The 114,256-nt window shown below is 59.6% G+C and carries 102 protein-coding genes, 7 tRNA genes and 1 rRNA gene (1 of these 110 cut by a window edge); 59 read left to right on the forward strand and 51 right to left on the reverse strand.

Going from position 1 to position 114,256, the window contains the following annotated elements:
- Nucleotides 1–5 precede the first annotated feature (5 nt).
- Both rrf and NH395_RS03435 read left to right on the forward strand, forming a co-directional pair.
- Nucleotides 6–121, forward strand: a 5S ribosomal RNA gene (gene rrf / locus NH395_RS03430).
- 251 nt (nt 122–372) lie between these two features.
- Nucleotides 373–561, forward strand: coding sequence for a hypothetical protein (locus NH395_RS03435; RefSeq protein WP_066318197.1), 189 nt, complete (start codon nt 373–375; stop codon nt 559–561).
- Between the two features lie 72 nt (nt 562–633).
- Here the strand turns inward: NH395_RS03435 and NH395_RS03440 are convergent, their stop codons facing one another.
- The gene (locus NH395_RS03440) at nt 634–1,659 is read right to left on the reverse strand and encodes a Fe(3+) ABC transporter substrate-binding protein (RefSeq protein WP_253022454.1); all 1,026 of its coding nucleotides are present in this window, start codon (nt 1,657–1,659) and stop codon (nt 634–636) included.
- A gap of 197 nt (nt 1,660–1,856) precedes the next feature.
- Between NH395_RS03440 and NH395_RS03445 the strand changes: the two genes are divergently transcribed.
- Nucleotides 1,857–2,969 carry an ABC transporter ATP-binding protein gene (locus NH395_RS03445; protein WP_253022456.1) on the forward strand — a complete coding sequence of 371 codons (1,113 nt, stop codon included), beginning with the start codon at nt 1,857–1,859 and terminating at the stop codon, nt 2,967–2,969.
- A 21-nt stretch (nt 2,970–2,990) separates the two neighbouring features.
- Here NH395_RS03445 and NH395_RS03450 read toward each other — a convergent pair whose 3' ends face one another.
- The 4 genes from NH395_RS03450 to dctP form a co-directional block, all read right to left on the reverse strand.
- Nucleotides 2,991–4,613, reverse strand: a complete 1,623-nt coding sequence (locus NH395_RS03450) for an iron ABC transporter permease (protein WP_253023059.1) — start codon at nt 4,611–4,613, stop codon at nt 2,991–2,993.
- A 229-nt stretch (nt 4,614–4,842) separates the two neighbouring features.
- Nucleotides 4,843–6,168 carry a TRAP transporter large permease subunit gene (locus tag NH395_RS03455; protein WP_253022458.1) on the reverse strand — a complete coding sequence of 442 codons (1,326 nt, stop codon included), beginning with the start codon at nt 6,166–6,168 and terminating at the stop codon, nt 4,843–4,845.
- Nucleotides 6,165–6,668 carry a TRAP transporter small permease subunit gene (locus tag NH395_RS03460; protein ID WP_253022460.1) on the reverse strand — a complete coding sequence of 168 codons (504 nt, stop codon included), beginning with the start codon at nt 6,666–6,668 and terminating at the stop codon, nt 6,165–6,167. Before NH395_RS03460 ends, NH395_RS03455 begins: the two co-directional genes overlap by 4 nt.
- An 82-nt stretch (nt 6,669–6,750) precedes the next feature.
- Nucleotides 6,751–7,854, reverse strand: coding sequence for a TRAP transporter substrate-binding protein DctP (gene dctP / locus NH395_RS03465; protein WP_253022461.1), 1,104 nt, complete (start codon nt 7,852–7,854; stop codon nt 6,751–6,753).
- A gap of 321 nt (nt 7,855–8,175) precedes the next feature.
- Between dctP and NH395_RS03470 the strand changes: the two genes are divergently transcribed.
- Both NH395_RS03470 and NH395_RS03475 read left to right on the forward strand, forming a co-directional pair.
- Nucleotides 8,176–10,356, forward strand: a complete 2,181-nt coding sequence (locus NH395_RS03470) for a GNAT family N-acetyltransferase (RefSeq protein WP_253022463.1) — start codon at nt 8,176–8,178, stop codon at nt 10,354–10,356.
- A 32-nt stretch (nt 10,357–10,388) separates the two neighbouring features.
- Nucleotides 10,389–11,855, forward strand: a complete 1,467-nt coding sequence (locus NH395_RS03475) for an aminoacyl-histidine dipeptidase (protein WP_253022465.1) — start codon at nt 10,389–10,391, stop codon at nt 11,853–11,855.
- 57 nt (nt 11,856–11,912) lie between these two features.
- Here NH395_RS03475 and NH395_RS03480 read toward each other — a convergent pair whose 3' ends face one another.
- Nucleotides 11,913–12,389: a Dps family protein gene (locus tag NH395_RS03480; RefSeq protein ID WP_066318217.1), complete on the reverse strand. Its 477-nt coding sequence runs from the start codon at nt 12,387–12,389 to the stop codon at nt 11,913–11,915.
- Between the two features lie 177 nt (nt 12,390–12,566).
- Nucleotides 12,567–13,703 carry a glycerate kinase gene (locus tag NH395_RS03485; RefSeq protein WP_253022467.1) on the reverse strand — a complete coding sequence of 379 codons (1,137 nt, stop codon included), beginning with the start codon at nt 13,701–13,703 and terminating at the stop codon, nt 12,567–12,569.
- 92 nt (nt 13,704–13,795) lie between these two features.
- On the opposite strand from NH395_RS03485, the gene NH395_RS03490 reads away from it, so the two are divergent.
- The 4 genes from NH395_RS03490 to NH395_RS03505 are packed head-to-tail and all read left to right on the forward strand — an operon-like array spanning nt 13,796 to nt 16,369.
- Complete coding sequence (locus tag NH395_RS03490) at nt 13,796–14,341, forward strand: hypothetical protein (RefSeq protein WP_253022469.1); 546 nt, start codon at nt 13,796–13,798, stop codon at nt 14,339–14,341.
- Nucleotides 14,338–14,700 carry a hypothetical protein gene (locus NH395_RS03495; RefSeq protein ID WP_253022471.1) on the forward strand — a complete coding sequence of 121 codons (363 nt, stop codon included), beginning with the start codon at nt 14,338–14,340 and terminating at the stop codon, nt 14,698–14,700. The genes NH395_RS03490 and NH395_RS03495 overlap by 4 nt, the downstream gene beginning before the upstream one ends.
- Nucleotides 14,701–14,732: 32 nt before the next feature.
- A complete protein-coding gene (locus tag NH395_RS03500; protein WP_253023061.1) occupies nt 14,733–15,368 on the forward strand; it encodes a DUF1007 family protein in 636 nt (211 codons plus the stop codon).
- Entirely contained in the window at nt 15,365–16,369 is a 1,005-nt protein-coding gene (locus tag NH395_RS03505) for a nickel/cobalt transporter (RefSeq protein ID WP_253022473.1), read from the forward strand. The genes NH395_RS03500 and NH395_RS03505 overlap by 4 nt, the downstream gene beginning before the upstream one ends.
- Here the strand turns inward: NH395_RS03505 and NH395_RS03510 are convergent.
- Nucleotides 16,366–16,791 carry an HIT domain-containing protein gene (locus NH395_RS03510; RefSeq protein WP_253022475.1) on the reverse strand — a complete coding sequence of 142 codons (426 nt, stop codon included), beginning with the start codon at nt 16,789–16,791 and terminating at the stop codon, nt 16,366–16,368. The genes NH395_RS03505 and NH395_RS03510 overlap by 4 nt on opposite strands.
- Before the next feature lie 146 nt (nt 16,792–16,937).
- Between NH395_RS03510 and NH395_RS03515 the strand changes: the two genes are divergently transcribed.
- Nucleotides 16,938–17,069, forward strand: coding sequence for an entericidin A/B family lipoprotein (locus NH395_RS03515; RefSeq protein WP_085917033.1), 132 nt, complete (start codon nt 16,938–16,940; stop codon nt 17,067–17,069).
- Between the two features lie 82 nt (nt 17,070–17,151).
- The gene (locus NH395_RS03520; RefSeq protein ID WP_253022476.1) at nt 17,152–17,505 is read left to right on the forward strand and encodes an I78 family peptidase inhibitor; all 354 of its coding nucleotides are present in this window, start codon (nt 17,152–17,154) and stop codon (nt 17,503–17,505) included.
- Here NH395_RS03520 and NH395_RS03525 read toward each other — a convergent pair.
- From NH395_RS03525 to NH395_RS03555, 7 genes are all read right to left on the reverse strand, one after another.
- On the reverse strand, nt 17,502–18,506 hold the full coding sequence (locus tag NH395_RS03525) for an ion transporter (protein WP_253022477.1): 1,005 nt from the start codon (nt 18,504–18,506) through the stop codon (nt 17,502–17,504). The genes NH395_RS03520 and NH395_RS03525 overlap by 4 nt on opposite strands.
- Before the next feature lie 44 nt (nt 18,507–18,550).
- Complete coding sequence (locus NH395_RS03530) at nt 18,551–19,072, reverse strand: acyl-CoA thioesterase (RefSeq protein WP_253023063.1); 522 nt, start codon at nt 19,070–19,072, stop codon at nt 18,551–18,553.
- A 72-nt stretch (nt 19,073–19,144) separates the two neighbouring features.
- Complete coding sequence (locus NH395_RS03535; protein WP_066318231.1) at nt 19,145–20,455, reverse strand: short-chain fatty acid transporter; 1,311 nt, start codon at nt 20,453–20,455, stop codon at nt 19,145–19,147.
- A 96-nt stretch (nt 20,456–20,551) separates the two neighbouring features.
- Nucleotides 20,552–21,841 (reverse strand): MATE family efflux transporter, encoded by a 1,290-nt coding sequence (locus NH395_RS03540; protein WP_253022478.1) that lies wholly within the window; start codon nt 21,839–21,841, stop codon nt 20,552–20,554.
- A gap of 9 nt (nt 21,842–21,850) precedes the next feature.
- The gene (locus NH395_RS03545) at nt 21,851–22,099 is read right to left on the reverse strand and encodes a YfhL family 4Fe-4S dicluster ferredoxin (RefSeq protein WP_066318235.1); all 249 of its coding nucleotides are present in this window, start codon (nt 22,097–22,099) and stop codon (nt 21,851–21,853) included.
- A gap of 73 nt (nt 22,100–22,172) precedes the next feature.
- Nucleotides 22,173–22,667: a pantetheine-phosphate adenylyltransferase gene (gene coaD / locus NH395_RS03550; protein ID WP_092826474.1), complete on the reverse strand. Its 495-nt coding sequence runs from the start codon at nt 22,665–22,667 to the stop codon at nt 22,173–22,175.
- Complete coding sequence (locus tag NH395_RS03555; protein ID WP_253023065.1) at nt 22,664–24,550, reverse strand: beta-ketoacyl synthase; 1,887 nt, start codon at nt 24,548–24,550, stop codon at nt 22,664–22,666. Before NH395_RS03555 ends, coaD begins: the two co-directional genes overlap by 4 nt.
- Nucleotides 24,551–24,864: 314 nt before the next feature.
- Between NH395_RS03555 and NH395_RS03560 the strand changes: the two genes are divergently transcribed.
- The 6 genes from NH395_RS03560 to NH395_RS03585 are packed head-to-tail and all read left to right on the forward strand — an operon-like array spanning nt 24,865 to nt 31,666.
- Nucleotides 24,865–25,530, forward strand: coding sequence for a methyltransferase domain-containing protein (locus NH395_RS03560; RefSeq protein WP_253022479.1), 666 nt, complete (start codon nt 24,865–24,867; stop codon nt 25,528–25,530).
- Complete coding sequence (locus tag NH395_RS03565) at nt 25,527–25,856, forward strand: multidrug efflux SMR transporter (RefSeq protein ID WP_066318242.1); 330 nt, start codon at nt 25,527–25,529, stop codon at nt 25,854–25,856. Before NH395_RS03560 ends, NH395_RS03565 begins: the two co-directional genes overlap by 4 nt.
- A gap of 10 nt (nt 25,857–25,866) precedes the next feature.
- On the forward strand, nt 25,867–27,336 hold the full coding sequence (gene dacB / locus NH395_RS03570) for a D-alanyl-D-alanine carboxypeptidase/D-alanyl-D-alanine-endopeptidase (RefSeq protein ID WP_253022480.1): 1,470 nt from the start codon (nt 25,867–25,869) through the stop codon (nt 27,334–27,336).
- 25 nt (nt 27,337–27,361) lie between these two features.
- A complete protein-coding gene (locus NH395_RS03575; RefSeq protein ID WP_066318244.1) occupies nt 27,362–27,733 on the forward strand; it encodes a diacylglycerol kinase in 372 nt (123 codons plus the stop codon).
- 31 nt (nt 27,734–27,764) lie between these two features.
- A complete protein-coding gene (gene glnE, locus NH395_RS03580) occupies nt 27,765–30,719 on the forward strand; it encodes a bifunctional [glutamate--ammonia ligase]-adenylyl-L-tyrosine phosphorylase/[glutamate--ammonia-ligase] adenylyltransferase (protein WP_253022482.1) in 2,955 nt (984 codons plus the stop codon).
- 53 nt (nt 30,720–30,772) lie between these two features.
- Entirely contained in the window at nt 30,773–31,666 is an 894-nt protein-coding gene (locus NH395_RS03585) for an AEC family transporter (protein WP_253022484.1), read from the forward strand.
- Between the two features lie 44 nt (nt 31,667–31,710).
- Here NH395_RS03585 and NH395_RS03590 read toward each other — a convergent pair whose 3' ends face one another.
- From NH395_RS03590 to NH395_RS03605, 4 genes are all read right to left on the reverse strand, one after another.
- Nucleotides 31,711–32,070, reverse strand: a complete 360-nt coding sequence (locus NH395_RS03590) for a hypothetical protein (RefSeq protein WP_253022486.1) — start codon at nt 32,068–32,070, stop codon at nt 31,711–31,713.
- A gap of 419 nt (nt 32,071–32,489) precedes the next feature.
- Complete coding sequence (locus tag NH395_RS03595; protein ID WP_253022488.1) at nt 32,490–33,755, reverse strand: diguanylate cyclase; 1,266 nt, start codon at nt 33,753–33,755, stop codon at nt 32,490–32,492.
- Nucleotides 33,748–34,416, reverse strand: coding sequence for a transporter substrate-binding domain-containing protein (locus NH395_RS03600; protein ID WP_253022490.1), 669 nt, complete (start codon nt 34,414–34,416; stop codon nt 33,748–33,750). Before NH395_RS03600 ends, NH395_RS03595 begins: the two co-directional genes overlap by 8 nt.
- 52 nt (nt 34,417–34,468) lie before the next feature.
- The gene (locus tag NH395_RS03605; protein WP_253022492.1) at nt 34,469–35,266 is read right to left on the reverse strand and encodes a transporter substrate-binding domain-containing protein; all 798 of its coding nucleotides are present in this window, start codon (nt 35,264–35,266) and stop codon (nt 34,469–34,471) included.
- Nucleotides 35,267–35,408: 142 nt separating this feature from the next.
- Between NH395_RS03605 and NH395_RS03610 the strand changes: the two genes are divergently transcribed.
- Together NH395_RS03610 and NH395_RS03615 are read left to right on the forward strand one after the other, a co-directional pair.
- The gene (locus NH395_RS03610; protein ID WP_253022493.1) at nt 35,409–36,761 is read left to right on the forward strand and encodes an MFS transporter; all 1,353 of its coding nucleotides are present in this window, start codon (nt 35,409–35,411) and stop codon (nt 36,759–36,761) included.
- Nucleotides 36,762–36,824: 63 nt separating this feature from the next.
- On the forward strand, nt 36,825–37,004 hold the full coding sequence (locus NH395_RS03615) for a PLDc N-terminal domain-containing protein (RefSeq protein WP_066318266.1): 180 nt from the start codon (nt 36,825–36,827) through the stop codon (nt 37,002–37,004).
- A gap of 83 nt (nt 37,005–37,087) precedes the next feature.
- Here NH395_RS03615 and NH395_RS18355 read toward each other — a convergent pair whose 3' ends face one another.
- Nucleotides 37,088–37,219, reverse strand: a complete 132-nt coding sequence (locus tag NH395_RS18355) for a hypothetical protein (protein WP_267886945.1) — start codon at nt 37,217–37,219, stop codon at nt 37,088–37,090.
- Between the two features lie 232 nt (nt 37,220–37,451).
- Here NH395_RS18355 and NH395_RS03620 point away from each other — a divergent pair, with 232 nt between their 5' ends.
- Both NH395_RS03620 and NH395_RS03625 read left to right on the forward strand, forming a co-directional pair.
- Nucleotides 37,452–38,210 (forward strand): winged helix-turn-helix domain-containing protein, encoded by a 759-nt coding sequence (locus tag NH395_RS03620; protein WP_253022495.1) that lies wholly within the window; start codon nt 37,452–37,454, stop codon nt 38,208–38,210.
- 13 nt (nt 38,211–38,223) lie between these two features.
- The gene (locus NH395_RS03625; RefSeq protein ID WP_253022497.1) at nt 38,224–39,819 is read left to right on the forward strand and encodes an ATP-binding protein; all 1,596 of its coding nucleotides are present in this window, start codon (nt 38,224–38,226) and stop codon (nt 39,817–39,819) included.
- On the opposite strand, the gene NH395_RS03630 is transcribed toward NH395_RS03625, so the two are convergent.
- A complete protein-coding gene (locus NH395_RS03630) occupies nt 39,782–40,720 on the reverse strand; it encodes a LysR family transcriptional regulator (RefSeq protein WP_253022499.1) in 939 nt (312 codons plus the stop codon). The two genes, NH395_RS03625 and NH395_RS03630, sit on opposite strands and share 38 nt — an antisense overlap.
- Nucleotides 40,721–40,819: 99 nt before the next feature.
- On the opposite strand from NH395_RS03630, the gene metE reads away from it, so the two are divergent.
- Nucleotides 40,820–43,117: a 5-methyltetrahydropteroyltriglutamate--homocysteine S-methyltransferase gene (metE, locus tag NH395_RS03635; protein WP_253022501.1), complete on the forward strand. Its 2,298-nt coding sequence runs from the start codon at nt 40,820–40,822 to the stop codon at nt 43,115–43,117.
- 44 nt (nt 43,118–43,161) lie between these two features.
- Here the strand turns inward: metE and ppk1 are convergent, their stop codons facing one another.
- A complete protein-coding gene (gene ppk1, locus NH395_RS03640) occupies nt 43,162–45,354 on the reverse strand; it encodes a polyphosphate kinase 1 (RefSeq protein WP_253022503.1) in 2,193 nt (730 codons plus the stop codon).
- Nucleotides 45,355–45,493: 139 nt separating this feature from the next.
- Complete coding sequence (gene hemB, locus NH395_RS03645; protein WP_253022505.1) at nt 45,494–46,507, reverse strand: porphobilinogen synthase; 1,014 nt, start codon at nt 46,505–46,507, stop codon at nt 45,494–45,496.
- Nucleotides 46,508–46,667: 160 nt separating this feature from the next.
- Here hemB and elbB point away from each other — a divergent pair, with 160 nt between their 5' ends.
- Entirely contained in the window at nt 46,668–47,327 is a 660-nt protein-coding gene (gene elbB, locus NH395_RS03650; protein WP_092826539.1) for an isoprenoid biosynthesis glyoxalase ElbB, read from the forward strand.
- Between the two features lie 74 nt (nt 47,328–47,401).
- On the opposite strand, the gene tatC is transcribed toward elbB, so the two are convergent.
- The 13 genes from tatC to NH395_RS03715 form a co-directional block, all read right to left on the reverse strand.
- The gene (gene tatC, locus NH395_RS03655; RefSeq protein WP_253022507.1) at nt 47,402–48,187 is read right to left on the reverse strand and encodes a twin-arginine translocase subunit TatC; all 786 of its coding nucleotides are present in this window, start codon (nt 48,185–48,187) and stop codon (nt 47,402–47,404) included.
- The gene (tatB, locus tag NH395_RS03660; RefSeq protein ID WP_253022509.1) at nt 48,184–48,606 is read right to left on the reverse strand and encodes a Sec-independent protein translocase protein TatB; all 423 of its coding nucleotides are present in this window, start codon (nt 48,604–48,606) and stop codon (nt 48,184–48,186) included. The genes tatC and tatB overlap by 4 nt, the downstream gene beginning before the upstream one ends.
- Nucleotides 48,607–48,609: 3 nt before the next feature.
- Nucleotides 48,610–48,885, reverse strand: a complete 276-nt coding sequence (tatA, locus tag NH395_RS03665) for a Sec-independent protein translocase subunit TatA (protein WP_253022511.1) — start codon at nt 48,883–48,885, stop codon at nt 48,610–48,612.
- 42 nt (nt 48,886–48,927) lie between these two features.
- Nucleotides 48,928–49,290 carry a phosphoribosyl-ATP diphosphatase gene (locus NH395_RS03670; protein ID WP_253022513.1) on the reverse strand — a complete coding sequence of 121 codons (363 nt, stop codon included), beginning with the start codon at nt 49,288–49,290 and terminating at the stop codon, nt 48,928–48,930.
- 21 nt (nt 49,291–49,311) lie between these two features.
- Nucleotides 49,312–50,934 (reverse strand): ubiquinone biosynthesis regulatory protein kinase UbiB, encoded by a 1,623-nt coding sequence (ubiB, locus tag NH395_RS03675; RefSeq protein WP_253022515.1) that lies wholly within the window; start codon nt 50,932–50,934, stop codon nt 49,312–49,314.
- Nucleotides 50,931–51,569 (reverse strand): SCP2 sterol-binding domain-containing protein, encoded by a 639-nt coding sequence (locus tag NH395_RS03680; RefSeq protein ID WP_253022517.1) that lies wholly within the window; start codon nt 51,567–51,569, stop codon nt 50,931–50,933. The genes ubiB and NH395_RS03680 overlap by 4 nt, the downstream gene beginning before the upstream one ends.
- Nucleotides 51,570–51,591: 22 nt before the next feature.
- The gene (gene ubiE / locus NH395_RS03685) at nt 51,592–52,347 is read right to left on the reverse strand and encodes a bifunctional demethylmenaquinone methyltransferase/2-methoxy-6-polyprenyl-1,4-benzoquinol methylase UbiE (protein WP_066318301.1); all 756 of its coding nucleotides are present in this window, start codon (nt 52,345–52,347) and stop codon (nt 51,592–51,594) included.
- Nucleotides 52,348–52,469: 122 nt separating this feature from the next.
- Nucleotides 52,470–52,853, reverse strand: coding sequence for a DUF971 domain-containing protein (locus NH395_RS03690; RefSeq protein WP_253022519.1), 384 nt, complete (start codon nt 52,851–52,853; stop codon nt 52,470–52,472).
- 78 nt (nt 52,854–52,931) lie between these two features.
- Nucleotides 52,932–54,254 carry an ATP-dependent protease ATPase subunit HslU gene (gene hslU / locus NH395_RS03695; RefSeq protein ID WP_092826424.1) on the reverse strand — a complete coding sequence of 441 codons (1,323 nt, stop codon included), beginning with the start codon at nt 54,252–54,254 and terminating at the stop codon, nt 52,932–52,934.
- Between the two features lie 10 nt (nt 54,255–54,264).
- Entirely contained in the window at nt 54,265–54,798 is a 534-nt protein-coding gene (gene hslV / locus NH395_RS03700; protein WP_066318308.1) for an ATP-dependent protease subunit HslV, read from the reverse strand.
- A 136-nt stretch (nt 54,799–54,934) separates the two neighbouring features.
- Nucleotides 54,935–55,657, reverse strand: coding sequence for an SPOR domain-containing protein (locus tag NH395_RS03705; protein WP_253022521.1), 723 nt, complete (start codon nt 55,655–55,657; stop codon nt 54,935–54,937).
- 3 nt (nt 55,658–55,660) lie between these two features.
- Nucleotides 55,661–57,346 carry an arginine--tRNA ligase gene (gene argS / locus NH395_RS03710; RefSeq protein WP_253022522.1) on the reverse strand — a complete coding sequence of 562 codons (1,686 nt, stop codon included), beginning with the start codon at nt 57,344–57,346 and terminating at the stop codon, nt 55,661–55,663.
- Between the two features lie 118 nt (nt 57,347–57,464).
- The gene (locus NH395_RS03715; protein ID WP_253022524.1) at nt 57,465–59,687 is read right to left on the reverse strand and encodes a primosomal protein N'; all 2,223 of its coding nucleotides are present in this window, start codon (nt 59,685–59,687) and stop codon (nt 57,465–57,467) included.
- A gap of 144 nt (nt 59,688–59,831) precedes the next feature.
- Here NH395_RS03715 and rpmE point away from each other — a divergent pair, with 144 nt between their 5' ends.
- Both rpmE and NH395_RS03725 read left to right on the forward strand, forming a co-directional pair.
- Nucleotides 59,832–60,047, forward strand: coding sequence for a 50S ribosomal protein L31 (gene rpmE / locus NH395_RS03720; protein WP_044630499.1), 216 nt, complete (start codon nt 59,832–59,834; stop codon nt 60,045–60,047).
- 344 nt (nt 60,048–60,391) lie between these two features.
- Nucleotides 60,392–61,663, forward strand: coding sequence for a malic enzyme-like NAD(P)-binding protein (locus tag NH395_RS03725; protein ID WP_253022525.1), 1,272 nt, complete (start codon nt 60,392–60,394; stop codon nt 61,661–61,663).
- Nucleotides 61,664–61,734: 71 nt separating this feature from the next.
- Here NH395_RS03725 and NH395_RS03730 read toward each other — a convergent pair whose 3' ends face one another.
- Nucleotides 61,735–62,556, reverse strand: a complete 822-nt coding sequence (locus NH395_RS03730) for an acyl-CoA thioesterase II (RefSeq protein ID WP_253022526.1) — start codon at nt 62,554–62,556, stop codon at nt 61,735–61,737.
- Between the two features lie 86 nt (nt 62,557–62,642).
- Here NH395_RS03730 and tadA point away from each other — a divergent pair, with 86 nt between their 5' ends.
- On the forward strand, nt 62,643–63,110 hold the full coding sequence (gene tadA, locus NH395_RS03735; protein ID WP_253023067.1) for a tRNA adenosine(34) deaminase TadA: 468 nt from the start codon (nt 62,643–62,645) through the stop codon (nt 63,108–63,110).
- 1 nt (nt 63,111) lies between these two features.
- On the opposite strand, the gene NH395_RS03740 is transcribed toward tadA, so the two are convergent.
- Together NH395_RS03740 and mltF are read right to left on the reverse strand one after the other, a co-directional pair.
- A complete protein-coding gene (locus tag NH395_RS03740) occupies nt 63,112–65,070 on the reverse strand; it encodes a diguanylate cyclase (protein WP_253022527.1) in 1,959 nt (652 codons plus the stop codon).
- Nucleotides 65,071–65,082: 12 nt separating this feature from the next.
- Nucleotides 65,083–66,546, reverse strand: a complete 1,464-nt coding sequence (mltF, locus tag NH395_RS03745; protein WP_253022528.1) for a membrane-bound lytic murein transglycosylase MltF — start codon at nt 66,544–66,546, stop codon at nt 65,083–65,085.
- A gap of 184 nt (nt 66,547–66,730) precedes the next feature.
- On the opposite strand from mltF, the gene purL reads away from it, so the two are divergent.
- The 8 genes from purL to nadA all read left to right on the forward strand — a co-directional run bounded on the left by purL (nt 66,731) and on the right by nadA (nt 76,805).
- Nucleotides 66,731–70,666 (forward strand): phosphoribosylformylglycinamidine synthase, encoded by a 3,936-nt coding sequence (gene purL / locus NH395_RS03750; protein ID WP_253022529.1) that lies wholly within the window; start codon nt 66,731–66,733, stop codon nt 70,664–70,666.
- 79 nt (nt 70,667–70,745) lie between these two features.
- Nucleotides 70,746–72,503 (forward strand): DEAD/DEAH box helicase, encoded by a 1,758-nt coding sequence (locus NH395_RS03755; protein ID WP_253023069.1) that lies wholly within the window; start codon nt 70,746–70,748, stop codon nt 72,501–72,503.
- Nucleotides 72,504–72,608: 105 nt separating this feature from the next.
- A complete protein-coding gene (locus tag NH395_RS03760; RefSeq protein ID WP_253022530.1) occupies nt 72,609–73,571 on the forward strand; it encodes a ScpA family protein in 963 nt (320 codons plus the stop codon).
- The gene (gene scpB, locus NH395_RS03765; protein WP_253022531.1) at nt 73,568–74,395 is read left to right on the forward strand and encodes an SMC-Scp complex subunit ScpB; all 828 of its coding nucleotides are present in this window, start codon (nt 73,568–73,570) and stop codon (nt 74,393–74,395) included. Before NH395_RS03760 ends, scpB begins: the two co-directional genes overlap by 4 nt.
- Nucleotides 74,382–75,245, forward strand: a complete 864-nt coding sequence (gene rluB / locus NH395_RS03770) for a 23S rRNA pseudouridine(2605) synthase RluB (RefSeq protein ID WP_085917077.1) — start codon at nt 74,382–74,384, stop codon at nt 75,243–75,245. Before scpB ends, rluB begins: the two co-directional genes overlap by 14 nt.
- A 93-nt stretch (nt 75,246–75,338) precedes the next feature.
- A tRNA-Lys gene (locus NH395_RS03775) sits at nt 75,339–75,414 on the forward strand.
- Between the two features lie 40 nt (nt 75,415–75,454).
- Nucleotides 75,455–75,530: transfer RNA gene (locus tag NH395_RS03780), tRNA-Lys, on the forward strand.
- Nucleotides 75,531–75,776: 246 nt separating this feature from the next.
- Nucleotides 75,777–76,805, forward strand: a complete 1,029-nt coding sequence (gene nadA, locus NH395_RS03785) for a quinolinate synthase NadA (protein ID WP_253022532.1) — start codon at nt 75,777–75,779, stop codon at nt 76,803–76,805.
- Nucleotides 76,806–76,896: 91 nt separating this feature from the next.
- Here nadA and NH395_RS03790 read toward each other — a convergent pair whose 3' ends face one another.
- A complete protein-coding gene (locus NH395_RS03790) occupies nt 76,897–78,357 on the reverse strand; it encodes a M48 family metalloprotease (RefSeq protein WP_253022533.1) in 1,461 nt (486 codons plus the stop codon).
- 149 nt (nt 78,358–78,506) lie between these two features.
- On the opposite strand from NH395_RS03790, the gene NH395_RS03795 reads away from it, so the two are divergent.
- Together NH395_RS03795 and NH395_RS03800 are read left to right on the forward strand one after the other, a co-directional pair.
- On the forward strand, nt 78,507–78,770 hold the full coding sequence (locus NH395_RS03795; RefSeq protein ID WP_253022534.1) for a sulfurtransferase TusA family protein: 264 nt from the start codon (nt 78,507–78,509) through the stop codon (nt 78,768–78,770).
- Nucleotides 78,767–79,870, forward strand: coding sequence for an AI-2E family transporter (locus NH395_RS03800; RefSeq protein ID WP_253022536.1), 1,104 nt, complete (start codon nt 78,767–78,769; stop codon nt 79,868–79,870). The genes NH395_RS03795 and NH395_RS03800 overlap by 4 nt, the downstream gene beginning before the upstream one ends.
- A gap of 63 nt (nt 79,871–79,933) precedes the next feature.
- Here NH395_RS03800 and NH395_RS03805 read toward each other — a convergent pair whose 3' ends face one another.
- A complete protein-coding gene (locus NH395_RS03805; RefSeq protein ID WP_253022538.1) occupies nt 79,934–80,407 on the reverse strand; it encodes a peroxiredoxin in 474 nt (157 codons plus the stop codon).
- 251 nt (nt 80,408–80,658) lie between these two features.
- On the opposite strand from NH395_RS03805, the gene dapA reads away from it, so the two are divergent.
- The 3 genes from dapA to purC all read left to right on the forward strand — a co-directional run bounded on the left by dapA (nt 80,659) and on the right by purC (nt 83,369).
- Nucleotides 80,659–81,543, forward strand: coding sequence for a 4-hydroxy-tetrahydrodipicolinate synthase (gene dapA, locus NH395_RS03810; protein WP_253022540.1), 885 nt, complete (start codon nt 80,659–80,661; stop codon nt 81,541–81,543).
- Between the two features lie 81 nt (nt 81,544–81,624).
- Nucleotides 81,625–82,620, forward strand: a complete 996-nt coding sequence (locus NH395_RS03815; protein ID WP_253022542.1) for an outer membrane protein assembly factor BamC — start codon at nt 81,625–81,627, stop codon at nt 82,618–82,620.
- A 32-nt stretch (nt 82,621–82,652) separates the two neighbouring features.
- Nucleotides 82,653–83,369, forward strand: a complete 717-nt coding sequence (gene purC / locus NH395_RS03820) for a phosphoribosylaminoimidazolesuccinocarboxamide synthase (RefSeq protein WP_066318360.1) — start codon at nt 82,653–82,655, stop codon at nt 83,367–83,369.
- 3 nt (nt 83,370–83,372) lie between these two features.
- Here purC and tsaA read toward each other — a convergent pair whose 3' ends face one another.
- Nucleotides 83,373–84,101, reverse strand: coding sequence for a tRNA (N6-threonylcarbamoyladenosine(37)-N6)-methyltransferase TrmO (gene tsaA / locus NH395_RS03825; protein ID WP_253022544.1), 729 nt, complete (start codon nt 84,099–84,101; stop codon nt 83,373–83,375).
- Nucleotides 84,102–84,216: 115 nt separating this feature from the next.
- Between tsaA and NH395_RS03830 the strand changes: the two genes are divergently transcribed.
- Nucleotides 84,217–84,738 carry a GNAT family N-acetyltransferase gene (locus NH395_RS03830; RefSeq protein ID WP_253022546.1) on the forward strand — a complete coding sequence of 174 codons (522 nt, stop codon included), beginning with the start codon at nt 84,217–84,219 and terminating at the stop codon, nt 84,736–84,738.
- A 17-nt stretch (nt 84,739–84,755) separates the two neighbouring features.
- Here the strand turns inward: NH395_RS03830 and nadC are convergent, their stop codons facing one another.
- A complete protein-coding gene (gene nadC / locus NH395_RS03835) occupies nt 84,756–85,610 on the reverse strand; it encodes a carboxylating nicotinate-nucleotide diphosphorylase (protein WP_066318452.1) in 855 nt (284 codons plus the stop codon).
- A gap of 81 nt (nt 85,611–85,691) precedes the next feature.
- Here nadC and ampD point away from each other — a divergent pair, with 81 nt between their 5' ends.
- The 7 genes from ampD (at nt 85,692) to NH395_RS03870 (ending at nt 94,956) form a co-directional block, all read left to right on the forward strand.
- Nucleotides 85,692–86,294, forward strand: a complete 603-nt coding sequence (ampD, locus tag NH395_RS03840) for a 1,6-anhydro-N-acetylmuramyl-L-alanine amidase AmpD (RefSeq protein WP_253023071.1) — start codon at nt 85,692–85,694, stop codon at nt 86,292–86,294.
- Between the two features lie 349 nt (nt 86,295–86,643).
- The gene (aceE, locus tag NH395_RS03845; protein WP_092826374.1) at nt 86,644–89,316 is read left to right on the forward strand and encodes a pyruvate dehydrogenase (acetyl-transferring), homodimeric type; all 2,673 of its coding nucleotides are present in this window, start codon (nt 86,644–86,646) and stop codon (nt 89,314–89,316) included.
- 58 nt (nt 89,317–89,374) lie between these two features.
- The gene (gene aceF / locus NH395_RS03850; protein WP_253022548.1) at nt 89,375–91,408 is read left to right on the forward strand and encodes a dihydrolipoyllysine-residue acetyltransferase; all 2,034 of its coding nucleotides are present in this window, start codon (nt 89,375–89,377) and stop codon (nt 91,406–91,408) included.
- Between the two features lie 236 nt (nt 91,409–91,644).
- Complete coding sequence (gene adk / locus NH395_RS03855) at nt 91,645–92,298, forward strand: adenylate kinase (protein ID WP_253022550.1); 654 nt, start codon at nt 91,645–91,647, stop codon at nt 92,296–92,298.
- A gap of 114 nt (nt 92,299–92,412) precedes the next feature.
- Nucleotides 92,413–93,111: a tRNA (adenosine(37)-N6)-threonylcarbamoyltransferase complex dimerization subunit type 1 TsaB gene (gene tsaB / locus NH395_RS03860; RefSeq protein ID WP_253022552.1), complete on the forward strand. Its 699-nt coding sequence runs from the start codon at nt 92,413–92,415 to the stop codon at nt 93,109–93,111.
- A complete protein-coding gene (locus NH395_RS03865) occupies nt 93,108–93,815 on the forward strand; it encodes a class I SAM-dependent methyltransferase (protein WP_253022554.1) in 708 nt (235 codons plus the stop codon). Before tsaB ends, NH395_RS03865 begins: the two co-directional genes overlap by 4 nt.
- 19 nt (nt 93,816–93,834) lie before the next feature.
- Nucleotides 93,835–94,956, forward strand: coding sequence for a phospholipase D-like domain-containing protein (locus tag NH395_RS03870; RefSeq protein WP_253022556.1), 1,122 nt, complete (start codon nt 93,835–93,837; stop codon nt 94,954–94,956).
- Nucleotide 94,957: 1 nt separating this feature from the next.
- On the opposite strand, the gene NH395_RS03875 is transcribed toward NH395_RS03870, so the two are convergent.
- Nucleotides 94,958–95,620 (reverse strand): YecA family protein, encoded by a 663-nt coding sequence (locus tag NH395_RS03875; protein WP_253022558.1) that lies wholly within the window; start codon nt 95,618–95,620, stop codon nt 94,958–94,960.
- A 69-nt stretch (nt 95,621–95,689) separates the two neighbouring features.
- Between NH395_RS03875 and NH395_RS03880 the strand changes: the two genes are divergently transcribed.
- The 3 genes from NH395_RS03880 (at nt 95,690) to NH395_RS03890 (ending at nt 99,286) form a co-directional block, all read left to right on the forward strand.
- On the forward strand, nt 95,690–96,229 hold the full coding sequence (locus tag NH395_RS03880; RefSeq protein ID WP_253022560.1) for a SprT-like domain-containing protein: 540 nt from the start codon (nt 95,690–95,692) through the stop codon (nt 96,227–96,229).
- A 182-nt stretch (nt 96,230–96,411) separates the two neighbouring features.
- A complete protein-coding gene (gene acs, locus NH395_RS03885) occupies nt 96,412–98,361 on the forward strand; it encodes an acetate--CoA ligase (protein ID WP_253022562.1) in 1,950 nt (649 codons plus the stop codon).
- 262 nt (nt 98,362–98,623) lie between these two features.
- Nucleotides 98,624–99,286 carry a response regulator transcription factor gene (locus NH395_RS03890; RefSeq protein WP_066318388.1) on the forward strand — a complete coding sequence of 221 codons (663 nt, stop codon included), beginning with the start codon at nt 98,624–98,626 and terminating at the stop codon, nt 99,284–99,286.
- Nucleotides 99,287–99,399: 113 nt separating this feature from the next.
- Here the strand turns inward: NH395_RS03890 and NH395_RS03895 are convergent, their stop codons facing one another.
- From NH395_RS03895 to NH395_RS03910, 4 genes are all read right to left on the reverse strand, one after another.
- Entirely contained in the window at nt 99,400–103,344 is a 3,945-nt protein-coding gene (locus tag NH395_RS03895) for a NahK/ErcS family hybrid sensor histidine kinase/response regulator (protein ID WP_066318389.1), read from the reverse strand.
- A 106-nt stretch (nt 103,345–103,450) separates the two neighbouring features.
- Entirely contained in the window at nt 103,451–103,966 is a 516-nt protein-coding gene (locus NH395_RS03900) for a hypothetical protein (RefSeq protein ID WP_253022564.1), read from the reverse strand.
- A 105-nt stretch (nt 103,967–104,071) separates the two neighbouring features.
- On the reverse strand, nt 104,072–105,868 hold the full coding sequence (locus tag NH395_RS03905) for a sodium:solute symporter family protein (RefSeq protein ID WP_253022566.1): 1,797 nt from the start codon (nt 105,866–105,868) through the stop codon (nt 104,072–104,074).
- Nucleotides 105,869–105,874: 6 nt separating this feature from the next.
- Complete coding sequence (locus tag NH395_RS03910) at nt 105,875–106,135, reverse strand: DUF4212 domain-containing protein (protein WP_066318397.1); 261 nt, start codon at nt 106,133–106,135, stop codon at nt 105,875–105,877.
- Nucleotides 106,136–106,754: 619 nt separating this feature from the next.
- On the opposite strand from NH395_RS03910, the gene NH395_RS03915 reads away from it, so the two are divergent.
- From NH395_RS03915 to ttcA, 3 genes are all read left to right on the forward strand, one after another.
- Nucleotides 106,755–108,584: a putative nucleotidyltransferase substrate binding domain-containing protein gene (locus NH395_RS03915; protein WP_253022568.1), complete on the forward strand. Its 1,830-nt coding sequence runs from the start codon at nt 106,755–106,757 to the stop codon at nt 108,582–108,584.
- Complete coding sequence (locus NH395_RS03920; protein ID WP_234346784.1) at nt 108,581–109,225, forward strand: DNA polymerase III subunit epsilon; 645 nt, start codon at nt 108,581–108,583, stop codon at nt 109,223–109,225. Before NH395_RS03915 ends, NH395_RS03920 begins: the two co-directional genes overlap by 4 nt.
- A gap of 77 nt (nt 109,226–109,302) precedes the next feature.
- A complete protein-coding gene (gene ttcA / locus NH395_RS03925) occupies nt 109,303–110,226 on the forward strand; it encodes a tRNA 2-thiocytidine(32) synthetase TtcA (RefSeq protein WP_253022570.1) in 924 nt (307 codons plus the stop codon).
- Here ttcA and fnr read toward each other — a convergent pair.
- Together fnr and hemN are read right to left on the reverse strand one after the other, a co-directional pair.
- Complete coding sequence (fnr, locus tag NH395_RS03930; RefSeq protein ID WP_253022572.1) at nt 110,223–110,960, reverse strand: fumarate/nitrate reduction transcriptional regulator Fnr; 738 nt, start codon at nt 110,958–110,960, stop codon at nt 110,223–110,225. The genes ttcA and fnr overlap by 4 nt on opposite strands.
- Nucleotides 110,961–111,023: 63 nt before the next feature.
- Nucleotides 111,024–112,445: an oxygen-independent coproporphyrinogen III oxidase gene (hemN, locus tag NH395_RS03935; RefSeq protein WP_253022573.1), complete on the reverse strand. Its 1,422-nt coding sequence runs from the start codon at nt 112,443–112,445 to the stop codon at nt 111,024–111,026.
- A gap of 113 nt (nt 112,446–112,558) precedes the next feature.
- Here hemN and NH395_RS03940 point away from each other — a divergent pair, with 113 nt between their 5' ends.
- The 6 genes from NH395_RS03940 (at nt 112,559) to NH395_RS03965 (ending at nt 114,018) form a co-directional block, all read left to right on the forward strand.
- Nucleotides 112,559–113,290: an alpha/beta fold hydrolase gene (locus NH395_RS03940; RefSeq protein ID WP_253022575.1), complete on the forward strand. Its 732-nt coding sequence runs from the start codon at nt 112,559–112,561 to the stop codon at nt 113,288–113,290.
- A gap of 130 nt (nt 113,291–113,420) precedes the next feature.
- Nucleotides 113,421–113,496, forward strand: a tRNA-Val gene (locus NH395_RS03945).
- 63 nt (nt 113,497–113,559) lie between these two features.
- Nucleotides 113,560–113,636, forward strand: a tRNA-Asp gene (locus tag NH395_RS03950).
- A 41-nt stretch (nt 113,637–113,677) separates the two neighbouring features.
- A tRNA-Asp gene (locus NH395_RS03955) sits at nt 113,678–113,754 on the forward strand.
- 44 nt (nt 113,755–113,798) lie between these two features.
- A tRNA-Val gene (locus NH395_RS03960) sits at nt 113,799–113,874 on the forward strand.
- A 67-nt stretch (nt 113,875–113,941) separates the two neighbouring features.
- Nucleotides 113,942–114,018, forward strand: a tRNA-Asp gene (locus NH395_RS03965).
- A gap of 128 nt (nt 114,019–114,146) precedes the next feature.
- Here the strand turns inward: NH395_RS03965 and NH395_RS03970 are convergent.
- Nucleotides 114,147–114,256, reverse strand: the 3' portion of a protein-coding gene (locus NH395_RS03970; protein WP_092826340.1) for a heme-binding protein. Its footprint extends 292 nt past the window's final position; 110 of the gene's 402 nt are visible here — the last part of the coding sequence; its start codon lies beyond the right edge, outside the window; the stop codon is at nt 114,147–114,149.

Below are 114,256 nucleotides of genomic sequence, written 5' to 3' on the forward strand. Positions count from 1 at the left end.
TTACGCCTGACGACCATAGCAAGCGTGAACCACCTGATCCCTTGCCGAACTCAGCAGTGAAACCGCTTCGCGCCGATGGTAGTGTGGGGTCTCCCCATGCGAGAGTAGGTCATCGTCAGGCACCTATACCGCAGAAAACCCAGCCAACCGGCTGGGTTTTTTGTTTTAGGGGTCTCCCCATGGAGAGTAGCGGAGAGCCGCCCTCCGGAGCGTCGGCCGGGACATCGTCAGGCACCTATTAAGAAAAACCCCAGTTCCAAAAGGAGCTGGGGTTTTTCGCTTTTAAATACCATTTATTGGCATCATTTATGTATGGCATCTAATATGTAACGGCACTTGACTGTTTACTACCGTGATAGAAGGAGCATGGTGATGTATAAAGGATTCAAAACGATTGGTGTGGCACTTTTACTCGCATTTCTCGCCGTTGGTTTGACCGCCTGTGGCGATGATCAGGGCCCGGCAGAAGAAGCGGGTGAAAATATTGATGAAACCATGGAAGAAGCTGGCGATGAAATGGAAGAGGCCGGTGACGAAATGGAAGAAGCTGCTGAAGAGTAAGCGGCTGTAATGCAGTGACAAAAAAAGCCCCACGGTCGACCGTGGGGCTTTTTGCATGGTTAACGCTGGGTATTAACGCCATTCGACCCGGTCAAAGATACGAATCGCTTCGGGATTGTTTTCTCCCAGGATGCTGATATTGACGTCATCCTTTTTGAAGTTGCCCCATGATTCGAGGACAGGGTCACGCTTGACGTTATTCACGACGGGGAATTCATTGTTACCCGAAGCGAAGATTTCCTGAGCCGTATCGGATGCCAGGAACTCAAGGAATTCCACGGCGTTTTCGCGGTTGGGAGCGCCTTCGACGACACCGGCACCGCCAACATTGACGTGAGCGCCTCGGTCATCCTGATTGGGGAAAATGATGCCTACTTTGCGTGCAGCCTCGCGATCTGCTTCATCGTCCGACTTCAGCAGGCGCACGTAGTAATAGTGGTTGGCGACGGCGAGGTCGCATGCGCCGCTGGCGACACCAAGGATCTGGTCGGTATCACCGCCTTCTGGGTCACGTGCCATGTTATCGACAACGCCCTGAGCCCATTCTTCAGCGCCTTCCTCTCCGTGATGCTCGATCATTGAAGCGAGGAGGGACTGGTTGTAGATGTTATTGGACGAACGAATGCAGATGCTATACCCAAGGTCGTCGCTGGCAAGGTCTTCATAACGCGTGATGTCGCTGGGATCCACGTTCTCACGGTTGTAGTAGATCGCCCGTGCGCGCTGGCTAAACCCGAACCACATGCCTTCAGGGTGACGCATGGATTCGGGGAGACGTTCAGCGAGCACGTCGGACTCGATTCCCTGGAAAATACCCTCCTGTTCAGCGCGCCATAGTCTGCCAGCATCAACCGTCATCATGATATCGGCAGGGCTGGCGACGCCCTCGCGCTGGATGCGTTCGATCAGTTGATCGGAATCACCTTCCAGAATATTGACTTCAATACCGGTCTCTTCGGTAAATGCATCGTAAAGCCGCTCGTCAGAATCGTAATGACGAGCAGAGTAGACATTAAGCTCATCCGCCAGGGCGTGGCTTGCGAAGGCGGAGCTGGCAAGAGCAACCGCGATAGGGGCGGCGAAACGTGCAGTTTTCATTGGCGATAATCCTTACGTTGCTAATGATAATAAGTTGTATTATTAACTAGATTATTAGAGCTTTTTGCACCGTTAACGTCAAGGCGACTTACCGTTGAAGCGTGCATATAGAGTAAATAGAAAATAGAATGTTAATTACTTTCAAACGTATTGTAGGGTTGTCTGTTGCAGGCAATCGTGAATAGAGCGGTGGGGCAATGACAGCAACCATAAAGGCGGCGCAAAAAGCGCTTAATGAGACGGCGCTAACGATGCATCAGGTGCAGCACGCTTTTGGCCAGCATACCGTTGTAAAGGGTGTAGACCTAACCGTGGCACCGGGAGAAGTGGTGTGCCTGCTTGGTCCTTCCGGCTGTGGCAAGACCACCTTGCTGCGTATTGCAGCGGGTTTGGAAACGCTGCAAGAAGGCAGTGTCAGCTTGCAAGATGAACACATTGCCGCGCCAGGACTACGTCACGTGCCGCCAGAAAAGCGTAACGTGGGGCTGGCGTTTCAAGACTCGGCGCTATTCCCTCATCTGTCCGTGCTGGAAAACGTCACCTTTGGCCTGAAGCATTTGTCGGCAAGTGCCAGGCGTGAGCGTGCCGAGGAGTTGTTATCTCAGTTGGGGATGGCCAACTATGCGTCGACCTATCCCCATATGCTGTCAGGCGGGCAGCAGCAGCGTGTGGCCCTTGCCCGGGCGTTGGCGCCCGAGCCGAGGTTGATGCTATTGGATGAACCCTTTTCAAGCCTGGATGCGCGGCTGAGGGATCGGATACGCGACGATACACTGCACGTTTTAAAAAAGGTCGGGGCTGCGACCTTGCTGGTGACCCATGATCCGGAAGAAGCCATGTTCATGGCGGATCGTATTGCGCTGATGCGCGAGGGGCACATTGTGCAAACAGGCACGCCAAGAGAGCTCTACTGTTCACCCAAAGACCCGTTCGTGGTGACGTTTTTTGGTGAGGTCAATGAGATCGAGGGCGTGGTTGAAGAGGGGCATGTTACAACGCCTGTGGGGTGGGTGCCGGCTGAGGGCATCGCTGATGGGACGGCCGTACAAGTGATGATTCGCCCGGAAGCGTTGCGGATCATCGAGCGGGACCTGCCTGTCAATTCCCATGCACATAGCCATATCGTGATGGCCAAGTTACTCGGTCGTAGTAGCCTGCTGCACCTTTGTGCCCATGCAGACGACGGTCAGGAAGCCCACTTGCATGCCAGGGTGCCTGGGGTTTTTCTGCCCGCTGAAGGGCAACCGATTGATATTCACCTGGATTTGTCGCAGGTGTTCGTGTTTCCCCGCGCCGCTGAGGACCATTAACGCCATTCTGGACAGTTACGGCTATGTTCCAGGGCGTGAGCGACGCATGGCCATACTCAGCAGTATCACTGGCAGAATGCCGACCACAACGATCGCCAGTGATGAAGTAGAGGCTTCAGCCAGGCGTTCATCAGACGCCAGGTTGTGCGCTCTGACGGCAAGCGTATCGAAGTTGAACGGCCGCAGTATGACGGTTGCGGGAAGTTCTTTCATGACATCGACAAATACCAGAATGCCCGCCGCAAGCAAGCTGCTGCGCATCAATGGCGTGTGCACGTAGCGCAATGTACCGCCCGCCGTTTGGCCAAGGGTGCGAGAGGCAGCGTCCATGCTGGGGGTGACCTTGCCGAGACTGGCTTCTACGGCATTGAAGGAAACGGCTAAAAAGCGCACGACGTAGGCGTAGAGCAGGATGAAAGCCGAGCCGCTGAAGACCAGGCCAATGATCTGGCCGTTGTACGCCTGCAAGCCCGTATTGATCATGTTATCCAGCCAGGCGAAGGGAATTAGAATGCCCACGGCCACCACCGAACCAGGAATGGCATAGCCCATCGCCGAAATACGTGTCGTAAAGCGCGCAAGCGCTGTGTCATGCACCCGAACGCCATAGCTGAGCAGTACCGCCGTGCCGACAGCGATGATCGCCGCAAGCGCCGCCAGGCTTAGACTGTTCCAGGCAAAGCCGATAAAGCGTTCCCCCCACAGTGAATCTCCTTCCGTCAACGCCAAATCGAGAAGAATGCCGCTGGGCAGCAGAAAACCGACGATGATCGGAATGGCGCATGCCGCTGTGGCGGCCGCTGCCCGCCATCCGTGAAGCGCATATTCGGGCAATTGCTGATAACGGTTGGTGGTATGGAAGTAGCGTCGCTTGCCGCGAGACCAGCGCTCCAGTAATACCAGAACAACGACGAAGCTGAGCAGGCAGGCAGCTAGCTGAGCCGCCGCCACGGGCTCACCCATGCCGAACCAGGTGCGATAGATACCGGTGGTGAAGGTGTCGACACCAAAGAACTGCACTGCCCCAAACTCATTGAGGGTTTCCATCAGCACCAGCGATACGCCGCCCACCAGCGCCGGACGTGCCAACGGAACCGCAACGCTGAAAAAAAGACGCCAGGGGCCGCGACCCAGCGTACGGCCTACGTCGAGAACGCATACCGACTGTTCAAGAAAGGAGGCACGGGCTAGCAGGTAAACATAGGGGTAAAGCACCATGGTGATAAGGGTGGCGGCACCGCCTAGCGAGCGGACGTTAGGAAAAAAATAATCGCCGTGTTCCCAGCCGAAGATGTCACGCAGGGTGCTTTGCAATGGGCCAGCAAATTGTAAGAAGTCGGTATAGGCGTAGGCGATCACATAGGTGGGCACCGCCAGGGGCAGAAGTAATGCCCACTCGAATAATCGCTTGCCCGGAAAGCGGCACATGACGACCAGCCAGGCGCTTCCTGTGCCGATGATCAGGGCGCCAAGCCCCACCCAGACGACAAGCCAAAAAGTATTGTTCAGGTAGCGCGGCAGCACCGTGCTGGCAAGGTGCTGCCATACGCCATCGGTCGGCAGCGCAATATGCGCAAATACCACGATGACAGGCAGTGCCACTACCAATGCGACGCCGATGAGTGCTGCCGACCAGAGAGTCAGTTTTCGCTGAGGACTGGGCCGCTGTGCGGCTAACTCACCAGAAGTGGAGCGGGACACGTGAAGACTCCTAGCAAAAGCAAACGGGTATCGCAGCGACGACTCAAGGCGCACGCGGCGAGGAATAGTACCATCGGCCGCCGATGGCTGCAGCCACTTGGCGTTTGGTCAGGCGTTATCCAAAAAAAGCCCGGCTTCATGCCGGGCTGAATGACTTGAAGAATGATGAAGATCAGCCGACCAACACGCTGGGTAGACCGGTGATCAGAACGGGGAAGAATGCCATCAGTGCGCACGCGAACAGAATGAGCGCCACAAACGGAATAACCGCTTTGTAGAGGTCAACGATCTCAACGCCAGGCGGTGCCACCCCCTTCAGGTAAAACAAGGCATAGCCGAATGGGGGGGTAAGGAAGGATGTCTGGAGCACAACGGCGACCATCACCACGAACCACAGCACATCGATGCCCATCGTCTCGACAATCGGCAGCATAATGGGGAAGCTGAGCAGCACGATTCCCGTCCAGTCCAGGAACATCCCCAGGATGAATACCAGAAAGAGCATCAGCAGCAGAGCGCCGAACGTACCGCCTGGCATGGAGAGGACGACCTCGCTGATGACCTCCATACCGCCACCAATCGAAAATACCCCGGTAAACGCCGTGGCGCCGACCAGTACCAGCATTACCATGGTGGTGGTTTTGCCCGCTTCGATCATGGTGCTGTAGCAGGTGGAGAGCTTACGGTCGCCGAAAATCATGAACAGGATAAAGGCGATGAAAACCCCGATAGCGGACGCTTCGGTGGCCGTTGCAATACCGGTAAACAGTGCCCCCAATACGCCCAGAATCAATGACATCGGCGGCACCACGTACTTTGCCAGCATGACCAGGAGCTGCTGGGTGCTGACTTCGGCACGCTCCGCCGCGGGCACCTTCGGGCCGTAGGAGGGTTTCACATAGCAAATGATCAGCACGTAAAGCGCATACATGACGCCAAGTAACAAGCCGGGTACCAGCGCCCCGGCAAATAGCGCACCCACCGAGACGGGGGAGTAGCTCGCCATCAGGATCAACATGATGCTGGGCGGAATCAAGATCCCCAGGCAGCCGCTGGCCATGATGACACCTGCGCTCAGCTCTTTGTTATAGCCGTACTTGAGCATCGGTACCAGGGCAATCATGCCCATCACCGCAATGGACGCACCGACAATCCCTGTTGTGGCAGCGAGCAACACCGAGACCACGACCACCGTCAGCGCTAGCCCGCCGCGCAGGTTGGCGAGCAACAATCGCATGACATCGAACATTTTCTCGGTCACGCCCGAGTCGTTCAAAAACCGCGCCATCAGGATAAACAGGGGAATGGCCACGAGCACGTAGTTATCCATGGCGTTGCCATAGACGTTGTTGATAATAATGCCAAGGGTGTTGGCGCCAGGACCCAGAAAAGCACCAATAACGGCCACGCCCCCCAGCACAAACGCTAGTGGATGACCCATGAACAGGCCGACTAGCAGGCCGCCAAACATCACCAGAGTCAATAATTCTGCACTCATGCGTGGTTCTCCTCACGCAGTTGAATAATAGCGCGCAGCACGATGGCAATGGCCTGCAGCAAAATCAAAACGGCTGCCAGGACAATCACCCCTTTAACGGGATACACCGGAATGGAAACCATACCGTAGGTGGTCTCGCCGCGGCTGATGGAGCGTTCGAAAAAAAGCCAGCCGTAGGTCAGCATCAGCCAGATAAACGGGATGAAAAATACCGCATAGCCGACGATTTCCAGGGCCGCCTGTTTCCTGCGGGCTAGCAGACGCTTCAACACGTCGACTTCCACATGCGCGTGATGACGAAGTCCATAGGCGGCCATCAGCATAAAGTGAGCGCCGAAGAGCATTTTGGTCACGTCGAAGGCCCAATCGCTGGGGCGCCCAAGGAAAAAACGCATCGCGATGTCATACAACACAATCAGTGTGATAACCGCGATAAGGGGTGCAACAATTCGCCCAAAGAGCTCATTGAACCTGTCAATGGCTGTTGCGATCGCATGCATGAGTTATCTCCCGATTCCGGATTTTGGCACTAGACGTAAAAACCGCCCCGACGCTGACATCGGGGCGGTTATCGACGGTTAATTACATGCAGGCTTCGATTTCTTCGAGCGATGGCAGGTTGTCGATGGAACGGCTCATGTTGAATGGCACGGTGATGTCACGCCAGTTCGCGTAGTGCTCCATATAGCTGATCATGGAGTGGTAAACTTTTGCGTGCATCGGGTCTTCACATGCGCCGCGCAGAATCACTTCGTTGGTCGCGTCCTGGATGGTGGCAAGGTCTTCAGACGAGAGCGTGCTGATTTCGACGCCATCTTCCTGGAATTTCACGGTGGCCTCGGTGGACTGACGCTCTGACCATGCCAGCGACCAAGCCATCGTCGCGTCGGCAGCGATTTTCAGGGTTTCCTGGGTTTCCTCGGAAAGCTCATCCCAGGCATCCTTGTTGATCATTACGCCGAAGACACTCGCCGATTGGTGCCAGCCAGGGGTTGACCAGTAATCTGCCACTTCGGAGAAGCCAGCGTTATAGTCGACGCCCGGTGTAGAGAACTCACCCGCATCGATCACGCCGCGCTCGATCGCCTGGTAAACTTCACCACCGGCCAGCGTGACCTGTGAGCCACCCAGTTCTTCAAGGACACGGCCCTGATCGCGGCCTGACAGGCGCAGGCGCTTGCCTTCAAGATCGGCAATGCTTTCGATGGGCGTGTTGCCCATGAAACCGGATTCGTTATTGGTGATCCCGTAGGGCAGGTACACCATGTTGTAGTTGCCATATACTTCTTGATAGAGGTCCCAGCCACCCCACTGCTGAATCCAGTTGAGGTAATCAACGCCGTTGAACAGGCTGGTGGTCGTGGCGAGGGGCGAAAATGCCGGGCTACGGCCTGCCCAGTAGCCGGGCCAGTCGCCCGATGCCTGGATCGCGCCGGTTTCGGTGGCGTCAAATACCTCGGTGCCGGGCATCAGCGTGCCGCCAGCGCGGAAGTTGATCTGCAGCTCGTCGCCTGCCAACTGGTTGACCAACTCGACCCAATGCTGGTCAATTTTAATGAGGTCCAGGTTGTCTGGCCATGTCGTGGTCATGGTCCACTCTTGCTGGGCATGAGCGGTCGAGGAGATGGCTGCCAATGCAACACCGGCAGCGAGACTTGTAATGGCAAACTTGGCAGTTTTTTTCATGTTGGATCCTGTTGGTCGCCGTTAGATTTATTAGGAGATTTGGATGCAGTTCGTGCAGTTGGCATGCATTACGTTTACGTAAAGGAATGAATTACCCTGCATGCTTAAATTAGCACATTCAGGCCGTTGCAATGCAACATCCGTGCTGTGCCAAGTCGGGGGCTGACAAGCAGGGTGAAGATGTTTCTTATTTATATATAAATCATGTGGTTAGTTGGTTGCTGGGGCGTTCGGGCGACAACACCTAAGTGTGAAAAACGTTGAAAGGGTCTCGGTGATGCAACCAAAGTTGTAAGCTGCCTATCCCGTCGAGGAGATGTTATGTCGTCGTTATCAACCGGCGAAGCGGTAGTGTCACGGTCGATCACGCTACTGGTTCAACGGGCAAGACAGCTGGAGAGGCGGCGTTGGCGTCAGCTCGTCTGGCTGCAAGGCGGTGCCAGGCAATGTGAAGTGCTGGCGGTTGCGCTATGGCAAGCCCAGGCTTGGCATTCTCCACTATGGATAGGCAAGGGTGCCCCCGTTCAGCCCGCACTGAAAGCCAATCAGGCCACTCACCGGCTCGGTACCGAGCATCAACTGGTGGTGGTCAATGCCCATGACCACGCCGGTGGCTTCAATCCTGATGCGTTAGGTGCCATTGGCGGGACCCTGACAGCGGGGGGGCTATTGGTGTTGATCACGCCCGACGACTGGGGGCGGGAGCCCGACCCGGACTACGCGCGCATTGCCGACGCCCCCTGGCAGTGGAGCGACCTGACAGCGCGCTACCTGGCACGTCTGGCCGCTCAGTTGAAAGCGTCAGAGCGGATCATCTGCTGGGTACCCGGAGCGCTGCCTCGACTGGGGCGCCTCGTGGCAACGCCGCCGATAATGCAAAAGCCCGAGGATACCGATTGCGTTACCCTGGATCAGGCGGCTGCCGTCAGGGCCCTGGTCGGTCTCAAACGACGGCGACCGCTGGTCATCACCGCCGACCGAGGCCGGGGTAAAAGCGCCGCGCTGGGCATTGCCTGTGTTCGATTGCTACAGCAGCAGAGAACCTCGCGGGTGATTGTCACCGCGACACGCCTGGCCGCCGTGGAGGCTGTGTTTGAGCGTGTAGTGGCGCTATGTCCTGATGGCAACCGAGTCACCCCTGAGCGATTTACCTTCACCAACGGCGCTGAGCTTTTATTCGTTACGCCCGATGCGCTTGGCGAACACCTGGCATCAGGAACGCTGGGCGGCGACGGCAGCTACCTGATGGTCGATGAAGCCGCAGCGCTACCCCCGGCGCTGTTAGCGCAATGGCTGGCCGCCTTTCCAAGGCTTGCGTTTGCCACCACCGTGCATGGTTACGAGGGGTCCGGGCGCGGGTTTGCACTGCGTTTTCGTCACGTACTGGATGTGCAGACACCGGACTGGAAGGCGCTCACGCTCAATACGCCGGTTCGCTGGCAGGCGGCGGATCCGCTTGAGACAGCGCTCAATCAGCTACTGCTATTGAACGCGCCGTTGCCTACCGCTAAGGAAGCATTATCGCGACCCTCGGCTTCGTACGCAGTCCCCCGAGATGAACTGGCCCAGGACGAGGCGGCGCTGGCCCCATTATTTGGTCTGCTGGTGCAGTCTCACTATCGCACGACCCCCAGCGACTTGCGCCAGTTGTTGGATGGCCCCGGTATGCAACTGCGCGTTATCGGCCAGCAGCAACGGCCACAGGCAGTGCTGGTCACCCGTGAAGAAGGCGGCTTTGCAACGGACCTTGCTGATCAGGTGGCGCGCGGAGAACGCCGCCCCCAGGGGCATTTAATGGCTCAGTCACTGGCGGCGCATGCAGGCTGCCGGGATGCGCTGACAGCGCGTTGGCGGCGGGTGGTTCGTATTGCCTGCCACCCTGGCTGGCGTCGTCAGGGGTTGGGGGGCAGGCTGTTGGGTGACGATCGGCAACAAGCCGCCGATCAGGGCGTCATGCTGTATGGCGCGACCTTTGGCGCGGATGCGGGGCTGCTGCGTTTCTGGCGTGCCGAAGGGTTTAGAGCGGTGCGCCTGGGCGTTACCCGGGAACCTTCAAGCGGTGAGTTTGCCATCATGGTGGCCAGCGCCTTGAACCCGGCAGGTGAAAAAGTGCTGGATGCCCTTTCCGAACGATTTATCGCCCTGCTGCCCAACTTGTTGGCATTTGAACTGGCGCGTTTGCCTGCCGAGGTGGTGAGCCTGGTGATCAGCGAACTGCCCGAGCAGCCGTTGACCGCGGTTGAATGGCAGGACATCGACGATGTGGCGACAGCGCATCGGGCCCCTTCCCTTGCCCGGTCGTCCTTGCAGGCACTGGCCCGCGAAGCGAGTCGCTGGCCGCTGTCGGCCACGGGTCAATCAGCGCACCAGCAACTGGCTGCCTGGGCGTTCCAGAATCAGCCGCTTGCCGATGCGCCGAGCGTGTCTGTGCGAGCGCTACGCGAGGCGGTGCGAACCCTTTGGGCTCAGCAACCGCTTCCCCCCGCTGCCCGGGACCGTTAAAGTAAGCCGGTTATCCATGATAAAGAGTTTCCATGAACGAACATCTTGATGCGCTGACCCCCACACTCGTGTGGCAGCATTTTCGTACGCTGTGTAATACGCCTCGCCCATCCGGCCATGAGGCCCAGCTTGTTGAGTTGCTGGAAGCCTGGGCAGAGACACAAGGCATGACCCACGACCGTGATGCCTTTGGCAATTTGCGTCTGTGCAAGTCGGCTGCTCCGGGGTATGAACACGTTCCTGGGCTTATTCTGCAGGGCCATCTGGATATGGTGGCTCAAGCCAATGCCGGTCATGCGCATGACTTCCAGCGTGACCCGATCGCGACCTATGTCGCTGACGGCTGGCTGCATGCCGAAGGCACGACCCTGGGGGCTGATAATGGCCTGGGCGTGGCCGCGATTCTGGCGCTGCTTGAGGACCCAGAGCTAACCCATGGCCCTCTGGAGGCCTTGTTTACCCTTGAGGAAGAAACGTCAATGGGTGGTGCCCTGCATCTGGCCGAAAACTGGCTGGAAGGAGAGCGCCTGCTGAACCTCGACAGCGAGGATCACGGCGAGGTGTTTATTGGCTGTGCGGGCGGGGCTGATGTGGTCGTGAATGCCCAGCTGCCCAGCGCCGCACTCAGGGACGACGAGTGCCTGCTCAGGCTGTCGCTGACGGGATTGAAGGGGGGGCATTCGGGGTTGGATATCCATCAGCCGCTGGGTAACGCCAACCGCCTGTTGGTGCGCGTACTGCGCTCACTCGAGGATGTCGATGCCCGATTGCTGAGCTATCAGGGTGGCACATTGCGCAATGCGATCCCTCGCGAAGCCTTCGCCGATATCGCCCTGCCCGTTGATGAGCAGCAAGAGGCGCTGGCAATTGTCAAGGAGCTGACGCAGACGCTGCAGCGTGAGCTGGGTAGCGGCGATGAGGGTATGCGGCTGGTTGCCGAGCCCATCAGCCCAAGCGGAGATGTTGAGCCGCTGACACTGGATGCCAGCACCATGCTGGTGGCCGCGTTGCATGCCGCCCCCTGTGGCGTCGAACGGATGAGTGCCGATGTGCCCGGCGTGGTTGAAACGTCCAACAACCTGGGGGTGGTAAGCCTGGATAAAGGGCGTTTTCACCTTTGTGCACTGGTGCGCTCGCTGCACGACAGCGCCGTCGTGGCCATGGCGGACCGTTTTAAAGCGCTGTTTGGACTGATCGGGGCAAGGGTCAATGTCGAGCACGGCTACCCGGGCTGGGTGCCCAATCCCGACGGTGACCTGCTCAAGCGCTTTAACGCCTGCCACCAGTCGCTGTTAGGCAAACAGCCAGCGGTCAAGGTGATTCATGCGGGGCTCGAGTGCGGCATTCTGGGCAGTAAATATCCACACCTCGATATGTTGTCATTTGGCCCGACGATTCGCGGCGCGCACTCGCCGGATGAGCGCGTTGAACTGGCAACGGTGGACGAGTTCTGGGGCTTGTTGAGGGCGTTGGTGGAAGACCTGGCGCACAACCCCTGAACCCAAAACGGCACCTGATGGGTGCCGTTTTGATTCGGTGACTGGCTTCTTGAGCGCTTATTTACTGAGGTAGGCGTTCAGCATCCAGACGGTTTTTTCCTGCTCGCGGATGTAATCGCTTGCCTGCGAAGCGGTGCCTTCATCGTCGGCGTCTGACGCGATGGACAGCAGCTCACGCTGCAGTTCGATCAGCGCTTGATAGCCGCGCAGTACACCATTGACGCAGGCGGTGCCATCGTGGACGTCTTTGTCTTCCTCGATCCGCGAGAGCTTGATGTAGTCGCTATAGGCGTGGACCGGTTTGTGGCCCAATGTGAGGATGCGCTCGGCAACTTCATCCACTTTCGTCAGCAGGTCGGTGTAAAATTCTTCGAACTTTGCGTGCAGCTCAAAAAAATCGTTGCCCCTGACGTTCCAGTGATAGCCACGAACGTTCATGTAAAAAATCTGGTAGTTGGCGAGCAGGTGATTGAGCTTCTCTGCCAGTTGGGTGGCGCTGCCTTCGTGAAGACCGATGCTGTTGGTATCGGACATATCTTGGCTCCTTGGTGAGCGCCGCTGTGCGGCGACTGACGTTGATGATCAGGTTAATTGGGCGAGCGTGCGTTGCAAAGCAGGTTTTTTGCATTGCCGCCATAGCGCTAGCCCATTACCTATCAATGTGTAGCCATTAAGTCTGTAGGTATTAAGTGCTGACGAGGCCGTCGCTTTTCAAGGGCGGGCCGCGCGCCAGAGCCGAATCAGGTTTTCGCAGCGGGCTTCAAGCAGCTCAGCCGTGCGCGGTAATGCGTCGCTTAACGACATGGGGCCATCGGCAAGCGCAAAGGCGGCGGTCACGCCCTCCTGGAAACAGGCCTGCCAGCCATCGCCCAGACTGCCCGCTAATACAACCACCGGTACCTGTTGCCCCGCAGCTGCCCGCGCAACGCCGATGGGTGTCTTGCCGGAAAGGCTCTGGCCGTCCAGGCGCCCTTCACCGGTAATCACCAAGTCGGCCTGGGCGAGCAGGGTGTCAAACCCGGCCTGCTGCATGAGCATATCGATGCCGGGTTTCAGCGTGGCGCCCAGGAAGGCGTGCGCCGCAAAGCCCATGCCGCCCGCTGCCCCCGCGCCGGGCAGGTCGCGGTCATCCCGGCCCAGAACATTGGCCGCGATGTCGGCAAAGTGGCCAAGCGCCTGGTCAAGTTGCTGAACCTGAGCGGGGGTCGCCCCTTTTTGTGGTCCGAAAACGGCGCTGGCGCCGTGCTCGCCCAGCAGGGGGTTATCGACATCCACGGCGGCGTCAATGTCAAGTTTGCCAAGCCGAGGGTCCAACTCCTCTAATGACAGCGTCGCCAGGTCGGCAAGCGCTGCCCCGCCCGGAGGCAGCGCCTGCCCCTGGCTATCGAGCAAGCGGGCCCCCAGCGCCTGGAGCATGCCAGCACCGCCATCGTTGGTGGCGCTACCGCCCAATAAAAGCAGCGCTTTCTCTGCGCCGTGATCCAGGGCTGCGAGAAACAGTTGGCCTACGCCATAGGTAGACGTATAACGCGCATCGCGCTCCTGCTCGGTAAGGGGTTGCAGCCCACTGGCTTCTGCCAGTTCAATAAACGCGGTACGCTGCTCGGCAAGCCAGCCCCAATGGGCCTGGCGCGGGCGACCCAGGGCATCCAACACCGTTTTTTGGCGACGCTCGGCCCCGGTTGCCGCGATCAGGGCGTCGAGGCTGCCTTCACCGCCGTCAGCCAATGGGCAGATCAGCGGATGAAGGTCAGGGGCTGCCCGTGCGGCGCCCCGGGCCATGGCATGTGCCGCTTCTTCGGCGCTCAGTGCGTCTTTAAAACTATCTGGGCAAAACAGGATATGCATGGGCACCCTTTTCAATGATCATGGTCAGTAGAGTGAGCTTAGCGCGCCGTGTCGGTGCAAACCAGCGCCACCCGTCAACCCAGGGAGTGGTTATGAAGTGGATGCCTTTCAGTTTCATATGCCTGCTTGCCCTTGGGGGCTGCCAGGCGGTACCGTCATCGCTGCCCGACGCGGACCCTCCGCCTTCCCAGGCGTGCTACTTCCCAAGCACTGCATCTTCAACCTTGACCGACAGTGTCGATGTGCTGACTGAATGGGGGTTCAGCCTGGACGCAAGCGATACCCGGCTAGGCCTGTTAAGCGCCAGTCGAGAGCGTGAGCTACATGGCGCGTCGGACCTTTACGCCTCGCCGCATTTCAGCTCTCGAACGTCGCTGAGCGTGTTCGGTGGAATGGGTATTGGCGGCCGGTCGCACTTGGGGGTCGGCTTGGGCGGTGGGTTTGGTCAGTTGCCCATTGAAGTGGAGCGTGTATCGCTGTTGTGGGATAACCATCACGTGCGGGTGTCACGCGATATCCGCCGGTTTGACCAGTATGGTAGCTTGCGCACGGGGCGTAGCGCCAATACCGACGATTTTTGCGCGCGATTCCAGCGTGCCCTGGACGCGTATACGGCCACAGGAGACAGCCCGTCATGAGAGTGATTCACTGGGCCGCGGCTGGCTTGCTGCTGCTAATGCTCAGCGGCTGCGCGACGACACCGCCACCAGAGCCCCGCGAACTGGTCTATCCGGTACCGGCTGAAGACACCTTTCGTGCGGCAGTTAGCCTGATGATCGAGCAAGGTTATGTCGTGCGCCATGCCGATTTATCGCTTGGGCGTGCCGAAGGCGTGTTGGCACGTTGGCCTGGTTACCGGCTAGTGCTCGAGGTGAATGAGGTAGGCAGGGAAAGCCATGTGCGCATTTCGGCGTGGCGTGGCGGGCAGCCGTTACCGCCGAACCGTCTGGATCCATGGTTGGTGGCGCTCCAGAGCCGCCTGGAGGTGGCACCATGAGGTTTGTAACCCGTTGGCTGACGCCTGGATGGATGGGCTTTATGGGGGCGTTGAGCCTGTTGGTCAGTGCGAGCGCCATGGCGCATCCCCACGGATGGATCGATATCAGCGTCCGTGTGCTTATCGATGACCAGGGGCGGGTAACGGGGCTGCACCAAACCTGGCAAATGGATCCGTTCTATAGCTTGGTGGTGTTCGACGAACTGCAACGAGTTGATGGGGCGACGCTCGACGAAGGGCTGGATCAGTTGGGGGGCGAAATACGCAACAATCTCTCAAGCCAAGGCTACTTCACCGAAGTGCGGGTAGATGGTGAGCGTCTGCCGCTGAAGGAGGTGAGCGAATACACCGCCATGCGACGCGATAACCGACTGACGTTTATTTTTATCCTGCCGTTCGCATCCACGCCAGCATTAAGCGGCAGCAAGCTCACGTATCAGGTGTATGACCCGACGTATTACCTCGAGGTGGTGCATGAAGCAGAAGGTGACCAGCCAAGCGACAATGCCCTTGTGCTGCGTGACATGCCCCAATGCGAACTCACCATCTTGCCCGCGGATCCGGATCCCGAGAAGGTCATGGCGGCGTCGCTTCTGGATGCCGATGAAAGCGGCGAACCCGGGTTAGGGCGTTATTTCGCCGAAACGGGCCAGGTGGTGTGCCCATGATGTCTCGGCGTTTCTCCTGGGGGCTGCTATGCCTGTTGGCCTTGGGGGTGGGCGTCGTCGGCCTTGTCGTGTGGCAGGGCGGGTTAGCGTCAATGAGTTACACCCTGCTCGGCTGGCAGCGTGATCTTCACCGGGAACTTACCCTTGCGCTGACGGCGCTTTCAGAGCAGTCAGCGGCGGCCACCTGGGCAGCACTGCTGGGCGTAAGCTTCGGCTATGGCGTGTTTCATGCCGCCGGGCCAGGGCATGGGAAGGCGGTTCTGGCAACATTTTTGATGTCCCACGGCGGTGCCGTAGGGCGTGCCCTGGGGCTTTCGTTTGCCGCGGCGCTGCTTCAGGGACTAACGGCCGTCGGGTTGGTGGCCATCCTGGTCTACGGCCTCGGCTGGGTAACACGCCAGGCGATGGGCAGCGTTGCATGGGTGGAATACGCCAGTTTCCTTCTGGTGGCGGCGCTGGGCGTATGGCTTTGCTGGCGGGCTGTCGGCCAACTGCGCCGGGCTTATGCTGTGAGCGACCACGACCACGACCACGACCACGACCACGACCACGACCACGACCACGACCATGCATGCTGCGGGGGGCACGCTATTAGCCCTCAGCAGTCGCTGGATTGGCGCACCGCGCTATTGACCGTCGGTGCGATTGGCATGCGCCCGTGCAGCGGGGCGGTGCTGATGCTGGGCGCTGCAGGCCTGCTGGGCCAGTTTGCAGTGGGGGTGGCCGCTGTTGCCGCCATGTCGCTGGGTACGGGGCTGACAGTGTCGGTGCTTGCGTTGGCCAGTGTGGTGGCGCGGGGCTGGGCACAGCGGCGCCTGGTGCGTCAGGGGGCGACTCATCGACGTGCCCAGCGCGCAGCTGGCTGGGTCGCGCTCGCGGGCGGCATCGTGATCGTGACGCTGGGCGTTTCCCTCTGGGCGGCGGGCATCGCCCAGCCTGTGGGTGACCCGGTGTTGGGCGAGCCGCCGTCTCGGTCAGGCAATCCGCTCACCGGCGGTTAGCCCCCTAAGTCCAGCGTTTCAATCAGCGCCGTGAGGCGGGCCTGAATTGCCTGCTGCTCGCCGGGTGAATACGGCTCGGCACTACCGTGGCCCCAAACGGGCGCAGGCCAGGCGTCGTCGTCATGATGGCGAATCACCACATGCACATGCAGCTGGCTGACCACGTTACCCAGCGTAGCGATATTGAGTTTGTCGCCGTTAAAGGCAGCCTTCATTGCCTGGCCCAGCTGGCCGGCCTCCCGCCAGAGTTGTTGCTGATCGTCGGGCGTCAGTTCAAACACCTCGCTCAGCGCAGCATGCCTGGGCACCAGGACCACCCAGGTATAGCGCGCGTCGAGCATCAACAGGGCGCGGCAGAGCGGCAAGTCTGCCAGTGGCTGCGTATCGTTAGCCAGGCGTTCATCGAGTACAAAGGGCGTCATTACTTGGTTCCTTAATGGGGAGTGCATCCTGTGCGCGGCAAAGTAGGCGTAATCCTGAAAAGGCTGTTACCCTGAAAGTGCTTTTGGCTCATACGAATTGAGTTGAAGTATCCCGATAGTGAATGAATTTGTTAAGGAGAACACTCATGAAAAAACTACTGGCAATGAGCTTTATTCTTTTAATGTCGGCAGGCGTACTGGCGGGCTGCAATACTCTCAGTGGCGCAGGCCAGGATATAGAAGAGGGCGGTGAAGCCGTTCAGGACGCTGCAAGCTAAGCAAAGTGGTACCTGGCGGGCCGACGTTTAGCGTCGGCCCGCTGCGTTATAAACGCATTTTTATGTGACAGGAGTTTCAAGGATGACATGTCAACGTGGTTGGCAGCTTGTTGTTTTGATGTTTTTACCCCTATTCTTGGCAGCCTGTGCCCAGACGCCAGGCAAAGGAGACGATGTTCCGAGTGCGCCACCGCCCCCGAAGGTGGATAACGCTCAGTCTCCCGGTGATGAAGCAGCCTGCCGTCTGGATGACATTGAGTACGCCGTGGGAACGCCGCTTGGCGACACGTCAGGCGACGCGTTGGCGCGTCAAAGCGGTGCCGAACAAGTCCGCGTGTTGCGGCCAGGGGAGGTGGCCACTATGGAGCATCGCCCCGGGCGGCTGAATATCCACCTCGATGATAATGACGTCATCGAAGAGCTTAGGTGCGGTTAGTCGTAGCGGTCCTTCCAGCGCTGGCGGTTGACCTGTTCTTTGAGTAATTCCAGGACGTCGAACACCACCTGCTCGGTGACCCGGTCACTGCCTTCGTCCGGTGTCAGCCAGCTGTCAAAGCCGTTTTCCGCCGCGCCTTCAACGAGCCGTTGGAACTCGGGGGAGTGAATCGACAGGGCGACTTCATCCACCAGCCGTTGGGCAACGCCACTCAACGACGCTTCCATGGCGCTGGCTGCAGGCTCACCCATGGGCAGGCGTCGCAGCCGCTGGAGTTCGGGACTTTCACGCAGCGTACGGCTGACCAGGTCGCTGATTGCCGCCATGATGGCCTGTCGGTTGTGCTGGTAGGCGGTGCCCACCGACGTCTCGAGCCGCTGGGCAATTTCCTGGATGAGTTGCTGTTTGCGAGGCATGACGACTCGGTCTATGACCTGTTCGGTCAATGAGTCGCTTGAGCGTATCTGCTGCTGAACATTCCCCAGCAACCGCAGGGCGATACGGTCGGAGAGCTCTTCCAGCAAGATATCGTAATACTTGGCGAAGAACTGATAGATCCACCAACCCTTGACGTTGATCAGACGCAGACGGTGCAGCCGGTACAGCAGCGAGATAACCCGCAGAATGCGCAGCCAGCGCAACCCGCTCAGGGGGATGCAGCCCAGGACGTCGTACCAATGTACAAAGGGGTAAAAGAACCAGCGATGGTAGCGACGCTCGGCAATCGCCACGGCCCAGCCCAGCAGCACGTCGGCGATAAAAATGCCGACAAAGAACAGGTCGATGGTAATAAAACGGCTGTGAATGGTTGTCGCGTAGGCGCTGTGAAAACTCGGCGATACCGCCTCTATCGTCTGGTTGATCGGGGGGAGTAAAAATAGCGAATCGAACAACAGCAAACCGAGGTTGATGACCACGGCCGCCAGAATGAAAAAGTCCCAGCCGATATGCGCGTACTCAACGCCCTTTGGCAGGTGGGGGTAGCGCTCCCTGGCAGGCATGGTGAACTCCTTGGACTTAGTGGCGAGTACCGCGCAAGACAGGATCAGGTCGGCGTTTGTGATTGATGCTGCTGCTGGGCCAGCTGTTCCTGATCCTCGGCTTGTTTGCGCATTTTCTTGCGCAGGGCGGCTTTCTCAAAGCGTAGCTGCTGCAATGGCGTTTCCAAGGCAAGTGGCGGAACGCGAGCGGGTTTTCCGTTGGCGTCCACCGCCACCATGCTGAGATAGCAGCTATTGGTATGGCGAATCAGTTTTTTGCGGATATCTTCAGCCACCACCTTGATGCCAATTTCCATCGATGAGCGCCCTACGTGATTGACGCTGGCCAAAAAGGTCACCAGCTCGCCAACGTGAATGGGCTGCTTGAAAAGCACCTGGTCCACCGACAGGGTGACCACGTAATGGCCTGAGTAGCGACTGGCGCAGGCGTAGGCCACCTCGTCGAGCTTTTTGAGAATCGCACCGCCGTGAACTTTGCCGCTGAAATTCGCCATGTCAGGCGTCATCAAGACGGTCATGGACAATTCGTGCTGACCGGGCAGGGCGGTCATTGGGGTTTCCGACATCGGCTCTACTCGTCTCTTGATATCCATGTAAAGCGCCTGCCGATATGGCAGGCGCTGGGGCATTACCTGAGCTTAAAACCACACCAGGCCAACCGAGATGATGGCGCCGGTGATAAACAGCTGAACCAGGCAAAAGCCCATAATATCCTTGGCTTTCAAGCCTGCAATGGCCAGGACGGGCAAGGCCCAGAACGGCTGCAGCAGGTTGGTCCAGGCATCACCCCAGGCAACGGCCATGGCAATGCGTGAAATATCCGCCCCCAGTGCTTCCGCTGCGGGCAGCATGACCGGTGCCTGAACAGCCCACTGGCCACCGCCCGAAGGCACAAAGAGGTTGACGACCCCGGCGCTGATGAACGACCAGAATGGCAGCGACGTTTCCGTGGCAAACGAGATCAGCCACTCGGACATGCTCTGTGCCAGGCCTGACTCCACCATGATGGCCATAATGCCGGCATAGAAGGGGAACTGAATGACAATGCCAGCGCCACCTTTAATGGCTTCGTGCAGGCTGTTGAGCAGGTTGCGCGGTGTGCGGTGAAGGACAATCGCCAGAAACAGGAACAGGAAGTTCACCACGTTGAGGTTCAGACCGCCCCCACGCAGCAGGAAATGATCCGCCAGGAAAAGCAGGCCGGGAATACCGACCAGCCAGGCCAGGGACGTGCTGTTTTCCAGCTTTTCAGCCGGGCGGGTAATGCGGCCTTTGGCTTCGGGCTCATCGTCTAGCAGCTTGGTATCCACATAGACGCTGTCTTTTTCGTCCGGCAGCATCAGCCGGTTGACCAGCGGAATGGAGACGAACAGGCACGCCACAATGGCCAGGTTGAAGAACGCAAACACCGTTGAACCGGTGCCGATAACGCCGATATCATCCGCGGCGAAGTGGCCCTCGGTGGCAATGGTAAGCGGAATTGACCCCGCCAGGCCCCCGTGCCAGACCACAAAGCCGGAGTAGGCGCTGGCGACCAGCAGGCGGTAATCGACGCGCACCAGGCGCGCCAGTTCCTTGGCAAACAGCGCACCAACCACCAAGCCGAAGCCCCAGTTAATCCAGCTTGCCGTCAGCGACACCAGGGTGACCAGAATAATCGCGCCGCCGGGGCTTTTTGCCGTACTGGCGAGGCGTTGCAGCAGCCGTTTGACCGGTGGCGAACTGGCCAGCATGAAGCCGGTGACCAGTACCAGCAACATCTGCATGGAGAAGGTCAATAACCCCCAGAAGCCATCGCCCCAGAAACGCAGGACAGCCAGTGGCGTCTGGCGCTCGATAGCGATCGCCGCGACAGCAGCAATCAGGGTCAGTAGCAGTACAAAGATATACGGGTCGGGAAGATAGCGATCGACCATCTTCACCGCCGGTTTGGATATCATTTTCAACATGGCAGGCTCACTTTTTCATTATTAGGAAGTGCACCGCTAATATACGGGGCAACGACAGTTTTTTCATCCCAAAAGGCAGGTTTGACAACTGCTTGATCAACGCCAGCGCGTAAGGCGGTAGTGGCGGTAATAGCCTATCAGGACAGCCGAGCGTACGCAGGTAAATGCCATGAAGGCGAGCCACAGGCCATGGTTGCCAAGCCCCTGGGTCAACCACCAGGTAGGCAAATATGCCGCCAGGCCGATAAAGATGCTGTTGCGCATGGCCGCGATGGAGGTGGTGCCGATAAACACGCCGTCCAGCAGGTAACTCCACACGGCGATCAGCGGCATCACGACCATCCAGGGCAAGTAAGCAGCGGCGGTGGCACGCACCTCTTCAAGACCGGTGAGCAGGGCAATCAATCCATTGCCGCCGAGGGCAAACACGAGCGCGGCACCGGCGGCGGTCCACCAGGAAAAGCGCGCCGCCGCCCGGACCGTATCGGCAAACGCTGACCAGTCGCCACGGCCAACAGCACGCCCTACCAGCGATTCCGCTGCATGGGCAAAGCCGTCAAGGGCATAGCTGGTGAGCATGATGAATTGCAGCAGTACGGCATTGGCGGCGAGGATGGTATCGCCCTGGCGCGCCCCCTGGGCAGTGAAAAACGCCATGGCAAACAGTAGCCCGAGCGTACGTATGAAAAGATTGCCGTTGACGTTAAACAACGCCGCATAGGCAGAAAGCACGCCCAGGCGGCTGCGTAGAAAAGTCCCTTCGAGCTTGCCTAGCTGTCGCAGGACAAGAAAGCCGCCAAACGCCAGGGCGGAATAGTCGGCGATCACGCTGGCCCACGCCACGCCGTCGCTGGTGAGGCCCAGGCCCATCACGAACCACACATCAAGCACGATATTCACGCTGTTGGTCAGCACCAGGATCATCAGCGTGACGCGGGCGTTCTGCTGGCCGAGAAACCAGCCCAGAATGGTGTAATTGGCCAACACCGCCGGGGCCGACCAGAGGCGTATTTCAGCGTAGCTTCTGGCAAGCGCAGTGGCGGCCTCGCTGCCATCGAGCAGCCACAGTCCGAAGGAGACAATCGGCGATGCAAAGACAATCAGCAGGCTGCCGATCACGATTGCCATGATCAGCGACTGACCGAGCAGGTTGCGCACGTCGCTGTCGCTTTCGCGGCCGACGGCCTGGGCCACCAGGCCGGTGGTGCCCATGCGCAGAAAGCCAAACCCCCAATACAAGAAGCTGAACAGAGTAGCGCCCAGGGTGACGGCAGCCAGGTAGCGGGAGTCAGGCAGGTGGCCGACCACGGCGGTATCCACCAGCCCGAGCAGCGGAACCGTGATGTTGGAGATGATGATGGGCCAGGCTAGCTGCCATATACGCACCTGATTCGCCTAGGCAGCCGTGATCAGCCGGTACTTGTGCATCAGCTGGTCGTGCGTTTCGGGGCGTTCCGGGTCAAGGGGGATGCAATCGACCGGGCAGACCTGCTGGCACTGGGGCTCATCGTAGTGGCCGACGCATTCGGTGCACAGGTTGGGATCGATCACATAGATTTCTTCGCCCGGCGAGATGGCGTCGTTGGGGCATTCGGGTTCACAGACGTCGCAGTTAATGCATTCGTCGGTAATCATCAGGGCCATGGGTATACCTCACGGATGGCGTTAACATCCAGGTAATGTTATTACCTGAGTGTTTTACTCAACAATAGCGTCGTCAGCTAGTGTAGTGCTTACGCAACGTCTCTGCGACCTTGGGATGGACCAGCGGTGAAACATCGCCGCCAAGCTTGGCTATTTCCCGCACCATCGTGGAGGAAATGTAGGAGTTTTCCACCGCCGGGGTGAGGAAGACACTCTCAAGTTCCGGGTTCTGGGCGCGGTTCATGTTGGCAAGTTGCAGCTCGTACTCAAAGTCGGAGACGGCACGCAGCCCGCGCAGGATAATCGTTGCCCCCTGTTCGTGCATCATGGAGGTGAGCAGATTGGAAAAACCGATCACCTCCACGTTGGGTAAGCCCGCACAGACCTCCTGCGCCAGCTCGATACGGGTGGCTAAATCCAGGTGGGGGTGTTTGCCGGGGCTGGCGGCGATCGCAATCACCACCTTGTCGAACATGCGGGCACCACGCTCGATCAAGTCGTAATGACCGTGAGTGATGGGGTCGAAGGTGCCCGGGTAGACGGCGATATTGACGCGCTGGTACGTCATGACGCTGGCTCCTCATCGTCCAGGCGGCCGAAAGGGTTATCGCTTTCCAGCGATACCGCCTGATCATAACCGGGAATATGGATGCGATCCGCCCGAATATCCAGCTCGGGACCCTCAAGTACCGCTTCGCCAAACTGATAGCGGGGCGCGTAATGACCTCGGTCGGCATGCTCCAGATACGCGGCGGCATTCTCGCGAACGCTTTCGCGGCGCGTTTTCCAGGCCTGGATGGCAGCGGCGCCGTGGCGCTGCGTTAACAGGCGTTCGGTCACAGCGGGTGACAGCACAACGCCGGTCGCGTTGTTACCGCCGAACCCCTTGGCGTTGATGAGGGCGGCATCGGCGTTAAACGACTGGGCAACTGACGAAAAGCGCAGGCGGTCGGCGTAGACGTCGTCGGCCACGGCGTCCAGGGTGGGGATGCCGGGCAGTAATTGGTGGGCAAAGCTGCCCAGCGCGCTGACTAGCTGGTCACCCGCGGCGCTGCCTTGAGAGTGACCGATAAAGGCTTTGACGGCCACTACCGGCCAGGCGTCGATGCCGTTGGCGCGGGCGATCTCATCGAAGACATGGGATTCGGTGATGCGGTTTTTAGGCGTGCTGGTGCCATGAGCGTGCAGGAAGCTGCGCGACTTCAAGGCGTTATCGCCCAGCATGTTACGGATCAACGACGCTGACTTGCCCAGCGTAATATAGTTGCCGATACCGGGCGCCGAAATGGACCGCTTGTAGCCGTCGGCGTTGACGAACACCTCCGGCACGGCACCCAGAATATCGGCACCCACTTCAAGGGCCAGGGCGTCGTCCATCAACAGCACAAACTGGCTGGCCTCGGCCATGGTAAAACCACAGTTGCGTGCAAAGGGGCGACAGGCACGTTGGTAATCTGCGTCGGTCAGCAACTCCAGCGCGTCGAGCGCCTTGAGGCTGGCATCATCGGCCAGTGCGCCCATGGCCCTGAAGCCTTCGATAATCTCTGGGGTAATCGGCGCATCGGCGGTGCCGACCATCACGACTCGGCGTCGCCCGGCGCGAATATCATCGATACCCAATCGCAGATTATAGAGAAAGCTCGCGCAGGCGCCCAGCGCGGCGCCGGTGCCGCCAACGCTGCCCAGCACGTAGGCGTTCAGGAAGTCGGCGGGCATCTGGCCATAGCCTAACGGCATCTGTTTGGAGGTGGCGCGCTGCCCGCTGACCAGGCTCTTGAGCAATCCTCCCCAGCCCTGTTCGTCTAGCTGGCCGATCGAGTTGCCCGCATAGACGGCAATATGGTCCGGATTCAACTGCTGGCGAAGGTGTTCCCAGGAAAGGCCGCTGGCGCCCAGGCAGTCGCTGGCGCCAAACACTGACATCGCCAGACCGCGAGGGTGATGTACGCTGCGGTAAAGGCTTGCGGGATCGAAGCCGGTCGGCAGTTGAGCGGCCGCGCGTACCTTGGGGGGCTGCGCATCGGGCAGCAGGGCGTTCATTTCGCCCGCAGGCACGCAGACGTCAACCGTGCGCAGATCGATATCCTGGATCTGCCAGCTGCTGGGTAGCTGCTCAGGCAACTGCCGACGGCGCAGCCGAAAGCGCAACGGCTCGGCGAGTTGCATGCTGACGTGGCGATTGGCGGGCAGCCCGGGCTCACTAAACCGCGGGTCTTCGTTGCGGCGAATTAGCGTGTGGTTGAGAACGTATTCGCGTAACGTATCCGCGGGCGCTTTGACGGACTGCCCTGTGTTGTCGTGCCACCCCTGGGGAGACGGCGAAGCCAAGCGCATCAATGCCGCCAGCCCCTCTATTGTCTGGCGTTGCTGGTCGGCAGGGAGCGCATCAAGCACGGTCCGGCGGAAGGCCTGATGGCCCGAGGTTCTGCCAGCGGGATTGATGCCGCCCATGCCGACAATCACCGGTAAGTGTGACAAGCCGGGTTCCTCGTGGTGCGGTGGTTTAAATAACAGTTATCGGCAATGCGTCACTGACAGTAAAACCTGTTGCTTATAAGCAAAGAGTCTTACCCGCCGCTTTGCACTTAATAAATATGACAAAATGCGTGTTACTGCCAATGATCATATCACCGTGCGAGCAGCGGCGTCATGCCGCAACCATGTCGGGCTGGTAGAATCGCCTTATTTACGCGATTTATTGCGCGCTGGCCCCCGGGGGGGGCATGACGCGATGGTCAACGGATCCTTTTTACATGAGAGTCAATATGCAGCAGCCTTCGCGGCCGGTGGTGACCAATCAGCCAGGCCCTCACCACGATTTGGCCCGCCGGGTCAGCCGTGGGCTCACACATCCACTGCGCAAGCCGATTGCGAGCCATACTCAGGCGGCATTCGCCTTGGTAGCGCAATGGTGTGAGCGCCAGACAGGCCCGCTGATACTCGATGCAGGTTGCGGCGTGGGGCTATCGACCCGGCGGCTGGCGGAGCAATTTCCTGATCACACGGTGATTGGTGTCGATCGCAGCGAGGATCGGCTCACCCGGGCCCATGGCGAGCTACCTGAGAATGCCCGGCTGGTGCGTGCCGATCTGGTCGACTTCTGGCGGCTGGCGCACCAGGCCGGGTGGGCGCCCGAGCGGCACTATCTGCTTTATCCGAACCCTTACCCCAAGGCGTCGCATTTGAAAATGCGCTGGCATGGACATCCGGTCTTCCCCACACTGTTGGCGCTGGGTGGCTTGCTGGAGGTTCGCTCAAACTGGTCGCTGTATATTGAGGAGTTCGCCATGGCGGTTTTCCAGGCGACCGGTCAGGGGGCCGAGGTCAGTGAATGGGGGCCCAGCGGCGACTATTTAACGCCGTTCGAGGCCAAGTACCATCAAAGCGGCCAGACGTTATGGCGTTTGCGTGTGGCATTGGAGTCGAGATGACATTTGTCTATTTGGTGCTGGCGATTATTGCCGAAGTGATTGCCACCAGCGCGTTAAAAGCGTCAATGGGGTTTACCCGTCCACTGCCAAGTCTTCTGGTGGTCGGTGGCTATGGGGTGGCATTCTACTTGCTGAGTCTGGTGCTGCGCAGCTTGCCTGTCGGCATCACCTACGCCATCTGGGCAGGGCTGGGTATCGTACTGGTCACGCTGGTTGGTGTGGTGATTTTCGGCGAAAAGCCGGATGTGCCCGGGATCGTCGGTATTGGCCTGATCGTCGCTGGTGTAGTGATGCTACAGGTGTTTTCGAAAATGAGTGTTCATTAAGGAGAGACGGATGTTGCGCGGTGGCTGGCAGCGTTTTAGTAGCAGTGATTGGGGATGGCGGTCAGCAGTGGGTGTGCTTAGCCTATTGATCAGCTGTCCTTTATGGGCCGACTTTGGCCGGGTGGGCCAGCTCCAGGAAAAGGGGTTTGCCGTCAGCGCCGAGGCGCGTTTGCTGAATGCCGATGCGGCACCGCTGGCAAGCATTGAGCCGATGAGCCAGCTTTCCCCGGCATCGGTTACCAAGGCGTATCTGGCCGCTGCTGCGTTGGAGCGCTTTGGCCCCCAGCATCGGTTTACCAGTCAACTGATCAGTTCCGGGCGCGTACAGGATGGCGTGTTACGCGGCGACCTGATTTTCGAAGGCGGCGGTGACCCCGGCCTCACCACTGAAGATATCTGGCGTTTGGTGCAACGGTTGCAGCAAGCAGGCGTGCGTCAGGTCGAGGGGGCCCTGGTTGTCAACCAGTGGCGCTTTGGCCCCGTGGACTGCATCACCACAGACCGTTGCGATGCGCTGACGCGCGTCGCCAATGCCTATAGTGCCCCGCTGTCGTCGGCAGGGGTGAATTTCGGTAGCTGGTGTGCCAACGTCGCACCGGCGTCGGCGCCCGGTAACCCAGCGCGTATATCGCTGTGCGACAGCCAGTCGTTGGGCGCCACGATTGACAATCGAGTGGTCACCAAGCCCGATAATAGCGGCACCGAGATCAGCGCCGAACGGATCACCAACGCTGACGGTGATGTCTTTCGGTTGAGCGGGCAGATATCGACCAATGCCCGGGCGCGGGATGTCTATCGTGGTGCCGGAGATGCCGCCGAGGTCACCGCCGAGGTACTGCTGGACATGCTCCGGCAGGCAGGGATCAGCGTACGCGATGGGTGGCGACTTACCTCGCTACGGCCGCCGGGTGATGCACAGCGCCTTGCCGCGGTGGATAGCAAGCCGTTGCAGGAGTTGCTACTGCGCATCATGAACTATTCGAATAATTACATGGCCGATGTGCTGGCCCTCAACCTGGTGGAGCCTCCCCAGGCACAACTTCGCGAAGCAGGGTTGGCATTGGAGCATTATGCCGAGAGCCTGCCGGGGCACGGGCCGCTGACGCTATACAGCGGTAGCGGGCTGACCACCGAAAACCGCACGTCGGCACATGGCATCAATGTGATGCTGACCGAGATGTTCCATGAAAGCGCGCTGTTTCCGAGTTTCATCGCGGCCTTTCAGTCACCCGCCAATGGCGTGATGCGTTTTATCCGGCGCGGTTCCGATACCTTTCAACACAACGTCATGTTAAAAACCGGTACGCTTAATCAGCCCTTCGCCGTGCGCGCCGCTGCGGGCTACTTTCGCACGGCACAGGGGCGCTGGGGGGTATTCAGCGTGCTGGTCAACGGCAATGCCAGTACACCTTACCTGAACTGGTCGCAGGTGCTGGATCCGCTGACCAAAGATCTTGAAGCCATGATACTCGCCAATTGATGACGTTATTTTTGAGGCAATTGCCATGAAACCAGGGCATACCGGTTTGACGCATTTAGCGCACTCTACGCGCTACTCATGGAAAGGGTTGAAAGCGGCGTTCCGCAACGAATCCGCGTTTCGTCAAGAGGTAACGATTACCGCCATTCTACTGCCGCTGGCCTGGTGGATAGGCGAGGGCCCGGTGAGCTGGCTGTTATTGATCGGCAGCTGCTTTTTCGTATTGGTCGTCGAGTTGCTTAATAGCGCCATTGAAAACGTCGTTGACCGTATCGGCACCGAACATCATGAGCTGTCCGGGCGGGCCAAGGACATTGGCTCGGCCGCCGTGATGCTGTCGTTGATACTCGCGGGGCTCACCTGGGGACTGTTAGGCTGGCAGAAGTTCATCGGCTAACGTATGAAGATTCCAGGGCAGCGAGGTCATTATGCAACTCAATGAAGCGTTTTTACCGTTCGATACCTTACCCAAAGCGCTTCAGCCGGTGACGAAGCAAGCATGGCAGCGGCTGTGTGAGGCGCTTTCCCAGGCGGATAATGTGGCCGATATGACCGACCAGCCACGGCCATCCGCTGAGTGGCAGTCGCTGTCTGCTGAACGTCGCCAGGCCCTTTTGCGCGTGCTTTCGATCTCGAGCTTTGCCCTCGATACGCTGATCCGTTATCCCGACTGGCTGGCGACGCTTGACAGTGGTGGAGAGCTGGATATCGCGCCCTCCCGCGAGGACCAGGCCCAGTTGTTAGCCAGCGCGCTGGAAAATGCCGACGACGAGGACGCCATGCACCGGGCCCTTCGCCGCTTCCGGCGTGCGCGTATGCTGGGTATCGTTTGGCGAGACCTCAACCGGCCGTCGGGCTACACCATGTGGGATACCGCCCACGCGGTCTCCCGACTGGCAGAAATGTGTCTTGAAGCGGCGCTTGGCTGGCTCGAACAGTTTTATGCCCCGCGCTGGGGGCTGCCAGCCCCCACGCGTGATGGCGAGCCGCAGCGGCTAATAGTGCTTGGCATGGGTAAGTTGGGGGCTGGCGAGCTGAACCTGTCCTCGGATATTGACCTGATCTTTGCGTTTGCTGAAAACGGCGAGACCCAGGGCGGTCGCAAGCCGCTTGAGCACCAGGAGTACTTCACCAAGTTGGGCCAGAAGCTCATCGCTGCGCTGGATGCCATGACCGCCGATGGCTTTGTCTTCCGTGTGGACATGCGCCTGCGCCCGCTGGGCGATGGCGGGCCCCTGGTGGGCAGTTTTGCGATGCTTTCCAGCTATTACCAGGATCAGGGCCGCGAGTGGGAGCGCTATGCAATGCTGAAAGCGCGTCCTGTCGCGGGGGATCTGGATGCGGGTGAGGCCTTGCTGGCCGGACTGCGCCCCTTTGTATACCGCAAGTATCTGGACTTCGGTGCCATTGAGTCCCTGCGCGAACTGAAAGCGATGATCAACCGCGAGGTGAAACGCAAAGGCATGCAGCAAAACATCAAGCTCGGGCCGGGCGGTATCCGTGAGGTCGAGTTTGTGGTGCAGGCGTTTCAACTGATTCGCGGTGGGCGTGACACCGAGCTTCAGGTGGCTTCCTTGCAGACGGCACTGACACGCTTGCCAGCGCTTGGACTGTTACCGCAGGAAGTGGTGGATGATCTGCTGCCTGATTACGCCTTCCTGCGCGATATCGAGCACGTCCTGCAGGCCCTGGAAGACCGCCAAACACAAACACTGCCTGGCGACGAAACGGATCGTGAACGGGTCGCGTTTGCCATGGGTCATGAGGACTGGCCAAGTCTCGTGCACCAGTTGGAGGAGGCTCGCGAACGCGTCCGTCAGCATTTCGACGCGGTGATTGCCGAGCCAGAAGACGAGGTGGAAAACGAAAGCGATGAGCAGACCCCGGGGCTCGGGCAGTGGCGGCTGCTGTGGCGCGGTGAGCTGGAGCAGGACGAAGCCCTGGAACGCCTTGAGGAAGCCGGGTTCCAGTCGCCTGACAAGACACTCAAGCGACTGTCCCGCCTGTATCATTCGCGTCAGGTGCAAAGCATGCAGCGGATTGGCTTTGAGCGGCTGGATGCGCTAATGCCCCTGCTGCTGGACGCCCTGGCCGACAATGACACGCCGGATACCGCGCTTTCGCGCGTTCAGCCCCTGATCGAAGCGGTCCTGCGGCGCACGGCATACCTGGCCTTGCTGCGTGAAAATCCCCATGCGCTGGAGCATCTTATGCGTTTATGCGCGGCGAGTCCCTGGATCGCCGAGCAGTTGGCGCGCTACCCCATTCTGCTGGATGAATTGCTGACCCCCGATACCCTCTATACGCCGGCCGATAAAGACCGGCTGGCGGATGAACTGCGCCAGACTCTGAACCGGCTTCCCGAGGATGACGAAGAAGCGCAACTCGAAGCGCTACGGGTCTTCAAGCATGCCCAGACGCTCCACGTGGCAGCCTCGGATATCGCAGGCACCCGGCACTTGATGAAAGTAAGCGATTACTTAACTTACATCGCCGAGGTGATCCTGGATGCCGTGCTGGCGATGGCCTGGAAGCATCTCGCCGCCAAGCATGGTGTACCCAGCGGCTGTGATTCCCGCGAGCCTGCGTTCTTGATTTTGGGTTACGGCAAGCTTGGTGGAATCGAGCTGGGCTATGGGTCCGACCTGGATCTGGTGTTTCTCCACGATAGCGATGGTCAGGGCGCCACCGATGGCCCGCGGCCCATCGATACGCCGGTATTTTTTACCCGCCTGGGCCAGCGGATTATTCATCTGCTCACGGCGGTGACGCCGGCGGGCAGCCTGTATGAGGTCGACATGCGGCTCAGGCCTTCGGGTAATTCCGGCCTGTTGGTCACCTCGCTTGCCGCCTTTGCCGATTATCAGCGCCAGCACGCCTGGACCTGGGAGCACCAGGCGCTGGTTCGCGCACGGGTGGTGGCCGGCAACGCATCGTTGGCAGACAAGTTTGATCAGCTGCGCGGTGATATTCTGGGGCGCCAGCGGGATACAGCCGCCTTGCGGGGAGAGGTGGTCAATATGCGTCAAAAAATGCGCGATCATCTTGCTACCAAAAGCGGGGGAGATACTTTCAATCTCAAGCACGACGCCGGTGGCATGGTGGATATCGAGTTCTTCTGTCAATACGCGGTGTTAGCGCTTGCTAACCAGACACCGTCACTCCTGACCTATAGCGATAACATCCGTATTTTAGAGGCTCTGGCAGAGAGTGGGCACTTACCCAGGGAGGAGGCGGAACAGCTTCGGGACGCTTATCTTGCGTACCGGAGCGCGACCCATCGGGCCGCGTTGACCGGTGACAAAGCGGTGGGGCTTGCCGCTGACTACGCCGAGCACCGTAATGTCGTCACGACATTGTGGCAGCGTTTTCTGGCGCCTTAATGCAGGGATACGAATGGCGATAACACGGCAGGTAAACAGCACAGAGGTGCGCGATGATCGGTAATATCCTCGGCACCTTGCTGCCCGTTTTTCTGATTGCCGGGGCGGGGGCTGCCTATGGGCGGTTTCGCACGCCGGATATTCGCAGTTTAAACACCCTGAACATGGAGCTGTTTGTCCCGCTTCTGGTGTTCGCGGTACTGGCCGACCGGCAGGCCCCATTGGCCGATTACGCCTGGCTGGCAGGTGCGGCCGTAGCGGTTGTGCTGGGCTCAGGGGTGTTGTTGTGGCCGGTTGCACGCTGGCTGGGTCTGGATATCAAAACCTTCCTGCCGCCGATGATGTTCAACAACTCCGGCAACATGGGCGTACCACTGCTGGTCCTGGCATTCGGTGAGGAAGCGCTTCCGGCGGCGGTCGTGGTCTTTATTGTCGAAATGCTGCTGCACTTTTCGGTGGGGCTTTACATGCTCAACCCGCGCACATCGCTTTGGCATTTGTTGCGCATGCCGATTGTGGCAGCCAGCCTGGCGGGTTTGGCCGTCAACGTGAGCGGGCTGCCATTACCCGAATGGTTGCTGGAGGCAATGAACATGTTGGGCGGGGTGTGTATCCCGTTGATGCTGTTTGCGCTCGGGGTGCGGCTACTGGATGTCGATTTCAGCGACTGGCGTACCGGCCTGCTCGGCGCCTTGCTGTGCCCGCTGTCGGGGCTTGTCATTGCGCTACCGCTGATTGTGATGCTGCCGCTGAATAGTCTTCAGGCGGCTGTTTTGCTGGTATTCGGTGCGCTACCGCCAGCCGTGCTGAATTACCTGGTCGCGGAGCAGTATCGACTGTCGCCGCACAAAGTGGCTTCAATCGTGTTGATTGGTAACTTGGGCAGCCTGGTCGTGATGCCGCTGACCCTGGCGGCTGCCTTTATCTGGCTTCATGCTCCCCAATAACGCCAGCTGCCGTGAAAAAGGGGCATTCAAGCTATCTGACATCGTCAGTTTTTCTTTTCCGTTTCACTTTTGATTTCGTACTGCCCTTCAAGCACATCCCGGTGACGAGTGCCTGAAGAAGGCTCAGAGTGATTGCCGCCAATGTCATGGGCCTGTTGGGCGCGCATCTGCTCCATGCGCTTTTTCATCTTGTGGCGGACAAACGGCATCATGGCCCAACCGGCCAGCAGGAAGAAAAACCCTAGCACGATGCCGACAATCATCAACATGCCAAATGCCAGCCAGGTGAAAAGCAGCTTTAAGCCACCCGCGACGCCATTGGGTTGAGTCCGTGTCGCCCGGGCACGCCATTGGTGGGCAGCCTGCCAGGCGGCATTACGTTGATCACGATTCATGTGGGGCATGCAAGCCTCCCTCGTTTGGTGACACTGATTTGAACACACTGGTCAAGGAGAGTTCAGTCTGCCTGGCTTGGCAATAACGTTAAAACTGCTTTCCATGCAGAGCGAGAGCGCAGGTGTTACGCTCCCCTGTACCTTAACGAGCGCCCTTCAGCAGGGGCTATACGGCAATCCCGGAGCAAGGTCGGCGTTCATCGCCTCGACGCTGATCATTTTCGGCCTGGTGGTGGCCGGCGCATTAAGCACTGAGGGTATCTCTCCCATGAAGGGTAACGACTGATGGTCAGGCAAACGCGGCACGGAGCCACTCGGCGAGCGTCCAAGGGGGCTGTCTTCGACCGCTGGTTAGACCGAGCCGTCTGTGTCGCCGTCACGATGGCGCTTGTCATCGGGCTTGCCGCCGTTATCGCGCATTGGTGGTTTTAAGCCGTCCGCGGGCGGGTTTCGATGCGGTTTCGGCCCAGATGCTTGGCGTGATAAAGGTGCTGATCGGCCTGGGCCAGTAGCGCCGCTGGGCTGATTGTCGTCTGGGTAGATGTGCTGGCGACCCCCATGCTGGCGGTCAAGTGGGTATGCGTACTCGAGTAGGCGTGAGGGATGGCCAGCGAAAGCACGGCCTGGCTTAAACGCTGGGCGACCTCAAGCGCGGTGTCTTCATCTTTATTGGGCAAGACGCAGACAAATTCCTCGCCGCCATAGCGTGCCAGCAGGTCGTGGGCCGGGTCGATGCAGTTATTCAGCACCTGTGCCACCGCACGAAGCGTGTCATCACCCATGGCGTGACCGTAATGGTCATTGAATTCTTTGAAGTTGTCGATATCGATAAAGATAATCGAGAATGGTTGGCCACGTTGCTTGGCGCGTTTCCACTGTTGCTGATAAAACAGGTCAAAATGCCTTCGGTTGGCAACGCCGGTCAGCCCATCAATATGCGACAGGTGGTGGAGCTGGTCGCGTTGGTCCAACCCTTGTTGAAAGGCCTGCAACAAGTGGTCGAGGCTGTCGACCAAATGCCCCAGCTCGTCATGACGATGGCCTCGCAACTGCGGTTTATCCCACTCGCCCGGGCGTTCGGGGTCGGCATGGGTGATAGCGTCGTGGACCTTGAGCAGGGGCCGGGTAATAAAATAGTGGAAAAAGGCAATAATCAACAGGCTGAGTATAAAGGCTTCCAGCACGCTGGACCCAACGACGGAGATACTTCGATCGAGAAATTGTTGGGTTAGGCGCTGCTCGTCAAGCCGAAGCTCGACCTCGCCTACCTCGGCTTCAGGTAAGTCGGCGGCCACGTAATAATTAAGCGGAATCCGATAATGCAGCATATCGCCAAACAGTCGTTGGCTTAGCCAACTCGTTTCAACTGCCTCGGTGGGAGCAAATGCGGCCAAGGGGCTGCCGAAATCGTCGCGGATGGCGACTTCGGCAATTTCGTTATCGCTGAATAACCCATAGGCAATCTGGTGGGCCAGATCAGGGTTTAACTGAAAAGCAGCTTCGGCGGCCGCTCCCTTGACGATAGCCAACTGCTGTTCGACACGCTGGGCGGCGCTCTGGCGCATCGACAGGGCGTGATTGAACAGCTCCACACTGCCTGCGATAACGCTGATCAAGATAGCCAGCAGCAAGGTGAGCAGCGCTTGCTTGGACGTCAGACTACCCGAGCGCAACGGTAGGGATGTTTTATTCATGGCGCGAAACTCCGCGTGTCTCGCCAAGGGTAGGAAGGTTATGCTGTAGCCGCTTGATCAGATCCTTGGACACGCTGGTATGACAGGCAAGGTACAGCGGCGCTCGATAAAACGTAAAGAGATGACTCAGCGCCACGTTTTTGGCGTTGGCCAGAAACTCGCCGGTTGCCTTGCCGGTGACGATGACATCGACAAGGCCCGCGTTCAAACGGGCCAGGTTTTCGCGTTCATTTGGAGCGCGCAGCACGTCAATCCCCTGCGCAGCGACATGATTACCCACCGCATCTTCGCGGAAGCTGCCCACGCGAAAGTCAGCCAGCTCTTGTATTGAGCTCGCCTTGATATCCTGGCCCGCCAGGCTGAACGCGGCCCACTCATTGATCGCCAGTGGCCCCGCCCAGCGAAAGAGAGCCTCGCGTTCGGCGGTGCGGGTGGTGGAGTAAACGCAGTTTTGCTCGCGCAGGCGTGCAGCGGTGTAGGCCCTGGCCCAGGGAAGTAGCCGAAACTCCGCGTCAATATCCGCCGCGCGCAAGGCCTCGCGCAGCAACTGGGTGGCGCTACCTATGATCTCTCCTTGCTCACTTGGGTAATTGAAGGGCGGGTAATCTTCGGTATTGATGATCAGCGGCGCCGCACTGAGTGGCTGGCTAAGGGCCAGCAATAAGGTTCCAAGGAAAGACCGCCAGCCTGACGAGATACGTTGTTTTAACGTCTTAGTCCGCATAACGGATGGCCTCGCTTTGTCCAGCACGAACGTCCTCCAGGGCCTTCTGCAGGCGATTAACCAGGCCTTGATCCGTGGCGGGGTTGATAGCAAAGTATAAATCCGATTCGCTTAACGTATGCACGGCCGTTAATCGACTGGCGTCAATGCTTTCCCGGGTGGCGATCCAGCGCGCTACCTCATCACTATAGGCCCATAAATCGACACGCCCACGACGTAACATGTGCAAGGCGCTACGGTTATCGATGGCTGGGCGAAGTAACTCGGCCGGGTAGTCGGCTTCTTGCAGCGCTTGAGCGCCAATATCTTCACGGATCACCGTGATGCTTAACCGTTTGTCAATCGCCTCTTCCAGCGAGCTGAGCCGAGCGACCTGATGATCCCAGGTCAACAACACGACCCGGTCGCGAGCAATGGGGCCGACCCATTTGAAGTGTGCTTCCCGGGCAGGGGTACGGGTGGTCGAAAATAACGCCGTATTGGGTTCGTTTTGTGCCAACTCGTAGCCGCGTACCCAAGGGTAGTAGATAATATCTTCACGCTTGAAAGGTGTGTCAGCCTGCTCGAATATTGACTCAAGCAGCGTGACCGCTCGACCTTCCAACTGACCGGTCTGTGGGTCCAGATAGTTATAGGGCGGGTACTCCTCGGTAACAAGGGTCAGCGACGTCAGGTCAGAAGGCGAACCGTCAGCCAATGCCAAGGGGGCAAGCAGGGTCGCTAGCCCTGCTAGCCACCGCCTGACGATCGGCTTTCGACGATAACTCCCTGCCCCCGCTTCCTTCATTTACTAACGTCCCTGTTATTAGATGATCAATCAAACTTAGAGCAAGCCGCCGCGACTGTCACCTCTATTCTTCCAACGATAGGCGTGTCGCTTGTACGCCAACCTGATACGCTTGGCATCTTGTTAGCAGGTGAGAGACATCATGGTGCACGCTCAACCTACCCAAGCGGCTTCAGACTTCGCTTCGCGTCGTGAAATTTTTGGCTGGGCGATGTTCGATTTTGCCAACCAAGCCTATACATTGCTGATTATCACCGTGGTGTTCGGCGAATTGTTTACCACTGTGATCGTCGGCGACCGCGGCGATAACTTTAGACTTGCCAATCTGCTGTGGAGTCTTGCCCTTGCCACCAGTTACCTGTTGGTGGTGGTTACCGCACCGCTATGCGGCGCGATCATGGATGAGCGGGCAGAGAAGAAACGCTTTCTGCTGTTCAGCTATCTGGCCACCGTTGCGACGACCGCCATGCTGTATTTTGTGGCGCCAGGCTACGTGGTCCTTGGACTCATCCTGATCATCATTTCGAATTATGCCTACTCGATGGGGGAGTCATTTATCGCGGCCTTTTTGCCTTCACTGGGTCCTCCTCAGTCGCTGGGTAAGATTTCCGGGTTTGGCTGGGCGCTGGGTTATATCGGCGGGCTCTTTGCGGCGGGTTTTACTCTGGTGGTGCTGGGTGAAGCAAGCGCCGACAACTTCGAGCGCATTCGCTGGGTAGGCCCCTTCGCTGCCGGGTTTTTCCTGGTGGCCGCCATACCGACTTTCTTATGGCTGAAAGAGCGGGCAACGCCGCAACCCCATCGCGGATCCTACTGGCATACGGCGCGTCGGCGCGTCACGGCTACCTTTCATGACCTGAAGTATTTCAGGGATCTGTCAGTGTTTCTGGTATCGCTGCTGTTTTCGATGGCAGGGGTGTACATCATCATCGCCTTTGCCTTTATTTACGGCGCCCAGGTGATTGGTTGGGAAGCAAGCGTGCGCAATATCATGTTCATTATTGTGCAAATTACGGCGGCCGCGGGGGCGTTAGGCTTTGGCTGGATTCAGGACCGGCTGGGTGCCAAGCGTACCTATCAGATCACCCTTGGGCTGTGGATCGCCGCCATTCTGGCGATCTGGCTGACCCCGGAGTTCACCGACTGGGTTAATCAGGCGACTGAGTGGCAATGGCAACCCCAGTATGTCTTCTTGTTCGTGGGGTGTTTAGCCGGGCTAAGCCTGGGTTCCAGTCAGTCGGCGAGCCGTGCCCTGGTCGGCTTATTCTCGCCAACGACCAAGTCAGCGGAATTCTTTGGCTTTTGGGGGTTGGCCAACAAGCTGGCTGGTGTCATCGGGATTGTACTGCTGGGAGGGCTGCAGGCGCTGGTTGGTCTTCAGGCATCCATCCTGCTGTGCGCGGTATTGTTTGGCGTGGCGATGCTGATTTGCGCCAGGGTCAACGAAGCGCGTGGACGCCAAGCAGCCCTGAACTGGCAGGCATCCCCTGGGTAGCTTGTGTCAGCTGTAGCTATATGCTTAGCTGCACAATCATGGATCCCGATACAAGGAGTTAATATGGGCATTGAAGTTGGTGGATTACTGGGGCTTATCTGGCTCGTCATCATCGTTTGGGCCATTATCAAGGTAGCGAAAAGTACCGCGGGTGGTCTGGCCAAGTTACTGTGGATACTGGTGTTGCTGTTTTTTCCACTGGTGGGTTTTATCGTTTGGTTGCTGCTGGGGCCGAAAGGATAGTACCGCGTTACTGATGACGGCGATATGAATAAGGCAGGCCCCGGGCCTGCCTTATTAGGTAACTGGCTATCGATTAATGGCGATCAGCTTTGTTCTTCACCGGGAGGCGCCTTGTAATGCCCGGGGATTTTAAGTTTCTCACCGTTAGGCAGATCGCGCACCTGGGTGGGTACGTAAACGCGTTTGATGACACTTTTGGGTTTGTCACTTCCCATGACCGTCTCCTCCTGTCAGGTTGTCGACAGCGTAGTCACTTACATTAGCTGTCGATGTGGCAAGAATCAAGCAGCGGCTTTTGGGTAAAATGGTCAAGAAACGTGCAGATTGTGTCGCCTGACAAGCGCTTGGCCACTTTTGAGGTATTCTGTTAATAAACATAAACAGCCTGCTTTTGCGTGGGGTAAGCAGGCGATAAGACACATAGCTTACATGGAGTTGACAACTAGGATGGTGGATCACTTAGAAGAACAGTTTCAGACGCTTGGAAGTCAAGAATCGCACAAGCCTGATTATCCCGAAAAGGATCATATCCTCATCATCGAAGATGATCAGCGCCTGGCTGAGCTGACCCGGGATTATCTGGAAGCCAACGGCTTTCAAGTCACCTTGGAGGCTGATGGGGCTAAGGGGGTGGATCGCATTCTGACACTGCAGCCGGATCTGGTGATTCTTGATTTAATGCTGCCCGGGGAAGATGGCCTGGCGATCTGTCGTCGCGTGCGGCCCAACTTTGCGGGGCCGATCATGATGTTGACGGCACGTACTGACGATCTGGATCAGGTGTTGGGGCTGGAAATGGGCGCAGACGACTATGTGCCCAAGCCTGTTCAGCCCAGAGTACTCTTGGCCCGCATGCGGGCGCTATTGCGACGTGCCGATGGGCCCGCCTCTGAAGGCGAGATACGCCTGCGTTTCGAGAACCTGGAAATCGATAATGCCACCCGTGAAGCCTGGCTGTCGGGGGAGCGCATCGATTTGACCAGCGCGGAGTTTGACCTCTTGTGGCTGTTGGCACGCAATGCCGGGCGTGTACTCACCCGTGAAGAGATTTTTAATGATCTGCGCGGGATCAAATACGATGGACAGGATCGCTCGATCGATGTGCGGGTGTCACGTATTCGCCCCAAGATTGGTGATGACCCCAACCAGCCCCATCGTATCAAGACGGTACGTAGCAAGGGTTACCTGTTTGTGAAAGACAGCTAAGAAGGACAGCCACATGCGGCGGGTTCTCAGCCACGGCTCGTTTTTACGCTTTTATCTGCTGCTGGGTGCCGCGCTGTTAATGGTGTTTTTAATTGCCCTGGGCGGGCGCGCCTTTATCGAGCAGGTCAGCCGTGAGGATTATCGCGAGGCATTAGCGGCGCTGCCGATGTCGTTAATGGCGGAGCAGCTCGCCGACGGTACGCCCCGCGAACGCCAGGCGAAGCTGGCGGGTTGGGCCGAGCAGCTCAATATGCAGCTGACCCTTGTGCCGCTGGAAGACGCATCCCTGAGCTATTTCGAGCGCGCCCGTCTGGAGCGGGGGAAAGTACTGGTGGCGACCTCCCCCTGGCGATTACAGCGCCGCCTGCCTGACCAACCCTGGCTGTTACAGGCCGACTTCCCTTACTGGAGCGAGCGACAGTGGCACACCACCATAGAGATGCTGGGTGCCTGGCTGTCGCCGCTTGATGGTAGCGAACGCCGTGAGCGGCTGGGTGCACTGGAGCAGGGTAGCTGGCCACTTTCGCTGACCGCCCGCCCGCCTGCTGCGTTGAGCGATGCGCAGCGTCGCCAGCTCGATCGCGGCGAGGTGGTCACGCGGTTACGCGGTGAGCAGCTGTCGATCAGTTTCGTCTATCAATTGCCCGATGGTTCCCAATGGCTTGAAGCCGGCCCTACCGCCGGGAGCTCTGACCTGCCACTCGATCTTCAACTGCCGTTATTGATGGCCCTGATGGTCGTGCTGGCGCTGATTATCTATCTGGTGATGCGCAGTATCGAGTCGCGCATGGCACGTCTTGAGCTGGCGGCGACAAGGATTGCCAGCGGCCGCCTGGAAACCCGCGTCAAGGTCGAAAGCGGCGACTTTCTGGGGCGCCTGGGCATGGCGTTCAACGGCATGGCCAATCAGGTGCAGTCGCTGTTGCGCGGCCAGCAGGAGATGATTCGCGCCGTGTCCCACGAGCTGCGAACGCCGGTAGCCCGTATCCGGTTTGCCGTGCAAATGGTCGAGGACATGACCGACCAGCCCGCGATACGGCGCCAGCTTCAGGGTATCGATACCGATATTGCCGAGCTGGATGAGCTGATCGATGAAATTCTCACCTATGCCCGGCTGGGGGGGGAGACGGTCAACGGCGCCGAGCTGGAAACCTCGCTGGTGGAATGCCGGGCGATGGCCGAGCGGGTGATCGACGCGCTTTCGCCGCTCCATGAAGGCTTGTCGATAACCCTGGCGCCGGGGCCTGACATCGAGCTGCTGGCGGAGCCCCGCTATCTTCAGCGCGCCTTGCAGAACCTGGTCAGTAATGCCTGTCGCCATGGTCAGTCCAGGGTGGTGATTGGGCTTTGGGATGAACCCCACCTGGTACGTATTGATGTGGAGGACGATGGGCCGGGGATTCCAGCCGATGCGCGGGCCGACGTGTTCAAACCTTTCGCCCGCCTGGACGATAGCCGTGCGCGCAGTTCGGGAGGCTACGGGCTGGGGCTGTCGATTGTGCAAAAAGTCATGGCAGGCCACGGCGGTAGCGTCACCGTGGATACCAGTCCTTCCCTGGGGGGCGCGCGGTTTACGCTACTGATTCCGCGTCGCGAGTCGCCGGTTTGATGCCGTTGAGGACGGCAAACGACGTTTCCTGTGCGGTGCGTAAGAAATCCTGCATCCAGGGCGCCTCAAGCGTTTCCTCGCGGACGGCGGCATACAGCGTACTCCACACGCCCTGCTCGCCAAGCTTGACGGCACTTACATAGTCGCGTTCTAGGTACTCCGAGAGCGCCCAGTTAGGCAGTGCGCAGACCCCACGGCCGCTGGCGACAAGCTGCATCATCATGATCGTTAGCTCGGCGGTGCGGATTTCCCGGGGGCGCACATTGGCGGGTGTCAGAAATTGGCTAAAGACGTCAAGCCGTGACTGCTCGACCGGGTAGGTGATCAGGGTTTCATCGGCAAGTGCCTCGGGCGTCACGAAGCCCTGGCTGGCAAGCGGATGCTGCCGGGCAACCGCAAGCAATCCTTCGTAGCGGAACAGCGGCGCGTAGTGAACCCCCTCGATGGGCTGCGGATCCGCCGTGATCACCAAGTCGAGCTGTTCGCGCGCCAGCGCGGGCAGCGGGTCAAAATGGTGGCCGCTGGGGATATCGATCTCGACCTCGGGCCAGTGATCGCGGAAGTAGTCCACCGTGGGCATCAGCCACTGGAAGCAGCTATGGCACTCAATGGCCATGTGCAGCCTGCCCATTTCGGTCCCCACCATGCGGGCCAGGTCGCGCTCTGCCTTGCGGACTTCGGGCAGAATCTGGTCGGCGAGGGCCAATAGACGCAGTCCGGCGCGGGTGAACTCAACCGGCCGGGTCTTGCGCATGAACAGCGGGCTATCCACTCGGCTCTCAAGGTCCTTCAACTGATGGGACAGCGCAGACTGGGTGAGGTGGATCCGCTCGGCGGCTTCTACCAGAGACCCTGTCTCACGCAGCGCCAGCAGGGTGCGCAAGTGGCGTAATTCAATCATGGTGAAATTTATTCATTCTCAGTATTAGAAACTTTAGTTTGATTCACTTTTTGTGGATACCCAGACTAAGTGAAATCATTCACGTTGCAAGGTTTCATCATGACAGTTTCTCATATCCTCGGCTATCCCCGAATTGGTGCTCAGCGCGAGCTTAAAAAAGCCACCGAAGCCTACTGGCAGGGCGAGTGTTCCCGCGAAGCACTTGAACAGACCGGCCGCGACTTGCGTTTGCGCCATTGGCAAGCGCAGCAGGCGGCGGGACTCGATCTGGTCAGCGTGGGGGATTTCGCGTTTTACGACCAGGTGCTCAATGTATCGGTACTGTTAGGCGCGGTGCCCGAGCGCTTCAAGGCGGCACAGGAAATCGCGGCGGGTGACATTGACCTGGACACCACCTTTCGCATGGCGCGGGGGCGGGCGCCCAGCGGCGAACCGGCGGCTGCCTGTGAAATGACCAAGTACTTTGATACCAACTACCATTATCTGGTCCCGGAGCTGCACGAAGGGCAACGCTTTACCCTCGCCTCCAACCGACTATTCGACGAAGTCGACGAGGCACTGACCGCGGGATTTACCCCCAAGGTGACCCTGACCGGACCGCTCACCTGGCTTTGGCTGGGTAAATCCCCAAGCGGCGAGCTGGACAGGTTGACGCTGCTGGACAGCGTTCTGGACGTTTACTGCGAAGTGCTGGCACGCCTTGCCACTCAGGGTGTCGAGTGGGTTCAACTGGATGAACCGGCGCTGGTGCAGGACTTGCCCCTTGCCTGGCAGCAGGCCTTTGAGCGCGCCTATCACCGCTTGCAGTCCGCTCCCGTGGAGCTGATGGTGGCCAGTTACTTTGGTGGTCTGGGTGACAACCTGTCGGTGGCGACCCGGCTGCCGGTGGATGGGCTGCACATTGACGCCGTCTGCGCGCCTCAGCAGGTAGACAGCGTGATTGATCGACTGAGCCCTCACCAGGTGCTATCGGTGGGGGTTGTCGATGGCCGCAATATCTGGCGCGCTGACCTGGCGGCGCTGAGAGAGCGCCTGCTGCCGCTCAAGGTTCGCCTGGGTAAGCGGCTCTGGCTGGCGCCAAGCTGCTCACTGCTGCACGTGCCGGTGGATCTGGCCCAGGAAACAGACCTTGATGAGGCCTTGGTCAGCTGGCTGGCCTTTGCCCGCCAAAAGCTCGACGAGGTGGTTTGCCTGGCCCGGCTGATCGATAATCGCGCCACCGACCTTGATGAGCAGCGCTTGAAGGCAGCAACGCAAGCGTTGGATGAGCGGCGCGAATCAGGACGCATTCATCGGCCAGCCGTCGGTGCCCGGGTTGCTGCCATCACGGCCGAAGACAGTCAGCGTCACGCCCCCTATGCCGAGCGTGCCGTGGCCCAGCGGCGGGCCCTGAACCTGCCCCTGTTGCCGACCACGACGATTGGCTCCTTCCCGCAAACCCCCGCTATCCGAGCGGCGCGTCGCGCCTTTAAAGCGGGTGAGATAAGCCAGCCTGACTACGAGGCGCGCATGCGCTCGGACATTGCCTACGCGGTCGAGCGTCAGGAAGCCTTGGGTCTGGATGTGCTGGTTCACGGTGAGGCCGAGCGCAATGACATGGTGGAGTACTTTGGTGAACAGCTGGACGGCTTTGCCTTTACCCGTTTTGGCTGGGTGCAAAGCTATGGCTCGCGGTGCGTCAAGCCGCCGATCATTTTTGGTGACGTGACCCGTCCGGACGCCATGACCGTGCCCTGGAGCACGTATGCGCAAACGCTCACCGACAAGCCCATGAAAGGCATGCTGACCGGCCCGGTAACCATCCTGCAATGGTCCTTTGTGCGCGATGATCAGCCGCGGGACGCCACTTGTCGGCAGATTGCGCTGGCGCTGCGTGACGAAGTGCAGGATCTGGAGCGCGCCGGTATCCGGATCATTCAAATCGACGAGCCCGCCCTGCGCGAAGGCTTGCCGCTACGCCAGCAGGAATGGCAGGACTACCTGGACTGGGCAGTGACGTGTTTCCGGTTGACTGCCTCAGTCGTCGACGATAGCACGCAGATTCACACCCATATGTGCTATTCGGAGTTCAACGACATCATTGGCGCCATTGCGGCGCTGGATGCCGACGTGATCACCATCGAAACGTCACGCTCGAACATGGAATTGCTGGACGCCTTTCAGGACTTTGCCTACCCCAATGAAATGGGGCCAGGTGTTTATGATATCCACACGCCGAATATTCCCGACGTGGCGTGGATGGTCGATTTGCTCGAAAAGGCGCTGGAAAAGATTCCCGCCGAGCGGCTGTGGGTCAACCCGGACTGCGGCCTGAAAACCCGCACCTGGGCCGAGGTGGAACCGGCCCTGGCCAATATGGTCGAGGCAGCCCAGCAGATACGTCAGCGCTATACGTAAGCGGACCGTTAACCCCGGCCTGGTGCCGGGGTTTTTGCACTGGGCTAGCTTTTGCTGGCGTAGGCGTAGAGCAGGGTTTCCTGGGCGCTGATGGCATCCCCGCTGCCAGGGTCTTGCAGGTGGTAGCTGCCGTCGCTTTGCAGCAGCCAGCTTTGGCAGTTGTCGACCAGGTAGGTTTCCAGGTCCTTGCGCACCCGCGTGGCCAGCTTTTTATCCAGCAGCGGAAAGCAGGTTTCCACCCGGTGGAACATGTTGCGCGACATGAAGTCGGCACTCGAACACCAGGTCTCCGGCTTGCCGTCGTTGTGGAAATGGAAAACCCGCGTGTGTTCCAGAAAACGGCCAATGATCGAGCGGACACGGATATTGTCCGACACCCCTGGCAGGCCGGGTTTAAGACAGCACATGCCACGGATGATCAGGTCGCATTCCACACCCGCCTGGGAGGCGCGATAAAGCGCCTTGATCAGTTTCGGCTCGGTGAGCGAATTGCACTTGATAATGATATGGGCCCGCTTGCCCTTGCGGGCGACCTGGGTTTCACGGTCGATCATTTCCATGAGCCGCTCGTGCAGGGTAAACGGCGCGTGGAGCAGCGTGTCGATCTTGCGCGCGCGCCCCATCCCCGACAGCTGCTGAAACACCCGGTGCACGTCGGCGCAAAGCGCCTTGTTGGCGGTCAACAGGCTGTAGTCGGTGTACAGCTTGGCGGTCTTCGAATGGTAGTTACCGGTACCCAGATGCGCGTAGTGGCGGAGCTCGCCCTGCTCGCGGCGCACGATGTGCAGCATCTTGGCATGCGTCTTGTAAGCCATGATGCCGTAAATCACGATGGCACCGGCTTCCTGAAGGCGCGATGCCAACTGCAGGTTATCGGCCTCGTCGAAGCGAGCGCGCAGCTCGATCACCACGGTGACTTCCTTGCCCTGGCTGGCCGCGTCCACCAGTGCGCTGACAATCGGCGAATCGGCGCCGGTACGGTAGAGCGTCTGTTTGATGGCCAGCACATTCGGGTCGCGGGCTGCTTCGCTGAGCAGGTCCTCGATGGGCGAAAACGACTGGAAAGGGTGGTGCAGTAGCACGTCCTGCTTGGCGATGGCATCAAACAGGCTGCCGCCTTTCAGGGCTTTGGGGATCCCGGGCGTGTATGGCCGGTAGAGCAGCTCCGGACGGTCAACATCGCCAAGTACGGCCATCATCCGGGTCAGATTGACCGGGCCTTGCACGCGGTAAAGGTCGTCAGCTTCAAGGCTGAACTGGCGCAGCAGGAAGTTGGTCAGGTCGTCCGGGCAGTTATCGGCCACTTCCAGACGTACGCCACTGCCATAGCGGCGAGCCAAGAGCTCGCCACGCAGCGCGGAGGCCAGGTCGGAGACCTCTTCCGGGTCGACGCTCATGTCGGCGTTGCGTGTCAGGCGGAACTGGTAGCAACCGCGCACCTTCATGCCGGGAAACAGTTCTTCGGCATGGGCATGAATCATCGACGACAGGAACACATACTCGGTATAGCCCTCGCTACACAGATGCTTGGGAAGTGCCATGAGGCGTGGCAGCGAGCGGGGCGCGGGGAGAATCGCCATCCCCCCGGCGCGTCCAAAGGCATCCTTGCCCTCCAGCTCGACGATAAAGTTGAGGCTTTTGTTCACCAGCCGCGGAAAGGGATGCGAGGGGTCCAGCCCGATGGGGCTGATGACCGGCATGATGTCGTTGTTGAACAGCTCTTGGACCCAGTCTTTTTGCGCCTTGGTCCATTGGTCGCGGCGACGGAATCTTAGCCCCTGCGCTTCTAGAGCAGGCAACAACGTATCGTTGAGAATCTGATACTGACGGACGATTTGCGCATGGGCAATGTCGGAAATTTCGGCCAGCACCGCTCTTGGCAGCCGCCCGTCGGCACCCGTTGTATCGTCACCCAAGGCAATCTGGTGCTTAAGTCCGGCCACACGAATTTCAAAGAACTCATCCATGTTGGATGAAAAAATCAGCAAGAACATCAATCGGTTGAGCAGCGGGTGTGCTTCATCCAGCGCCTGCTCCAGCACACGGATATTGAACTGCAGGTGGGAGAGCTCTCGATTGAAGTAAAGCTGGGGGTCGTCCAGATCGGTCTCAGGCAGCGCTTCGCGGGCCTGAACGCCCGTGGGCGTGCGGTTGACGCGAAGCGTGGACATCTCGCTGTCGCTACCGTCATGGTCATGGCGCGGATAGGGCGAGTTATCGGTGACCTGGTCGTCCATGGTAGCTGCCTCCGGCGTTAGTCGTCTCTGAGCATATCACTGCCTGATACGCATCTGTTAACGCAGTATGGCGGAGGAAGATGACAAAGACGTGTCACGGCATTGTCATCTAGGCCATGTCGGCCTCAGCCACCCAGGATCAACGCGTATTCGTCAGCAGTCGTGCGGCGTCAAGGGCAAAATAGCTCAGAATACCGTCAGCCCCGGCGCGCTTGAAACACATCAGGGACTCCAGAATGACCGTGTCAGCATCCAGCCAGCCATTGTCGAAAGCGGCGCGATGCATCGCGTATTCGCCGCTTACCTGGTAGGCGTAGGTGGGGACGCGTAATTCGCTTTTGACACGTCTGACAACGTCCAGATAGGGCATTCCCGGTTTGACCATGACCATATCGGCGCCCTCGGCAAGGTCCATCGCTACCTCATGAAGCGCCTCGTCGCTGTTGGCCGGGTCCATCTGGTAAGTCCGCTTGTCGGCCTTGCCCAGGTTGGCGGAGGAGCCCACAGCGTCGCGGAAAGGGCCGTAGTAGTGCGAGGCATACTTGGCACTGTAGGCCATGATGCGCACGTTGTGCAGATGCTCCTGTTCAAGCACCTGGCGGATAGCGCTGATACGCCCATCCATCATGTCGGAGGGGGCAACGACATCGGCACCGGCTTCGGCATGGGAGAGCGCTTGTTTGAGCAGGGTGTCGACGGTGCGGTCGTTAAGCACGTAGCCGTTTTCGTCGATAATGCCGTCCTGACCGTGGATGGTGTAAGGGTCCAGGGCGACGTCGGTGATGATACCCAGTTCCGGGAGCGCCTCTTTGAGTGCGCGCACGCTGCGCTGTACCAGGCCATTGGCGTTGTACGCCTCTTCGGCGAACTCGGTTTTCTGTTCGCCGCCGACGACCGGGAACAGCGCAATCGCGGGAATGCCCAGGGCGTGCGCCTCGCGTGCCTGCTCGATCAAGAGGTCAATGGATAGCCGCTCGACGCCTGGCATGGAGGCGATGGCCTCGCGCTGCTGGCTGCCTTCAAGAACGAAGACCGGTAGAATAAGATCGCCGGTCGTCAGCGTTGATTCGCGCATTAAACGGCGGGAGAAATCGTCGCGACGCATGCGTCGCAGACGCGTCGCGGGAAAGTGACGAGGGGTAGGTGTACTCAACGGTATTCTCCACAAAAACTCGAAAATGAGGCTATCTGCCGCCCTTGACCGAGTATATCAGCCCTGACCTGCATCGAAAGCCGTCTTGTGGTGCGATTAAAGACTGACTAAAGTGGCGCAAACGCTGCTGAACGAGCAGGCCCTGCACAAGGAGAAAAGCATGACCAAACAGGTAGCCGTGATTCTTGCTGGCTGCGGTGTATACGACGGGTCGGAAATTTACGAAACCACCCTGACGCTACTGCGCTTGGACCAGTTGGGGATAGGATATCGCTGTTTTGCCCCGGATATCGAGCAGCACCATGTGGTCAATCACCACACCCAGGAGGCCAGCACCGACGAACGCCGCAACGTGCTGGTGGAGTCCGCTCGCTTGGCGCGCGGTGATGTGAGTCCGCTGACCGAGCTGGCCGCCGACGAGTTTGACGCCGTGATTGTGCCCGGCGGCTTCGGGGTGGCCAAGAACCTGTCTGATTTTGCCAGTGCTGGCGACAGTATGGAGGTATTGGAATCTTTCAAGGAGGTGCTGTCAGGCTTTCGCGACGATGCCAAGCCGATCGGCCTGATCTGTATTGCACCGGTGTTGGCGACGCGTTTACTGGGCGATGGCATTGCCGTGACGGTGGGAAATGACCCTGGCGTATCCGGTGCCATCAGTGCCATGGGCGGCCTGCACCGCAGCTGTAGCGTCGAAGATATCGTGGTCGACCTGGAGCACCGTGTGGTCACCACGCCTGCCTACATGCTGGCAACGCGGATCAGCGAAGCCGCCACCGGTATCTTCAAGCTGGTCGATCGGATTGATGACATGATGGGCTGATCCGTTGGGGCCATGCCCTGCCGGATCGCTTTATAGACTGACCCGCCGCTGCCTTCAGGCAGCGGCGGGTTATTTTATTCCTCGCCTGGCTCCTCAGCGGCTTTTTCCGCACGCCGCTTGCGGACCAGACGGCCAAACAGCAGGCCAACCTCGTAAAGCAGGTACATGGGGATGGCCAGCAGGCTTTGCGAGATAACGTCGGGTGGCGTGAGCACCATGCCAATCACGAAACAGCCCAGGATAATATACGGGCGTTTTTGGGAGAGGCTTTCGACCGTGGTGGCGCCGGATAGAATCAGCAAAAAGGTGGCGACCGGAATTTCAAACGCCACGCCAAAGGCAAAGAACAGCTTCAGCACGAAGTTCAGGTACTGATTGATATCCGTCATGACCGTGATGTTTTCCGGCCCTGTCTGGGTGAAAAACGCAAACAGCAACGGAAACACGACGTAATAGGCAAACGCCGCCCCGGCATAGAACAGCAGAATGCTGGAGACCAGGATCGGAATTGCCAGGGCTTTCTCGTTATCGTAAAGCCCTGGTGCGATAAACGACCAGGCCTGATGCAGCACGAACGGCACCGCAATGAATAGCGCGGTCACCAACGTCAGTTTGAACGGCGCAAGAAAGGGGGAGGCCACTTCGGTCGCGATCATTTGCGACCCCGGGGGCAGCAGTGCCATCAGCGGTTCTGCCACGAAAAGATAGATGTCGTTCGAGAACGCATAAAGCCCGAGAAAGATCACCAGAATCGCAATAACGGCCCGCATCAGTCGCGAGCGTAGCTCGATCAGGTGCTCGATTAACGGCGCTTGTTTCTGATCATTGTTGGGCTCCTGCGAATCACCAGAGGTACTCATGGGTGCTTGCTGTCCTTGGTAGATGACTCGGCGTCGGCCGACGCGGGTGCTTTCTCACGGACGGTTTCCAGCGCTTCATCCAGATGCGAGGCGGCACTGGCGGCACGCTTTTCCGTCGCTTCCGATGTATCGCTGGAGGGGGGCGTTGACTTTTCGGGGTCGTCCGCTATCCGTTCTACGTCATGCTTGGCTTTACGAAGGCTGTCATCGAGCTTTTTCTGCTGGTCGGAGAGCGTTTTACGCAGATCTTCCGCTTCGAGCTGGGCGCTGATTTCGCGCTGCATGCCCGAGACGGTGCGCTTGATCTTGCCGACCCACAGGCCTACCGTGCGCGCCGCGCGCGGCAGGCGTTCCGGACCCAGTACCAGTAGCCCGACAACGCCAATGACCAGAATTTCAAAAAAGCCAAAATCGAACATGGCTTATTTGCGCTCGTCGTGATTATCAGCTGCCTGCTTGTCTTTCTCTTCGGCCTGAACGTCGTAAGTGTTACCGGCCTCATCGTGACGAACTTTCGCCTGGGGCTGGTCGTCTTCCTTCTTGTCGGCATCCTTATCGTCCTCATGGACGGCTTTCTTGAAGCCTTTTACCGCACCGCCCAGGTCGGTACCGACGTTGCGTAGCTTTTTCGTGCCGAAAACCAGGATGATGATGCCTAGTACAATCAGCAACTGCCAAATACTGATACCACCTAACATATGCGTGTCCTCGTGATGGGGCTGTGTTGTAAAGCCTGAAAGCTATTGTGGGCGTGCCGCTTTTTCGTCGTGGCCGGAAATGCCGAAACGGCGCGCCAATTCGTTGAGTACATCCTGATGATCCAGGTCCAGATGCGACAGCATCACCAGGCTATGAAACCATAGGTCGGCGGTTTCGGCGACCAGTGCCTGTCGTTCGTCAAAGCTGCCATGTTCGGCGTCTTTGGCGGCGAGCAGTGTTTCGGTGGCTTCCTCGCCGAGTTTTTCGAGTATCTTGTTCAATCCCTTGTAATGCAAGGAGGCAACATACGAATCGTCCGGTGACGCGTGCCGACGTTGGCGTAATACGTCGGCGAGCGCATCAAGCACAGGTGCATTATTGGGGGTGGAAGGCGTCGTGTCCATGGGGATCCTCGGGTTCTTGAACTATTGCCATACCAGCAGCAGTAGACCGATGGCGGCGGCCACCAGCACCGGCCATTGCTGACTGCCTGCCCATTGGCTCAGGGGCTGCCAGGCCAGCGCCAGGCCCAACAGCACCAGGCCAATACGCAGGCGATGCTGGCGTTTGCCCTGGCGAGCCATTTGCTGTCGCATGTCGCTGATGGCAGAGGTCTGCTGGTGACGCTGGCGGTGCTCGTGCTCCATGCGGCTGAGCGCCTGATGCGCCAGTACCGGTAGCTCGGGTAACTGGTGCGACAGTTCAGGTGCCTGACGTTTCAGCGAGCGCCATAGGCCGCCGACACCTGCCCGTTCTTTCATCCACTGCTCGAGATAGGGCTTGGCCGTGCTCCACAGGTCCAGATCAGGGTAAAGCTGCCGACCCAGGCCCTCGATATTGAGCAGGGTTTTCTGCAGCAGTACCAGTTGGGGCTGTACTTCCATATTAAAGCGCCGCGCGGTCTGGAACAGCCCCAGCAAGACCTGGCCGAAGGATATATCTTTCAACGGTTTTTCCAGGATCGGTTCGCACACCGTGCGAATCGCCGCTGCAAACTCATTGGCGCGGGTGTTTTCGCCCACCCAGCCGGACTCGATGTGCAGCGCGGCGACTTCGTAATAGTCCTGATGGAAAAACGCCAGCAGGTTGCGGGCCAGGTAATCCTGGTCCTCCCGGGTAAGGCTGCCGACAATGCCGCAGTCAATGGCGATATATTGCGGATCTTCCGGGTTATCGCAGTTGACGAAGATATTGCCGGGGTGCATGTCGGCATGGAAGAAATTGTCGCGAAATACCTGGGTAAAGAAGATTTCCACGCCGCGTTCGGCGAGTTTCTTAAGGTTGGTGCCGTTGGCCTTGAGGGTGTCCAGGTCGGCAACGGGCACACCGCGAATACGTTCCTGAACCATGACGTGGCGGCGGGTGAACGGCCAGTAGATGGTCGGCACGAACAGCAGCGGGGAGTCTTTGAAGTTGCGCTTGAGCTGCGAGGTGTTGGCGGCTTCCTTGTACAGGTCAAGCTCGTCGAACAGCGTGGACTCGTAGTCTCTGATGACTTCCACCGGGCGCAGGCGGCGCGCTTCGGGTACCTTGGCGAGCAACTTGGCCACCTGGTACATCAGCGCCATGTCCTGACGCATGATGCGGTCGATGCCGGGACGAATGATCTTGACCACCACGTCTTCGCCGCTATGCAGCTGGGCGACATGAACCTGCGCAATGGAAGCCGAGGCCAGAGGCGCCGGGTCGAAGAACGCAAAGGCATCGCTGAGCGACATGTCGAGTTCTTTTTCCACCCGGGTCACGGCGTGCTCACCCGGAAAGGGCGGCACCTGGTCCTGCAAGCGCTTGAGTTCGTCGGCGATGTCTTCGGGCAACAGGTCGCGCCGGGTGGAAAGCATCTGGCCGAATTTGATAAAAATCGGCCCCAGCGTTTCCAGCGCAAGGCGAAGGCGCTCGCCACGGGAACGCTGGCCGATGGGCAGTAGGCGTAGCGGCGAGAACCACAGCAGGAAGCGCAGCCACCAGGGCAGGCGATCAAGCGGCAGGAGCGTATCCAGACGGTAGCGGGCGATTACCCAGCTGATGCGAAACAGCCGCAAACTCATTGGCGCGCTCCTGCTCGCAGCCGTCGGTCGAGGCGCTTAAAGCGGGCCTCCAGGCGGTCAGTCGCCACCTCGAGGGCAGTCAACTGGTCGCGTAATACATCACGCTGCTGTCGGCCGGGCAGCAGGCGGGCTTCTTCAAACACGTACTCGGCGACGTCCTGCACCAGCTCGTCCCTGGTACGCAGACCCCAGTCAGCCGCACGCCGCACGCCCTCGGCCAGCGAGTGGGCAGGCGTATCCCCAAGCCAGCGTGCCAGTTCGTTTTCCCAGTCGAGATCCAGGTCGAGGAGCAGCGTGCGCGTCGCTTCCAGTAAATGCACCTGGCCGCGTATCGCCAGCTTGCCTTCAAACATCAGCTGCTCGACCGACGTGCCGCCAAGCCAGGCTGACAGGGTTTCGGGGGTCAGTTCCACGACGGCATCAGCGTGGCGTTCATCCAGATCGTCGGCGCGCAGCAGGTCGATCCCGGCGTCGTGATAATGAAGCACCAGGGCGAGCTGGGGCTGCTCGAAACGCACCAGCAGGCGACTCCCCGAAAGTCTGGCAAGCCTCGCGGGTGACGCCGGGTCACGGGCAAGCAGGGCGTTCAGCGTGCGTTCACATCCGGCCAGCAGCAGGGTCGGGGTTAGCAGCATGCTGACCTCTCGGTGGTTGGTGTCATAGCTTTATGCCGCGGTGCAGTGCCACGATGCCGCCGGTTAAATTGGTGTACTCCACCCGCTCCAGGCCGGCGTCTTCCATCATGCTTTTCAGCGTTTCCTGGTCGGGGTGCATACGAATCGATTCCGCCAGATAGCGGTAGCTTTCGCCGTCGCCTGCCACCCATTCGCCCATTTTCGGCAACAGGCGGAAAGAATATTCGTCGTAGGCCTTGGTCAGCAGCGGGTTGTTGGGTTTGGAGAACTCCAGCACCAGCAGGCGGCCGCCGGGTTTGAGGACCCGTGCCATGGAACGCAGCGCGGCGTCCTTGTCGGTGACATTACGCAAGCCAAACGCGATGGTGATGCAGTCAAAGCTGTTGTCGGGAAACGGCAGGCATTCGGCATTGGCCTGCACATACTCGACGTTGCTGCCCACGCCGTTGTCCATCAGCTTGTCGCGACCCACATTGAGCATGGAGGCGTTGATATCGGCGAGCACGACTTTGCCCCGCGGGCCGACCAGGCGGGAAAATTTAAGTGTCAGATCACCGGTGCCGCCTGCAATATCGAGCACCTGGTGGCCCGGCCGAACGCCGGCGCGCTCGATGGTGAGGCGTTTCCAGACACGATGAATGCCCATCGACATCAGGTCGTTCATGACGTCGTAGCGTGCGGCGACCGAGTGGAAAACGTCGGCTACCCGAGAGGCTTTTTCGTCGAGAGGCACTTCCTGATAACCAAAATCGGTCGTGCGTTTATCCGTGGGGCTCATGGGGCTCTGGCTCCAGCGTTCGAGGCGATGAGCGTCGACCCAGCGGTCGCCGCATTGATAAGGTTGACGACATTGTAGCCTTGTCCGCCCCGGCTTGTCTGCGTTTGCTCTGGGGCGTTACGTCACAGCTGTTTGAACTGGATACTGGCAGGCTCGCGGGAGGCCCCGGCCTCCTCCAGCCGTTGCAGGTAGTTTTCCCAGTAGGTCGTTTGATGCTGGGCCAGATCATAGAGGTAGTTCCAGCTGAACAGGCCGCTGTCGTGGCCGTCGTCAAAGTGCAGTTTGAGCGCGTAGTTGCCTGCCGGGGTGATGTTTTGCAGCCCTACATCCTTTTTGCCGACCTGCAGCACGGCGGTATCGCCGCCATGGCCGCGTACCTCGGCAGAAGGCGAGTAAACCCGCAGCAGTTCTACCGGCAGGCGATAGCTTTCGCCATTGGCGTAGCCGAGCTCAAGCTCGCGGGTCGACTTGTGATAGTGAACGCGGGTGGGCGTGGGAGCAGTCATGATACACCTCAAAAGCGGCTGGGTGTCGGCGGCCAGGGATGGCGCGCCAAGGCTCGGCATCCCTGCCGAGCCAACAGGTTACAGAATATAGCGCGACAGGTCTTCGTCGACGGCTAGCTCACCTAGCTGGGCATTCACGTAATCGGCATCGATCACCAGCGGGCTTTCCATGTCGCCGCCCTTGAACGAGGCCTCTTCCAGCAGGCGCTCCATGACGGTATGCAGGCGACGCGCGCCGATGTTCTCGGTACCTTCGTTGACCTGCCAGGAAATTTCGGCGATGCGCTCGATACCGTCCTGGGTGAACTCGATGTCCAGCCCTTCGGTGGCCAGCAGGGCCGTGTATTGCCTGGTCAGCGACGCCGACGGTTCGGTCAGGATGCGCTTGAAGTCGCCGGGGGTCAGCGCATCCAGTTCGACGCGGATGGGCAGGCGGCCCTGCAGCTCCGGGATCAGATCCGACGGCCGCGACAGATGGAAGGCACCGGAGGCGATAAACAGGATGTGGTCGGTCTTGACCATGCCGTACTTGGTCGAGACGGTCGACCCTTCGATAAGCGGCAGCAAGTCGCGCTGCACACCCTCGCGAGAGACTTCGCCGCCGCTCGACTGGCCGCTGCCCTTGGCGACCTTGTCGATTTCATCCAGGAAAACGATACCGTGCTGCTCGACCGCTTCCACGGCGCGGGCCTTGATCTCTTCCTCGTTGACCAGCTTGCTGGCCTCTTCGTCGCGCAACAGGCCGAAGGCTTCCTTGACCTTGACACGGCGTGTTTCGCGCTTCTGCTGGCCCATGTTGGAAAACAGGCTCTGCAGCTGGCTGGTCATCTCTTCCATGCCGGGGGGCGTCATGATGTCGATACCCTGACCCTGGGCGGAAATCTCGATATCGATTTCCTTGTCGTCCAGTTCGCCTTCACGCAGCTTCTTGCGGAACGTCTGGCGGGTGCCGTTATCCTCGCGCGGCTTGTCTTCCTGGCCGCGGGGCGGCGGCAGTAGCGCATCGAGAATGCGGTCTTCGGCGGCATCCTCGGCCCGGTGGGCGACTTCTTCCTTGGCGTGTTCGCGGACCATCTTGATGGCCGCTTCGATCAGGTCGCGAATGATGGATTCAACGTCGCGACCCACGTAGCCCACCTCGGTGAACTTGGTGGCCTCGACCTTGATGAACGGTGCACGCGCCAGTTTGGCCAGGCGGCGGGCAATCTCGGTTTTACCCACGCCGGTGGGGCCGATCATCAGGATGTTCTTGGGCGTGACCTCCGGGCGCAGCTCATCGTCAAGCTGCATGCGGCGCCAGCGGTTGCGCAGGGCAATGGCGACGGCGCGTTTGGCATCCTGTTGGCCAATAATATATTGATCCAGGGCGTGGACGATTTCGCGGGGTGTCATCTGGGTCATAAAAGGGGCCTCAACGTTCGTTGGTGTTCAGCTCTTCAAGCGTGATGTGGTGATTGGTGAACACGCAGATGTCACCGGCGATAGCGAGAGATTTTTCGGTGATCTCCCTGGCGCCCAGTTCGGTATTTTCGAGTAGCGCCCGAGCACTGGCTTGCGCATAGTTGCCGCCGGAGCCAATGGCGATGATGCCGCGCTCGGGCTCGACGACGTCACCGTTGCCGGTAATGATCAGCGAAGCACTGTGGTCGGCCACGGCCAACAGGGCTTCAAGGCGGCGCAGGGCGCGGTCGGTGCGCCAGTCCTTGGCAAGCTCGACGGCGGCCTTGGTGAGGTGCCCCTGGTATTTTTCAAGCTGGGCTTCAAAGCGTTCAAACAGGGTGAAAGCATCGGCGGTGCCGCCCGCAAAGCCCGCCAGTACCTTGCCACGGTAGAGGCGGCGTACCTTGCTGGCATTGCCTTTCATCACGGTATTGCCCAGCGATACCTGGCCGTCACCCGCCAGGGCGACTTGGTTTCCGCGACGCACGGATACGATGGTGGTCATGGAGGTAACTCCTTGGGGGGAGGCTTGCTCCCGATGACGATCGGGTCGATGTTCGACCCTCGTTAAGCAGTTCTCAACAAAGTGCGGGCGGTCGATAAAAAATCAACCGCCCGCACGTCATTGGGGAGTGAGTTTGTCAATTCTGCAGTTGAATCAGCAGTGGCTCGATGCCTTGGGTGGCCATTAAATCCTGGGCGCGATTGAGTTCGCGGGTATCTTCGTAGGGACCGACCTGCACGCGATGCCAGGTGTTGCCATCGGCCTGGATCTCGCTGATCTGTGCCAGCAGGCTCAGATTACGCAGCCGTTGTCGCAGTTGTTCGGCATCGCTTAACTCGCGAAACGACGCTGCTTGCAGCACATAGCGGGCACCGTCTTCACTGGCCGTTTGCTGCGCGGTGGTGACCTGTTCTTCCGGGCGCATATTGGCCGCGATCACCTGGGCGATGGGATCGTCGACGCTATCGCTATCGCCGGTGTCGCCTTCGGCTTCAGCGGCAGGCGGTGTCTCAACGCTGGAAGGCGGGGCCACACCGGGGGCAATCACCTCCGTTTCAGGCAGCAGGGTGTAGAACTCGAAGGTCGGCATGGAGGGCTCTGTCGAGTCTTCGGTTTCCCTTGCGGCCTCACGTGCTTCCCGCTCCTCGGCGCTTGATTCTGGCGCCGTCTGAACGGCGTCATCCGGCGTGTCCTGCCAGGGGGCGGTGCCATGCTGGTGTTGAGCCAGGAAGAAACCGGCCGCCATGCCCGCCAGCCCCCACAGCCAGCCGGGCAAGCGGAACCCACCACTTGAGCGGCGGGGCGATTTGCGCTGGCTCGTGGCGCCGCGGCGGGTGGGCTTTTTACGCGGGCTTGCCATGGCCTACATCTCCTCGGGGGCGCTGACCCCCATTAAATCCAGCCCATTGCGCAGCACCTGGCGGGTGGCAAGGCCCAGCGCCAGGCGCGTATTGCGCAGGGTGTCGTCCTCGACCATGACCTTGACGGCGTTGTAGCAGGTATGGAAATCACCCGCGAGGTCAAGCAGGTATTGGGCGACCTGCTGGGGTTCGCGATTGTGGGTGGCGTTTTCGATGACTTCCGGGTAGCGGGCCAGGCGGTTGAGTACGGCGCGCTCCTGGTCGCTGTCCAGCAGGGCCAGGTTGGCCATGGCAAGGTCGTGATCGAAAGGCTGTCCTGCCGCTTCGGCCTTGCGCAGCATGCTGCACACCCGGGCGTGGGCATACTGAATATAGTAGACCGGGTTGTCGTTGGACTGGGAGCGCGCCAGATCGATATCAAAGGTCAGTTGCGAGTCGGCCCGGCGGGCGGCCAGGAAGAAACGCGTCGCGTCCCGGCCCACTTCGTCGATCAGGTCGCGGACGGTGACGTAGCTGCCCGCGCGCTTGGAGAGTTTTACCTCGACGCCGGAGCGGGTCACCATCACCATCTGGTGCAACACATAGTCCGGCCAACCTTTGGGGATGCCGACATTCAGCGCCTGCAGCCCGGCACGTACCCGGGTGATGGTCGAGTGGTGGTCGGCCCCTTGCTCGTTGATCACCGTCGTGAAGCCGCGCTGCCACTTGTCGAGGTGGTAGGCCACGTCGGGAAGGAAGTAGGTATAGCCGCCTTCCCGCTTGCGCATTACGCGGTCCTTGTCATCGCCGAAGTCGGTGGTGCGCAGCCACATGGCGCCGTCTTCTTCATAGGTATGGCCTGCGGCAATGAGTTTCTCGACCGTGGCGTCCACCTTGCCGTCGTCATACAGCGAAGATTCCAGAAAGTAGACGTCAAACTCGACGCCGAAGGCTTTCAGGTCGAGGTCCTGCTCCCGGCGCAGCCAGGCCACGGCAAAGGCTTGAATCGCATCAAGGTCATCGGCGTTGGCATTGGCGGTGACCTCGCGATCATCGGCGCTCACCGTTTTGCCCGTCATGAAATCCCTGGCGACATCCATGATGTATTCGCCGCGATAGCCGTCTTCCGGCCAGCTGTCATCCTCGGGGCCAAGCCCTTTGGCGCGCGCCTGTACCGAGCGCGCCAGGTTGTCGATTTGCGCGCCCGCATCGTTGTAGTAGAACTCGCGGGTCACGTCATAGCCGCTGGCATCGAGCAGGCGACACAGGCAGTCGCCGATCGCAGCGCCACGGCCATGGCCGACGTGCAATGGTCCGGTGGGGTTGGCGGAGACAAACTCGACCTGTACTTTCTCCCCCCTGCCAATCAGGCTGCGGCCAAAGGCATCGCCGCTGTCGAGTACCTGGGCGACAATTTGCGCGGCGGCGTCCGAGGCAGCAAAGAAGTTGATGAACCCGGGACCAGCAATTTCGGTTTTCTGGATGGCGTCGCTTGGCGGCAGGGCCGCGACCAGGGCGTCGGCCAGTTCGCGGGGCTTCATGCCGGCCGGTTTGGCCAGCATCAGCGCCAGGTTAGTGGCGTAATCACCGTGGGCCTTGTCCTTGGTGGGGTCCACCTTGATGGTGGGCGCTAGATCAGCGGGCAGCACGCCTTGGTGTTTGAGCGCGGAAACCGCGCCGTCGAGCAGTGAACTAATCGTGTCTTTCATTTAAGTATCCGGGTGTTAATCAGTGGCGGCGTGGGCATGCACGCATCGCTATTCAGCGGCAAGGTGGCCCATTATCGGCAATTGAGCCGCAGTTTCAAAGCGATGTGTCGGCTGGTGCCTAGGATAGGCTTTGCGGATCAATGTCGATCGACCAGCGGACCCGGCGTGCGTCGCGGTTGGCTTCCAGCCATTGGGTCAACCAACTGGCGGCGGCGTGCAGTTGGCTGCGCTTGTCTGCGGTCAGCATGACCTGCAGGTGGTAACGGTTCTGGCGGCGCTCCATGGGGGCGGGGACCGGCCCCAGGCAGCGGGCTTGTGCGTCGCTGCTGGACAGCCATTGGCGCAGGGCCTGGGCGGCCTGCCGGGCCAGGCCCTGCGCGGCCTCTTCCTTGGGGCTTTCAATGCGTAGCAGCGCCATGAAGCAGAATGGCGGCAGCTGCGCGAGGCGGCGCTCTTCCAGCAGGTTGCGCGCCAGTGTGCCATAGCCGTGTTCGGCAAGCTGGCCCAGGTGTGGGTCGTCGGGATGCAGGGTCTGCACCAGCACGCGCCCTGGGTGGGCCGCCCGACCAGCGCGACCGGCGACCTGCTCGAGCAGTTGGGCGCTGTGTTCCAGAGCCCGGAAATCCGCCGCGTAGAGCCCGCCGTCGGCATTGACCACCACCACCAGCGTCACATGGGGGAGATGGTGGCCCTTGGCGAGCATTTGGGTGCCTACCAGCAGGCAGGGTTCGCCGCGCTGGATCTCCTTCAGCATCTGCTCGAAACTGTCCTTTTTACGCGTGCTGTCGCGGTCGATGCGCTGCACCTTGGTCTTGGGGAACAGGCTTTGCAGAGTCTCTTCGGTACGTTCCGTGCCGCTGCCCAGAGCGCGTAAATCACCACTGCCGCATTCCGGGCAAGCGTCCGGAAGGGCGCGGCGGCTGTCGCAGTGGTGGCAGGCAAGCAGCGGCGGCTGGCGGTGCAGGGTCATACGGGCGTCACACTGGCCGCATTCGGCAAGCCAGCCGCAGCTGTGGCAGGCCATTGTCGGCGCAAAGCCTCGTCGGTTGATGAAGATAAGCACCTGTTTGCCAGCGGCCAGGGTGTTTTTGATGGCGGTGAGGGAGGCCGGCAATAGCCCTCCCTGGCGCCGCTGGTGGCGCATGTCCACCAGCTCGAGTTTGGCGGGCGGGTGACGGCTGGGCCGCTGGGTTAGACGCAAATGCCGGTAAGTCCCCGTCAACGCCTGCTGCAGACTTTCCAGGGACGGTGTGGCGCTGCCCAGCAACAAGGGGATTTTATGGCGGTGGGCACGGGCGACGGCCAGGTCCCGGGCGTGATAGCGCAAACCGTCCTGCTGCTTATAGGAGCCGTCGTGCTCTTCGTCGACGATGATCGCACCAGGGTTGGCGAGGGGGGTGAAAATCGCCGAGCGGGTGCCGATGATGATCAGCGCCCGCCCACTGGCGGCGGCTTCCCAGACGTCCAGGCGCTCGGGGTCGGTAAGCCCTGAGTGCAAGGCCACGACGGGTACGCGAAAGCGGCTTTTGAAGCGCGCCAGCGTCTGCGGCGTCAGGCCGATTTCGGGTACCAGCACCAGCGACTGCTTGCCCTTGGCCGCCACCGCCTCGATCAGTTGCAGATAAACTTCGGTCTTGCCGCTGCCGGTAACGCCCTCCAGCAAGCAAGGGTGGTAATCATCGAGTTTTTCATGCAGGGCGGCCAGCGCCGTCGCCTGCTCCCGGTTAAGTGGCAACGCAGGGCTTGCCAGCAGGCTGCCGCAGGGAGGCCTGGGGGCAGTGAGAGTAATGTCCTGTGCCTCGGCCAGGCCCTTTTTTTCCAGCGCGAGTAACTGGTCGCGGCTAAACCCATGCGCATTGACCGCGCGCCCCGGTAACCCGTGGGGATGCTGTTGCAGCAGCGCGTGTAACGCCGCCTGCTTCGGGGCGCGGCTCAAGCGGTCATCGTGCGGCGTACCCGACGCCCGCCAGAGTGTTTGCGTGCGTCCGGCCATCGGATGGCCCTGGCGTAGCCGTGCCGGCATGGCCATGGCCAGGGTGTCGCCCAGGCTATGCTGGTAGTAACGCGCTGTGAACTGGCAAAGCCATAGCCAATCGGCGGGCAGCGGGGCGTCGTCCAATGTTTCGCTGACGCTGCGCAACTGGTCGTGCGGCAGGTCGCTGTGGTCCGCCAGTTCAGCGATCACACCGACCACATCGCGATGGCCGAACGGAACGCGGACGCGCAGACCGACCTGCCAGCCACCGGGCGGTGGCTGGCGGCTGGGCAAGTAGTCGAACAGGCGTCGCAACGGCGACGGCAGGGCGATTTTGAGCACCTGGGCGGAAACAGCGTCGGACAATTGGCCTCCGGCATTAGTTTTGCTAGAATACGCGGCCGCTCTGACTTTAAACGAAGGAGCGATTAACCGGTTAGTCGTTTTTTAAACCCGTATGCGGTGCCTGGCACGAGATCAGGTGGCGGCATACCGCTGATGAGGCTCAAGATGAAACAAGGTATCCATCCGAATTACAACACGGTCACCGCCAACTGTTCCTGCGGTGCTAGCTTCCAGGTGGGGTCCACGTCGGGTCAGGATTTCTCTCTGGACGTGTGCTCCAACTGCCACCCTTTCTACACCGGTAAGCAGAAACAGGCGACCACCGGTGGCCGTGTAGAGCGCTTCAACAAGCGTTTTGGCGCTGCAATCAAGCGCGGCTGATCTTACGATCCGCCATATCGAAAGCCCCAGGGCTTGCGAAAACCCACGCCAAGGCGTGGGTTTTTTTATGGGTGACGAGAGCGTTGGCAATAACGAGCAGCCCAATGCCGGGTTAAAATGGAAAAAATTTCCATAAATGCTGCATTGCATTAATGGAAACAACCCTTACCGTTGAAGCGTTTACGCATAAATTTCATTAAAAATGTTTTAAATGTTACGAAATGAAGGTAAAAGTCGATTAAACGACCGTTTTTATGCCGGGTTTACCGCTTGCTTGAGCGGGCCGGGGTTTTTCTATATTCTGGCACCACTTATCTCCTTTCTATGTAACTGGACCCTTGACCATGACCGATGCAAACAAGCAGGCCGCTTTGGATTATCACGCGAAGCCGATTCCCGGCAAGCTGTCGGTGGAGTTGACCAAACCCACCGCGACGGCACGGGATTTAGCGCTGGCGTATAGTCCTGGGGTGGCCGAGCCGGTCAGGGAGATTGCCCGCGAAGCCGAAAATGCCTATCGCTACACTGGTAAAGGAAACCTGGTCGCGGTCATTTCCGACGGCAGCGCGATTCTCGGGCTGGGCAACCTGGGGCCGTTGGCCAGCAAGCCGGTAATGGAAGGCAAGGGCGTGCTGTTCAAGTGTTTCGCCGGTATCAACTCGGTGGATATAGAAGTGGATGCGGAAAGCCCTCAGGCATTTATCGACACCGTGGCGCGCATTGCCGATACCTGGGGCGGGATCAATCTCGAAGACATCAAGGCGCCTGAATGTTTTGAGATCGAAAAGGCGCTGATCGAGCGCTGCAGTATCCCCGTGTTTCACGACGACCAGCACGGCACGGCGATTGTCACCGCCGCGGGCATGCTGAACGCGCTGGACATTGCCGGTAAAACGATCGGCAACGTCAAGATTGTCTGCATGGGTGCAGGCGCGGCAGCCATTGCCTGCATGCGGCTACTGGTATCCTGTGGGGCGAGCAAGGAAAACCTGATCATGCTCGACCGTCGCGGGGTTATCCACAGCGATCGCGAAGGCATCAATGAATACAAGGCCGAGTTTGCCCGGGACACGGACATGCGCACCCTGGATGACGCCATCGACGGTGCCGATGTGTTTATCGGTTTGTCAGGCCCTGGCTTGTTGTCGGCTGAGCAGGTGAAGACAATGGCGCCGGATCCGGTGATTTTCGCCTGCACTAACCCGGACCCCGAAATTCATCCCGATGTCGCCCGGGAGGCGCGCCCGGATGTGATCATGGCGACCGGTCGCTCCGACTTCCCCAACCAGGTGAATAACGTTCTGGGCTTCCCGTTCATCTTTCGCGGCGCGCTTGACGTGCGCGCGACGCGCATCAACGAAGCCATGAAGCTGGCGGCGGTGCACGCACTCAAGGACCTGGCCCGCGAGCCGGTTCCCCAGGAGGTGCTGGATGCCTACGAGCGTGCCGACATGCAGTTTGGCCGCGAGTACATCATTCCCACGCCCGTCGATGTAAGGCTGCTGGCGCGGGTTTCCTCGGCGGTGGCCCAGGCGGCGGTGGATTCAGGCGTGGCACGCAAGCCGTATCCGGCGCACTATCCGCTGCAGTCGATTAATGACGTTTACGGCGAATAGGCCCCCGATAGCCCATTGCCACCATCCGCTATTGTTACTGCCAACGCCCGCTATCCGCGGGCGTTGGGCGTTCAGTCGGCGGTTGAATAGCGTGTCAGGCCTTCCTGGGCAGTAGAGGCGACCAGGCGGCCGTCCCGCTGGTAGATATGCCCCCGGGCAAGGCCACGGGCGCCACCCGCCCACGGCGAATCGATAACGTACAGCAACCAATCGTCCAGGCGGGTATCGTCATGCAGCCAGAGGGCATGGTCCAGGCTTGCAATGCGCAGCTGCGGGTCGGTATAGCGGATGCCGTGGGGTGTCAGACTGGTAGTCAGCAAATTAAAGTCGGACGCGTAGGAGAGCAGGTGCCGGTGGAGGGCCGCGTCATCGGGTAGACTGCCAGCCAGACGAAACCACAGGCACTGACCGGCAGGCTCTGACTGATCCGGGTTCCCCTTGAGGTGCAAAAACTCGATCGGGTGGCCAGGGAAGCGAGAATGTGTGACATCACCGCTCTCTATCAACGCCTCGGGTGTCGGCACCTCAGGCATCGCGCGCTGATGACTGAAGCTTGTTTCGTGACTCTGAAACGAGGCGCTGCAGAAAAAAATCGGGCGACCCTTCTGAATCGCTGTCACGCGTCGAGTGGTAAAGCTGCCGCCGTCGCGAATGGTGTCCACCTGATAGACCACCGGCCGGTGGGGGTCCCCGGGGCGGAGAAAATAGCCGTGCTGGGAATGCGGGCGGCGCTCGATGGGCACGGTGCGGCTGGCGGCGGCGAGCGCCTGCCCCAGTACTTGCCCGCCGTAGAGTTGGGGGAAGCCCAGGTCCTGGCTCTGGCCACGAAAAAGGGTGTCTTCAAGGACTTCTAGCTCAAGCAAATTGACCAGCGTATTCAGCGCGTCTGCCATTCTGGGTATCCTGTAGTCTCTCATTCAGCGGCGCTCAAGGGCGCCGTTCATACGATCGTTTTGTTACCTTAACGGAGTTTGCTGTGATTCGCAGCGATGAATTTTACATGCACCGGGCGCTGGACCAGGCGCATCTGGCGGCTGACATGGGCGAAGTGCCGGTGGGAGCCGTAGTGGTTGACGATGGCGGCAGGATTATCGGTGAAGCTGGCAATGCCCCGGTATCCAGCTGCGACCCAAGCGGTCATGCAGAGATTCGCGCCCTTCGGGCGGCGGCTCAGCAGCTAGGTAACTACCGTTTGTCCGGCTGTACGTTATTCGTGACGCTGGAGCCTTGCATGATGTGTGTCGGGGCGATGATCCATGCCCGCCTGCGCCGCCTGGTCTACGCGGCTGCCGAGCCGCGCACCGGTATGGTCGAGTCTAAAGCCAATCTGCTGGCGCAGCCGTGGTTCAATCATGCCATTGACGTCGAGGGCGGGGTGCTGGCGGGGCAGTCAAGCAGGTGCTTAAAAGCTTTTTTTGCCGCCAGGCGGGACGAAGCAGGCCGCTAGCCTAGTCGCCAATGCTGCCGGTGGCGACCTGGTTGCGGCCTTCCCGCTTGGCACGATAAAGGGCCTTGTCGGCGGTTTGCATCATGCGCGTCATGTCGAACGGTTGAGGGTCGGTTACGCTCACGACCCCGGCGCTCAGGGTGATCGGCTCGCCATCGGCATGGGGCAAGCCGGCATCGATGACCTGCAGCCGCAGCGTATCGGCCAGCTTTCGGGCGGCCTCCATGTCCAGGCCGGGCAGCAAGGCGACAAACTCCTCGCCGCCATAACGCGCAAAAATACCGCCATGCTGTTCCATCAGGGCCTCTCCCATTAACGCCATGCGTGCCAGGTAGTCGTCGCCTACCAAGTGGCCCAACTGGTCGTTGACGCGCTTGAAATGATCGATATCAAATAGCGCCAGGCTGAGTGGCCGCTTTGACCGGTGTGCGCTGACGTGGTCGAGAAAGTGGCGCCGGTTGGGGATGCCGGTTAGCTCGTCGTGGCTGGCCAGCCATTCAATCTCGCGCTGTAACTGACTGCGAGTGCGTATTTCCTGCTGCAACGAGGTATTGCTTTGCAGCATGGCGCGATGTTGGTAACCCAGGCGCTTGAAGCTATAGATGACCAGGTACACGAGATAGGCAAAGGTCAGGCCCAGCACCAGGCTGATGGTAGGTAGCCTTGGTAGTTGGCTAAGGAGGTGGTCACGGCGGGGCTGGTCGGAAAGCGTCAGTGTTCTATCGCCTAGCTTGACGCGATGATGGTAGGTCCAGGGGCCAGGGCGGGAGGCATCGCCATGCTGAGCGAGCACTTGGCCATCGGCGTGCCATTGCATCAGGCCTTCTGTGTCGGGTAACTGTTCAAACAGGCTTTTCGCCAGCAATGGAAAGCTGATTGCCATCGCGGTTGCGCCTATATGAGCCTGTTGCGCGTTCATGACCGGCAGGTAGTAAATCATGCCGCGTTCGCCCTGCAGTAGTTCGATTATTTCCGTGCTGCCTTCTCGAACGCCGCGCAGCGCGGGTTCGAGCGCGGAGCGCCCCGCTGGTTGAACATCAAAAAGGCGAAGCCCCAAGAGGCTTAAATTAGCAGGTGTGGCGGGGTATACCTGGCGGATACCACTGTCAGGCGTAATAAAAGCGATGTTGATTAAATAGTTGAAATCACGCTGGTAGCCCCTGGCTTGATGCGCCCACTGGCGGTAGCTTGGCGGTTCTGACTGGAGTTCCCAGGTGCGGGCAAAGCGGCGCATGGCGTCAAGGTGGTCGGTGATCTCTCGGTTGAGCTGGGTCGTCACGGATTGAACGCGTGTTTCAGCCTGCTTGTAAAGCGTGCGCTCGGCCTCAAGGTGTAGCCGTTGCCAAAGCAGAAGTGATAGCCCGACCAAGCCAAGGGCCAGCCATAAGGCGGTGGACAAATAGCGTTTGCTGCACCAATAGGGATACACATAAATAACGTGAGCCGTCAGCAGCGCCATATGGATGAGAAGCGCTGGCCATGCCGTGGCGTAATGCAGCAGGGGGGTAAGCTCGGGGTGCAGCGCCGATTCCATGGCTTGTAAACTGGTCAGCAAGGCGGCGGCCCCCATCAGCAGGGGAGCCCCCAGTCGTGCCCGCAAATGCAGCATGAGCGCCAGTGCGTTGAGTTGGAGCGCCACCGTGGTGAGTAACGGGGCCCTGAGGGTTTCGATGGTCGCACCCGGCAAAACCTGCTCGGCCAGCAATTGCCATGTGGAAGTGGCAACCCACGCTTCTGGTAGCAGGTAGCTCAGTATGCCAGGGGTGAGTAATCCCAGCGTGCCTGCGGCGAGCAGACACATGACCGGCCAGGCACCGCGCATGACGGCCAACTGGGCAAGTGCCAGCAACCACAATGCCAGCGCGGTCATTCCCGGCGTCACCCACAGCAGCGTTGTCGCCCCCATCAAGACGGCGATAGCAAGCGTCAGCGCAAAGCGGCTGCGAAACGTTGGAGGCATTACGGTCTCGACTTAATCAAGCGGCGGTATCAACTCGAACATTAACAGGGGGTCTGCGTTGACAGGCGTTTGCTCTAGCTGGAAGAACTGCTGGCGACTGCGTTCAACGTACTCGATCATTTCGTAGTAGCGCCGAATGTTGCGTACATAAATGACGGGTTCTCCGCCACGGGCGTAACCGTGGCGCGTCTTGCTGTGCCATTCGCGCTGTTGCAACAAGGGCAGCGCCTCGCGCACATCCGCCCAGCTGTCCGGGTCACCGTCGCGCATTTCGGCGATTTTACGGGCATCGTAAAGATGTCCCAGGCCAACGTTATAGGCCGCCATTGCCATAAACAGGCGGTCGTCTCCGGTGATGTCGTCGGGCAGGCGGTCCATGATGCTGCGCAGGTAGCGTGAGCCGCCGTCGATGCTTTGCGCTGGGTCGCGGCGGTTCTCAATGTCCATTTCCTTGGCGGTAGGGCGGGTCAGCATCATCAGGCCGCGTACGCCGGTGGGCGAGACAGCCTCGGGGTCCCAGTGGGACTCCTGGTAGCCGATGGCGGCAAGCAGTTTCCAGTCGAAACCGGTATTCTCGGCGGCCTGCTTGAAGTCCTCGGTGAAGCGGGGAAGGCGGGCATCCAGATGGGTGAGGAAGGTGCGTGTACCGACATACTCGAGGTAATCGTCATGGCCGAAATAGCGTGCCACAAGTTGGTCGAGAGCCCCTGTCTGTTGAAGGTCTTCAAGAAAGCGGTTTGCTGCCTTAAGCAACCCAAGCCCCCGGCCACTGGGAACCGCCCAGGCCATCGATACTGGATCGCCCAGCGGGAAGCCGTGCTCGACATTTTTAAAAAACAGACGGTTAATGCGGAACTGATGTTCAAAAATCACGGCCGCGTCGAAACGCCCATCTTCGATTTGGGCCAGTAGCTCGGCGACCTCCAGCTCGTGGGACTCGCGCCAGGTTAATTCGGGGTAGTCTTCCTGCAGCTCGCGTAATGCCTTACTTGTGCCTGCGCCGCTCAGTGTGCCCAGTGACAGGCCGACGAGGTCGCTGGGTTCAGTGATGCCGTTGAGTCCGCGACGGTAGACCACCAGTGGCTGCATGTTGATGATCGGCCGGGTGTAGTGAATGCCAGGCGTATCGGTGAGCAGGGGGAGCGCCGCTGCCCCCAGGTCGCCTTTCTCACGCACCGCGGGTAGCACGCTCTCGGGGTGGTGGCTGGCATCGATGTTAAGGCTGACCCCCAGGCGATCGGCAAACCGCCGCATGAGCTCATACTCGAAGCCAGTTGGCCCGTGTCGGCCTTCATAATAGGTGGTCGGCGTATTGCGCGTATGCAGGGTGATGAAGTCGCGCTGGCGTATCTGCTCCAGGTGCTCGCCTGCTGGCACAAATGAAAAGGTTGGCATCATCACCAGCAGCGCAATGGCCGTTAGTGCATAGTAATAGCTTGAGCGAGCGAGAAAATGTCGGCAAATCAGCGTCAGCATAGTGTCTTGTCGGCGCGGGATAAGCTGCCACGATACCCAGCCATCGGCAGACTGTCACCTTGTTGATTTCGTGTGGCCGACGCTTTCCAGTATCATAGACGTTGATTAGTGTCATAAAAGAAGGCCGCACGGCGGCCCGGTGATTTCCCTGCTCGAATTCTCCCTGCTCTAGAGGCTTCTGGATATGCTCGAACTGCGAGGCGCGCCCGCCCTTTCTGCCTTCCGTCATGCTCGGCTATTAGCGGTGCTGCGTGAACGTGTTCCCGAGGTCGAGGCGCTATCCGCCGACTACGTTCACTTTATCGACCATCACGCGCCGGTGGAGGCAGACGCTCATCAGCGGCTGGTGCAGCTGTTGGATTACGGCCATGAAGCAGCGGTTGAACCACCCAAGGGCGCACAGCGTTTTTTGGTGGTGCCGCGCATTGGCACTCAGTCCCCCTGGTCCTCCAAGGCCACCGATATCGCGCATAACTGTGGTTTGCACCAGGTCAGCCGCATAGAGCGTGGCGTCGATTACCGGATAAGCATGACCGCCATGCCGGATGAAGCGGGGCTCAAGGCGCTGACCGCCCTCCTGCATGACCGTATGACCGAAACCGTGCTCACCGATGCCTCGGATGCCGCCAAGCTGTTTGCCCACCACGACCCGGCGCCGCTGGGCAGCGTGGACATCATGACCGGCGGCCGTGAAGCCCTGGCCACCGCCAACCGTGAGCTGGGGCTGGCGCTTGCCGATGACGAGATCGACTATCTTGTCGAAGCCTTCAATGAACTGGAGCGCAACCCAAGCGATGTCGAGCTGATGATGTTCGCCCAGGCGAACTCCGAGCACTGCCGCCATAAAATCTTCAATGCCGACTGGCTGATTGACGGCGAGCCGCAAAGCCACTCGCTGTTCAAGATGATCAAGAACACCTTTGCCACCTCGCCGGACAACGTGCTGTCGGCCTACAGCGACAACGCGGCGGTGATCAAGGGCAGCCAGGCCGGGCGCTTTTTTGCGACACCGTTGACCGCTGCCGACGACGAGCGTGCCCTGTACGGCACCCATCAGGAACCTATCCACATCCTGATGAAGGTGGAAACCCATAACCATCCGACGGCGATTGCGCCGTTCCCCGGGGCGGCGACTGGCTCGGGCGGTGAAATTCGCGACGAAGGGGCGACCGGGATCGGCGGCAAGCCCAAGGCGGGGTTGTCCGGCTTTACCGTTTCCAACCTGCGTATCCCCGAGTTCGTCCAGCCCTGGGAAGCCTTCGACTATGGCAAACCCGAGCGCATGCAGTCAGCGCTATCGATCATGCTGGATGGCCCGATCGGCGGTGCGGCCTTCAACAACGAATTTGGCCGACCCAACCTGACGGGCTATTTCCGTACCTACGAGCAGGACGTGCTCAGCGAAGACGGCATCGAGCGGCGTGGTTTCCACAAGCCGATCATGATCGCTGGCGGCTACGGCAATATTCGCGCCCAGCACGTCCAGAAAGGTGACATCCCTGTCGGCGGTAAGCTCATCGTCATGGGCGGCCCGGCGATGCTGATCGGCCTGGGTGGCGGGGCTGCCTCCAGCATGGCCTCCGGGGTGTCGAGCGCCGACTTGGACTTTGCCTCCGTGCAGCGGGAAAACCCGGAAATCGAGCGCCGTGCCCAAGAGGTGCTCGATCGCTGCTGGGCGCTGGGCGACCATAACCCTATCCGTTTTGTTCACGATGTCGGTGCTGGCGGGCTTTCCAATGCGCTGCCAGAGCTGGTCAAGGATGGCGGGCGAGGCGGGCTGTTTGACCTGCGTGCGGTGCCCAATGCCGAGCCGGGCATGAGCCCGCTGGAAATCTGGTGCAATGAAGCCCAGGAACGCTATGTGCTGGCGGTGGCGGCCGACGACCTGGCGACGTTCGAGGCGCTGTGCGCCCGCGAGCGCTGCCCTTTCGCGGTGGTGGGCGAAGCGCTCGAGCAGCACCATCTTGAAGTGCGCGACGGCCATTTCGAGACCCGGCCGGTTGACCTGCCGATGAGCGTGCTGTTCGGCAAGCCGCCTAAGATGCTGCGTGAGTTTAACCGCCAGTCGCCGACGCTATCGGGCGTGATGCTCGACAATCTGGATCTGCGCGAAGCGCTGGACCGCGTCCTGCGCCTGCCCACTGTGGCCTCGAAAAGCTTCCTGATTACCATTGGTGACCGCTCTATCACTGGGCAGGTGGCCCGGGACCAAATGGTCGGCCCCTGGCAGGTGCCGGTCGCGGATGTCGCCGTGACCACCGCCAGTTTCGATACCCATGCGGGCGAGGCGATGGCCATGGGCGAACGCCCGCCGGTGGCCCTGATTGATCCAGCGGCCAGCGCCCGTCTGGCGGTGGCCGAGGCGATCACCAATCTGGCCGCGGCACCCATTGCCAAGCTGGGCGACGTCAAGCTTTCGGCCAACTGGATGAGCGCCGCCGACTACCCTGGCGAGAACCAGGCGCTTTACGACGCCGTGCACGCGGTCGGCATGGAACTCTGCCCGGCGCTGGGCATTGCCATTCCGGTGGGCAAGGACTCCATGTCGATGCGCACCGCCTGGCAGGCCGAAAATCCCCAGGGGGAGATGGAAGAGAAGTCCATTACCTCGCCGCTGTCGCTGGTGGTCACCGGCTTCGCACCCGTGACCGACGCCCTGGCGACCCTGACGCCGCAGATCAATCTGGAGCAGGACGAATCCGATCTGATACTGATCGATCTGGGCAACGGTCAGAATCGGATAGGCGGCTCGGCGCTGGCGCAGGTATACGGTCAGGTCGGCAATGAGTGCCCGGATGTGGATGACGCCGAAGACATCAAGGCGTTCTTCGAGGTTATTCAAGGCCTCAACCGCGATGGCAAGCTGCTGGCCTACCATGACCGCAGCGACGGCGGTTTGCTGGTGACGCTGCTGGAGATGGCCTTTGCCGCCCATTCCGGGCTTGAAATCAAGCTCGACTGGCTGGTCGACGAGCCGGTAGAAGCGTTTGGCGCGCTGTTTTCCGAAGAGCTGGGGGCGGTGATCCAGGTCAATCGCCAGGACACCGAAGAGGTGCTGACCCAGTTCGCCGTGGCCGGTATTGAAACCTGTGGCGTGATTGCCCGCCCGCGCTACGACGACCAGGTGCGCGTGACGCTGTTCGAAGAGCCGCTGCTCGAAACCACACGCCAGCTCACACAGCGCACCTGGTCTGAAACCAGCTATCGAATGCAGGCGCTGCGTGATAATCCTGAGTGCGCCAAGAATGAATTCGATAACCTGCTCGACGTTCGTGACCCCGGTCTCAGCGCTTCGCCGAGCTTTGATGTCAACGACGACATCAGCGCGCCATTTATCAACACCGCGAAACCCGCCATGGCCGTGCTACGCGAGCAAGGCGTCAATGGCCAGGTGGAAATGGCCTGGGCGTTCGACAAGGCCGGTTTTGACGCTGTCGACGTCCATATGAGCGATATCCTGGAAGGGCGGGTGTCGCTTGACGATTTCAAAGGCCTCGTCGCCTGCGGCGGTTTCTCCTACGGTGATGTCTTGGGCGCCGGCGGCGGCTGGGCGAAGTCGGTGCTGTTCAACGAGCGTGCCCGTGAGCAGTTTGCGGCGTTCTTCAAGCGTGACGACAGTTTCTCGCTGGGGGTGTGCAACGGCTGTCAGATGCTATCGCAGCTTCAGACATTGATCCCCGGCGCGGAAGACTGGCCCACCTTTGTGCGCAACGAGTCCGAGCAGTTCGAGGCGCGCCTCTCCATGGTCCGGGTGGAAAAAAGTCCCTCCATTCTGCTGGCCGGTATGGAAGGCTCGCAGCTGCCCATTGCCGTGGCCCATGGTGAAGGTCAGGCGGCGTTCCGCGACAGTGCTCATCTGCGCCGTATGCAGTCGAGCAGCCAGGTCGCCCTGCGCTACATCGATAATTATGGTCAGGCAACGACCCGCTACCCGGCGAACCCGAATGGGTCACCGTCAGGAATTACCGGGCTGACCACCCCCGACGGGCGCGTCACCATCATGATGCCGCACCCTGAGCGCGTGGCGCGGGCGGTGACCAACTCCTGGCGCCCCAGTGAATGGACAGAGGATGGCGCCTGGCTGCGCCTGTTCCGTAATGCTCGAGCGTGGTTAGGCTAAGTCCTGACGTCCGAGTGCCAGGTGATGGATGACATACCTTCAAAAGGCGGCTTCAGGGCCGCCTTTCGCTGCTGATGCGATGACACCCAAGCTGCGCCCCTATCAAAGCCAGGCGGTTGGCCGCGTGGTTGAGCATTTCCGTGCTTCCCACGCCCCGGCGGTGGTGGTATTGCCCACGGGTAGCGGTAAATCATTGGTGATTGCCGAGCTTGCCCGCCTGGCCCGAGGGCGAGTGCTGGTGCTGGCACACGTGCGTGAACTGGTCGAGCAGAACCACGCCAAGTATCAGGCCTACGGCCTGGAGGCCGATATATTCAGCGCCGGGTTGAAGCGTAAAGAGGCCGAGCGACAGGTGGTCTTTGGTTCGGTGCAGTCGGTGGTGCGCAATCTGGACCGGTTTGCCGACGGTCGCTTCACCCTGCTGGTGGTTGATGAGTGCCACCGCATTTCCCTCGATGAAGACGCCAGCTATCGTCAGGTAATCGACCACCTGCAGCAGCAAAACCCACAGCTTAAAATACTCGGCCTTACGGCAACGCCTTATCGCCTGGGGCAGGGGTTCATCTATCACCGCCATTATCACGGCATGGTGAAAGGCAATGATGATTGCTTCTTTCGTGACTGCGTGTTCGAGCAGCCGCTCAGGTTGATGGTCAAGCAAGGCTATCTGGCCGAGCCCAAGCGCCGCGATATGGCGGTCGAAGGGTATGATTTTTCCCGCTTGATACCGGCGGCGACGGGGGCTTACTCGGAGGCGGCGTTGAATCAGGTGGTGGCGGGTAATCGGGCCACGCCGGGTATTATCCGCCAGGTCGTCGAGTTGGCGGAGGGGCGCCAGGGTGTGATGATCTTTGCCGCAACCGTCGCCCATGCGGAAGAGGTCATGGGCTATCTGCCGACGGGGCAGGCGGCGCTGATTACCGGTGCCACCGTATCCCAGGACCGCACGGCGATTATCGACGCCTTCAAAGCCCAAAGGCTTAAATACCTGGTCAACGTGGCCGTGCTGACCACTGGCTTTGATGCTCCCCACGTGGATTTGATTGCGATACTGCGGCCGACCGAGTCGGTCAGCCTGTATCAGCAGATGGTGGGTCGGGGGCTGCGCCTGGCGCCTGGCAAGCAGGACTGCCTGGTGCTCGACTATGCAGGCAACCCCTGGGACCTCTACGCGCCGGAAGTGGGTGAACCCAGGCCGGATAGCGATAGCGAGCCGGTGCAGGTGGCGTGCCCTGAGTGTGGCCATGCCAACCTGTACTGGGGCAAGCGCGACGGTGAGCTGGTGATCGAGCATTTTGGCCGCCGCTGCCAGGGGCTTGTCGAAGATGAAAACGGCACGCGTCGCCAATGCGCGTTTCGCTTTCGCTTCAAGGTCTGCGATGAATGCGGCGCCGAGAACGATATCGCCGCCCGCCGTTGTCACGGCTGCCAAACGCTGCTGGTCGACGCGGATAGCAAGCTCAAGGATGCCCTGAAGCTGAAAGACGCCAGGGTGCTAAGGGTCAGTGGCATGTTACTGGAAGCTACCACCAACGGGCGCGGGCTGCCGCGGCTAAAGGTTACCTATTATGATGAAGACGGCGCGAGCCTGGCGGAATGGTTTGCCCTGGAGACGTCGGCGCAACGGCGTGCTTTCTACGTCGCGTTTTTGCGCGAACATTTGCGCGCGCCGGGGATGCCCTGGCAACCTGCCACACCTCAGGCGGTTGTCAGCGAACAGCACCGCCTGCGCCATCCCGACTTCGTGGTCGGGCGCAAGGTAGGGCGCCACTGGCAGCTTCGCGATAAGCTGTTTGATTATCAGGGCCGCTACCGCAAAGCCAGCGATGCAGGTTAAGGTGGCGGGGTCACTTTATTAAGTAATGCCGATATTGGAATATTGATCCATTAGCAGATACATACAGCCTCAAAAATCGCCTATCTAACTGAGGAACCGACCCGCGTGAGCGAGACGCCAAGCGCTAAACAGGCCCCCTCAAGCACGGACACCTCGGACACAGCGCCGGTGGCCGAAGCGCTGGGGCGGCTATTCAACGAGCCGATCACTCAATTGCCGGAGGATTTATATATCCCTCCGGAGGCGCTGCGCGTCTTTTTGGAAGCCTTTGAAGGGCCGCTTGACCTATTGCTTTATCTGATTCGCCGCCAGAACCTGGATATTCTGACCATCAACGTGGCCACCATTACGCATCAGTACATTGAATACGTGGAACTGATGAAGGCCATGGAAATCGAGCTGGCCGGCGAGTACCTTCTGATGGCGGCGATGCTGGCCGAGATCAAGTCGCGTACCTTGCTGCCCCGGCCGCCCAAAGCGGAAGGCGAGGAGGAAGAGGATCCGCGGGCAGAATTGATCCGTCGCCTGCAAGAGTACGAACGCCTCAAGGAAGCCGCCGAGTCACTGGATACGCTGCCGCGCGTTGGCCGCGACTGGTTCAGCGTGCAGGCAGGTTTGCCGCCGCTGGAGGCGCGGGTCATTCATCCGCCGGTCGAGCTGGATGAACTGCTGGGCGCACTGGCCGATATTCTCAAGCGCGCCGAGCTTGCCCAGGCGCACCATATTAGCCGTGAGGTACTCTCCACCCGTGAACGGATGCTCGCCATCATGGAGCAGCTCGGTGGGGAGGGCGGCGAGCCGCACTACGTGCCCTTTGCCGCGCTGTTTACCCTGGAAGAGGGGCGGGCAGGCGTTGTGGTGACGTTCATGGCGATTCTGGAGCTCGCCAAGGAAGCCATGATTGATATCGTGCAAAATGCCCCGCTCTCGCCAATCCATGTGCGTGCGCGCCCCGCAGCCATTAGCGACGGCCATGACGCCGAAGACGCCTTTGCAATTGATGACGCTGGCGAACATTCTGATGAAGAAAGCGCGTTTGAAGCACCTGCCGACAGGGAAGCACCATGAGTGAGATTGATTCGCCGCTGGAGGAGATACTCGAAGCCGCGTTACTGGCGGCGGGGGAACCTCTCTCGCTGGAGCGCATGGAAACGCTGTTTCTGGATGGCGAGTGCCCGTCTCGGAACGAGCTTCGCGAGGTGCTGGCCCGGTTGGGCGAGCGCCATGAACACGGCGCCCTGGAGCTTATCGAAACCGCATCGGGGTATCAGTTGCGTATTCGCCCGCGGCTGTCCCAGTGGGTATCGCGGCTATGGGATGAGCGCCCCCAGCGTTACTCCCGGGCGCTGCTCGAAACCCTGGCATTGATTGCCTACCGGCAGCCGGTGACCCGCAGTGACATCGAAGACGTCCGCGGGGTCAGCGTGAGCAGCTCGATCATGCGTACGCTGATGGAGCGCGGCTGGATACGCGTGGTTGGCCATCGCGATGTGCCGGGAAGACCGGCGGTCTACGCGACCTCGCGCAGCTTTCTGGATGATTTCGGCTTGAAAACCCTGGATGCGCTGCCGCCGATGCACGAGCTGGTCAGCGGGGAAGGTGATGGCCAAGACACGGCTGAGGTGCCTGACACGAACGACGGGCAAACGCTGTTGCCGGAGCCGCCGTCTTCTGACACGCAGGAAGCACTGGACGACGCGTCCGAAACCGTGCAGGATGCGCCACCCGAAACGGCCGATAGTGCCGAGACGCACGCCGAGACGGCGTTAACCCAGCCGCTGAGCTTTGCCGACCTAGAGGCACGCCTGGCGGCACGTGCGCAGCGATCCGATGACCAGGATGCGCGCACGCAGACCCATGATGAGAGGTCAGACGACCATGAGTCAGAGTAATACCCCCCCTACCAGCGAAAAGCTGCAAAAAGTTCTCGCCCGCGCCGGTCTTGGTTCGCGGCGTGAAATGGAAACTGTGATTGCCGACGGCCGCGTCAAGGTCAACAATCAGGTCGCCAAGCTGGGCGACCGAGTTGAAGCGCGCGACAAGGTCAGCCTTGACGACCGGCTGGTGACGCTGAGAGCGGAAGACGAAACACCGCGCCGGGTGATCATGTACAACAAGCCGGAAGGCGAGTTGTGTACCCGCAAGGATCCCGAAGGCCGTCGCACCGTGTTCGATCGCCTGCCGCGCTTGAAAGGCGAGCGCTGGATTGCCATCGGTCGCCTGGATATCAACACCAGTGGGCTTTTGCTCTTCACCACTGACGGCGAGCTGGCCAACCGCTTGATGCACCCCTCGACGCAGGTCGAGCGTGAATATGCGGTGCGCGTGATGGGTGAAGTGAAGCGTGAGCATATCATGGCCATGGTAGACGGCGTGATGCTGGAAGATGGTCCCGCCCGGTTCACCGATGTTCAGGAATTCGGCGGTGAGGGGATCAACACCTGGTTCCATGTGGTCATTCTGGAAGGCCGAAACCGCGAGGTTCGTCGACTCTGGGAGTCCCAGGAACTGACGGTAAGTCGTTTGAAACGGGTTCGTTACGGCAATATCTTCCTCGATAAGCGCGCCAAGGCGGGGGAGTGGGTCGAGCTGTCCCAGGATGAAGTGGATGACCTGGCGGCACTGGCTCAGCTTGAAACCCGCAAGGTCCCCGAACTGACCCCGGATGAAAAGAACCGTTGGAGCCGGGATAAAAACAAGCGTCGCCCGGTGCAGGCAATGCGCAAGCCCAAGCGCCGCTGAGGGGCATTTGTAACAAGAGGCAAATTAAGGCAAAAGTTCAAAAAAGGCTTGCGGATAGCGTAGGCGATCCGTAAGATATGCATCCGTTCGGGCGGGTCGTTAGCTCAGTTGGTAGAGCAGTTGACTTTTAATCAATTGGTCGCAGGTTCGAATCCTGCACGACCCACCAGCCGAACTTTATTTAGATTTGTCGCCGCCGCGTGAGCAGCGGGTCGTTAGCTCAGTTGGTAGAGCAGTTGACTTTTAATCAATTGGTCGCAGGTTCGAATCCTGCACGACCCACCAGATTCAGCACCCCTGACAGTTCGCTGTCAGGGGTGTTTTGCTATGTGTACACCGTCGATGCCTGACAATTGGACTTGCCGTCAGCAACCATTTCCCGCCAAAATAGTCTCAAGATTGTAGAGACTGGCACAAAGCCAACGCGAAAGACGCAGCGGTTTTTGCCAATGAGAGCGGCGCGTGCGGAGTGCATACGCCGTGACTGATGTTTAACAGGGGGATTCCCTGTTCGTCACAGTGGTAGACACGATGACTATTATGACTACTCAAGCTGAGCTTGATGCTCCGCTCCCCAGCCCTTACTGCCCGACCCGCATACCCGCTGAAGATCAGGCGCGGGTGGCGGAAATCAAGCAGTTGCTTAAACAGCACAACGCCGTACTGGTAGCGCACTACTATACCGATGACGCCATTCAGCAACTGGCGGAAGAAACCGGTGGTTGCGTGGCCGACTCGCTGGAAATGGCGCGCTTCGGTGCCCGCCACGATGCCACCACCCTGGTGGTGGCCGGGGTGCGCTTCATGGGCGAAACCGCCAAGATTCTGTCGCCTGAAAAACGCGTGCTGATGCCCACCCTGGAGGCTACCTGTTCGCTGGATATCGGTTGCCCAGCCGACGAATTCAGCGCTTTCTGCGACGCCCACCCTGACCGCACCGTGGTCGTTTATGCCAATACGTCGGCTGCCGTCAAGGCGCGTGCCGATTGGGTGGTCACCTCATCCATCGCTGTCGAGGTGATCGAGCACCTTCAGGCCAAAGGCGAGAAAATTCTCTGGGCGCCCGATAAACATCTGGGTGGTTATATCCAGAAAAAAACCGGTGCCGATATGCTGATGTGGGACGGCGCCTGTATCGTCCACGAAGAATTCAAGGCGAAAGGCGTTGAGGATCTCAAGCGGCTGTACCCGGATGCCGCCGTGCTGGTTCACCCGGAGTCACCTGAGCCAGTGGTTCGGCTGGCCGATGTGGCGGGGTCGACATCGCAGCTGATCAACGCGGCCAAAACCCTGCCCAACGAGCAACTGATTGTGGCAACCGATCGCGGCATCTTCTTCAAGATGCAGCAAGCGGTACCCGAGAAGACGCTGTTCGAGGCCCCGACGGCGGGCAACGGCGCAACCTGTCGCAGCTGCGCGCACTGCCCGTGGATGGCCATGAACGCCCTCGACAACCTGGCAGGTGCGCTACGCGAGGGCAGCGGCGAGATTCAGGTCGGCAGTGAATTGCGCCAGCAGGCGCTCAAGCCGCTGGAGCGTATGCTCAACTTCAATACCTAGCGCCGTGACATACAGAGGCCGACTTGTCAGTCGGCCTCTGCGTATTTATCAACGTGCTCAGCCTCAACCGGTTGTGCCCGGAACTCCTCCCCTAGAACTCCTCCAGAGCCTCGCGGTAGTCCATGAAATCCTCGCGCCGCTGTTCGATGCGTGCCAGCGTGCGCTGATCGTTTTCGCGCTCAGCAGCGTCTTCGGCTATATCCAGTTGGCGAATACCGCTATCAATGCGCCCGGTAAGCTGAAGATATTCCGCCCGAGCCAGGTGACCCAGCCCATTGCGCCCGCTTCGCCCGGCAGCTTCTGACAGCAGGTTGAAGCCCTGCGGGTTTTCGGGATGTTGCGCGGTGACATCGCGCAGGATGTTGTAGGCCGCATTGGGGTCTCGCTGAAGTTGCGCCTCGGCCAGGATGAGCTGGGCTGGCAAGTAGTCAGGCATGAAACGCAGCAATCGCTGGCTGCGCTGGATGGCGTCATCGTAACGCTGTGCTTGAAGGGCAAGCTCTGCCGCCGACGCCGGTAACATGGCAAGGTCTGGCTGTTCATCACGCAGTCGATCAAGCGCCTGGAGCGCGGCATCCACCTGGCCCGACCGGGCATCGGCCAGGGCGGCTGCATAGCGCTGTGCCGCTTCGTTGGCGTCTTCCTGAGCCAGGCGAGAAACGGCTTGCTGGGGCGACTGTGAATGGATCTGCAGTAATGCACGGCCGCGGATCATGTCGTAGAGCGTATCGTTAGAGTAGCTTGAAGCAACGTCCATCTGAGCGGCCCGCGACTGCGCATCGCTCAAGCGGGATTCGGATACCGGGTGGGTCAGCAGGAATTCCGGTGGCGTGCCGCCCTGAAGGCTGGCCATACGTTGCAAGGTGCGGAACATGCGGGCCATGGCGTTCGGGTCGTAGCCGGCATCGGCCATGGCTTGAAGCCCCACGCGGTCCGCTTCCTGCTCGTAGCGGCGCGAGTAGGTGAGCTGGTCTTGAATGAGGGCTGCCTGAGATCCCATGGCGGTGGCGATGCCCGCATTGCCTCCACCGCCGGCCGCGATCAGTAATCCGGCCAGCATGCCGGCCATGGCCGGTAGCTGTGTCTGTTCAGCGCGCTCGCTGCTGCGAGCATAGTGGCGCTGCGACAAGTGGCCAAGTTCGTGGGCAATGACCGAGGCAAAGGGCCCTTCGTCTTCGGCAAAGGCGAACAGGCCAGCGTGAATCCCGACCACGCCACCCGGGACGGCAAAGGCATTCAGAGTTCGGTGGTCGACCATGACGGTGGTCACGTCCAGGTCGCCCAGTTGGCTATGCGGGGCCAGACGATCAACCAGACTGTTCAGGTAATCATGGGCAATCGGGTCCTGCCATTGGGGGGCGTGGGCGCGGAACTGGCGCAGCCAGGCGCGGCCCAGCCGGTGCTCTTCGTCGCTGGTCGACGAATAGCTGCTGCCCAGACTGGGTAACGTCTGCTCGTCGCTGACGGCTGGCAAGGGAATCAACAACGTCGTACCGCAGGCGAACGCTAAGGCGCGCGTCCAGCCTGCTGAGGCGTTAAAAAAGCGCGGCATGGCATCCTCATCGGTGATGGAAAGCGCTGGGTCACTGCCTGTGACATTGATTCAGGCGGTGAAGTGCCGTTAAATCAATGCGCAGTCAATACTGCATAGTCTATGCAACAATGACCGATACGTGCAGGGTCTTTTTTGAGGGGAGAAAAATGGTAGAGCAAACAACGCGTTTACAGCCTGATAGCGTGCTCGACGCCTGCGGGCTTCATTGCCCGCTACCACTGCTCAAGGCCAAGCAGGCCCTGGCAGGCCTTGCCCCGGGGCAGTTGCTGGAAGTTCGCGCCACGGATGCAGGCTCGTGGCGGGATATCGAAGCCTTTGCCGAGCAGAGCGCCCATCATCTGGAAGCCCGCGAGCAGTGTGGGGAAATCTATCATTATTGGCTTCGCAAGGCAGAAGGCGAGCGCTCATGAGCCTGCGTACGATCTTGAAAAGCTGGGTCGAGCGGTACTTTTCAGACGAAGAAGCCTTGATCCTGCTGGTAGTGCTCATCGCTGGCTTTGCCGCGGTGATCTGGTTTGGCCGTATGCTGGCGCCTTTTTTTACCGCCTTGGTCATTGCCTTCTTGCTCCAGGGCGTGGTGGGCGCATTGACGCGGCGTGGCATCCCGCATCTGCTCTCGGTGATCGTGGTGTTCCTCGGCTTTGTCGGCGTGTTATTGGCCCTGGCGTTTATTTTGCTACCGCTGATATGGGATCAGTTGATTGGCCTTGTCCAGGAAACGCCGCGCATGTTTGCAAGCGGGCAAAACTGGCTGGATGAGCTGCAGTCGCGCTATCCCAACCTGATTACCCCGGATCAAATGCAAAACTGGATTGGCGTCGCCAGCCGCGAAATAAGCCAGCTGGGGCAGCGCGCCCTGACGCTATCGCTGGCATCCCTGGGTAATCTGATGTCGCTGATTATCTATCTGGTGCTGGTGCCCATCTTGGTCTTTTTCATGCTCAAGGATCGAGAGGCGCTGGTTGGCTTTACATTGTCATTGCTGCCGCAAAAGCGTGCCTTGATGGCGCGTATCTGGCGTGAAATGGACGACCAGATTGCCAATTATATTCGCGGCAAGTTTATCGAGATCATTATTGTCGGCACCGTCTCCTTCATTACGTTTTCGTTCTTTAATCTGCCTTATACGGCGCTGCTGGCAGTATTGGTCGGCTTTTCGGTGCTGGTGCCGTATATCGGTGCGGCCGTGGTCACCTTGCCGGTCGCTGCGGTAGCCGGATTTCACTTCGGGTTAAGCGAGTCGTTCGTCTACGTGCTGGTGGCTTACGGAGTTATTCAGGCGTTGGATGGCAACGTACTCGCCCCGGTATTGTTCTCGGAGACGAACAATATCCACCCGGTGTCGGTAATTGTGGCGGTGTTGTTCTTCGGCGGCATATGGGGGTTCTGGGGTGTGTTTTTTGCCATTCCGCTCGCCACGCTGCTAAAAGCATTGGTGCATGCCTGGCCGCGGGGGATGAAAGGGCGCGATGAGCGCCAACATGCGCTCGCCAGAGAAGAGTCACTGTAAGTCAGAGTGGCCTTGCGGGCCTGGTGACCTCCCCAGCCGCCAGTCGGGTGGGGAGGGAGAGGTTTAGGACGCGTTAAGCGCCTGAGCCGCCGCAAGTACTTCGTCAACGTGCCCGGGGACTTTGACGCCCCGCCAGGCCTGGGCAAGCTTGCCTTCGGTGTCAATTAGAAAGGTGCTGCGTTCGATGCCCAGGTGCTCTTTGCCATATAGCTTTTTAAGCTTGATGACATCAAACAGTCTGCAGACCGTCTCGTCCTTGTCTGACACCAGCGTAAAGTTGAAATCCTGCTTGGCTTTGAAATTCTCCTGGGCGCGGATGCCGTCCCGGGAAACACCCACAATCACCGTGTTCGCGGCGTCGAAATCGGCCTTGCGGTCGCGAAAATCGCCGCCCTCGGTGGTGCATCCCGGCGTGCTGGCCTTGGGATAGAAGTACACCACCACCTGCTGGCCGCGCAGCTCGGATAACGTCAGGGTGCTGTCACCCGTTGCCGGTGCCGAAAAATCGGGGACGGTCTGGCCTATGTCGAGTGGCATAAAAGGTTCCTCTGGTAGCGTGGTTTCAAAAGGCGATTACACGCAAGCTTGCGCCGCATGTCAAAGAAGAAAGCATCGCAGGGGTAAAACTCGCCGCGCTTTCCGCTGTACAGGGTCGAGCGGCCTGAGTACCATTTGTCCTTTGTGGATTCCTGTTGAGATGATGGCACGCTGCGTAAAGCACTAACTCGGCTCCTTATCTCGTGATATTCAGACGCTCGATTTAACCACTTGCAGGTGAGGAAAAAAGGATGATCACAGGCAGCATCGTCGCCCTGGCGACGCCGATGAAAGTCAATGGCGACATCGACTGGGAGGCGCTTCGTCGTCTGGTGAACTTCCATCTCGACAATGGCACCGACGGGATCGTGGCCGCAGGCACCACCGGTGAGCCCACGACCATGTCGTTTGCCGAACACTTCGACGTGATACGCAGTGTGGTCGAGGAAGTGGACGGGCGAATTCCGGTCATTGCCGGTACGGGGGGTAATGCGACCTCTGAAGCCGTCGAGTTGGCACGTTATGCCAGTGAAGTTGGCGCTGACTACTGTCTGTCGGTATGTCCTTACTATAACAAGCCTACCCAGGAAGGCTTGTATCAGCACTTCAAAGCGGTGGCGGAAGGCAGTAAATTGCCGGTCATTCTTTACAATGTGCCGGGGCGCACCTGCTCAGATCTTTATAATGAGACGGTGGTCAGGTTGGCCGACATTGACAACATCATCGGCTTGAAGGATGCCACGGGTAATCTGGAGCGTGCGGAAGATCTTATCGCTCGCCTCAAGGGCAGTGACTTCATGCTTTACTCGGGTGACGATGCCACCGCCTGTGATTTCATGCTGATGGGCGGGCATGGTGATATTTCGGTGACCGCGAACGTAGCGCCCAAAGCCATGCATGAGCTTTGCGCCGCTGCGGTAGCCGGGGACGCGGATAAGGCGCATCAGATCAACACACGCCTGATGCCCCTGCATACCAATCTGGGGATCGAGTCGAACCCTATTCCGGTAAAGTGGGCGTTAAACCGAATGGGTTACGCTGACGCCGGTATTCGCCTGCCGCTGACATGGCTGTCCGACAAGTATCACGCCACTGTCAGTGAAGCTCTGCAGCTTGCGGGGGTTGTCGAGGAATAAACCGCAAAGAATTTTGCTACTTGGCGAACCTGGTATGCATGGCGTCAGGTAAACGATCTGTTGACTGTTTAAGGTGGCTTGATGAGCTCTGTGCTTGGAAAACACGCGCTGAAATGGATTCCGCTGGCCCTGGCAGGTGCTGTGACGCTTGCCGGTTGTGCCCGGGATGAAGGTTTTTATGATGATCGCAATTTGGATTATGCCGATGTAGAACCTGCGTCGCCGTTGGTATTGCCCGAGACCCGCGACAATCAGCGTTACCGCGATGCGCTACCGGTGCCGGAAGCAGCCAGCCAGCCTAGGCGTGATGGAGTGGCCGAAGTGCGTCCTCCTCAACCTCTTACGGTTGGGCAAAGTACGGAAGTTGATTACGTTGAAGGCCGTGAGATTGGCGACCAGCGATGGTTAGTCGTTGCCGCTGATCCGGGGAGCGTCTGGACCCAGCTTGAAAGCTTTGCAAGTCAGCGCGGCCTGGACGTCCAGGAAAGTCGTGCCAGTGACGGTGTCCTGGTTACCACCCAGGCTGAGTTCCGTTTGCAAAGCGGGCTCCGCGAGGGAAGCAGTGAAGTCCGCTGCGAGCGTGGCGGCCAAAGCATGGCAAGCTGCCTTGATGCGCTACAAACCTATCTGAGCGCCAATGCTGCCGCTTCTCAAACCGCCTCGGCTACGGCATCGTCCTGGAGCGCGCAGCGTCTGGAAAACAATGACCCCCTTTCGCTTCGCCAGGGCGGCGATGGATGGGAAGTGGCGATACCTTACGCGGCAGATCCCGTATGGGCTGAAATCCATCACTATCTGGCGCAAGACTTCGATCAAGCTGACGAGCGTGAGTTGCTGGCCGCCGAGCCTGATAACCATGCCTTCCTTGTAAGCTATCTGTCCCGTGAACAGCGCGACCGGAGTTTGTTGCAGGTGGTGTTATTCACCGATACAAACGAGCAGGCACGAGAAGTGCGCCTGGTCGTTGAACCTCGCGGCGACCAGAGCGTGCTGCGCGCCAGGGCAACCGGTGAACCACCATTGAGCGAAAACGCCGAGCGCGAACTGCTCGAGCGGGTAGCCAGCTATTTACGTTAATTCAATGACCTTTGTCTCTTTGCGGAGCTCCCATGGAAAAGCGCCAAGAACTCTATGCCGGTAAGGCAAAATCTGTCTACACCACCGATGATCCGGACCTGCTGGTACTTGAGTTTCGTGATGACACCAGCGCCTTTGACGGCAAGAAGAAAGAGTCGCTGGCACGTAAGGGGATGGTGAATAACCTCTTCAACGCCTTCATCATGGAGCGGCTGGAAGACGCCGGTATTCCGACGCATTTCGAGAAGCAACTTTCTGACACAGAAAGTCTGGTCAAGAAGATGCAGATGATCCCCGTGGAGTGCGTGGTGCGCAATATCGCTGCGGGTGGCCTGGTCAAGCGCCTCGGCGTTGAGGAAGGTATCGCGTTGAACCCGCCGACGTTCGAGCTGTTCCTGAAGAACGACGAAAAGGGCGATCCGATGATCAACGAGTCCCTGGCGGAAACCTTTGGCTGGGCGACGCCTGAGCAACTCGCCAAGATGAAAACGCTCACCTTCAAGGTCAATCATGTGCTCAAGCAGCTGTTCGCCGAGGGTGACATGCTGCTGGTGGACTATAAGCTCGAGTTTGGCGTATTTAACGGCCAGGTAGTGCTGGGTGATGAGTTTTCCCCTGACGGATGCCGGTTATGGGACGCCAATACTCGCGAGAAGCTCGACAAGGACCGTTTTCGCCAGGGCCTTGGCGGCGTGATTGAAGCCTACGAGGAAGTCGGCCGCCGCCTGGGAGTTACCTTTCCCCGCTAACGTTCAGCCTAACGTGTCGATAGCCACCACCTCCAGCGTGGTGGCTTCGCCGTTCTGGCGTGGACAAAACTTGACGTCCACATCCCGCAGCCGTACGCCGTAAACCCGCTCGGAGGGTTGGCGGTGCCGGTAGGCCGGGCGTGGGTCCTGGCCAATGACCTGCTCGATCAGCGCCCTTAGCGAATCGCGGTCAGCACGCTTTGCCAGCTGATCCAGTGCTGTGGCGCTGAACTGAACCGTCAACTGCTCGGGTGGGGCGGGGGCAAAGCCTGCTTGAGCCTGAGGGTGGGCTTCAGCCCAGGGAAGGTAGGGTTTAATATCCACCACGGGCGTGCCGTTGACCAGATCGCAGCCTGACAGTATCAGGCGCACGCCCTTGTGGGTATCGATACGACGGAGTTCGACCAGCGACAGGCCGAGCCGGTTGGGGCGATGCGTGCTGCGGCTGGCAAATACGCCCACTTTGCGGTTGCCGCCTAACCGTGGTGGCCTGACGAGAGGCGACCAGCGTTCAGGACTTTGGTGGAACACAAAACTGATCCACACATGGCTGAAGGCGTCGAGCCCGCGCACGGCCAACGGGTCGTCGTAGGGCGGGTGAAGAATCAACTCTGCGTTGGCGTCAGGCGCGAGGCCGGGCTGGCGGGGAACGCCAAACTTATCGGCATAGTCGCTCGCCACATGGCCGATGGGTGTCAGCGAAAAGGATTCGCTGAGTGGGGCATGATGCATCACACTGCCTTATCAAAGGGAAAAACAGAGGGCCGAGTATAAAACAGCCGTGTCGTCAGTACAGTGGTGCTGAGCATGCCTTGAAAAAGAAAGCGATACGCTCACAGGGTGAAACATGACAGATGAACAGACTGCACAGCCCTCGACGGCCCGCGTCACCTACCGCTTGGCACGCGCCCGAGACGCCGCTGATCAGGCGGAGGTGTTCTACCATGCCGTGATGCAAGGGGCCGCGACGCGATACACCTTGGCCCAGCGGCGTGCGTGGGCGAACGCCTTGCCCCGCGAGGCCAGCGCCTGGTCAGCGCGCCAGGCGCTTTACACGACGCTTGTTGCCAGCTGTGACGGGCGCTGCGTGGGGTTTATCGAGCTGGATGTGCCCGCCGGTCGGGTCGTGACCCTCTACGTATGGCCATCGCTCAGCGGGCGCGGAATCGGCACCACGCTGTTGATTCATGCCGAGCGATGGCTGCTGGAGCAGGGGGTTGACCGTATCTACATCGAAGCAAGCCTGACGCTCTACGAACGGCTGCTGCGGCGTGGCTGGCAAAATCTGGGCGAGCAGTGGGTCGAGCGTGGCGGCGAGCCTCTGCAGCGTTTTCGGCTGCAGAAGCGACTTAACGCCGTCGAGACCTAACCTAACCGCTCCCCGGGTTAGCGGGCCGCCTGGCGGGTGACCCGCATCGACAGGTCAATGGCCTGGATGTCCTTGGTCAAGGTGCCGCAGGAAATACAGTCGACCCCTGTCTCTGCGATCGCGCGCAACGTCCCGTCATCGACGTTCCCCGACGCTTCAAGCGTGGCGCTACCGGCTGTCAGTTCAACGGCCCTGCGCAGTTCGTCCAGACTGAAGTTATCCAGCATGATGACATCCGCCTTTGCAGCAAGCGCCTGCTCCAACTCGGCAAAGTTTTCGACTTCCACTTCAACGGGCAACTCGGCGGCCAGCTTGCGCGCCTGAGCGACAGCCGCCTGGATGCCGCCGCAGGCAGCGATGTGGTTTTCCTTGATCAGAAACGCATCCCACAGGCCAATACGGTGATTGTGGCCGCCGCCGCACATGACGGCATATTTCTGTGCCAGCCGCATGCCGGGCAGTGTCTTGCGGGTGTCCAGCAGGCGCACGCCGGTGTCGGCGATAAGGTCGACATAGCGGCGGGTCGCTGTCGCCGTGGCGGAAAGGGTTTGCAGCACGTTAAGCGCTGCGCGTTCGCCGGTCAGCAGGCTGCGTGCTGGGCCCTCCAGGGTGAGAAAACATTGCCCGGCCTCCAGTCGGTCACCATCGGCAGCCTGCCAGTGAAGCGCAACGCGGCTGTCCAGGCGGCGGAAAATATCGTCGACAAAGGCAACGCCGCACAGCACGGCCGGGACACGGGTAATGACTTCCGCCGTCGCCAGTTGGTGGTCCGGGATCAGTTGGGCGGTGATATCGCCAGGCCCCACGTCTTCGGCGAGCAGGCGTGCAGCGCTGGAGCGGATTTCTTCGGCAAGGGCGGTTTGGTAATGCATGGGATCAATTCTCTGGGCGTTAACGTCGATGACCGGCATTATAGTGAAAGAGCGCGCCAACGTAGAGGAGTCCTTCGCGTGATTGACCCACAATTTTCTCCTGGCCGATGGCAAGGTGCACGTCAGGTAGCGTCACCAAATGCGGATCAGCGGCCTGATGATGAGGTGTCGCTGCTGCTGATTCATGCCATCAGCCTGCCGCCCGGCCAGTTTAAGGGAACGGCCGTTGAAGCATTATTTACCAACCAGCTAGACCCCGAGGCACACCCTTATTTCGCCACCATTGCCCATTTAAGGGTATCTGCTCACCTATTGATTCGCCGTGATGGCGAGTGCGTCCAGTTTGTCGACACCGACCGGCGGGCCTGGCACGCGGGACGTTCCCGGTGGTGGGACCCGCGCCAACGGCGCTGGCGGCAAGCGCTAAACGATTTCTCGGTGGGGATTGAACTGGAAGGCGATGAAACGAACCCTTTTACCAAGGCCCAGTATAGAGCGTTGGCCAAGGCTGCCCGCTGGTTGTGGGACCGTTATCCTGCGCTTAACCCAGAACGTGTGACCAGCCATGCAAGGGTCGCGCCGCTGCGTAAAACCGACCCTGGACCAACGTTTGATTGGGCCTATTGGCGTCAGTTGTTTGCGACCCAGGAAGGTGATTTAAGTTACGACGCGGCAAGAAATTAAAACGGTAGTTTGACTACATGAGGAGATGCCTTGGAGGACTCGGCAAGTGCCTTAACAAAGCCTTATGTTGCGGTGCAATAGTTTGTTTTCGATAGCCTTTTAGGTGTTACTGTAATTGGCAGCGTAGCGACTTTGCGGTATCTTCGCATATACAAAAGGCTAACTTTTACAACAATTATGTAGCTTTACTACATGTCCATGTAGGTAGCTCGTTGAATGTAGAAGAAAAAACCGACGACGCTCAGGCGTCGACTATCAGCATGCCAGTGGTGGCGACACACCACAGCCGCCCCAGGCCCGACGGGCTAGCGGGGTTGATTGTCATTTATCGTCATTCGGAGAGACCTCTATGAGTCTGGAGACAAGAGAAGATCTCGATCCGATCGAAACCGCGGAATGGATTGATTCCCTGGAATCGGTATTGGATCGTGAGGGCGAAGATCGTGCCCGCTACCTGATGACCCGCCTGGCGGACCGCCTGCGTCGGGACGGCATGAGGGTGCCCTTCTCGGTGACAACCCCGCATCGTAATACGATTCCGGTTCACCGCGAAGCGCCGATGCCGGGCGACCTGTTCATGGAGCGTCGTATCCGCTCCCTGATCCGCTACAACGCCATTGCCCAGGTGATTCGCAACAACCGTGCCAAGCCCGGCCTGGGCGGTCATATTGCCAGCTTCATGTCGTCAGCTACGCTGTATGACGTAGGCTTTAACCACTTCTTCCGTGCCCCTCAGGGCGACTTTGAAGGCGACCTGATCTACATTCAGGGCCACGTGGCGCCAGGCATCTACGCGCGCTCCTACTTGGAAGGCCGCCTGTCCGAAGAGCAGATGGACCGTTTCCGTCAGGAAGTCGATGGCGATGGCCTGTCATCCTACCCCCACCCCTGGCTGATGCCGGATTACTGGCAGTTCCCGACGGTCTCCATGGGCCTTGGCCCGATCCAGGCGATCTATCAGGCGCACGTGATGAAGTACCTGCATCATCGTGAACTGAAGGATATGTACGACCGCAAGATCTGGTGCTTCATGGGGGACGGCGAGTGCGACGAGCCGGAATCCCTCGGGGCGATCTCCCTTGCCGGGCGCGAAAACCTCGACAACCTGATCTTTGTCATCAACTGCAACCTGCAGCGCCTTGACGGTCCGGTACGCGGCAACTCCCGCGTGATGGACGAGTTCGAAGGCGTGTTCCGCGGCGCGGGCTGGAACGTCATCAAGGTTGTCTGGGGTCGCCACTGGGATCCGCTGTTCGAGAAGGACAAGAAAGGCGTCCTGCAGAAGCGCATGGACGAGGCGGTCGACGGCGAGTACCAGAACTACAAGGCCAACGGCGGGGCCTATACCCGCGAGCACTTCTTCGGCAAGTATCCGGAAACCGAAGAGATGGTCAAAGACCTCTCTGACGAGGACATCTGGAAGCTCAACCGCGGTGGTCACGACCCGTTCAAGGTCTATGCGGCCTACCATGAAGCGGTCAATACCTCGAACGGCAAGCCCACGGTCATCCTGGCGCATACCGTCAAGGGCTATGGCATGGGTAGCGGCGATGGCGAAGCCGCCAATGAAGCCCACCAGGTCAAGAGCATGGAATACGAGGCGCTCAAGACCTTCCGTGACCGCTTCGGGATTCCGCTCACCGACGAGCAGCTCAAAGACGTGCCGTACTACATGCCGGAGCAGGATTCCCCCGAGCTGAAGTACCTGCATCTGCAGCGCGAGCGTCTGGGTGGCTATCTGCCGGCGCGCCGCAGTGACTTCGACGCCCTGGAAATCCCCAGCCTTGAAGACAAGGCCTTTGCTTCCCAGATGGGCGGTTCCAAGGGGCGTGAAGTGTCCACCACCATGGCGTTTGTGCGAGTACTGAACGGGCTGGTCAAGGACAAGAAAATCGGCAAGAAGGTTGTGCCGATTATTCCTGACGAAGCGCGTACCTTCGGCATGGAAGGCATGTTCCGTCAGCTGGGGATCTACACCTCTGAAGGGCAGAAGTATGAGCCGGTCGATAAAGGCCAGATCATGTTCTACCGTGAAGATCAGAAAGGCCAGATTCTTGAGGAGGGGATTTCCGAAGCAGGCGCGATGTCGGCGTGGATTGCGGCGGCGACTTCCTACAGTAATAACAACGTGACGCTGCTGCCGTTTTACGTCTATTACTCGATGTTCGGCTTCCAGCGTATCGGCGATCTGGCCTGGGCGGCAGGCGACCTCCAGGCGCGCGGCTTCATGGTCGGCGGTACCGCAGGCCGTACAACGCTCAACGGTGAAGGTTTGCAGCACCAGGATGGCCACAGCCTGATTCAGGCATCGACCATTCCCAACTGCAGAAGCTACGACCCCACCTATGCACACGAAGTGGCCGTTATTCTGCAGGACGGTATGAAGCGCATGTTCGCCGACAAGGAGAACTGCTTCTATTACCTGACGGTCATGAACGAGAACTACGAGCATCCTGAGCTTGAAACCGTGCCGGTCGACGATATCGTCAAGGGCATGTACCTGCTGCGCGAAACCAAGGGCAAAAAAGGCCGCGTACAGCTGCTAGGCTCGGGTACGATCCTACGCGAAGTCGAGGAAGCGGCCACGCTGCTCGAAAGTGATTGGGGGATCGGCGCTGATATCTGGAGCGTGACCAGCTTCAATGAGCTGCGTCGTGAAGCGCTGCTGCTGGACCGTGAAGCCTTCCTGAGCCCTGATGCCGAGGCCAACAAGCCTCACGTCACCAAGTGTCTGGAAGGCCGTGAAGGGCCAGTGATCGCGTCTACCGACTACATGAAGCTATACGCCGATCAGGTACGTGCCTGGGTGCCGAACGATTACACCGTGCTGGGTACCGACGGCTTTGGTCGTTCCGATACCCGCGAGAAGCTGCGTTACTTCTTCGAGGTGGACCGTTATTTCGTCACCGTCGCGGCGCTGCGTGCACTGGCAGACCGTGGTGAAATCGATCGCAAGCTTGTCGGTGACGCCCTGAAGAAGTACGGCATCGATGTCAACAAGCCGAACCCGCTGACCAGCTGATCCGCTGCCCGGCGGGCAAGTGCCCGCCGGCTCGATCCGATTTTAAAGGAGCGCGACCTTGAGTAGCGAAATCATCAAAGTTCCCGATATCGGTGGCGATACCGATGTCGAAATCATCGAGATTGCGGTGTCGGAAGGCGATGTCATTGAAGCAGAAGACACCCTGATCACGCTCGAATCCGATAAAGCCAGCATGGACGTACCGGCTCCGAAAGGGGGCAAGGTCATCAAAGTGCTGGTCAAAGAGGGCGATAGCGTCTCTGAAGGTGACGATATCGTCGAGCTGGAAGTCGAAGGTGGTGGCGACGCCGGGGGGGAAAGCGACGAATCCCCCGCTGAGTCATCCGGCAGCCAGCAGGATGACGCCCCCGCCCAAGCGTCCGAGCCGGAACCCTCAAAGCCTGCCGCCAAAAAGGCATCTGGCGGCAAGCAGACCGTGGACATCAAAGTGCCTGATCTGGGGGGCTCGGATAACGTCGAAATCATCGAAGTCGCAGTGGGCGAAGGCGATGAGGTTGACGCCGAAGACACCTTGATCACCCTGGAGTCCGATAAGGCCTCCATGGATGTGCCGAGTCCCCATGCCGGTAAAATCGTGTCGTTCAGTGTCAAAGAAGGCGACACGGTCTCGGAAGGCGATGTCATCGGGCAAATGGAAATCGCCGGTGAAGGCGGCGACACCGAAGACACAGCAGACGAACAGGCGTCCAGCCAGACCAGCAGCAGCGAACCCCAAGCGGCGGCTGAGCAGGATGATGCGCCAGACGAAGCTGCCAGCGGTGAACCGGAGCGCAAAGAGATTCGTGTGCCCGACCTGTCCGGTTCCTCCGATGTGCCGATCATTGAGATTGGCGTAGCGGCCGGTGACGAGGTCGACGAAGAAGACCCGCTGATCACCCTGGAGTCCGACAAGGCGTCGATGGATGTCCCCAGCCCCTACAAAGGCAAGCTCCTCGAGCTGACCGTCAAAGAGGGCGACACGGTCTCCGAAGGCGATGTGATCGGCTATATCGAAGTCGCGGGTGCCAAGCAGGCAGCCCCGAAAAAAGCCGCACCCGAAAAAGCCCAGCCACAGAGCGCCAGCCCGTCCAGCACCAAGCCTGCCGAGTCGCCTGCTGGCACCCCCAGCCCCGAAGCGCAGATGGCATCGCACAAGCCGCGTGACGGTAAGCTGGTCCATGCTGGTCCCGCCGTGCGTATGCTGGCGCGGGAACTGGGCGTCGACCTGGCCCTGGTCAAGCCCAGTGGCCCGAAAGACCGCGTGCTGAAGGAAGACGTTCAGGCCTATGTGAAGCAGGCGATTGCCAATCAGGGCAAAGCGCAGGCGGGCGCAGCCCCGGCGGCCACCGGTGGCGCAGGTATTCCGCCGGTGCCGGAGGTCGACTTCAGCCAGTTTGGCGAGGTCGAAGAAAAGCCGATGGGACGCCTGCTCAAGATGGGTGCGACCAATCTGCACCGCAGCTGGCTCAACGTTCCCCACGTTACCCAGTTCGACGAAGCGGATATCACCGAGCTTGAAGACTTCCGCAAGTCGATGAAGGCCGAAGCCGAGGCCCAGGGCGCCAAGCTGACGCCGCTGCCGTTCATGGTCAAGGCCTGTGCCTTTGCACTGCGCAAGTTCCCGCAGTTCAACGTCAGCCTGAAAGGTGACGGCGAAACGCTGGTATGGAAGCACTACGTGCATATCGGCATTGCGGTGGACACGCCAGAAGGCTTGATGGTGCCGGTGGTACGTAATGCCGACCAGAAATCCCTGATCGAGATTGCCAAGGAAATGGCCGAGCTTGGCAAGAAGGCGCAGTCCAAAAAGCTCAAACGCGACGAGATGACCGGCGGCTGCTTTACCATTTCGAGCCTGGGCTCGATTGGCGGTACCGCGTTCACGCCTATCGTCAATGCACCGGAAGTGGCCATTCTGGGCGTTTCCAAGTCCCAGATGAAGCCGGTATGGGATGGCAGTGCCTTCCAGCCGCGGCTGATGATGCCGCTATCGCTGTCCTACGACCACCGGGCAATCAACGGTGCGGATGCAGCGCGCTTCACCGCCTTCCTTGCGGATGTGCTGACCGATATCCGTCGTCTGCTGCTGTAAGTGGCAATGGAAGGTCTTGTGAGCGGCGTCCGGTAGGGCGCCGCTTGTGTTTGAGCCGCCGTTTTTTGAACACAAGGGCGACCAAAGTACAGGTTGGGCGTCACTTGGCTGATTTTATTTAAAAAAATGCCTTCATAACCGTACTTTCAGGCTTTTGGGTAGTTGTGTCGCCTGAGAGGCACGGTTATTGTCGGCTGATTGATTTATTGCATTTCTATTATTCAAGGAGCAGAGCCATGCGTTTAATCCTGTTGGGTGCCCCCGGTGCGGGGAAGGGGACTCAAGCTCAGTTTATCTGCGAGCGTTATAACATTCCCCAGATTTCCACCGGCGACATGTTACGCGCGGCGATCAAGGATGGCAGCGAGCTGGGCCTCAAGGTCAAAGAGATCATGAACAGCGGCGGCCTGGTGTCCGACGACATCATCATCGATCTGGTCAAAGAGCGTATCAGCCAGCCCGACTGCGCAAATGGCTTTCTGTTCGACGGCTTCCCGCGCACCATTCCCCAGGCGGACGCCATGAAAGAGGGCGGTGTCAAGCTCGATCACGTGCTGGAAATTGCCGTTCCCGACGAGGAGATTGTTAATCGCCTGGCAGGTCGGCGGGTTCACCCTGAGTCAGGGCGGGTTTATCATGTGGCGCATAATCCGCCCAAAGAACCGGGCAAGGATGACGTGACCGGCGAGGCGCTGATTCAGCGCGAGGACGACCAGGAGTCCACCGTACGTAATCGGCTCGCGGTGTATCATGATCAAACGGCGCCGCTGGTCGATTATTACCAGCAGTGGGCTAAAGAAGATCCCGAGGCGGCACCGCAATACCATCGCGTTGAAGGGGTTGGAAGCGTGGATGATATTACCCGCCAGGTTGCCGAAGCGTTGAGTTAAGGCTTTCCAGGCAAGCACTAGCCAATTCGTGATGGCCCGCCAAGTGCGGGCCATCGTCGTATGGGCAAGGCAAAGGTATAATGCCCGTCTACTTCTCACGAGTGCTGAATCGCTATGTCGCTATATCTTCTCGCTCTCGATGCCTCTTCAAGCGCCTGCTCCGCTGCCTTGCTGCGCCAGGACGCCGACCACAGCGAGTGCGTCGCGCGCTTTGAAATGACACCGCGTGCGCATACCCGGCGGCTGTTGCCGATGGTCGATGAGGTGTTGGGCGACGCCCAGGTTACGTCAGGCCAACTGGATGCGGTTGCCTACGGCCGCGGCCCCGGTTCGTTTACCGGGCTGCGTATCGCTGCGGGGGCAGCACAGGGCCTGGCATTTGGGCTGGATCGGCCGTTACTGGGTATCTCCACGCTTGAAGCGCTGGCACTCCAGGCCCATCGTCGCTATCACCTGCGCCATGTCGTGACCGCGCTGGATGCCCGCATGGGGGAGGTCTATGTGGCGACGTGGCACTGCTTGCATGACAGCGTGCGCCGTCAAGGCGACGAGGCCGTCCTCACGCCCAAAGCGGTGCAACTGCCCGACGAAGCAACCGACTGGGTCGGCGTCGGGAGCGGTTTTACGCTTTGGGAGCAGTTCAACACCCCGTTTCAGGCGGCAATGACGCACCATCTGACCGACCTTGAACCGCGTGCCGAGGAAATGGCCTGGCTGGCCGCCCGGGACTTCGCTGACGGGTTGGGGCAGCCAGCCCACGCGGTGCAGCCGGTCTATCTGCGCAACCAGGTGGCGTGGAAAAAGCCCGCATGACGCTGCCCGATGTCGGCCAGTTGCCAGCCGGGTTAACGCTTGTCTATCGCGATGGGCAACTGGTGTTAACCGGCAATGAGTGGCAGTTCGGCAAGCCGCTCAGTGTTGATTTTGCGGCCGGGCGGGCCGCCCATCGGCGCCAATTTGGCGGCGGGCGTGGTCAGTTGGTAGCCAAGGCCTGCGGCCTGAACAAGGGGCTCAACCCGCACGTGGTCGATGCCACGGCCGGCCTGGGTCGCGATGCCTTTGTATTGGCAAGCCTGGGCGCGTCGGTATTGCTGATCGAGCGCGTCCCGGCGATTGCGGCCCTGCTTGCCGATGGCTTGTCCCGTGCAGCCAACATTGCCGACACCGCGCCCATCGCTTCGCGTATGACGTTGCGCCACGGGGATGCCGCCGAGGCACTGGCCGCGCTGGTAGCTGACGCTGCCTTTGATCCTGAGGTGGTCCATCTTGACCCCATGTTTCCCCACCGGGAAAAATCTGCGCTGGTCAAAAAAGAGATGCGCCTTTTTCGCGAGCTGGCCGGTGACGACGACGATGCCCCCCGCCTGCTGGAAGCGGCTTTGGATGTGGCCACCCATCGTGTGGTGGTCAAACGACCGCGCAAGGCACCGCCGATTGCCGGGCCTGCACCCCAGCACACCCTGGAAGGCAAAACCAGTCGCTACGATATGTATGTCCACCGCGCCCTGACGCGCTAACGCTTACCAAGGAGGGGGAATGTCGTCGATCTGGCGCGAAGGCAATCGCTTTACCCTGCTTCCTGAGGCGTCGCGGTTTCTACCTGCAATGCTCGAGGCCATTCATCATGCCCAGCACTATGTGCTGGTAGAGCTCTATTTGATGGCGTCAGGCAGATTGGCCGACCGGGTTATCGAGGCGCTCGTCCAGGCGGTCAATCGCGGGGTAACGGTGTGTCTGCTGCTGGACGGTTTTGGCTCGATGGGCTTGTCGAGCCAGGACCGGCGTCGCTTGATCAACGCGGGTGTTCAACTGCGCTTTTTTAACCCGCTGGGCTTTCACTCCCTGGCGCGCAACTTGAGCCGCGACCATCGCAAGATCGTGGTGGTCGATGGAGGGCTGGCGTTCACCGGTGGCTTTGGCGCGGTCGACGAGTTCCTCGATGCCTGGTATGAAATTGCGGTGCGCGCCGAAGGTCGGGTGGTGGCTGACTGGGAAAACCTGTTCAGGCGGTTGTGGCGGTCGCGACTGACGCGTCCTGACCAGGCGCAGGCGAGCAGCCAGCCATTGCCCGTCCAGCGCACACCGCCCTGCTTTGCCGACGGTGTGCGTGGACGCGTGATGTCGGCGAGGGGCTATCGCTACCAGGCCATTCGTTATTCGCTGCATCAGCGGGTAAGACAGGCAGAGCAACAGCTGTGGCTGTGCACGCCCTATTTCGTGCCCACCTTCCCCCTGCGCCGACGGCTGGTGCGTGCCGCCAGGCGTGGTATCGATGTTCGACTGTTATTGCCGGGCGCCAAACATGACCACCCCGGCGTGCGCTATGCCGGGCAGCGCTTTTATCAGGCGATGCTCAAGGCCGGGGTACGCATCTACGAATTTCAGCCGACGTTTATCCACGCTAAGTTTGTACTGGCCGACGAGTGGATCAGTATCGGGTCGTGCAATTTCGACCATTGGAATCTGCACTGGAACCTCGAAGCGAACCAGGAGGTGGAGGACCCGGGCCTGGCACAGCAAGTACGCGAGCTTTTCGAGGGCCACTTCGCCGCCAGCGAGGAGGTGGACCCTGTAGCCTGGGCGGCGCGGCCCTGGAAGCAGCGCGCCAAGGAGTGGCTCTATGGGCTGCTGGATGCCCTGATGACCCGGCTCAAGTAACTTAGCGGCGCTGTTTACCCTTGGCGGGCGTTTTTCGGCGCGGCTTGGGCTTGGTGGTTTCCGGTGGCACGCGGTAATGTAGATAAAGGTCGAGTACCAGCTCCGGTAACTGGGTCACCAGCGCTTCCTGGCGCTCAAGGTCGCCCGCCATTTCGGCCATATCGGGCTCGTCGTCAAACAGCCCCGACAGCAGCATGAAAGGCAGCAGTAGGGTGGCCGCGGTTTCCTCGTCATCCTGGAACCAGGCACTCTCATCGCAGAACACGCCTTCCATGAACCCGGCGCACCAATCGCCGATGGGCGTCTCTTCAGCGGGTATGCCGCCAAGGGTCAGTTCGAAGGGCAGTTCAGGCAAGCCACCCTGCTCGAGAACCGCCATGGCATTATCGCGTAGCAGCGTGAGCAGGTGGATAATGTCGTCGCGCTGCGCCTCGTCGACGTAGCGGGGTTCGCCATGGAACAGCTCGGCGATCCACTGGGCAGGCGGCACTTCGCTAGGGCCGACGGCCAGCGCAACGAGAAATCCGTGCGCCGAGATCAGGTCCAGAGCATCTTCGTCGACTCGGTCTGACGCGAGAAAATCGTCCAGCCTGTCGAGTTGTTCATCGTCAAGCAGCGGCTGCGGCGGAGTCGCCTCTTCGGGCGGATGGGGACGCGCTGGCATAAGGAGCCTCATCAATGAGCAGCGGAAACAAACAGTCAAAATGACACAATGACGGCTAGTTTATCACTAATGACGACCACGCCACTCCCCCCTTGGCCCGATGCAACCCTTGCGGCCTTGAGCACAGACGCATTGCACCAGGCTGCCCGCGAGCGCGTCGAGCATGCCTGGCAGCGTTGCCGCGAGGTCTATCCAGAGCTACCGCGTCCTGGGGTATGGTTTGACCTGCGCGGTGCTTCCGCCGGTCAGGCGCACCTTGGCCGCGGCGGATTAAGGTTCAATCCCGTGCTGCTGGATGAAAACCGAGGCGCGTTTTTCGACGAGGTTATCCCCCATGAAATGGCCCACTGGCTTGTGTTTCACCTCGCTGATGGCACCCGCTTGAAACCCCACGGACGCGAATGGAAAGCCGTGATGCGCGACCTGTTCGGCCTGAAACCCAAGGTGACGCATCGCTTTAACGTGGCGCGGGCGCAGCCAGCTCCCTATCGTTATCGGTGTGGTTGCCGAGACCACCAGTTGACGCCCCGGCGTCATGCTTTGGTCGTAAAAGGTCGTCGCTATCGCTGTCGTCATTGTGCTGAGACCTTGGTCTACTGTGCTGGATGACGCCTGGATTCTTTGCTATAAGTTATTGTAATTAATGCTAAAAATGTTAATACCAATGTCTAAAGGGAAGGCCGGGCCGAGAGGTTTATGCTAGGGTGACAAATAGGTGGTGCCGGTAACGTTAAAAATAATATCGGCTACATTCCTTTAGAGAGTGCATTTCCACGGACAGAGGCAATTTCATGAGCGAACAGCAGAACGTCTATCCGGTGCGCGAAGATATCGCCGCCAACGCGTGGGCTGACGAAGCCACCTACCAGGCTATGTACCAGCAGTCGGTAGACGATCCGGAAGGCTTTTGGGCTGAACAGGCCAAGCGGCTTGACTGGATCAAGGCGCCGTCCAAGATCAAGAGCACTTCCTTCGCGCGTGACAATGTCGATATTCGCTGGTTTGAAGACGGCCAGTTGAACGTCGCCGCCAACTGCCTGGACCGACACCTCGAAAAACGTGGTGATCAGACCGCGATCATCTGGGAAGGCGACGATCCCAGCGAGTCCAAGCACATCAGCTATCGTGAGCTTTACGAACGCACCAACCAACTGGCCAACGGCCTGAAAGAATTGGGGGTCGGTAAAGGCGACACGGTCACCCTGTACATGCCGATGATTCCTGAAGCCGCCATGGCCATGCTCGCCTGCGCGCGCATTGGTGCGGTGCACTCGGTCGTGTTTGGCGGTTTCTCCCCCGACGCGGTGGCCCAGCGGGTTATCGGGGCCGATTCCAAGCTGGTGATTACCGCCGATGAGTCGGTGCGCGGTGGCAAGCAGGTACCGCTGAAAGACAACGTCGACGCCGCCCTGACTCGGGAAGGCACCGATGTCTGCCAGAATGTACTGGTGGTCAAGCGCACCGGCGGCGAGATCGAATGGAAAGAAGGCCGCGACCTGTGGTTTAGCGACCTGGTCGACAAGCAGTCCACCGAATGCGAGCCCGAAGCGATGGGCGCGGAAGACCCGCTGTTCATTCTTTACACCTCGGGTTCCACCGGCGCACCGAAAGGGCTCAAGCACACCACCGGCGGGTACCTGACCTTTGCGGCGATGACTCACCAGTACGTGTTCGACTATCACGAAGGTGAAGTCTATTGGTGCACCGCCGATGTCGGCTGGGTTACCGGGCACAGCTATATCGTCTATGGCCCGCTGGCCAACGGCGCCACCACCCTGATGTTCGAGGGCGTGCCCAGCTACCCGACCCATGGCCGTTTGGGCGACATCGTCGACAAGCATAACGTCAATATCCTGTACACCGCACCGACCGCGGTGCGCGCCTTGATGGCCCACGGCGACAACGTCATGGACTCAAGCAAGCGCGATTCGCTGCGCCTGCTGGGTTCGGTGGGCGAGCCCATCAACCCCGAAGCCTGGGAGTGGTTCTACCGGGTCATCGGTAACGAAAAGTGCCCGATCGTGGATACCTGGTGGCAGACCGAGACCGGCGGCATCATGATCTCGCCACTGCCCGGTGCCACGCCGCTCAAGCCGGGGTCGGCGACCAAGCCGTTCTTTGGCGTTCAGCCCGCGCTGGTGGACAACGAAGGCAACCTGCTTGAAGGCGCCACCGAAGGCAATCTGGTGATTCTGGATGCCTGGCCGGGGCAGGCGCGGTCAATCTGGGGCGACCACGATCGCTTCGTGCAGACCTATTTCTCCACTTACGACAACATGTACTTTACCGGTGACGGCTGTCGCCGTGACGAAGACGGCTATTACTGGATCACCGGGCGGGTTGACGACGTTCTTAACGTGTCGGGCCACCGCATGGGGACCGCCGAGATCGAATCGTCGCTGGTGGCCCACTCCGCTGTTGCCGAAGCCGCTGTGGTCGGCTTCCCTCACGATATCAAGGGTCAGGGTATCTACATTTACGTAACCTTGAACGACGAGATCGACCCGACGGATGAGTTGAAAAAAGAGCTGACCCAGTGGGTACGCAAGGATATTGGCCCCATTGCTTCACCGGATGTCATTCAGTGGGCACCGGGCCTTCCCAAAACCCGCTCGGGCAAGATCATGCGCCGTATACTGCGCAAGATTGCCGCCAATGAATGCGACGGTTTGGGGGATACCAGTACGCTGGCCGATCCTTCGGTAGTGGATGAATTGATCGAGCATCGCGTTAATAAATAGCCTGTTCGCTGGTCCCGTCGTTCCCACGATGGGGCAGGTGATAAACAACAGGCTGAGTGTTGGCCCGTTTTCCAAGGGCTATGACGATCAGTGCCGGCCATCGCGCCGGCACTGCTTTGTTCAGCGTGATGAAGAATCCATTACAAATTGTGCATATGACGCTTGGGCATGGCGAAGCCCATGGGGTACCATGCCTTAACCGTATGTGCCCAGCGTCGCGGCAGCAGCAAACCCCGCTGCTTGAGGAACCGGAGGAATATCCATGGCAGTAGCCCACAAGTTTATCGTCGCAGATGACCATCCGCTGTTTCGTGCAGCACTCACCCAGGCGTTGCGCCAACTGGCCCCGCAGGCAGAAATCGTGGAAGCCGATACCATGGAGGCGACAACGGAGGTGGTCAACCGACACCCGGATGCTGACCTCATTCTGCTGGATTTGCACATGCCGGGCGCCCATGGTTTTTCGGGGCTTATCCAGCTGCGTGGGCAAATGCCTGATATCCCGGTGGCCGTCGTCTCGGGCAGCGACGAGCCCTATGTCGTGCGCCGTGCCATCGATTATGGCGCGTCAGGCTTTATTCCCAAATCATCATCGCTGCAGCTGATCGCTGAAGCGGTCAGCGAGATTTTGCAGGGTGAGGTGTGGCTACCCGAGGCATTGGCGGGCGTGCTGGAAGAAACCAGCGAAGAAGAGTCGCGTTTTGCCGAAGCGATTGCGTCGCTGACCCCCCAGCAGTTCCGGGTGCTCAATATGCTTACCGAAGGTCTGCTGAACAAGCAGATTGCCTACGAGCTGAACGTGTCCGAAGCGACCATCAAGGCGCATGTGACAGCCATTTTGCGTAAGCTGGGCGTTCACTCGCGCACCCAGGCGGTCATTGCAGCGCAGAAGCTGGAAGTCGAGCCGCCCAAAGTCGAGTCGTGACGGGCCTCTTCGCCTGGCGCTGAGCTGGCAGAGCGGCGCTTCGCGCCTGGAAGCGAGAAAAACCGCCTCCGTGGTCTTGCCACGGAGGCGGTTTCGTTCAAGCGGTCTTCCAGCTAGGCCTTGGCCGCTCGGCTGGCCTGCAGCGTTCGCGTCAACAGCGCCCGCAGTGCCGCCGGGCGAACCGGCTTGAGGAGCAGCTGATACCCGGCGCGCTTGACCTCCTCGGCCACGGCTTCGGTGCGGTCGGCGGTAATCACGATACCGGGGACGGCAGTGGTCAAACGCTCGCTCAGGGCTTCAAGGGCCATCAGGCCGGTGACCTCGTTATCCAGATGGTAGTCGGCCAGAATGGCGTCCGGGTCGCCATCCATATTGCGCAGGATCGACTTGGCGCCGCCGATACTGGTGGCAGTGAAGACCTCGCAGCCCCAGCCACTGAGCATGGCGGTCATGCCCTCGAGAATCAGCGTTTCGTTGTCGATACATACGATGCGGGTCCCCGCCAGTTTGTTACCCGTGCGGCGTGGTCCCTGGTCCTGGTCGTCGGCGCGGGTTTCGCGGGCTTCAACGCGCGGCACGCTGACCGAGAACACCGTGCCGGTACCTTCCCAGGAGCGAACCTTGATCGGATGATCGAGCACACGACTCATGCGGTCGGCGATGGAAAGCCCAAGCCCGAGGCCTTTTTCGCTTTCCTTGTGCCGTGATACCTGATCGAGGCGACGGAACTCCTGGAAAATTTCGCTGAGCTTGGAGTCGGGAATCCCGGGGCCGCTGTCCCAGACTTCAATGACCAGCCGCTCGCCCTGGCGGCGACAGCCGAGCATGACACGGCCTTCCTGGGTATAGCGAATCGCGTTGGAAAGGAAGTTTTGCACAATGCGGCGCAGCATCTGGGGATCCGAGTCGACCCACTGCTGGGTGGGCACCACGACCAGGTCCAGCCCGCGCTCATCGGCCATCACTTCAAACTCGGCGCGCAGCGGGCGGAAGATGTCGGCCAGCGCAAAGTGGCTGCGCCGCGGCGTCAGAGCCCCGGCGTCGAGCTTGGAGATGTCCAGCAGTGTACTGAGCAGCTCTTCCGCCGCCTGCAGCGAATTATCGATATGCCCAATGGTGCGTTGGGTATCCGGGACGGTGACATTTTGCATGAGCGCCGAGGTAAACAGCCGCGCGGCGTTCAGCGGCTGGAGCAGGTCGTGGCTCGCCGCCGCCAGGAAACGCGTCTTGGACGCGTTGGCATCTTCAGCCAGCTGCTTGGCCTGGCGCAGTGCCTGTTCGGCTTCGGCGCGGACGCGGTTCTCCTGGCGCAAAGCCGCGTTGGCTTCCGAGAGCGCCTGGGTGCGCTCGCGCACGCGCTCCTCCAGGGTTTCATTGGTTTCCTTGAGGGCGACCTCTGCCTGACGGCGTTCGGTAATATCCTGATAAAGGGCGAAGAAGCCCAGAATCGACTGGCTGTCGCCGAAGTGGGGGGTATAGGTCACCAGCATGTGGCGCAGGGAGTCGCCCATGGGCATGGAAACCTCAAAGCTGACGCGTTCACCGCCCAGGGTGAGGGCCACCCAGGGGGCTCTTTCCTGGGCCTGCCGCCTGGGCAGCACGTCTTCGTAGCGTTTGCCGATCACGGCATTACGATCAATACCAAAGGCCTGTTCATAAGCACGGTTGGTGAACAGGTAGCGACCTTCCTTATCGAAGTAGGCAATCAGGGCAGGAACGTTATCGGTGTAAATCCGGATATTGTTCTCTGAACGGATCAGCGCTTCCTCGATGCGTTTTTGCTGGGTAATATCCTGATAGGTGTACACAAAGCCGCCACCCGGCATGGGGTTGCCCTGCACCTCGAGCACGCTGCCATCCTGACGGTAGCGGACGTAGCGGTGGGGATGACCGTCGCGAATATTGTCCAGCAGCAGCTGGACATGTTCTTCGGGGTCGCCGGGACCGTATTCGCCGTTGTGGGCGTTATAGCGGAAGATACGGTCTATTGGCGCGCCCACACGAATCAGGTGATCAGGGAAGCGAAACAGCTCAAGGTAGCGCTGATTCCACACCACCAGTCGCAGGTTCTGATCGACAACGCTGATGCCCTGGTTGATGTTCTCGATGGTGGCCTGCAACAGAGCCCGGTTGAATTCGAGCACCTGGGAGGCTTCATCGACAATCGAGATGACGTCGGAAATACCGATGCCGCGTCCCTGGAGGGCAGAGTTGACCACGATCCGTGCAGAAGACGCCCCAAGCACAGAGGCCAGGAAACGCTCGGTGAACTGGATAACATCGATAGAGGCTCGGGTGCTGTCATCCAGCGGTTTACCCGCACGTCTCGCGTAGTCTTCAAAGGCGCGGTCCACCTGACCCGCGCCCAGGAAGCGTTCACAAAGCACCTTCAAGTCGCCCACCGTGGTCGCCCCGGTCCAGGGGCGGTTAACCGAGGTTTGACGGGTTTCAACGCTGTCGACGAAAAGCGACGCCTGAATGCGCTCGACCACGCGCTGGGACGTAACCTGGGAGATGAAGATATAGCTGAACAGATTAACCCCCAGGGACAGCATGACCCCATGGGTGAAACTGTCGCCCATATTCAGGCCGAACAGAGCCGTCGGCGACAGCCAGGCGAGCCCTAGAGGGCCGCCATCGAGCCAGTTGGCTGGCAGTACACCGGCGCTGATCATGGCGGGCATGAGCAGGCTGTAGACCCAAATGGCGAAGCCAGCATTCATGCCGACGATGACCCCTAGCCGGTTACCGCGCTTCCAGTACAGGCCGCCGATCAGCGCAGGGGCAAATTGGGCCGCAGCCGCAAAGGACAGCATGCCAATCGACGCCAGTGACGTGAACTCGGCGATCATCTGGTAGAAGCCGTAGGCCATGGCCAAGACGGCGACGATGGTCAGGCGTCTCGCACGCAAGACCAGGCGACCGTAATCCCTCGCCTTGGTGTCGAACCAGCGCAACCGGAACAGTGCCGGGATCACGATTTCGTTGGAGATCATGATCGACACGGCAACGGCCGCGACAATGACCATGCCCGTGGCGGCGGAAAAGCCGCCGATGAACGTCAGCAGGGTGAGCCATTCATTGCCGGATGCCATCGACAGCGCCAGAACATAGGTGTCCGGCTCGACCGACGAATCGGAAAACAGCATCAAACCGGCAGCCGCCAGCGGCACCACAAAGAATGCGATCACGATCAGGTAAAGCGGAAACAGCCAGCGGGCTTTTGTCGCGTCGTCGTGGTGGGTGTTCTCGACCACCGCAACGTGAAATTGACGGGGCAGGCACAGAATCGCCAGCATCGCCAGCAGGGTTTGCGCCCAGAAGCTTTGGCCGAAATCCTGGTTGGCCAGTTGACGCTGAAGTTCCAACTGGGTCTCTGCGTAGTCCATCAGCTCGCCCAAGCCGTCGAACATGCCCCAGGTGACAAACACGCCAAGCACCACGAAGGCGACCAGCTTGACCAGTGACTCGAAGGCAACGGCGTGGATCAGCCCCTCGTGGTGCTCGGTGGCGTCGGTGTGTCGCGTCCCGAAAAGAATGGCAAAGATCGCCATCACCACGGCGACATAAAACGCAGTATCGCCAAACAGTGGCGCCTTGGTCATGTCGCCTTCAGCGGTGAGCACGCTGAACGTCGTCGAGACGGCTTTCAATTGCAGCGCGATGTAGGGCAGGGTGCCGACCAGGGCAACAAGGCTTGCGAAAGCCGCAAGCGACTGGGTTTTACCGTAGCGCGAGGCAATGAAGTCGGCGATGGAGGTAACGTTCTGATGCTTGGCTACGCGGATCATTTTCGCAAGCACGGGCCAGAACAATAAAAACGTCAGCACCGGTCCCACGAATATACTGGCAAACGACCAGCCAGCGGTCGCCGCCTGGCCCACGGCGCCGTAGAAGGTCCAGGAGGTGCAGTAAATCGCCAGGGCCAGGCTGTAGATGATGGGGCGACGACGGCTTGACCCGACCATGCGAGCACGGCGGTCGCCGTACCAGGCGATACCGAATAGCACCGCGATATACACAAGCGATACCGCGACCAACAGTCCGCCATGAAACATAGCTGTCTCCCGCCTTATGCCTATCGTTCAAGCAACTGGAACCTACCTGTCAGGCGCACCATTCTAGGCGAAATAAGATTTGCCGTCAGGCGTGAGATAGGGGTGATTATGCGTTACCGCATACATGGGTCAGTAGCGAAGAGGTATCGCGCAGCGTCCGCATCCGGTCGATTTGTGGCTCCCGGGTTTCCGGCTCCAGGGGAATCAGTTCACGGCTATCGCAATTGAGTACATAGGGATGGTGGGTAATCACATCGGTGTAGTGGCGTTCGAACTGGTACAGAATGAATTGCGCCACTCGCTCATCATCGCTGCTCCCCAGTTGAATGTTCTCGCTGTCGACGACGCTGAACTTGGTCGTCACCGGGAAGATGAAGGTCCACGGCCGCCAGACCTGTTGGCTGGTGTCGCTGGAAATCACCTCGGCGGTGTCGGGAAGCTGCTGCTGCTTGTGCTCAAACCACGAATACTCCATATGGATCTGGTAGCTGATCATACCCAGCCCCCCGCAAACGGGCACAATCCACTTGGGTAATCGCTTGCCGCTGAGCGTGCGCAGTAATAGGCCAATCCCTGCCGCTGCCAGACCTGCAAATACCGCGGCAATCAGATGCCAAATCATAATACGTCCTTCTAAAAAGCCATCGGGCCTCCCGGAGGAAGCCCGATGGCGGGTCGGTTCCACAGCCTGCGACCCTTAGGGCCGCAGGTAGGGGATGATTATGACTTAATGGTCGACGGCAACGCCAGCGCCTTTCGGGTAGCGAACGCTTTCGACCAGCTCCTGAATTTCCTGCGGAGGCTCGTCGGTCACCTTGCAGACCAGGAAGGCCACTGTGAAGTTGATCAATGCGCCAACCGCACCGAAGGACAGCGGCGAAATACCGAACAACCAGTTATCCGCGGTATTTTCCAGCATGTTGGTGCCCGGAATGAACAGCCAGCCCAAGTAGGTGAAGATGTAAAGCAGGGTGCAGGCCAGGCCAGCCAGCATGCCGGCCACCGCGCCTGAATTGTTCATCTTCTTGGAGAAGATGCCCATCATCAACGCCGGGAACAGGGAGGCACCCGCGATACCGAAGGCCAGTGCCACGGTTTGGGCGGCAAACCCGGGTGGGTTGAGGCCAAGGTAGGTGGCTACCAGGATGGCGCCCGCCATGGAAATACGCGCGGCCAGCATTTCCCCTTTCTCGGTGATCTTGGGATTGATCATGGTCTTGATCAAATCGTGACTGATGGCCGACGAGATCGCCAGCAGAAGACCGGCTGCCGTCGATAGCGCCGCGGCGATACCGCCCGCTGCAATCAAGCCAATGACCCAGCCGGGCAGGTTGGCAATTTCGGGGTTGGCAAGTACGAGAATATCGTTATTGACGGTCAGCTCGCTGCCTTCCCAGCCACGCGACTCAGCAACCTCGGCGTATTCTTCATTGCTGTCGTTGTAGACCTGGATGCGCCCATCATTGTTCTTGTCGTCGAATTGGATGAGGCCGGTTTCTTCCCAGGTGCGGATCCAGCCAGGGCGCTCTTCATAGACGAGTGCCTGTTCCGCCGCGGCGTCATAGTCCTCTACCTGCCCCGCCATTTCCGGGTAGATCGTCGTGGCGAGGTTCAAGCGCGCCATGGAACCAACCGCCGGTGCGGTCAGGTACAGCAAGGCGATGAACACCAGCGCCCAGCCTGCCGACCAGCGTGCATCAGCGACTCTGGGGACGGTGAAAAAGCGAATGATGACGTGGGGAAGACCTGCAGTACCGACCATCAGCGACAGGGTAAACAACACCATGTTGAGCTTGTTGTCGACATCCGCCGTGTAGTCCCTGAAGCCAAGTGCGTTCACTACATCATCGAGCTTCTCCAGTAGCGGCAGACCCGATTCGGTATGCGTGCTGAACATGCCGAACATCGGGATGGGGTTGCCGGTCAACTGCATGGCAATGAAGACTGCCGGGATGGTATAGGCAATGATCAGGACGACGTACTGCGCCACCTGAGTATAGGTAATGCCCTTCATGCCGCCGAAAACGGCGTACAGGAATACGATCGCGGCCGCAATCCAGATGCCTGCGGTGTTGGGCACTTCCAGGAAGCGCGAGAAGGCGACGCCCGCACCGGTCATCTGACCGATAACGTAAGTCACCGAGGCCACGATCAGGCAGATAACCGCCACCAGGCGGGCCGTGTTGCTGTAGAACCGGTCGCCGATGAAGTCGGGAACGGTAAACTTGCCGAACTTACGCAGGTAGGGCGCAAGCAGCATGGCAAGAATAACGTAGCCGCCGGTCCAGCCCATCAGGAAGGTGGAGTTGGCGTAACCACCAGAGGCCAGCAGACCCGCCATTGAAATGAAGGAAGCCGCTGACATCCAGTCCGCAGCGGTTGCCATCCCGTTGGTGATCGGATGGACGCCGCCGCCAGCGACATAGAAGTCTTTTGTTGACCCCGCACGTGCCCAGATCGCGATGCCTATATATAAGGCAAAGGAGGCACCTACGAAGAGCAGGTTGATTGCAAATTGGCTCATACCGGCTTACTCCCCTAGGCCAAATTTTTCGTCGAGCTTGTTCATTTTCCAGGCATAGAAAAAGATCAAGGCGATGAAGGTGAGAATTGACCCTTGCTGAGCAAACCAGAAGCCCAGATCGGTACCACCGACAGGGATTGAGGCCAGTAGCGGGCGAAAGAGAATAGCGCAGCCGTATGAGACGAATGCCCAGACCGCCAAGCATCCAATAATGGTACGGACGTTGGCTTTCCAGTATTCAGCAGCATTGGATTTGTCGTCTGCCATTGTGTTGCTCTCCACTAGTGTTTTTTAGGTTGGAAAGTTCACTCGGAATAGCGGTTGACCCACCAGGCCAATCGCACGTTTTTAGATCCACTCGCATTTTGTGATGTCATGAATCAGCCGTTCGTTAACACGTCACTTGGCCAAGGTGGATTTTGAGTGGTGCAACGACGTGCGATTACCCTGCATGACTCACTGACAATACTGGGCAATAAATGCAAAAAATAAATCCCAGACTTTGGTATCAATAAACTTTGGTGGTGATCAAAAGGTAGCCAATCACTTGAAAATGAGCCTTTTTGTGGGTTTTTGACACCAATGAGCAAAGTTTTATTAGCGACATGGGACGATGGTCTAGGTGGGGAGTATAGGGCGATGTTTGCTATGTTCTAAAGATGGTAAGCCGTTTTTTAAATACGTCTAAAAGCGACGGTTTATTTTGTCAGTGACACGCCGCCAACATAAGTAAAGCGTATTAGACATTAGCGCAATAATCCAAAGTAGTAGTTGCAAGACTGGCTGTGAAGAATGGTTGAGAAGAGTGGTCGAGAAGAGTAAGTGTGAGATGTAATTGAGACCGTCAGGCTTCCTGACGCCGCATTATGCTAACGAGGTCATGCCCATGGTAGATGTAGACCTTTCCCAGCCCCCGTTTTCACTGCTGGATGACGAGGGCAAGGATCACGTGCGTCGTGGCATGGACCTCGCCTATTTTGAACGCCACGATATTATTGTCGAGACAGGCCAGGCTGGCGAGTACGTCTATGTGATCCACAAGGGTGAGGTCGCTGAACTGGACCCTACCTTGCCGTCGTCCATGTCGCGTATCGGCCACTACACGGCAGGCGATCTATTTGGCGCAATCAGTATATTGAACGGTAAAAGCCGCTACCGCTTTCAAGCGGAGCAGGAATGCCTGTGCTACCTGATGCCCAAGGCGTTATTCAAGACACTGTGTAAAGAGTACCCGGAGTTTAGCCAGTTCTTCCGCCAGTCGCTGGCCCATAAAGCTCGCCTGTTGACCGAAAAGCGCGCCGAAGGCGGCGTGACGATGGCGGGCTTTATGCTGGCCCGCGTCAGCGAATGCATGCGCGCACCGCTGCTGCTGCCCGCCAATGCGGATATCGACAAGGCCGTGCGCACGCTCAGCGATAGCCATGCCGACAGTTTGCTGGTCGAGGCCTCAGGCCAGACGGGTATGGTCACCAAGACCGACCTGCTCAATGCCATTGTGCTGTCGCAGCGTCCGGTGACCACGGCGCTTGCCGATATCGCCCAATATACCCTGGTGACGGTGAGGCCCGCTCAATACTTGTTTGAAGCGCTGGTCAGCATGACCCGCCACAAGGTGACGCGTGTCGTGGTGGTAGACGAGAAACAGGTCGTCGGCGTGGTCGAGCTGACCGATGTGCTGAGCTATTTCTCCAGTCGCAGTTATGTGGTCAGTCTCCAGGTCGAGCAGGCCAATGACTTGACCGAGCTGGCAGCCGCCAGCCACCGCACCCCCGAACTGGTTAGCGCGCTGATGGCCCAGGGCGTGAAGCTACGTTTTGCGATGGACCTGCTGGCGGCACTGAACGGTCGCATCATGAGCAAGGCCTGGGAGTTCACGATTGACGCGGCGCACCAGCAGGACAGTTGCATGATGGTCATGGGCAGTGAGGGTCGCGGTGAGCAAATTCTCAAGACCGATCAGGATAACGGGCTGATTCTCGCCGATGATGCTGACTGGCCAGCGGTGCAAGACGACATGCAGCGGCTTACCTCGACCTTGATCGAGTTGGGGTATCCGCCGTGTCCGGGCAATATCATGGTGTCGAACCCGGATTGGGTCGCCACGGTAAGTGAATGGAAAGGGCGCATTGCGCGCTGGGCAAGCGCGCGTGACGGCGACAGTCTGATGAAGCTGGCGATCATGCTCGACTCTCACGGTGTGGCCGGCAACCCGAGCCTGCTGGAAAGCGTGCGCGAAGAGCTGTTTGAGCGCTGCTCCCGGGATGAGTTGCTGCTGTCTTACTTCGCCCGCACCGCGCTGCGCTTTTCCACGCCGCTGACGCTGTTCGGTTCACTCAAGAAGCCCCAGCACGGTATCGATATCAAGAAAGGCGGCATCTTTCCCATTGTGCATGGCGTCCGCACTCTGGCGCTCGAGCGGCGTATCCCTGCCACCTCGACGTTTGAGCGCCTGGATGCCCTGGCCGAGGACGGGCGACTCAACCGCCGTTTTGCCGATGACCTTGGCGAAGCCCTGGCGCTATTCAGCGAGTTACGGCTCAAACGGCAGCTGGACGACCTCGCCAACGACGGCTCCGATGACCAACAGGAGCGCTCCAACCGGGTCGTGGTGCAGGAATTATCGTCGTTGGAGCGCGATTTACTGCGCGAAGCGCTGCATATCGTCAAGGATTTCAAGCAGCGTCTATCCCATCGTTACCACTTGGAGTATTCGTGATCAGTCGACACTATCTGGACGCCCCTTTCGCCTGGCTTGGCGGCATGCTGCGCAGAGGAAGCGAGCGCCGCCGCTATGCAGCGTCTCCCTACGCGTGGCTCTTCCAGCCCTACCTGGGCAATGAACTGGTGGCATTGGCTTGCTTTGCCCACCATGGCGTCATGAGCGTAGCAGCGGTGACGCTGCGCCAGCACCAGGTGCTGACCAGTCGTGCCTGGGTGGCGGCGCTAAGGGAAGACGCGCGCGGAGGAAGTGATGCCGCCGAGCGTCGTCATCAGCTGCTGTATAGCGTCGAGGCCACTAAACCGCTGAACATTGAAAGTCTGCGTTCGCTGGTTGAGTTTATCGGCAATCGGCCAATCATTGGCTGGCAGCTCGATCAGCGTCTCGCCCCGCTTGAGCAGGCGCTGCGTGATCATTTGGGGTTTGGGCTGCCCAATGCCCGGGTGGATGTCACCAGGCTGCACCAGCGCCATTTGCGGCGACTACATCCCCAGGCGGAACAGGAAGCCGAGCTGGCGCGTGCGCTTGACTGCTGGCAAGTGCCCAGCAAGACGCCCCAGCGGGCGCTGGAAGACGCCACGGCCAGCGCGCTTCTGTACCTTCGCCTGCAGCGTAACGAGGTGGATACTGTTTCATAGCGGCCTGCGATTGGGTCATTGCGCTGGGAGTTGCTAGAATAACGGCTGCTTCTTTTACCATCGGCAGTGCGATTACCATGCAACATGATCCTGTTCATTTTGACCCGGCGTTGGCGACTGCCGACGCGGCACCCGGCTTATCCGACGCGGCTGACGCCTCGGAAGCCCACGATGCCAAACAAAAACGCGAGTTCAACAAGCTGCAAAAGCGGCTTCGCCGCGAAACGGGCAATGCGATTATCGACTATCGCATGATTAACGAAGGCGACCGCGTCATGGTCTGCCTGAGCGGTGGCAAGGATAGCTACACCATGCTTGAGATGCTGCTGAGCCTGCAGCGCAATGCGCCGGTCAACTTCTCGCTGATAGCCGTCAACATGGACCAGAAACAGCCGGGGTTTCCCGAGCATGTGCTGCCGACCTATCTCGAGCAACGCGGGGTGGATTACCATATTCTGGAACGTGATACCTACTCGGTGGTGAAAGAGAAAACCCCCGAGGGCAAAACCACCTGCGCGCTGTGTTCGCGCCTGCGGCGCGGGTCGCTGTATGGCTTTGCCGAGGAAATCGGTGCGACCAAGATCGCCCTGGGGCATCACCGGGAAGATATTCTGGAAACGCTGTTTTTGAACATGTTTTTCGGCGGCAGTCTGAAATCGATGCCGCCCAAGCTGCTCTCCGACGATGGCAAGAATATCATCATCCGGCCCCTGGCCTATTGCAAGGAAGCGGATATTGCCGAGTACGCGCGCCTGATGGCGTTTCCCATTATCCCCTGCAACCTGTGCGGCTCCCAGCCCAATATGCAGCGGCAGGTGGTCAAGGAGATGCTGGCCGAGTGGAACAAGAAACACCCTGGCCGTCTGGAAAGCATGTTCAAAGCGGTCACCAACGTCGCGCCTTCACAGCTGGCTGACCGTGACCTGTTCGACTTTGCCGGGCTGGAAGCCAAGCAGGCGGAATTGCTAGCCGGGCGTATTCAGGCGTTTAACGTTGGCTAGCAACCTTCTTCTTCGGCGAGCCGCTGCAGCTTCGCCATGTCGAGGATCTGTACCTCACGACCGGAAACGGCGACCACCTCCTGCGACTGCAAGCGGCTGACAATCCGGCTGACGGTCTCGACGGCCAGGCCCAAGTAGTTGCCGATGTCGGCCCTGGGCATGGAAAGACGGAAGCTGTAGGGCGAGTACCCACGGCGGCGAAAACGATCGGAAAGTGTGACCAGAAAGGTCGCCAATCGCTGATCAGCGGTCTTGGCCGATAGCAGGCGCATCATGCGCCGGTCATTGCGCAGCTCCTTGCTCATGCTGCGGTATATCTGGCCGCGTAACTCGGGTAGCTTTTCAGACAGCCGGTCGAGGCGGTCAAAGGGAATCTCGCACACGGTGGTGGTTTCCAGGGCGATCACGCTGCCGGGGTAGTGCGGCTCATCGATCGCATCGAGCCCTACCAGCTCACTGGGGAGGTAAAAGTTGGTCAGCTGGTCATGCCCGCCACCTTCGCTGGTGATCTGCTTGAGGCTCCCGGAGCGCACCGCATAGACGCTGTTGAAGGCATCCCCCTGATGGAATAGAGCCTCGCCTTTCTTGAGTGGCGCGCGTCGCTGGATGATCGCGTCGAACTGATCGATATCCTCAAGCTCCAGTGCCAGCGGCAGGCACAGCGAACTCAAGCTGCAGGTCTGGCAGCGTGCTTCGTGCAGGGCGGCGCGCCGCCGATGCGTGGCGTCCAGCATAAGAGTCTCCAACAGAGATGGCATGACCTCATTATGGAAGCTGGCGCCCATGAATAACAACCGCTAAACAATATTTGAGTAATGATGGCTGGCCTCAGAGGGCAAGCGTGCATCAAAGGCCATGGCCAGGTGGCGTATCAACAGACGGCCGATAGGCGTCACCTCGAGTCGATGTTCTCGGATATCGATCAACCCATCGTGCTGCGCCTGCTCCAGTGCGCTTAAAACTGATTTGAAATAGCCGCGCGCGATCTGCCAGCGCTCACTGAGCGTCGATAGGTCAAGCTGCATATCGCACATTAGCCGTTCGATGGCATCGCGCCGGATCAGGTCGTCTCGGCATAGCCGTATGCCGCGTTGTGTGGCCAGTTGCCCCTGATCGATCGCCGCCTGGTAGTGCCCAAGCTGGCTGTGATTTTGCGCGTAGCTGTCATCCAGGCGTGAGATGGCGGAGACGCCAAGGCCGATAAGGTCGCATTGGGCGTGGCTGGAATAGCCTTGAAAGTTGCGTTGCAGCGTACCGCGACGCTGGGCGATGGCCAGACTGTCGTCGGGCCGGGCAAAATGGTCCATACCGATATGCACGTAGCCAGCAGCCGTCAGCATTGCAATCGTGGTACGCAGCATCGCCAGCTTTTCGTCGCGACTGGGCAGCTCGGCATCAAGAATCCGTCGCTGCGGAGGGAATCGCTTTGGCAGGTGGGCGTAATTGAAGACCGACAGGCGTGCGGGGTTCAGTTCGATGACCTGGCGAAGGGTTTGCGCAAAGCTGTCGGCGGTTTGGCGTGGCAGGCCGTAAATCAGGTCGAGATTTAACGAACGGAAGCCCAGGCGGTGGGCTTCGTCCATCAAGGTTTCGGTCAGCGCCCGCGGCTGGGGGCGGTTGATCGCCTGCTGAACCTGTGGGTCGAGGTCTTGCACGCCCAGGCTCAACCGATTGAACCCCAGTGACTGCAGATGACGCAGCGTCAATACATCGGCTTCGCGAGGGTCGATTTCGATGGCGTAGTCGCGCTCAGGATCGTCTGAAAGCCCGAAGTGGGCATCCAGCTTATCCACCAGTTCGCTCATCTGATCGAGGGTCAGAAACGTCGGCGTGCCACCGCCCCAGTGGAGCTGCTCCACCGGGCGTCGGGTATCCAGGTTCTGCGCTGTCAGCGCCATTTCCTTGTCGAGCCTCGCGAGATAAGACGCGGCGAGCGCGGTGTTTTTTGTCGCGATCTTGTTGCACGCACAGTAAAAGCAGACGTTGCGGCAGAAGGGGATGTGCACATAAAGTGACAGCGGCCGTTGGGTCTGGTTACTGCGTTGCAGCGCCGCGCTGAAATCGTCGGCGGTAAACGATGGGTCAAAGGACAGCGCGGTCGGGTAGGACGTATAGCGCGGGCCGCTTCTCGCATAGCGATGGAGGCGGTCAGCGTCCCACACCGCCGCCGCGAGTGGATTACCCGGCGCTGATTGAGCTGAGTGAATGGGGGCAGGCATGAGGCAGGGCTCCAGGCTGAGTCTTGCACCATGGTAGCGAGTGCCGCCCACGGCAACGTTGAGCCACGTCAAGGAAACGCCCGTTAGCAGCAAACGGCACATAACAGGAGAGCGTGAGTTTGGACACGCAATGGCCAGAGGAAAAAGTCGTCAGCCAGCAAGCGCTGGCCGACGCGGTCGCCGAGCAGGCCGAAGGCTGTTTTTGGCGGGAAGGTCTGGGGCCTCTCAGGCTCTATGGTCAGGCAGACTTAGGCTGCCTGCTGCTCGCTCATGGAGCAGGCGCCGGGCATCGGTCAGCCTTTATGCAGCAGTTTGCCAGGGCCCTTGCGGGAAGAGGGCTGCAGGTGATGACCTTTGACCTGGGCTACATGCAGCAAATGCAGGCGACGGGCAAACGCCGCCCACCGCCCGCCATCCACCGAAGCGTTGCTGAGCTGGCGCATTGGTATGCATGCCTGGCGCCGTTAACGGTCAAGCCGCTGTGGCTTGGGGGTAAATCCATGGGTGGCCGCGTGGCGAGCATGCTGGCAAGCGAGCAACCCTGCCCCGGGCTGGTGATCGCCGGTTATCCCTTTCATCCGCCCAAGGCGCCCGACAAGCTGCGCCTGGCGCACTGGTCGAGGGTTCAGGTGCCGGCGCTGATTCTCCAGGGGGAGCGCGACCCGCTGGGGAGCCGTGATGAAGTGACGGGGTATTCGCTACCGGATAACGCTCGCGTGGCCTGGCTGACCGATGGCGACCACGACTTCAAGCCGCGTCGCGCATCGGGGCTTGATCAGACGATTTTGATTGACGAAGCCGCCGCTCTTGGGGCATCCTTCGTGCGCGCTCAAAGCCTGCAGTGAGGCGTCAGCCAAGCGTGCGTTTGAATCATGAGATGGGCCGGTACCTTAACGCGTATTTGGCTACAGTATTTGAACGTAGCGTGTTGACTTCCTTCGCATCTCCTGTAGAATGCAGCGCCACGTGACCAGCGGGTGGTTAGCTCAGTTGGGAGAGCACCAGCCTTACAAGCTGGGGGTCACTGGTTCGAACCCAGTACCACCCACCATCTTTTGATGGCCTGGAAACGTTGCAGTAAGGAAAGCACCTAGCGTTAGCAGTGCGATACAGCGGACCGGTAGTTCAGTTGGTTAGAATGCCGGCCTGTCACGCCGGAGGTCGCGAGTTCGAGTCTCGTCCGGTCCGCCATCGTCGCTTACCCGCCTGTTTTCCCATGTTTTGTCGTATGTGGACCGGTAGTTCAGTTGGTTAGAATGCCGGCCTGTCACGCCGGAGGTCGCGAGTTCGAGTCTCGTCCGGTCCGCCACGATAAATACATAATCAAGTAAAAATTGGTGACGCCAATACCCTGGGTGGTTAGCTCAGTTGGGAGAGCACCAGCCTTACAAGCTGGGGGTCACTGGTTCGAACCCAGTACCACCCACCATTTGAAACGCCAAGCGTACGCAAATGGTGATGATGCAATACCCTGCTAGATATCAGTGCGATACAGCGGACCGGTAGTTCAGTTGGTTAGAATGCCGGCCTGTCACGCCGGAGGTCGCGAGTTCGAGTCTCGTCCGGTCCGCCATTTCGCAGCTTTCATCTCAAGCAGCCAAGATTATCGGTTTAGACCGAACGAATTTAAAAAACCCCAGATCATTGATCCGGGGTTTTTCGTATGCGCTTGATACGGTTGCACTTGGTACAGTCGCTAACTCAGGCAAGCGCGCTCACGCCCGCTTTGGCGACCTGCACGTCCTGGTCCGGTTTGACGCCGGAAATACCCACCGAGCCGACCACCTGGCCGTCGACGATGATCGGCACGC

This window comes from Halomonas sp. Mc5H-6 (genome assembly GCF_024124705.1).
Taxonomy (GTDB): Bacteria; Pseudomonadota; Gammaproteobacteria; order Pseudomonadales; family Halomonadaceae; genus Vreelandella; species Vreelandella subterranea.

Coding starts and splice junctions, on each gene's coding strand:
- NH395_RS03435 (WP_066318197.1), top strand. CDS start 373: ATGTATAAAGGATTCAAAACGATTGGTGTGGCACTTTTACTCGCATTT.
- NH395_RS03440 (WP_253022454.1), bottom strand. CDS start 1,659: ATGAAAACTGCACGTTTCGCCGCCCCTATCGCGGTTGCTCTTGCCAGC.
- NH395_RS03445 (WP_253022456.1), top strand. CDS start 1,857: ATGACAGCAACCATAAAGGCGGCGCAAAAAGCGCTTAATGAGACGGCG.
- NH395_RS03455 (WP_253022458.1), bottom strand. CDS start 6,168: ATGAGTGCAGAATTATTGACTCTGGTGATGTTTGGCGGCCTGCTAGTC.
- NH395_RS03460 (WP_253022460.1), bottom strand. CDS start 6,668: ATGCATGCGATCGCAACAGCCATTGACAGGTTCAATGAGCTCTTTGGG.
- dctP (WP_253022461.1), bottom strand. CDS start 7,854: ATGAAAAAAACTGCCAAGTTTGCCATTACAAGTCTCGCTGCCGGTGTT.
- NH395_RS03470 (WP_253022463.1), top strand. CDS start 8,176: ATGTCGTCGTTATCAACCGGCGAAGCGGTAGTGTCACGGTCGATCACG.
- NH395_RS03475 (WP_253022465.1), top strand. CDS start 10,389: ATGAACGAACATCTTGATGCGCTGACCCCCACACTCGTGTGGCAGCAT.
- NH395_RS03480 (WP_066318217.1), bottom strand. CDS start 12,389: ATGTCCGATACCAACAGCATCGGTCTTCACGAAGGCAGCGCCACCCAA.
- NH395_RS03485 (WP_253022467.1), bottom strand. CDS start 13,703: ATGCATATCCTGTTTTGCCCAGATAGTTTTAAAGACGCACTGAGCGCC.
- NH395_RS03490 (WP_253022469.1), top strand. CDS start 13,796: ATGAAGTGGATGCCTTTCAGTTTCATATGCCTGCTTGCCCTTGGGGGC.
- NH395_RS03495 (WP_253022471.1), top strand. CDS start 14,338: ATGAGAGTGATTCACTGGGCCGCGGCTGGCTTGCTGCTGCTAATGCTC.
- NH395_RS03500 (WP_253023061.1), top strand. CDS start 14,733: ATGGGCTTTATGGGGGCGTTGAGCCTGTTGGTCAGTGCGAGCGCCATG.
- NH395_RS03505 (WP_253022473.1), top strand. CDS start 15,365: ATGATGTCTCGGCGTTTCTCCTGGGGGCTGCTATGCCTGTTGGCCTTG.
- NH395_RS03510 (WP_253022475.1), bottom strand. CDS start 16,791: ATGACGCCCTTTGTACTCGATGAACGCCTGGCTAACGATACGCAGCCA.
- NH395_RS03515 (WP_085917033.1), top strand. CDS start 16,938: ATGAAAAAACTACTGGCAATGAGCTTTATTCTTTTAATGTCGGCAGGC.
- NH395_RS03520 (WP_253022476.1), top strand. CDS start 17,152: ATGACATGTCAACGTGGTTGGCAGCTTGTTGTTTTGATGTTTTTACCC.
- NH395_RS03525 (WP_253022477.1), bottom strand. CDS start 18,506: ATGCCTGCCAGGGAGCGCTACCCCCACCTGCCAAAGGGCGTTGAGTAC.
- NH395_RS03530 (WP_253023063.1), bottom strand. CDS start 19,072: ATGTCGGAAACCCCAATGACCGCCCTGCCCGGTCAGCACGAATTGTCC.
- NH395_RS03535 (WP_066318231.1), bottom strand. CDS start 20,455: ATGTTGAAAATGATATCCAAACCGGCGGTGAAGATGGTCGATCGCTAT.
- NH395_RS03545 (WP_066318235.1), bottom strand. CDS start 22,099: ATGGCCCTGATGATTACCGACGAATGCATTAACTGCGACGTCTGTGAA.
- coaD (WP_092826474.1), bottom strand. CDS start 22,667: ATGACGTACCAGCGCGTCAATATCGCCGTCTACCCGGGCACCTTCGAC.
- NH395_RS03555 (WP_253023065.1), bottom strand. CDS start 24,550: ATGGGCGGCATCAATCCCGCTGGCAGAACCTCGGGCCATCAGGCCTTC.
- NH395_RS03560 (WP_253022479.1), top strand. CDS start 24,865: ATGCAGCAGCCTTCGCGGCCGGTGGTGACCAATCAGCCAGGCCCTCAC.
- NH395_RS03565 (WP_066318242.1), top strand. CDS start 25,527: ATGACATTTGTCTATTTGGTGCTGGCGATTATTGCCGAAGTGATTGCC.
- dacB (WP_253022480.1), top strand. CDS start 25,867: ATGTTGCGCGGTGGCTGGCAGCGTTTTAGTAGCAGTGATTGGGGATGG.
- NH395_RS03575 (WP_066318244.1), top strand. CDS start 27,362: ATGAAACCAGGGCATACCGGTTTGACGCATTTAGCGCACTCTACGCGC.
- glnE (WP_253022482.1), top strand. CDS start 27,765: ATGCAACTCAATGAAGCGTTTTTACCGTTCGATACCTTACCCAAAGCG.
- NH395_RS03585 (WP_253022484.1), top strand. CDS start 30,773: ATGATCGGTAATATCCTCGGCACCTTGCTGCCCGTTTTTCTGATTGCC.
- NH395_RS03590 (WP_253022486.1), bottom strand. CDS start 32,070: ATGCCCCACATGAATCGTGATCAACGTAATGCCGCCTGGCAGGCTGCC.
- NH395_RS03595 (WP_253022488.1), bottom strand. CDS start 33,755: ATGAATAAAACATCCCTACCGTTGCGCTCGGGTAGTCTGACGTCCAAG.
- NH395_RS03605 (WP_253022492.1), bottom strand. CDS start 35,266: ATGAAGGAAGCGGGGGCAGGGAGTTATCGTCGAAAGCCGATCGTCAGG.
- NH395_RS03610 (WP_253022493.1), top strand. CDS start 35,409: ATGGTGCACGCTCAACCTACCCAAGCGGCTTCAGACTTCGCTTCGCGT.
- NH395_RS03615 (WP_066318266.1), top strand. CDS start 36,825: ATGGGCATTGAAGTTGGTGGATTACTGGGGCTTATCTGGCTCGTCATC.
- NH395_RS18355 (WP_267886945.1), bottom strand. CDS start 37,219: ATGGGAAGTGACAAACCCAAAAGTGTCATCAAACGCGTTTACGTACCC.
- NH395_RS03620 (WP_253022495.1), top strand. CDS start 37,452: ATGGTGGATCACTTAGAAGAACAGTTTCAGACGCTTGGAAGTCAAGAA.
- NH395_RS03625 (WP_253022497.1), top strand. CDS start 38,224: ATGCGGCGGGTTCTCAGCCACGGCTCGTTTTTACGCTTTTATCTGCTG.
- NH395_RS03630 (WP_253022499.1), bottom strand. CDS start 40,720: ATGATTGAATTACGCCACTTGCGCACCCTGCTGGCGCTGCGTGAGACA.
- metE (WP_253022501.1), top strand. CDS start 40,820: ATGACAGTTTCTCATATCCTCGGCTATCCCCGAATTGGTGCTCAGCGC.
- ppk1 (WP_253022503.1), bottom strand. CDS start 45,354: ATGGACGACCAGGTCACCGATAACTCGCCCTATCCGCGCCATGACCAT.
- elbB (WP_092826539.1), top strand. CDS start 46,668: ATGACCAAACAGGTAGCCGTGATTCTTGCTGGCTGCGGTGTATACGAC.
- tatC (WP_253022507.1), bottom strand. CDS start 48,187: ATGAGTACCTCTGGTGATTCGCAGGAGCCCAACAATGATCAGAAACAA.
- tatB (WP_253022509.1), bottom strand. CDS start 48,606: ATGTTCGATTTTGGCTTTTTTGAAATTCTGGTCATTGGCGTTGTCGGG.
- tatA (WP_253022511.1), bottom strand. CDS start 48,885: ATGTTAGGTGGTATCAGTATTTGGCAGTTGCTGATTGTACTAGGCATC.
- NH395_RS03670 (WP_253022513.1), bottom strand. CDS start 49,290: ATGGACACGACGCCTTCCACCCCCAATAATGCACCTGTGCTTGATGCG.
- ubiB (WP_253022515.1), bottom strand. CDS start 50,934: ATGAGTTTGCGGCTGTTTCGCATCAGCTGGGTAATCGCCCGCTACCGT.
- NH395_RS03680 (WP_253022517.1), bottom strand. CDS start 51,569: ATGCTGCTAACCCCGACCCTGCTGCTGGCCGGATGTGAACGCACGCTG.
- ubiE (WP_066318301.1), bottom strand. CDS start 52,347: ATGAGCCCCACGGATAAACGCACGACCGATTTTGGTTATCAGGAAGTG.
- NH395_RS03690 (WP_253022519.1), bottom strand. CDS start 52,853: ATGACTGCTCCCACGCCCACCCGCGTTCACTATCACAAGTCGACCCGC.
- hslU (WP_092826424.1), bottom strand. CDS start 54,254: ATGACCCAGATGACACCCCGCGAAATCGTCCACGCCCTGGATCAATAT.
- hslV (WP_066318308.1), bottom strand. CDS start 54,798: ATGACCACCATCGTATCCGTGCGTCGCGGAAACCAAGTCGCCCTGGCG.
- NH395_RS03705 (WP_253022521.1), bottom strand. CDS start 55,657: ATGGCAAGCCCGCGTAAAAAGCCCACCCGCCGCGGCGCCACGAGCCAG.
- argS (WP_253022522.1), bottom strand. CDS start 57,346: ATGAAAGACACGATTAGTTCACTGCTCGACGGCGCGGTTTCCGCGCTC.
- rpmE (WP_044630499.1), top strand. CDS start 59,832: ATGAAACAAGGTATCCATCCGAATTACAACACGGTCACCGCCAACTGT.
- NH395_RS03725 (WP_253022525.1), top strand. CDS start 60,392: ATGACCGATGCAAACAAGCAGGCCGCTTTGGATTATCACGCGAAGCCG.
- NH395_RS03730 (WP_253022526.1), bottom strand. CDS start 62,556: ATGGCAGACGCGCTGAATACGCTGGTCAATTTGCTTGAGCTAGAAGTC.
- NH395_RS03740 (WP_253022527.1), bottom strand. CDS start 65,070: ATGCCTCCAACGTTTCGCAGCCGCTTTGCGCTGACGCTTGCTATCGCC.
- mltF (WP_253022528.1), bottom strand. CDS start 66,546: ATGCTGACGCTGATTTGCCGACATTTTCTCGCTCGCTCAAGCTATTAC.
- purL (WP_253022529.1), top strand. CDS start 66,731: ATGCTCGAACTGCGAGGCGCGCCCGCCCTTTCTGCCTTCCGTCATGCT.
- NH395_RS03755 (WP_253023069.1), top strand. CDS start 70,746: ATGACACCCAAGCTGCGCCCCTATCAAAGCCAGGCGGTTGGCCGCGTG.
- scpB (WP_253022531.1), top strand. CDS start 73,568: ATGAGTGAGATTGATTCGCCGCTGGAGGAGATACTCGAAGCCGCGTTA.
- rluB (WP_085917077.1), top strand. CDS start 74,382: ATGAGTCAGAGTAATACCCCCCCTACCAGCGAAAAGCTGCAAAAAGTT.
- nadA (WP_253022532.1), top strand. CDS start 75,777: ATGACTATTATGACTACTCAAGCTGAGCTTGATGCTCCGCTCCCCAGC.
- NH395_RS03790 (WP_253022533.1), bottom strand. CDS start 78,357: ATGCCGCGCTTTTTTAACGCCTCAGCAGGCTGGACGCGCGCCTTAGCG.
- NH395_RS03795 (WP_253022534.1), top strand. CDS start 78,507: ATGGTAGAGCAAACAACGCGTTTACAGCCTGATAGCGTGCTCGACGCC.
- NH395_RS03800 (WP_253022536.1), top strand. CDS start 78,767: ATGAGCCTGCGTACGATCTTGAAAAGCTGGGTCGAGCGGTACTTTTCA.
- NH395_RS03805 (WP_253022538.1), bottom strand. CDS start 80,407: ATGCCACTCGACATAGGCCAGACCGTCCCCGATTTTTCGGCACCGGCA.
- dapA (WP_253022540.1), top strand. CDS start 80,659: ATGATCACAGGCAGCATCGTCGCCCTGGCGACGCCGATGAAAGTCAAT.
- NH395_RS03815 (WP_253022542.1), top strand. CDS start 81,625: ATGAGCTCTGTGCTTGGAAAACACGCGCTGAAATGGATTCCGCTGGCC.
- purC (WP_066318360.1), top strand. CDS start 82,653: ATGGAAAAGCGCCAAGAACTCTATGCCGGTAAGGCAAAATCTGTCTAC.
- tsaA (WP_253022544.1), bottom strand. CDS start 84,101: ATGCATCATGCCCCACTCAGCGAATCCTTTTCGCTGACACCCATCGGC.
- NH395_RS03830 (WP_253022546.1), top strand. CDS start 84,217: ATGACAGATGAACAGACTGCACAGCCCTCGACGGCCCGCGTCACCTAC.
- nadC (WP_066318452.1), bottom strand. CDS start 85,610: ATGCATTACCAAACCGCCCTTGCCGAAGAAATCCGCTCCAGCGCTGCA.
- aceE (WP_092826374.1), top strand. CDS start 86,644: ATGAGTCTGGAGACAAGAGAAGATCTCGATCCGATCGAAACCGCGGAA.
- adk (WP_253022550.1), top strand. CDS start 91,645: ATGCGTTTAATCCTGTTGGGTGCCCCCGGTGCGGGGAAGGGGACTCAA.
- tsaB (WP_253022552.1), top strand. CDS start 92,413: ATGTCGCTATATCTTCTCGCTCTCGATGCCTCTTCAAGCGCCTGCTCC.
- NH395_RS03865 (WP_253022554.1), top strand. CDS start 93,108: ATGACGCTGCCCGATGTCGGCCAGTTGCCAGCCGGGTTAACGCTTGTC.
- NH395_RS03870 (WP_253022556.1), top strand. CDS start 93,835: ATGTCGTCGATCTGGCGCGAAGGCAATCGCTTTACCCTGCTTCCTGAG.
- NH395_RS03875 (WP_253022558.1), bottom strand. CDS start 95,620: ATGCCAGCGCGTCCCCATCCGCCCGAAGAGGCGACTCCGCCGCAGCCG.
- NH395_RS03880 (WP_253022560.1), top strand. CDS start 95,690: ATGACGACCACGCCACTCCCCCCTTGGCCCGATGCAACCCTTGCGGCC.
- acs (WP_253022562.1), top strand. CDS start 96,412: ATGAGCGAACAGCAGAACGTCTATCCGGTGCGCGAAGATATCGCCGCC.
- NH395_RS03890 (WP_066318388.1), top strand. CDS start 98,624: ATGGCAGTAGCCCACAAGTTTATCGTCGCAGATGACCATCCGCTGTTT.
- NH395_RS03895 (WP_066318389.1), bottom strand. CDS start 103,344: ATGTTTCATGGCGGACTGTTGGTCGCGGTATCGCTTGTGTATATCGCG.
- NH395_RS03900 (WP_253022564.1), bottom strand. CDS start 103,966: ATGATTTGGCATCTGATTGCCGCGGTATTTGCAGGTCTGGCAGCGGCA.
- NH395_RS03905 (WP_253022566.1), bottom strand. CDS start 105,868: ATGAGCCAATTTGCAATCAACCTGCTCTTCGTAGGTGCCTCCTTTGCC.
- NH395_RS03910 (WP_066318397.1), bottom strand. CDS start 106,135: ATGGCAGACGACAAATCCAATGCTGCTGAATACTGGAAAGCCAACGTC.
- NH395_RS03915 (WP_253022568.1), top strand. CDS start 106,755: ATGGTAGATGTAGACCTTTCCCAGCCCCCGTTTTCACTGCTGGATGAC.
- ttcA (WP_253022570.1), top strand. CDS start 109,303: ATGCAACATGATCCTGTTCATTTTGACCCGGCGTTGGCGACTGCCGAC.
- fnr (WP_253022572.1), bottom strand. CDS start 110,960: ATGCTGGACGCCACGCATCGGCGGCGCGCCGCCCTGCACGAAGCACGC.
- hemN (WP_253022573.1), bottom strand. CDS start 112,445: ATGCCTGCCCCCATTCACTCAGCTCAATCAGCGCCGGGTAATCCACTC.